Genomic DNA, 111,339 nt, shown 5'->3' with positions numbered 1-111,339 from the left:
AAAGACCGAAAGCAGGATTTCCGGCAGGATGATATTGAGATCAGCCGAGATCATAACCCCGCCCCCTTAATGATGTTCGACATCAGCGGTTTCCGCAGGCGCACCTAAGTCCGCCGCGGCAACTGCCGTGTCATAATGTTGTACGAGTGCCGTCACCGATGGGCCGATACGATCTAGGATCGGAGCCGGATAGACCCCCAACCAGATTGTCATCACCACCAGCGGTGCAAAGATCAGCTTTTCACGCAGGTTCATGTCGGTGATGGTTTTCAGGCTTTCCTTGATCAGGTCGCCCATGACGACGCGACGATAGAGCCACAGTGCATAACCGGCCGACAGGATCACACCGGTAGTCGCACCCGCAGCAACCCAGGTGTTTTTCTGGAAGACACCCATCAGCGTCAGGAATTCCCCGATAAAGCCAGAGGTGCCCGGCAGGCCGACATTGGCCATGGTGAAGAACATGAAGATCAGCGCATAGGCCGGCATCCGGTTCACAAGGCCGCCATAGGCGTCGATCTCGCGGGTGTGCATCCGGTCGTAGATCACGCCAACACAGAGGAAGAGCGCGCCAGAGATAAACCCGTGGCTCAGCATCTGGAAGATCGCGCCATCAACACCTTGTTGGTTGGCCGCAAAGATCCCCATTGTCACATACCCCATGTGCGCAACCGAGGAATAGGCGATCAGCTTTTTCATGTCCTCTTGGACAAGCGCCACCAGCGATGTGTAAATGATCGCAATGACCGACAGGGTGAACACAAAGTTCGCCATGACATCCGACCCGACCGGGAACATCGGCAGGCTAAAGCGCAAGAAGCCATAGCCACCCATCTTCAACAAGATCGCCGCAAGAACAACAGACCCGGCCGTCGGGGCCTGAACGTGGGCTTCGGGCAACCAGGTGTGGACCGGCCACATGGGCATTTTGACCGCGAAGCTGGCAAAGAAGGCCAAGAACAACATAGTCTGGAGGCCGCCGACAACCTGAATACCCAGAATGCTAAAGCTTTCGGTGGCAAAGTTGTGGCTGAGCAGTTTGACGATATCGGTGGTGCCCGCATCTGCGTACATCGCGATCATCGCAACCAGCATCAGAACCGAACCAAGCAGCGTGTAGAGGAAGAACTTGAACGAGGCGTAGATGCGTTCTTTGCCGCCCCAAATCCCGATGATCAGGAACATCGGGATCAGGCCCGCTTCGAAGAACAGGTAGAACAGGACCAGATCAAGGGCCATGAACACGCCAAGCATCAACGTTTCCAAGAGCAGGAACGCGATCATGTATTCCTTGACGCGGTGGCTGACATCCCAAGACGCCGCGATTACCAGCGGCATCATGAAGGTGGTCAACATCACAAACAGAACCGAAATCCCGTCGACGCCCATTTTGTATTTCAGACCAAGAAGCCATTCACGCTCTTCGACCATCTGGAACCCGGTGTCTGCGGGATCAAATTGGAACAGAATAAACAGCGAGATCAGAAAGGTGGCCGTGGTGGCGAACATCGCCAACCACTTGGCATTGCGGTCAACCGCCTCGCCTTTGCCGCGCAGCAACCCAGCCAAAATCAGGGCCGCCAAGAGAGGCAGGAAGGTGACTATGGAAAGCAAGTTACCCATTAGTGCGCTCCTCCGCTGAGCGTCATCCAGGTGATGAGAACGGCCATGCCGATCACCATCCAAAAGGCATAAGTAAAGATGAAACCAGACTGCGCCTTGCCGGCCAATCGAGTGAAGAAGGGAACGATGCCCATGGCAATGCCGTTTAAGGCACCCTTGATGATCGCCTCGTCAACGTTTTTCCACAGCAAGCGACCAAGGGCTTTGGACGGTTGAACAATGAGGAAATCGTAGATTTCGTCGAAGTACCATTTGTTTAGCAAGAACAGGTACAACGGGCGCTGCGCCTCGGCCAGACGTTTGGGCAAGCTTGGGTTCACGATGTAGAACCAGTAGGCCGTGGCCAAACCAATGATCATTGCGATGAACGGGCTGACTTTGACCCAGATCGGGGCATGATGCGCCTCGTCCATGACGTGATTGTCAGGATGGGTAAAGATCGCCCCCTCGGGTGCCGCGCCATGGTGGGCAGCAGCCATTGCTGCGTGGCCTTCATCGGTATGCGCCGCAACGTGATCCTTAGCGTCACCGTGATCATCACTGTGATTGTCTGCGGCATGATCGTCCGCAGCTGATGCTGCATGATCGTCACTGTGCTCGGACGCTTCGGCGTGATGGTCGGGAACACCAAAGAAGGTGTTGACCTTGTGGTGGTCGCCAAAGAACGATCCGTACCAAAGCATACCGGCAAAGACCGAGCCAAGCGCCAAGACACCCAGCGGCACCAACATGACCATCGGGCTTTCATGCGCGTGCTCATGTGTGTGCTTGTCGCCGCGCGGCTTGCCAAAAAAGGTCATGAACATCAGACGCCAGCTATAGAAGCTTGTGAACAGCGCCGCGATAACCAGCATCCAGAAGGCATAACCGCCTTGTGTTCCGGCCCATGCGCTTTCGATCACCGCATCCTTGGACAGGAAGCCGGCGAAACCAATATGGGTGAGCGGGATACCAACACCGGTGATGGCCAGCGTGCCAATCATCATTGCCCAGAAGGTTTTGGGAAGCTTGTCCTTAAGACCACCGTAGTTCCGCATGTCTTGTTCGTGATGCATACCATGGATCACGGAACCCGCGCCAAGGAACAACATCGCCTTAAAGAACGCGTGTGTGAACAGGTGGAACATCGCGACCGAGTAAACGCCGACACCCGCCGCCACAAACATGTAACCCAGCTGGGACATGGTGGAATAGGCGATAACGCGTTTGATGTCGTTTTGAACAAGGCCGATGGTGGCCGCGACAAAGGCTGTGGTCGCCCCAAGGAAGGTGATGAACGCAGTGGCGTTTGGCGCGAATTCCATCAGCGGCGACATGCGACAGACAAGGAAGACACCGGCGGTAACCATGGTCGCAGCGTGGATCAACGCCGAAACAGGTGTCGGACCCTCCATCGCGTCGGGCAGCCATGTGTGAAGGAACAGCTGGGCCGATTTACCCATCGCACCAACAAAGAGCAACAGCGCCAGAACTTCGGCGGCGTTCCATGTGCCCCACAGGAAATGCAGCTGTGTTTCCGCCAGTGCAGGAGCCGCGGCAAAGATATCATCAAACTTGACGCTATCGACCAAGAAATACAGGCCAAAGATACCGAGCGCAAAGCCAAAATCACCTACGCGGTTAACGATGAACGCTTTCATCGCGGCGGCGTTGGCGGTCGGCTTGCGATAGTAGAAGCCGATCAAGAGGTATGAGGCAACGCCCACACCTTCCCAGCCAAAGAACATCTGAACAAGGTTGTCCGAGGTCACCAGCATTAGCATCGCGAATGTGAAGAAGCTCAGATAAGCAAAGAAACGGGCCCGGTAGCTTTCTTCGCCGTCTTTGAACTGATCGTCATGGGCCATGTAGCCAAAGCTATAAAGGTGGACCAGCGCCGACACCGTCGTGACAACAATCAGCATGATCGAGGTCAGGCGATCAAGGCGAATGCCCCAATCGGTGCTAAGCGTGCCGCTTTCGATCCAGCGTAAAACTTGGATATGTTGGGTCTCAGGGCCATGGGTCAAGAAGACGATCCAGCTTAGGGCGCAGGCAAGGAACAACAAACCGGTTGTAACCCACTGTGCGCCACGGATCGAAATGAACTTCCAGCCAAACCCGGCAATCAAGCTGCCCACGAGCGGGGCGAAAAGGATGATGCTTTCCATCGGGTTAGCCTTTCATCACGTTGACGTCTTCCACGGCGATTGTGCCGCGGTTCCGGAAGAAGCAGACGAGAATGGCAAGGCCAATAGCGGCCTCTGCCGCGGCAACCGTCAACACAAACAACGTGAAGACCTGCCCGACCAGATCGCCCAAATGGGTCGAAAAGGCCACAAGGTTGATATTCACCGCAAGCAACATAAGTTCAATCGACATCAACAGGATGATGACGTTCTTGCGGTTCAGGAAGAGCCCGAAGATCCCAACGACAAACAGCACCGCTGCCACCGTCAGGTAATGTTCCAATCCGATCATATCCCTCGTCCTTTTTGCAGCATGCGCGCCGCCTCGTCTAATTCCGTAGCGGGCCCAAGGCCCGATGCTTCGTACTTGTTTCTGCCGTCAATCGGCAGGCGCAATGGGAAACCCAAAGCGGTTTGTTACAATCCGCGCCGCTTGCGCTCGGCCTTGACCGGAATGCGTTTGGCTTGGGGTTTTGGGGCCAACACAAGTGCGGCGACCCCAATCAATGTTGCAATCAACAATTCCATCATCACAGTCCCTGCCCCGGTTTCACGTCTTTAAGTTCCATCGCCTTGGCCGGATCGCGGTAGATCTGGGCCAGAATATCCTGACGCTTGACGTCCTTGCGATGCCGTAGTGTCAGAACAATCGCACCGATCATCGCAACCAGCAGGATCAAACCGGCCAGTTGGAAGAGCAAGAAGTACTGATCATAAAGGATCAGGCCCAAGGCTTGGGTGTTGTGTATTTCAGAGGCATCCGGTGTCGGAGCTGACAGCTGCGATTTTGCCACCTCGGCAAAGTCCCATGCGCCAAACGCCATGGTTAGCTGCATCAAGATCATCAGGCCGATGAGCAAGGCCAGCGGCATGTACTTTGCCATTTCGGCCTTTAGTTCGGCAAAATCGACGTCCAACATCATGACAACAAACAGGAAAAGAACAGCTACCGCGCCGACATAAACAATGATCAGCAGCATGGCGACAAATTCTGCCCCCATCATCACAAAGAACCCAGCCGACGAGATAAAGGCCAGAATGAGCCAAAGAACGGAATGCACCGGGTTGCGGCTGATCACGGTGAAAAGCCCACCGGCAATCGCGCCAAGTGCAAACAGATAGAAGGCAAAGACCATCATGTCTCATCATCCTTTTTTTCAGCCATAACGTCTTTGGCCATTTCCATGGCCCGCGTCATGGCGGGAATTCCAGCGAACATCGACATTTGTGCGATTGTTTCGGCGATTTCTTCTTCGGTGGCCCCAGCTTCCATAGCGTGGCGCACCGTCGAGCGCATCGGCACTTCGGCCTGTGCGCCCTGCATTGTCAGACCGGCCAACGTCAGCAACAGTCGGGTTTTAGCATCAAGCCCATTTTGCGACAGGCCTTTACCAAAGAACATTTCCATGGCGTCTTTGCCCATGGTTGGCCACAGTTTTTCAAAGCCTGACGGGTCGAATGACGACATCGCCGGGTTAAAGGCCTTGGTCATTTCCTGAGCTTGTTCCATCATCAATTCAAACGGAGTTTTACCAGTCATTCTGTGCCCTCCTTGGTCTGACACGGGCCAAAAACCGACACCCGTGCCGCGACCCATTGTTCACCGCCAAAGTCGCGGGGTTCTAGAATCGAAACGACCTCTTGGTCGTCGATCTGAAACGGTGCAACGGATGACAAGCCTGAGTCAGGCCCGCTAAACTGCGTGCCAAAATCTTGCATAAGCTGGCCATGGATGGCCCCAATCATCGCGTCTTGATCCGGTGCATGGGTGGTCATGAAGCAGCTGCAAAAACTATCGTGCTCAACAACATCCAGCAAAACCTCGGGCGGCATGTGCCAGCCACTATCGGTGTCCTGCAACCCGGCCGCCTTGGCTTTGTCATCAACATTGGCAAAGTTTGGCGCGCTGGCCATACAGACCTGCGCAAAAATCTGCGCGCGCATGGCGACCCAAGCATCGCTCCCTTTTTCACCAGCTTGCTCCGCCCCGGCCACAGCAGAGTTCACCGTTGACGCCTGAAGCGCAACAGCAAGAGCAGCAAATGTGGTTGAACGAAGCAGCATGGCGTCAGGCCTTAGCGATACGGGGCATCAAGTTCGAGGTTACGGGCGATTTCAGCCTCCCAACGTTCACCGTTCGCAAGGAGTTTTTCCTTGTCATAGAACAGCTCTTCGCGGGTTTCGGTGGCGAATTCGAAATTCGGTCCTTCGACAACCGCATCCACCGGGCAGGCCTCTTGGCAGAAGCCGCAGTAGATGCATTTGGTCATGTCGATGTCATAACGGGTGGTGCGTCGTGAGCCATCTTCACGCGGCTCGGCGTCAATGGTGATCGCCTGCGCCGGGCAGATCGCTTCGCAGAGTTTACAGGCAATGCAACGCTCTTCGCCGTTCGGATAACGACGCAGCGCGTGTTCCCCACGAAACCGTGGACTAAGCGGGCCTTTTTCATGGGGATAGTTCAACGTCGCCTTAGGCGCGAAGAAGTATTTAAACCCCAGCTGGAACCCCTTTACGAAGTCCGCAAGCAAAAAGTACTTGGCTGCGCGGCCATAATCGATGTTTGCCATCAACTGGTCTCCTCGGCTTGGGCCTTCATGTTAGCCTCTAGCTTTTCTGCGGTTTCCGCATCCATGAGCGGATCGCCGTTTTCGTCATATTCTACAAACGCCGCTTCCTCAGCCGTGTCGGCCTCGGCAACGTCAGTTTCATCATCCCCCAAGCCTTCGGCAGGCATGGCCTCGGCCCCGGCGGCCCAACGAAACAACGCCGCAGCGATCTCATTGGCTTGTGGCATCAGATTGCCATCTTCATCCGTGTCCGGCAGCCCGCAATCACGCACAACAAAATCACCTAACGTGATCATGTCGATGTATTTCGCGTTTAACAGCGCCTCTTTCAGATCAGACATCGCCTTCCTCCTTGCTCCAAAGCCTCTGGTCGCCAGTTTGGAACCGGGCGCGTGTTGCGCCCTGCCCCGGGACTTGACCAATATGCTTTGTCACGATCATGGATCAGCCCCCGGTCGCATAGCGGGCATAAACGCCCCAGAACCATTCGAACTTGGCCGCAAAGGCCACAAAGACCACCCAGATCAGCGACATCGGCAGGAAGACTTTCCAGCCAAGACGCATCAATTGGTCGTAACGGTAGCGCGGTGTAATCGCCTTCACCATCGAGAAGAAGAAGAAGACAAAGACCATCTTCGACACCATCCAGAACACGCCATCAGGCAGGCCCGGAACCGGTGACAACCAGCCGCCGAAGAACATCACCGAAATCAGTGCGCACATCAGAACAACGGCGGTCAATTCGCCAATCATAAAGAGCAAGAACGGCGTCGAGCTATATTCAACCTGATAGCCCGCGACCAGTTCCGATTCAGCTTCGGGCAAGTCGAACGGCGGGCGGTTGGTTTCAGCAAGCGCAGAGACAAAGAACAGAATGAGCATTGGGAAATGCGGGATCCAGTACCAGCTCAGCAAACCAGCGCCCTCTTGGGCCTTGACGATTTCGCCAAAGTTCATAGATCCGGAAGAGATAACCACACCGATGATGATCAGGCCGATTGACACCTCATAGGAAACCATCTGTGCCGCAGAGCGCAATGAGCCAAGAAACGGGTATTTGGAGTTTGACGCCCAACCACCCATGATCACACCGTAAACCTCTAGCGAGGAGACCGCGAAGACATAGAGGATGGCGATGTTCAAATCTGAAATCACCCAACCGTCGTTGAACGGGATAACCGCCCAGGCGATAAAGCTCATTACAAGCGAAATCATCGGAGCGAGGAAGTAAACAAAGCGGTCGGCACCGGCAGGGACAACGACCTCTTTGACAATGTATTTGATAAAGTCGGCGAAACTTTGGGCAAGACCAAAGAAACCAACGACGTTCGGGCCTTTGCGCATCTGGACAGCGGCCCAAATTTTGCGGTCGCCCCACATCAAAAACGCCAAGGCCACCAGCAGTGGTACAAGAACCGCGAGAATTTGTGCCACGATCACAATCGCGATGCCTAGGTAGGTTGTGGTAAAGAATTCAGCCATCAGGTCCTCATACCATCGGTATTCCGTTCTCAGCGCAGGCCGATGCGACGGTTTCAGCGTCGATCGTCTTGAGCCCACGGGGCAGCGCCGGCGAGATGGTGTAAACCGCATCTCCCTGCCAGAGGCCACCCTCTTCGTTTACTGTCGTGCGCAAATGCCGCGCAAAACCATAGCCACGAATAAGCGCATATTGCGCCGCAACACATCGGGCATAGTCATCGACATCCGCAGCGTCGCGCGCCCCGCGCATCGCCACATGAAAATTCACCAGATCGCCGTCCAAAAGACGGGTCTCAATACCTTCGTACTTTGGTTCAAAAGGCAGCTCGGCCTGAGCGGATTGCTCCGAGCAGGCGGTCAACAAGCTGGCCAATCCGACCACAGTTATGAAGGCAAAAGCCCGCACCCTTATTCAGCCGCCATCGGGGCTTTGGTACGGTCTTTGGCACCGCGCGACAAATCCGCCATCAGGCTGGACGCCCGGGCAACCGGGTTGGTCAGGTAGAAATCCTTGATCGCATAGCGGAACGAGGCACTCCCCAGCTTGTCGGTGCCCAAGGCCTGCCACTCGTTTTCTGGAACGGTGTCGATCTTGGCCAAATGCGGAACGTCGGCGACCAAAGCCTGACGCAACGCAGCGAGGCTATCCCAAGGCTGTGTGGCGTCAAGCTCGGCGCTCAATGCCCGCAAGATCGCCCAGTTTTCCTTGGCCTCACCCGGCGCAAACCCGGCACGCATCGCCAATTGCGGACGTCCTTCGGTGTTCACAAACAAGCCATTTTCTTCGGTATAGGCCGCTGCAGGGAGGATCACGTCGGCACGATGCGCCCCACGATCCCCGTGCGACCCTTGGTAGATGACCAATGGTCCCGCCGCGATGTCGACTTCGTCAGCACCAAGGTTGTAGATCACATCACAGTCAGACACCGCATTGCGACCACCGTCATTGACCGCCCCAACGTCCAAGGCACCAACGCGACCCGCGGCCGTGTGCAGTACTAGAAACTTGCTTTCGGTAAGTTCGGCATATTTCTGAGCCGCGGCCAATACAGCAGCCCCATCCGCCTCGGCAATGGCACCTTGGCCAACAATGACCAGAGTTTCCTTGCCCTTGGCCCCGTCAACGTCACCATCCAAAAGCGCCTGAAGCGCCGCGCGGTCGGTACCGGCGTGGTAGTATTCGTAGGTCAGGTCGACCTCTTCGCCAACCACACCGATGTTGCAGCCATTGGTCCAAGCACGACGAATACGGGCATTCAAAACCGGTGCTTCTTCGCGTGGGTTGGTGCCGATGAGCATGATCGCCTTGGCCGAATCGATATCTTCGATGCTGGCGGTGCCAACATAGCCCGAGCGATTGCCCGCAGGCAGACGGGCCCCATCAACGCGACATTCGACGATACCGCCCTGCCCTTCGACGAGCTGTTTGACACTATAGGCCGCTTCGGTCGAGGCAAGATCGCCAACCAGAGCCCCGAGTTTCGTTGCGCCCTTGATGGCACTTGCTGCCTTGCCCAATGCTTCGGGCCAGGTGGCGGGGCGCAGTTTGCCGTTTTCGCGGATATACGGCGTGTCGAGACGCTGACGACGCAGACCATCCCACACAAAACGTGATTTATCGGAAATCCACTCTTCGTTCACACCGTCGTGGTTGCGCGGCATGATGCGTTTGACTTCGCGCCCCTTGGTATCAACCCGAATGTTGGAGCCAAGCGCATCCATCACGTCGATGGTTTCTGTCTTGCTCAATTCCCAAGGACGGGCGGTAAAGGCGTAGGGTTTCGACACCAGCGCCCCAACAGGGCACAGATCAATGATATTGCCCTGAAGGTTCGAATCCAGCGTCTGGTTCAGATAACTGGTGATCTCGGCATCTTCGCCGCGACCGGTTTGGCCCATCTGGGTCAAGCCCGCGACCTCAGAGGTAAAGCGAACACAACGCGTACAGCTGATGCAGCGTGTCATGTGTGTTTCGACCAGCGGCCCAAGATCGAGATCGTCAACAGCGCGCTTTGGTTCGTTGAACCGCGTACCAGACATGCCATAAGCCATGGCTTGGTCTTGCAGGTCGCATTCACCACCTTGGTCGCAAATCGGGCAATCCAGCGGGTGGTTGATGAGCATAAACTCCATCACCCCTTCGCGGGCCTTTTTCACCATCGGTGAATTGGTTTTCACAACCGGTGGCTGCCCTTCTGGGCCAGGGCGCAAATCGCGCACCTGCATCGCACAGGATGCGGCGGGTTTGGGCGGACCGCCCACAACCTCAACCAAACACATCCGGCAATTGCCCGCGATGGAGAGTCGTTCGTGATAGCAGAATCGCGGCACCTCAATCCCAGCCTCTTCACAGGCTTGGATGAGCGTCATCGCCCCATCTACTTCTACTTCATGGTCATCAATGATGATCTTGCGCAAATCGGACATGCCCGGCCTTTCCACGTTCATGGCTGGCACGGCGCCCCTTATGACACGCCGCGGTCGCTCGCCTTCTAGCGTGTGTAGCCGCGCGACGCCAGTCGTTAGAACACGGAATTGCGGGAAAAATCGCCGCGCCCCCATGGATTGGGACGCGGTTAAATGCGGGATTTAGAATGTATATTCAGAAATTCGCCCCGGTTTGGTAACAATGGTTAACAAAGACAGGGCGACATGAAATGCGACCTTGGTTTAAGGCGGCCGCAATTCGAATTAACGCAAAAGGGTTCCGATACCGGTCTGGCGCTTGATTTCGGCCTTGCCAAAGGAACAAAGCGCCTTGCGATCTTTGTAATTGACCCCCTTAGCAGTCAAGAAAGCTTCGGCTTTGCCGCGCATCCGGCGTTTTTCTTTTTTCGACGTCACATAATCGTCGATCTCTTGCTTGGAGTACCCCATGGATCGGGCCTTGTCTTGCAGATCGTTTAACCGCGACAGCGCCCGGAACATCCGAGCGTTAATACCATCACATTTTTTGCGAATCTCATCAGCTATCGCGACTTCCATCAATTTGTCGTCAATTGCAGGTACTTGGCTTAGCGGAGCCTTGGCGGCCAGAGGTTGGGCAGCGCCCAGAAAAATCAAAACAACGGGAATCAGGCGCATTATTGGCCCTCCTTGACTACTCATTTGACCAAAGATGGGCTGGGCGGCGGCAGTTATTCAATAACAGCCGCCTAAATGAATGAAAATCGGCAGGTTCCCACCAATTCAAGCGATCCTGTCTTAGCCCGCGTCGCGACAAGTTCCCATAAATGTCAGGGTATCGTTTTCGACAATCAAAGCGTCAGGATCTGTGTCGGGGCCAACCTCCCAATCAATGTCAGAAGAGCCGAAGTATTCAATACAATGACGAATCCCTTGATGTTCAGCGGCTTCAATCGCCCCATCCAAAGAATTGGACACTGGTTTGACGCTGGCAACAAAATGTTGACGATCTGAACGTTCTGCCTTGGCTTTTGTTTTAAACAACTGGCCGTCAAAGGTTGGGTTCTTACCGCTGCCAATGTTCAATTTCGAACACCCGGCAACCGCCAGCCCCATCATCAAAAAGATTGCGAAACGTCCCATCCCAGGCCTCCTCTGCACAGCCGCGCGAAATTGCGCCACCTTGCCATGCGTTTACCTTAACCAATTCAATCCAATAAGCCAATTGCGTCTCATGGCAAAGACCAGTGTTGCCGTTCGTTGGTGACGGGTCAAGTCAGGTCTTACAAACCAGTGAGTTTATGTAAGAGGTACAACACAAAAGCGATCGCCAATCCCCCCAGAATTGTAACAGGGACAGATTTCGAAAACTTCATTTGGAAGCGAGGGCCGTCTCCTCCATGAAAACCGCAGGAGCAGGTACTATTCTTTGGATAAGGCGGTTGGTTGCAGGCTGGACAACTATTTGGATGCAAGTCTTCGCTAGACAAAAAATTCCAAGACATATTCCAACCCCCTATAAAAAAGAGGGCTTAGAAGCCCCCTTTGAAACTTAGTGCTGAAACCGATGATTACTCGGCAGCGATGGCGCTGAGCTTACCGGATTTCTGCGCCTTGATCCGATCTTCGATTTCCTCGCGGAAGTTGCGGATCAAACCTTGGATCGGCCAAGCAGCCGCATCGCCAAGAGCGCAAATGGTGTGGCCTTCGACCTGCTTGGTCACATCCCAAAGCATGTCGATCTCTTCAAGATCAGCCTCGCCACGAACAAGACGCTCCATGACGCGCATCATCCAACCGGTACCTTCGCGGCACGGCGTACATTGGCCACAGCTTTCGTGCTTGTAGAATTTCGCCAAACGCCAGATCGCTTTGATGATGTCGGTCTGCTTGTCCATAACAATCACCGCCGCCGTGCCAAGGCCAGAGCCAAGCTCACCTCGCAGGTAATCGAAGTCCATGATCGCGTCCTTCATATGCTCACCGCGCACACAAGGAACAGACGATCCGCCCGGAATAACCGCCAGTAGGTTGTCCCAGCCACCACGAATGCCTCCGCAATGCTTTTCAATCAGTTCTTCAAAGCTGATTGACATGGCTTCTTCAACGACACAGGGGGTGTTGACGTGGCCAGAAATCGCAAACAGCTTGGTGCCCGCGTTGTTTTGGCGGCCGAAACCAGCAAACCATTCAGGACCACGGCGCAAAATTGTCGGCACAACCGCAATCGATTCGACGTTGTTCACGGTAGTGGGGCAGCCATAAAGACCAGAGCCAGCCGGGAACGGCGGCTTCATGCGCGGCATGCCCTTTTTGCCCTCAAGGCTTTCGAGCAAGGCAGTTTCTTCACCGCAAATATAAGCCCCTGCCCCATGATGCAGGAATAGGTCGAAATCCCAGCCCGAGCCAGCGGCGTTTTTGCCCAAAAGACCGGCGTCATATGCTTCATCAATCGCCGCCTGAAGCGCCTCTTTTTCACGGATATATTCACCGCGAATATAGATGTAACACGTGTTGGCCTGCATCGCGAATGATGCGATCAAACAGCCTTCGATCAACGTATGCGGGTCATGGCGCATGATTTCGCGGTCTTTACAGGTGCCCGGCTCGGATTCATCTGCGTTCACAACAAGGTAGGACGGGCGACCGTCGCTTTCCTTGGGCATGAAAGACCACTTCAATCCGGTCGGGAAACCGGCACCACCACGACCACGCAGGCCCGAGGCTTTCATCTGGTCAATAATCCAATCGCGCCCGTTCTGAATGATCTTTGCCGTGCCATCCCAATGGCCGCGCTTCTGCGCGCCGGCCAGAGTCCGGTCATGCATTCCGTAGAGGTTGGTAAAGATCCGATCCTGATCCTGCAGCATAGCCTACCTAATCCTTGTCTTTCTGGCGGTCCCGCCAGAGTCCGTAAATCATCCATATCGCCATTGCGAACCCGGCCAAAGCCAAAAGGTCAAACAAGACGCGTGTGCGCTGGGTCCAATCCAACGCTTGCCCAAGGGCGGTCATGACGATCCATCCAATCGCGACACCGGCGATGACAAGTGAAATCACCCGCCCTTGCCGCGCCTGATTGATCTTATCGCTCATGCCCGCCCTCCAAGCTTATGCAGTTGCCAGTTCAAGGGCTTGGTTCACCCAATCATTGCGCGAGGCCCGCCCCCGCACACCAGCGATGTTGTCGTCAACCCATGCGGTCTGGGCTTCGGTCCAATCCGCAATCTGGTCGTAATGAAAAATGCCTGCCTCTTGCAAGGCCAAAGCCAATTTCGGGCCAACACCTTTCAATTGTGTTAGGTCATCCGCTTTGCCGTTGCGCGCCGCCTTAAGCATCTCTGGCTTGGGGCTGATTGGCTTTGCTTTGGCGGCCGATTTTTCCTCGGCTTTTACTGGCTTGGCGGCTGCTTTAACTGGTGCGGGAGCCTCTACTTTTGGCTTTGCAGCGGTCGTAGCAGGTTTTGGGGCCGCAACTTTGGCCGCTACCACTTTAGGGGTTTCAACCACTTTGGGCGCAGGTGCAGCTGCTTTTGGTGCAGTGTCTTTTGGAGCTGCGGCTTTTGGAGCAGGCGCGGCGACTTTCTTGGCCGGAGCCGGAGTATTTGTCTCTGCCTTGGCGATCGTCTTCTCAACTGGCTTTGCAATAGGCTCGACCTTGGAGCTTGCAACTTTTGCAGGAGCAGGCTTCGCAACAGGCTCAACTTTTACAGGAGCCTCGGCCACGGCGGCTTGTTTAGCGGGCTTCTTTTCCGAAACCTTTGGGGCCGCTTTGGCGGTCACTTTAGCAGATACCGAAGCTTTCGGCGCAACTACGGAATTCAGGGCACCAAAACCGGCGCTCCAGCTCTTCCAAGGAAGATAGGCAAACCGCATCGCGGCTTCGCTCGACTGGGCAGCGAATTTTGTTTGCATGGCCATCATGCGCACAACAGGAGTAAAATCAGGGGTCATGGTATATAGTGGGGTCGTCTTGGTCACGTTATCGCTCCAAACTATGAAAAGCGCAGAACATCTGCGCAATTAAAGCCCCGTTCCTCCCCAACGTTGCTAGGTCACGCCTTGCATACTGCAGCGCAGCATGCAAGGCATCGCGGTGTCGCAGGGTCTTAGTAGACCCCGCCTTTGTCGACGCGTTTGGAGAATTCGGTTTCCCCACCCGCAGCCAAAATTTTGGCCTGCTCAACCCAATTGTCACGGGTCACGCGGCCTTTGAAACCAACCAAATTGGCATTGGCCCAAGCGACTTCGTCCTCGGTCCAAGCGGCAATTTGGCTAAAGTGATAAACGCCAAGGCTGTGACAAACCTTTTCAAGCTTTGGCCCAATACCTTTGATTTCTTTCAAGTTATCGGGACCACCTTCCAAGGGCGCTTCGAGGAGTTCCGGCTTGCTTCCCTCTTCGGTGCCTTCTTTGACACCATCACCATCATAGTCTTCGCCTAAATCTTTAGGCGTTGCTTCGGCTTTTGGTGCCGTCTCTGTCGCTGGTGCTGCTGACGCCCCTTGAGACACAGCCACAGCCGGGTCCTCAGTTGTCGCCGGTGTTGCTTCAACGTCCGGTTCCGCTACCGGCGAAGACGAGTCGGCCTCTGCTTTGTCTCCACCGTTATAGCGCCATTCGCCCTTGCGAGAAGCAAGATCCGCCTGACCTGGCAACTCGGTCGACGGTTTGATCACAGTCTCGGTTGTATCGGCACCCGCATCAGATGCATCGGCAGCCTCATCGGCAGCCGGTGTCGCATTATCATCGCCAGTGCTTTCGGATGCCGCCGGTTTGTCTGCACTCGCGGTCTCACCCTTGGCACCTGCGTCGACGTCACTTGCGTCGCCATCGGCATCGCCGTCATAGCTCCATTCGCCCTTACGCTCAGCCAGATCGGCTTCGCCCGCTAAGGCTTTGGAGGGTTTGACTGCCCCGGTCGCCTCACCTGCAATGTCGGATGCACCCGTTACCTCAACCGCGTCTGCCTCGCTTTCGTCAGATTTTGCCGCAGTTGTATCCTCAGAGGCTGGGGCTGCCGTGGCCGTTGCTGATGCCGCGGGTTGCCCCGAGGTTACAGAGGCTGCTTTTGCGGCGCTCGCACCAGCGGCGGTGACACCTGCTGCTGAAGCTACGCCCGTGCCTTGACCGTCACCATCAGACGCCTGTGAGCTGGAGCTGCTTGCGCCAATCGCAGGCACATCGGAACAAAAGAGCCAGTTGAACAAGAACCCAAGCAGCACCGCCGCCAGTATTCCCAAAATCAGCCCTGCAAAAATGCTCTTTCCCGCCACCGCTATGGCCATCAAGGCGATAATCACCCCAATGACTCCGGCAACCGTCCAGCATTTGACCGAGCAACTCTGTCCGCCGTTTGCGTTGTTCATTCCCTAACTCCCTATCCGCGTTATACTGACACCTAGTCTTTATAGATGTCGTCCTTTTTTGCACGGGTAGCAAATTCGGTTTCTTCCCCGGAAGCAAGGGTTTTGGCTTGGGAGACCCAATTATCGCGACTTGCACGACCTTTGAACCCTTCGAGGTTCTGATCCACCCAACCCAATTCTTTGTCAGTCCAAGCGGCAACTTGGTCGAAATGGTAGAAACCCATGGAATTAAGTAGTTTTTCAAGCTTAGGACCGACGCCTTTGATCAATTTCAGATCATCCGCAACGCCGTCTCTGGCCGCCTCAAGGGCGGCGGGTTTGTCTTCGGCACTGGCTTCTACAGGGGCCGAGACATTGGTCGTAGCTTTGAGCTTAGCGGCTGTTTTTTCCCCAGCATCAGCCTTGTCACCGCCCTCGTAACGCCATTCGCCCTTGCGTTCAGCAAGGTCCGCCTGGCCCGGAAGCTCTTTGGAAGGTTTCAAAACAGGGGCATCCGCCGTCACAGTTTCGACCTTGGCCTCTGGTGCCTCGGCCTTGGCAGCGGGTTTGCTCACCGGCGCAACAACAGCATCAGACGCCAAGGAAACCGCAGCGGCCGCGCCACCATTTGACTGATCTTCCCAGCCCTGAACAACCGGAACTTCGGTGCCATCTATGCGCTTGATTGTGTCGCCAATGTCATCGGCCAATTGCGCCGAGGCATTTAGCTTGATCGAGCCGTTCACAAACTCAGTTAGCGACGAGATGCCCGATTCCGGCTCGGATGCGAAGCGACCATTTTGGGGGCCAACCGTCGGAACTTTGCCAGCGGCCATATCATCTAACAGTTGCCCCAGCTTTTCGGCCGTTAGGTCTTCGTAATAGTCTTTGCCGATCTGGGCCATGGGTGCGTTGGTACAGGCACCAAGGCACTCGACCTCTTCCCAGCTAAACTTGCCATCCGCCGACACCGTATGCGGCTTGTCAGCAATTTTGTCTTTGCAGACCGCCATCAGGTCTTCGGCCCCACAGATCATACAGGACAAGGTGCCGCAAATCTGGATATGAGCAACGGAACCAACCGGTTGCAGCTGAAACATGAAATAGAACGACGCCACTTCGAGTGCGCGAATGTAGGCCATCCCCAGCATGTCCGCGACATATTCAATCGCCGGACGCGTGAGCCAGCTTTCTTGCTCCTGCGCGCGCCACAAAAGTGGGATGATCGCGCTGGCCTGACGGCCTTGGGGGTATTTGCTGACCTGATTTTGCGCCCAAGCCAGGTTAGCCGGGGTGAATTCGAAGCTTTCAGGTTGCTCAGAGTGCAAACGACGCAGCATATCTTTGGTCTTTCGGTTGGCTAACCGGGAACCATGTCACCCCGGTCACTGTTTTCTATTCCTGTGGCCCCTTACGGGAAAGGTTTAGGCCTCTGTGGGCGCGCAGGCCCCTGTTATCAAACGAATTCCGCCGCCTTCAAGCGCAACCGCTTCTTCGGTTTGCAACCGATATTGGCCGACTTCGATCACTTTTTCCCGTGGCAGCCCGGTTTGCAGTTCAACCGGCAGGTAGTGCCGTTCCGCGACGAGATCACAGCCAATCGAGGCCACAGCCGCATCATAGGCGGCCAAATCTTCGTCGGTGATGTCCTTTGGGGGCATGACACAGGCGGAGGCCAACGTCATAGCGGCCAAAGCGGGAACAAGTTTCTTCATTATCAGGCCTTTCTGCACGATCTTGGCAATGTCTGGCGGGTGTCTTCGCCAATCTGTTGCGCTGTCTTGGTCTGGCAGGGTTGGTTACTAAGGGACGGACAAAGCGGCCGGTGTCCCAGCCGCCTTGAAGATTACCTGTCGATTTCGCCGAAAACGACATCCATGGTGCCGATGATCGCCGCGACATCGGCCAGTTGGTGGCCTTTGGCAACGTGGTCCATCGATTGCAGATGCAAGAACCCCGGCGCGCGCAGCTTGGCACGGTAAGGTTTGTTGGACCCATCAGCGACCATATACACCCCAAACTCACCTTTAGGGGCTTCTACGGCGGCGTATACTTCGCCGGCCGGAACTTTGAACCCTTCGGTATAAAGTTTGAAGTGATGGATCAGAGATTCCATCGAGGTTTTCATTTCGCCACGTTTGGGTGGGGTCAGCTTGCCACGGGCCAGAACATCGCCCTGCCCTTCGGGAGCACGCAGTTTTTCGATCGCCTGCAAAATGATGCTGGTCGATTGGCGCATCTCTTCCATACGGACAAGATAGCGATCATAGCAGTCGCCGTTTTTGCCAACCGGCACTTGGAAATCGAATTCATCGTAGCATTCATAGGGCTGCGCGCGACGCAAATCCCACGCAAGGCCCGAACCGCGCACCATGACACCGGAATAGCCCCAATCAAGGATCTCTTCTTCGGTCACAACACCGATATCGCAGTTCCGCTGTTTGAAAATCCGGTTTTCGGTCAGCAACCCGTCGATGTCATCGAGAACATTGGGGAAATGACCGGCCCATTCGATGATGTCATCCAAGAGCGCCTCTGGCAGGTCCTGATGCACACCGCCGGGGCGGAAATAGTTGGCGTGAAGACGGGCACCACAGGCGCGCTCATAAAAAATCATGAGCTTTTCGCGTTCTTCAAAGCCCCAGAGAGGCGGTGTCAGCGCGCCGACGTCCATCGCTTGGGTTGTCACGTTCAGCAGGTGGTTCAACACCCGGCCGATTTCGCTAAACAGCACGCGGATGAGCGAGCCACGGCGCGGAACCTCAACACCGGTCAGCTTTTCAATCGCCAGACACCAAGCGTGTTCCTGATTCATCGGAGCCACGTAATCGAGGCGATCCAGATAAGGCAGGTTTTGTAGGTAGGTCCGGCTCTCCATGAGCTTTTCCGTCCCACGGTGCAGCAGGCCAATATGGGGGTCTGCGCGTTCTACGATCTCGCCATCCAGCTCAAGCACCATACGCAACACGCCGTGTGCCGCCGGGTGCTGAGGCCCGAAGTTGATGTTGAAATTGCGGATTTTCTGTTCGCCTGTCAGGGCGTCATCGAAACCTTTGGAGCCGTCCATCATCTATAGTTCCTCGATTCGATTGGCATTATATAGCCACCTCCAAACCCGTTCTCTCTAGCCGTATCAAGGCTGGCAACTTCTGGATCAAATTTTTCGGGTATGCTTTCCGGTTCGTCAGATGCCGGTTGAGCAAGAGCGAAATTTCCAAGCAATCCCAATCCAGTTGGAGCGAACAAGTCATACATAAGTTTCACTCGCCTGTTCTTCCCCTGCATTTTGTAAGACCGAACGAACATTTGTCCAAGAACGACCACGATACAAAAAAGGAGGCCACCGGCGACCAACAAGCTTATGAAAAAGTAAAACTTCTGCAAGCTGCTCATATCTTTGGCGTAGGTGAAGAAAAAGACACCTATTCCAAATACATAAGACAAGACCAGCAGCTTTTTCATTACCCTGTTTTCTCTTCCTGCTTTTCATCGCCGGGAAGCACATATTGCGCGCCTTCCCAAGGCGACATGAAATCAAACTGGCGGTATTCCTGAACCAGTGACACGGGTTCGTAGACGACGCGTTTCAGCTCTTCGTCATAACGGACTTCGGTGTAACCGGTGGTTGGGAAATCTTTGCGCAGCGGGTGGCCACGGAAACCGTAATCCGTCAACAAACGGCGCAGATCCGGGTGGCCCGAGAAAAGAATGCCATACATGTCAAATGTTTCACGCTCGAACCAATTGGCTGAAGGGTGGACATCAACAATCGACGGAACCATTTCGTCTTCGCGCACAGACAAGCGCAGGCGAATGCGGTGGTTTTGATACATCGACAAGAAGTGATAGACGACATCAAAACGCTTGGCCCGATCAGGGTAGTCAACACCAGACAGGTCAACCAAAGTCGAGAATTTGCAATTCGGATCGGTCTTTAGAAACTCAACAAAGCCTTTGATATTGGCCGGGGCCACATCAATGTTGAGTTCACCATAGGCGATTTCCCAACCCAAAACGCAATCGGGGCGTTTGGCTTCGATCAATGTGCCCAGTTCGTTCAGTGCTTCACTCATCGTACAAGTGTCCCCGTCCGGCGAATTTTCTTTTGTAGCGCCATCAGGCCATAAAGAAGCGCCTCGGCCGTGGGCGGGCAGCCCGGCACATAGACGTCAACCGGCACGATGCGATCACAACCACGTACAACCGAATAGCTGTAGTGATAGTAACCACCACCATTGGCACAAGAGCCCATGGAAATCACATAGCGCGGCTCTGGCATCTGGTCATAAACCTTGCGCAGCGCCGGGGCCATTTTGTTGGTCAATGTCCCGGCCACGATCATCAAGTCAGACTGGCGCGGGCTGGCGCGCGGGGCGATCCCGTAACGCTCGGCGTCGTAACGTGGCATCGAGGTGTGCATCATCTCAACCGCACAGCAGGCCAACCCAAAGGTCATCCAGTGCAGCGAGCCGGTGCGCGCCCAGTTAATGATGTCTTCCGTCGAGGTCAGCAGGAAACCTTTGTCCTGCAGCTCGCGGTTGATGGCCTGAGTGGCGACTTCTTTGTCCGCGCCGACCTGGGTCCCTGTCATCACTCCCATTCGAGCGCCCCTTTCTTCCATTCGTAAGCAAATCCGGCTGTCAGCACCGCCAAGAAGACCATCATAGACCAGAAGCCAACCATCGAGATATCCGCAAAGGCCACGGCCCATGGGAACAAGAAGGCGATTTCGAGGTCAAAAATGATGAACAGGATCGCGACGAGGTAGAAACGGACATCGAATTTCATTCGGGCGTCATCAAATGCGTTGAACCCGCATTCATAGGCCGAAACCTTTTCCGGATCCGGATTGCGCACGGCAATCAGAATGGCGGCGAAAAGGAAAACAAGACCAATGACAACGGCAATGGCCACAAAGACGAGGATGGGAAGGTATTCCCGCAGCATCTCTTCCACGAGGCGGCTCCTTCTTTGGCACGCATAACGCGCGCAGATCGGTTCAGGGATGCCTTAGCCCTATGGGCAGGCAGGGTCAACAAGGCGGGTTGATATTCAATAGAATGAAATCGAAGGTAAACAGATCGCGGTTTGGGAGAAATTTTATTGAATTTCAGAACCTTGAACGGAAATATTACCTTGGTCGCATTGCGCCATGAATAATCAGGGCGCGCGCTTGCGTCGCGGAAATATCTTGCGGTTGATTTGGGTTGGTCACTTTGTCCCTTAGTTTGCCCCCAAGGTGGCAATCATCACATGGGCCGCAAAACCCGCCATCACCAACATGATCGGCCCCCAGACCGCGCGTTCCTTTTTGGACGGTGTGATCCAGTTCAAAATGGCGCTAATCACCATAACAACAAGGGCAATCCACCCTGCCCACCGTGGCAAGCCTAAACCGGGAAACCCCGCCGCCGACAGGATCGCCAAGCCGCAAAACAGCAAAATGGGAATCGATAGGGCCGCGATAATCCGCCCCCGACGCGGAAGCGCACCAACATTTTGGCCGCCTTGGGTATATTCGCCAAGCGGAGCCCCGGCGATCAATGCAATTTGAAAGAAAATGATGGCAAGACAGCCGGTTGCGAACAAATGGGCGATTTGCGTGGTCATGAATTTGGCTCATTGCTTCGGAAAGGGATCGTTTTGTGATACGCTGAGCGGACCAGTCCGGCAATCACCTCATCCAAAGGAGACTGCTATGCAGCGCAAATCGGTCATTTTCAGTGCCATTCTTGTGGCGGCGGTGCCCGCATGGGCGGAAAACCAAGTACAAACCCGATCACAGGGTCAAGACTGTGCTGGCGAGAGCCAGCAGCTTGGGCTTGATCCTATCCCCGGTGGTTTCCTTGAACTACCCGCCAATGTCCGCCACATCCGGTTTGATCAGGACATCTCTCTTTGTGCGCAAGCCGGATCAGTCGAAGCGCGCGCCGCCTTGGTGCAAACCTTTTCCTGCACCGATATTCGCGACAGCCCCGACGACGGTGTTGGCGTCGACTTTCTGACGCCGGATGGCACACCGCATCACATCTGGCTTCATGTCAACGGCGACAATGACCCACAGGTGCTGGAATTCGGTCTCTATAGACAAGAGACCGAACTCTATTGGGTGGTTAGCAAAATCGCAATTTGCTCAGATTAGGGGACGGGAATTATGTGATCCAAGCCGGTTTGCGTTTGTCGAAAAACGCGCCGATCCCTTCTTGGGCTTCCTCGCCTTCCCACCGATCAACGAGCCCTTGAATTGTTTGGTCAATCACCTCTTCGGTGATCGGCATGCCAAGCCACCGGGTAAAGCGTTTGGCCTCGGCCACAGCCCCCGGCGCGACCGATAGATAGGGCGCAACCTCGTCCTCAACTGCCGCATCAAGTTCATCCGCGGGTACTGCTTTGGCCAAAAGGCCCAAAGTCACCGCTTCATCAGCCTTAAAAATACGGGCTGACATGAAAACACGCCGCGCCATCGCCTCGCCCAACCGGGCTAGAACATAGGGGCCAATGGTGGCGGGGATCAGGCCCAGTTTTGTTTCGGTCAAGCCGAACTTCGCGCCCTCAACCCCAATCGCCACATCACAAACCGATGCCATGCCAACACCGCCGCCAAAGGCCTGCCCCTGGACCCGGCCGACAAGCGGTTTGGGCATTTCATTCAGCGCCTTAAGCATCATCGCCAGCTTTTTGGCCTCGACAAAGCGGGTCTTGGCGTCGGCGGCCATCTGATCCTGCATCCAGCGCAGATCACCTCCGGCGCAAAAGCTTCGCCCTGCCCCGGTTAGGATCACCACACGCACCGCATCGTCACCGCCCAATTGCCCGGCGGCTTCGGTCAACTCGGCTATCATTTGCGCTGACATGGCGTTGTGTTTGTCCGCCCGGTTGAGGGTCAGCGTCGCGACACCCCGCGCGTCGGTTTGGATATCGATTGTTTCGAACATTCAGGCGTCCCCCCGCATGGCGCGCGCCATTTGGGCGGCCTCATCCAAAATGGCCCGATCAAGGCCCGTTTCATATCCCAGCTGTGTGACGCGGTCATGGACCGCCTCGGTGGCGACATTGCCCGCCGCACCCGGCGCATAAGGGCACCCGCCCAAGCCGCCAACCGCGCCGTCAAAAACCCGAAGCCCTTTGTCCAAAGCGACCTCAATATTGGCCAAAGCTTTGCCGCTGGTATCATGGAAATGCCCGGCAAGCTTATCAGCAGGCAGTTCGGTCAAAACCGCATCGAGCATCTTGGCAATGGCCTCGGGCTGACCCCGTCCAATTGTGTCACCAAGCGAGATTTCGTAGCACCCCATGTCGCGCAGCGCCGCCACAACCCGCGCCACTTGCGCCGGATCAACGGCCCCGTCGTAGGGGCATTCAACCACACAAGACACATAGCCCCGCACCGGCAGCCCCGCATCTTGGGCGGCTTGTGCAACCGGTTTAAACCGCTCAAGGCTTTCGGCGATGGTTGCGTTGATATTGGCCTTGCTGAAGCCCTCAGAGGCGGAACCGAAAATCGCCACCTCGTCCGCCTTGGCGGCAATGGCGTTTTCCAACCCCTTCATATTGGGCGTAAGCGCCGCATAAGAAATGCCCGCGGCACGGCGGATGCCGGCTAGAACATCGGCACTATCCGCCATCTGCGGCACCCATTTCGGGCTGACAAAACTGGCGCATTCGATGCGTTTGAACCCGGCCCGGCTTAGGCAGTCGACCAGCGCCACCTTCTCCGCCGTCGGGATTTGGCGTTTCTCATTCTGCAACCCGTCACGCGGGCCAACTTCGAAAATCTCAACGTGATTGGTCACAAATCAGGCCTCCGGAACCGGGTAAAAATCTTTGTCATAAAACCGTTGCGCGCCCTCTCGGGCACAGGCCCGCTGGTGTGACGGCAAGGCTTCGATGCGGGTTTTGTAGGCCATGAGCTTGGGAAACTCAGCCAGATCAACATAGTAAGGTGCAGCAAATAGGTTGAAGCCCATCATGATGTCCGCCCCGGAAAACCCATCGGGCAAAAGCCAGTCGCCCTCCCCCATCCGGGCCTCCATCCCTTGAAGCGCCGCGCGCAGGCGGGCCACAGTCAGCTTGACGACAATCGGGCTTGGTTTCGCAGGCGGGCGCAAGAACACCATCTGAAGGTTGAGGTTTTCGATCAGGCTGGCCATGGTTTCCGAGTAGTGGATCCATTGCAAATAGGCGGCGCGTTCGGTGTGACCCGCAACACGACCGAGCTCCGGCGCATGGGTTTCGACCAAATACTCAAGGATCGCCCCGGATTCGGCCATTTCCAACCCATCAATCTCGATCGCCGGAATGCGCGTTGCTGGAGACACTCGCGGCAAACCACTCTCGCGCATCTCCCTTGATCCGATTTGGTGTTCGATGATCTCAAGCGGGCCAAATTTGGCCTCTAACCCCGCTTCTTCGATCAACCAAAGAATACGAAACGAGCGACCATATTGGACGTGATGCAGTTTGATCATGGGATGGCCCTCCTCCGACCTTGTTCAACCATGGCGTTTTTCACCGATCCCGGCGCGGCGCTCCTCCAAAATCCGTGCACGGATTTTTCAAAAGTTTTGCAAAACTTTTGGGTGCGCCTGCCGAGCGGTTATTGCTTAGGCCTCGGCCTCTTCTTCCAGACGGATCAGCGGGGCACCGGCCTCAACCTGATCACCATCGGCGACCAAAACCTCGGCAATAGTCCCGTCACGGCCCGCAACCATTGTGTGTTCCATCTTCATCGCTTCCAACACCGCCAAACGATCACCTTCGGACACGGTTTGACCGGGCGACACATGAACCGACACAACCCGACCGGGCATCGGCGCAAGAGTAAGCGTCGCATCCGCGCCACCATCAGAATCGCGGGCCAACAGGTCAATCACACGATAAGACCGTCCGTAATCGGTGAAAATCGTGATTTCATCGCCGCTTTGTGCGAAATTGGCGGCGCGGTCACCATCCAGTTCCCAGCCAGACGCGGTGTGCAAAGCCTCAACCACCAGCCCATCAGTATCAACCAAACAATCGCCAGCGCCGCGCATCCGCAGCTTGATTTCGCGCGGCTCACCACCGTCTTCAATCCACACCGTTCGGACAAGCGGTTGCCACAGGGTGAAACCGCTGTCTGCCCCGTCCTGATCCCAAATCCCGGCGGCAATAAGCGCCGCTTGCGCGCGTGCCTGCGGATTGTCATCGGGCTGCGCAACCAAGGCGTCAATGTCACGGGCGATCAGACCGGTATCGACTTCACCGCGACCAAAACCGTCGTGCTCAGCCAATGCGCCCAAAAAGGACAGGTTCGTCACCGTGCCGGCCACTTCGGTTTCACGCAAACCGCGCGCCAACTGCCGCAAGGCTACGGCGCGGGTCGGCCCATGCACGATCACCTTGGCAATCATCGGGTCGTAATGCGGGCTGATCTCATCCCCCGACCGCACGCCGCTATCGGCGCGCACCCCGTCCGGGAAAGCCAAATGCGCCAAACGCCCCGTGGCAGGTAAGAACCCGGCCGGAACGTCTTCGGCATAAAGACGGGCCTCAAAGGCATGGCCCTTGATTGACAACTCATCCTGTTGCGCAGGGAGACTTTCGCCTGAAGCGACGCGGATTTGCCATTCGACCAAATCCACACCGGTGATCAACTCGGACACCGGATGTTCAACTTGTAAACGGGTGTTCATTTCCATGAACCAGAACCCGTCCTCGCGGAGCCCGTCCGAGCCATCCACGATGAATTCGACCGTCCCCGCCCCTTTGTAGCCAATCGCCTCGGCGGCGCGTACCGCCGCCTGCCCCATGGCTTGGCGGACGTTCTCCGGCATATCCGGTGCTGGCGCTTCTTCGATAACTTTCTGGTGGCGACGCTGAAGCGAACAATCGCGTTCAAACAAATGCACGGCTTTTTCACCATCGCCAAACACCTGCACCTCGATGTGACGAGGTTGCAAGATGAACTTTTCAATCAGCACATGATCATTTCCAAAGGCGGTGCGCGCTTCGGATTTGGCGCTTTCCAATGCGTCGACAAATTCTTCGGGACGTTCAACAAGGCGCATGCCTTTGCCGCCCCCCCCGGCCACCGCTTTGATCAGTACGGGATAACCGATGCTTTGCGCTTCGACCTCTAAATGTCCGGGATCTTGGTCTTCTCCCATGTAGCCCGGAACAATTGGCACGCCTGCCTCTTGCATCAGCTTTTTGGCCGCATCCTTGAGGCCCATAGAACGGATTGCATGGGCAGATGGGCCAACAAAGGTCAGACCTGCGGCCTCAACTTGATCAACAAAATCCGGGTTTTCGGACAAAAAACCGTATCCCGGATGGATTAGCTGCGCCCCTGTGGCCTGCGCCGCGGCGATGATTGCGTCGCCGCGCAGATAGCTTGCCGCCGGGGCCGCTTCGCCGATGCAAATCGCGTCGTCGGCCAAAGCCACATGTTTCGCGCCCGCATCAACATCAGAATGCACCGCGACACTGCGCAGGCCCATTTTGCGCGCAGTTTCGATAACGCGACAGGCGATTTCACCACGGTTGGCGATCAAAATGGTATCAAACATGGGGTATCTCCATGAGGTGTGGTCGGCAACGAGGGGCCTGCCCCTCGCGCTCCCCGGAGTTTAATTTGCAAGATGAAGACATCGATGAATAACACATGGGTAAATCACATGCGGAACACGCCAAAGCGTGTGTCTTCGATCGGTGCGTTCAGAGATGCGCGCAAGGACAGCGCAAGTGTTTGGCGGGATTTTCGTGGGTCGATGATCCCATCGTCCCACAAACGGGCCGAGGCATAAAGCGGGTGCGCCTGGCGTTCGAACATCTCGATGGTCGGGCGTTTGAACTCGGCCTCGTCCTCGGCGGACCATGTCCCACCTTTACGCTCGATCCCGTCGCGTTTCACCGTAGCCAACACGCCAGCGGCCTGTTCGCCACCCATGACGCTGATCCGGCTATTGGGCCATGTCCAAAGGAAACGCGGCTGGTAGGCGCGACCGGACATGCCGTAATTGCCCGCACCAAAGCTTCCGCCGACCAACATCGTGATCTTAGGCACATTTGTGGTCGCAACGGCGGTGACCATCTTGGCCCCATGTCGCGCAATACCTTCGTTTTCGTATTTGCGACCAACCATAAACCCGGTGATATTTTGCAGGAACACCAGCGGGATAGAGCGTTGGGAACACAATTCTACGAAATGCGCACCCTTTTGTGCGGCCTCAGAGAAGAGTACGCCGTTGTTGGCGATGATCCCGACGGGCATCCCCATGACATGGGCAAATCCAGTAACCAAAGTTTCGCCGAAACGCGCTTTGAATTCGTCAAACCGCGATCCGTCTACCATGCGGGCGATGACTTCGCGGATGTCATAGGGCGTGCGAAGATCGCCGGGCACGACACCAAGGATTTCATCGGGGTCATAGGCCGGGTCTTCGGGGTTTTGCAGGTTGACCAAAGCGCTCTTGGCGGGACCAAGGTTGCCAACTGCACGGCGAGCAAGCGCCAGCGCGTGGCTATCGTCCTCGGCCAAATAATCCGCAACGCCGGAAAGGCGCGTATGAACATCGCCGCCGCCGAGATCTTCGGAGGTGACAACCTCACCAGTCGCGGCTTTGACCAAGGGCGGGCCAGCAAGGAAGATCGTCCCTTGTTCCTTAACGATAATGGTGACGTCCGACATAGCCGGCACATAGGCCCCACCTGCCGTACAAGACCCCATGACAACCGCGATCTGTGCGATGCCTTTGGCGGACATGCGGGCTTGGTTGTAGAAAATGCGACCAAAGTGATCGCGATCCGGGAACACCTCGTCTTGATTTGGCAGGTTCGCACCGCCGCTATCCACCAAATAGATGCAAGGAAGATGGTTTTCCTCAGCGATCTCTTGGGCACGTAGGTGCTTTTTGACCGTCATCGGATAATACGTGCCACCTTTGACGGTGGCATCATTGCAAACAACCATAACCTGACGGCCTTGCACCTGACCGATGCCTGCAATCACCCCAGCACAGGGGGCGGCATTGTCGTAAAGACCGTGAGCCGCCGTGGCACCAACCTCAAGAAACGGGGTTCCGGGGTCAAGCAAGTTGGCAACCCGTTCACGCGGCAGCATTTTCCCACGGCTGATGTGACGATCACGCGATCGTTCGCCGCCACCCGCCGCCGCCATGTCAGCGGCCTCACGGATTTCCGCAAGCGCGTCGAGGTGGGCGGATTGGTTGGATTTAAATTGCTCAGAAGAAGCAATCGCTTGGGATTGGAGCTTCATGGTGTCTCCTGCCTTTTTGGGGTGTCTGCCTGCGCCTCAGCGGCTGCGCGGGCTTTGAGGTCTTTGCGGATAACCTTGCCAGTGACAGTCATTGGCAGCTCATCCAGAAAACTGATTTCTCTTGGATAGGAATAGTTTGCCAAGCGATCTTTGACCCAAGTCTGAAGATCCCTTTCGCAAAGGTTAACGCCTTGTTTTGCAACGACATAGGCTTTCACGATTTCGGTTCTTAGCAGATCCGGTTTGCCCACAACGCCAACGGTGGCAACACCGGGATGGGTGAGTAAACAATCCTCGATTTCAGCAGGGCCAATCCGATAGCCCGCCGAGGTGATTACATCATCTTCGCGGCCAACAAAGCGCAGATAGCCGTCTTGAAACACACCACGATCACCCATCACCATCCAGTCGCCGCGGAATTTCGCAGCGGTTTCCGCCGGGTTATTCCAATATTCCAACAACATAGAGGGCGCGCCGCGACGGATCGCGATATCCCCTTCGCCGTCGACCTCGTGGCCATCTTCGTCAACCACAGCGATGTCAAACCCCGGAACGGGTTTGCCTATGGCACCCGGATGCGGAGGAAACAAAACGCTACAGGAGCTGGCGACCATATTGCATTCAGTCTGACCGTAGAATTCGTTGATTGTAACGCCAAGCGCCTGTTGCCCCCAAGCGAGCATCTCGGCCCCTAAGGGTTCCCCACCTGAGGCCACGGTACGAAGGCCAGCAATTTGGGCGTTTTCCGCCTTGAGAAAACGCAGAGCTGTTGGAGGGAAAAACACATTTTTTACATGCGCTTGCGAGATGATACTCAAGCAAAATTCGACGCTGAACTTTGCCATGCGTGCGGCCACAACCGGAACGCCAAGCGCCAGTCCGGGCATGAGAACATCAAACAGGCCTCCGATCCAAGCCCAATCTGCAGGTGTCCAAAGAACATCACCCTCTAAACCTAAGAAATCGTGACTTATTTCGACACCGGGCAAATGCCCGTTTAGCATTTTGTGCGCATGAAGCGCACCTTTGGGCTTTCCAGTGGTGCCAGACGTGTAGATCAGCACCGCCGGGTCTTGAGGTCCTGTCTGGAGCATGGGTTGTGGAACAGGCTCAGAGAGGTCTGTTTGTTGGATCACACCGACGTCAAAAGGAGCAAGAAGAACTGCCCCTTCTTCATCTGTTACAACAACTTGCGTGCCGGAGTTATCAAGACGCGAGGCCAAGGCCTCTTGGCGAAACAACTTGAACAAGGGAACAGAGATTGCGCCCAAACGCCAAGTTGCAATGTGGGCGGCTGCGCAGAGCGGCGATTGCCCCAGAAGGACGCCAACCCGATCGCCGGACTGAACGCCACGCGCAACCAAAGCCGCTTGCACCTGCCAGCTAAGGCGTTGTAAATCCGCATAAGTGACATCAACGCGCTCGCCATCCGACAAATCAATAATCGCCAGTTTGTCGGGGAACTTCGCAGCCCAGTCATCGCAGACCTGAGCCGCCATATTTAACCGCTCTGGAAGCTCGTTCCGAACTGCCGCCCGAAGTGCGTCGTATGATAGTCCGCGTGGCAGCATCAGTCGCCCCAAGATTCCCCAAGCAAAACAGCTTGTTCCGCGGTGGTATGCATCAAACAGTTTAACGTAGCCGGGCCGCCACCTGTGCCGCCGCCCCATTGGCTGCGCTCGTAGTCACATTTGGCGTCACGAAAGGGAATCCACGCGCGCTGCATCTGTTTCAAGGCATCGGCCTGCGATGGGCCAAACCCTTCGTTCGCGATGTCGTTGGCCTTGGATGTCGCCATTTTCGCCTTGTAGTTGACGTTCAACAACCTGTCCCAGTACTGCAACTCAGCATCCAAGCAGCCGCTTTCGCCGTAGGTCGAAAACCCGCCCGGCGTGTCCTGCATACATTGCAGTGCAGAAAGGCCAACACAGTCCTGATAAGGCCGCGCGCTTTGAAGACACGCGTCGGTGGCATAATCAGAATAGGTCAAATCCTGTGCGGCGACACCGCTTGAGAGGACAGCAAAGATGAAGGTGAGAAGACGCATACGAGGCTCCCGTTGTGGATTGCTGGGCCGGGCACCCTGCCCGACCCGCGCGGATCAGAGCATTTTGCCCATCAATTCACGCCCAACCAGCATACGGCGAATTTCGCTTGTGCCAGCCCCAATTTCCATCAACTTGGCATCACGGAACAAACGTCCGACGGCTGCATCGGCCAAGAAGCCCGCCCCGCCAAGCGCCTGAACCGCCTGATGCGCCTGAACCATCGCCTGTTCAGACGCATAAAGACAGCACGCCGCCGCGTCCTGACGGGTGACTGTGCCGCGATCACAGGCGCGCGCGACTTCGTACACATAAGCCCGCGCCGAGTTCATCGCCGTGTACATATCGGCAATTTTTCCCTGCATCAGCTGGAAGTTCCCGATTGGCTGACCAAACTGTTTGCGTTCGGCCATATAGGGCATGACCTCGTCCATACAGGCGGCCATGATCCCGGTGCCAATCCCGGCCAGAACAACGCGTTCGTAGTCCAGACCGGACATCAAAACGCGAACGCCTTTGCCCTCTTCACCAAGGATGTTTTCAAACGGCACTTCGACGTTTTCAAAGATCAACTCGGCGGTGTTCGACCCGCGCATGCCCATTTTGTCGAAATGCGGGCTTGTCGAGAAGCCTGCCATGTCTTTTTCAACGATAAAGGCCGTGATACCCTTGGCCCCCGCATCGGGATCGGTTTTGGCATAGACAACCAGCGTCTCGGCGTCAGGGCCGTTGGTGATCCAGTATTTGTTGCCATTCAACACAAAGCGATCATTGCGTTTTTCGGCGCGCAGCTTCATCGACACTACATCGGAACCGGCCCCCGGTTCGGACATTGCCAAGGCCCCAACGTGTTCGCCAGACAACAAGCCCGGCAGGTATTTCTGACGCTGTTCGTCGGTGCCGTTCAGCTTGATTTGATTGACGCAAAGATTGGAATGCGCGCCGTAGGACAAAGAGACCGAGGCGCTGGCACGGGCGATTTCCTCAACCGCAATCACATGCGCGAGGTAAGACATCTCTGCCCCACCAAATTTTTCGGGAACAGTGATCCCCAAAAGGCCCAACTCGCCCATTTCGGTCCAGAGCTCATTTGGAAACTCGTTTGTGCTGTCGATCTCGGCCGCCATCGGCTTGACCCGCTCTTGCGCCCATTTGTGCACCATATCGCGCAGGGCGTTTACATCTTCACCTAGATCGAAAGTCATGCTGGCCAGGAACATTGCTCTGCGCCTCCTCACGCTTATTGAACACCTGTTCAGTTAATACACAGATTTTCCGAGTCGGGTCAAGCTATGCTTAAAAAATGGGAAATCCTGCCTAGGGAATTGGTTTAATTTATATATTGAGAGGATGCTAAAACGTGCATTGCAGTCACACCTTTATGTCGGACCGACTGCCACCCGCACAGCGACACCGGCAGCCATGCTTGCAAACATGCCTTTGCCGCCAATGAAATCTCTGACACATCTGACCGGGCCATCCCCTCCGGACAATAGCCTGGCCGGACAATAGCCTGGTCATCGCCCGTTCAGCCGCCCATTGAGACGCGCCGCTGCCACACAATCCCGACTTCGGCCCGGATGATACGCGCAATAAGCTCACAATCCGTCAAAGAGAACGTCAGCGGGAGACGCATGTCCACAATGCCGGTCAAGACTCTGTCGCTCGCGGGCATCCGTTCAACCTCGGCATAGCGCCAACTGTCGTAGCGTGAAGTAAAACCGGCAGGCTCCGCACCGCCGAACCACTTGAGTTCAACACCGCGTGAGGCACACCGCATGATTACGTCATTCACCGCCTCTGGCGACCAATCCATCAGCAAAAACTGGATCGACGAACCAACATGCCGAGCATTGGGGTGCCGGTTCACCAGCTTCAAACCCGGCGTATCCAAAAGCCCACGTTCAACAACATCATAGCGCTCGTTCCAGCGTGTTACCTGCGTTTCAAGATCACGCAGCTGAGGCCGTAGAATTGCGGCGCGCAGGTTATCCATTCGTCCCGAAACATTGGGCGTGGTGTATTTAACCCGTTCAAAAACCTCTGGCCCCGGCGCCGCGAGATGGCGCTCGTAAAGCATATAGGAACCAGAGAGCATGATGGCGCGCGCCGCCACGTCTTCGTCATCGGTGATCAAAAACCCACCTTCACCGGAATTGACATGTTTATAGGTCTGCATGGAATAACAGCCAATGCGCCCCTGCCGCCCCGAAGCCACGCCCCGCCATTGTGCCCCCATCGTATGGGCACAGTCTTCGATCACCGTGATATCGGCGGCATCGCACATCTGCATGAGCCGATCCATATCGCACAAATGTCCGCGCATATGGGACAACATCAAAACCTTTGCCCGGCCAAGCTTGGCCTCAAGGTCATCAAGGTCGATGACCAAATCCTCGGTCACCCCGACAAATTCCGGTTTCGCGCCAATGCTTGCAATCGCACCGGGAACTGGGGCAAGCGTAAAGGCATTGGTCAACACCGTTTCACCGGGTTGCACCCCGACGGCCCGCAAGGAACACGCCAAAGCATATCCACCAGAAGCCACAGCAACACAGTATTTTGCCCCGGTTTGCGCGGCGAATTCCTGCTCCAACAAAGCGGCTTCTGATAACTCGCCCTCGGCGACATTGTAGCGATGTAGACGACCATGGTTCAAAACCGCCATCGCGGCCTCAATCCCATCTTGGGGGATAGGCTCCTGTTGCGTGAAACTTCCGGTGAAAATCTCGGTCATGCGGAATCCTTGGTGGTGACGGTCAATTGATGCGCCAGTATCGGCGGCAAATCGCGTATGATTTAGGTCGTTTTCGGCACAAAACGCGTTTTTTCAACCGATCAGACGCATTATTTCGGGATGCAGCTCATCAAAATGGTCAATTACGCTTTCCGGTTTCAGCGGGCGCACATCTTCGCCTCCAACGGCAAAGGTCACCAAAACCGACGGCACACCGGCATTGGCCGAAGTCTTGCGATCGGTTTCGGAATCCCCAACAAGAAGCGAAGCGTCCCGACGTCCGCCACAGCGATCAACAGCGGCCCAATACGGGGCAACGTCAGGCTTGCGGGTGGCCACAGTATCGGCCCCAATCATTGATCCAAACAGGTCACGCACCCCGAGGCAGCGCAGTAATTTCTCGGCCAGCGCTTCGGGTTTGTTGGTGCAAATGCCCACAGCATAATCGTTGCGTAGCAGGGTTTCGACCGCCTCAACCGCGCCGGGGTACATATGAGTATAGACATCAATGGCGCTGTCATAGGCGGTCAATAACTCAGGATACCACTTATCAACCGTTTGCCCCGACATCAGCCCGGCCCGCGTCAAGCCCAAGGTCAACATCGCCTTTCCCCCACGCACCGCGGTTCCGGCATCACCAACCGGGTCAAGGCGTTCGTCGATCCCCATGGCGTCAAAACAATGGTTTGCGGCGGCGATCAAATCACCGCTCGTGTCGGCCAATGTCCCATCGAGATCAAAAATCACACAATTCTTCATGGCCTACCCTTTTGTCATATCCAGAAACCAAGCGTGACCAGTCTCTGCTTGCCCTATTTGACCAAACCGATAAAACGGCGGCAACCAAAAGACAAATGGGATTGAGTTTTTGAGCATTGCCCTAATCGTACTTGCCGCTGGCAAGGGTACCCGTATGCAATCGGACCTTCCGAAAGTTTTGCACAAAATCGCCCATGCTCCGATGTTGTGGCACGCCATGCGCGCCGGGTCGGTCCTAGAACCAGAGCACAGCATCGTCGTTGCCGGTCATGGAGCGGATTTGGTCGAAGCCTCGGCCAAGGATTTTGATCCCGAGGCGCAGGTCGTTTTGCAGTCCGAACAATTGGGCACGGCCCATGCGGTTGCCCAAGCGAAATCAGCGTTGGATGGGTTTGAAGGTGATGCGATTGTTTTATACGGCGACACGCCGTTTATCCGCCAAGAAACACTCGAAGCAATGGCCGAGGCGCGCGCCCAGAATGACGTGGTCGTATTGGGGTTTGAAGCCGCTGATCCGGGGCGCTATGGTCGTTTGGTGACCGATGGCGAAGAATTAATGCGCATTGTCGAGTTCAAGGATGCGTCACCTCAAGAACGCAACATAACGCTTTGTAATTCTGGTGTTATTGCCGCAAAATCCGATGTGCTTTTTGATCTGATTGATGCCGTTGAAAACAACAACGCATCCGGGGAATACTATCTGACCGATATCGTTGCCATTGCCCGCTCTCGGGGGTTGTCGGCATCGGTGGTGCGCTGTGATGAATCCGAAACGCTTGGTGTGAATTCACGCGCCGAACTCGCGACCGCAGAAAGCCTTTTCCAGACCCGCGCCCGCGTCGACTTGGTCGAAAACGGTGTTTCGCTTTTGGCACCTGACAGTGTTTATTTGTCTTGGGATACGGTCATCGGCCGCGATGCCGAAATTGAACAAAACGTTGTCTTTGGGCCGGACGTCACCGTTGAATCCGGTGCGCGAATCCGCGCCTTTTCACATTTGGAGGGGGCCCATGTTAGCCGCGGTGCCGTTGTCGGCCCCTATGCACGGCTGCGCCCCGGTGCCGAACTGGCCGAGGACACCCATGTTGGCAACTTTGTTGAAATTAAAAACGCCCAGCTCCACCAAGGGGCCAAAGCCAACCATCTAACCTATATCGGTGACGCGGAAATTGGCGAAAAAACCAATATCGGCGCGGGAACGATCACCTGCAATTACGATGGTGTTTTCAAACACAAAACCACAATTGGCAAACGGGCCTTTATCGGCTCTAACACCATGCTGGTCGCACCGGTGACCATTGGTGATGACGCAATGACAGCCAGTGGGTCGGTCGTGACAAGTGAGGTGCCCGATGGGGCCATGGCGCTTGCCCGCGCCAAACAAGTTAATAAAGAGGGCTTTGCCACCAAGCTTTTCGCCATGCTTCGTGCAAAAAAGGCCAAAAAGCAGGCAGAAAACGACTAGTTTTAGCAAGACCCTGCTGATGTGCAGACAACGAGTTGAGAGGAAGACACCATGTGCGGGATTGTAGGGGTTCTTGGAACCCATGAAGTCGCCCCAATTCTGGTCGATGCACTGCGCCGTCTGGAATACCGTGGTTACGACAGTGCGGGCATTGCTACCGTGAACAACGGTGTTTTGGATCGTCGCCGCGCGGTTGGAAAATTGGTGAACCTATCTGACCTTTTGGTTCACAATCCATTGGCCGGAAAATCGGGGATTGGTCACACACGTTGGGCCACACATGGTGCCCCGACCACCGATAACGCCCATCCCCATCAGGCCGGCAATGTTGCCGTCGTCCACAATGGCATCATCGAAAACTACAAAGACCTGCGCGCAGAACTGGCCGAACATGGCATCGAACCCCAGACCGAAACCGACACCGAAACCATCGCCCTTTTGACGCAACATTTGATGTCACAAGGTAAAGCGCCGGTTGAAGCCGCTACGGAGACCTTGGCGCGCCTTGATGGGGCTTTTGCCTTGGCGTTTTTGTTTGATGGTGAAGAGGACCTGATGGTCGCTGGGCGCAAAGGCTCGCCGCTTGCCATTGGACATGGTGACGGTGAAATGTATGTCGGGTCCGACGCCTTTGCCCTTGCCCCGATGACCGATCAAATCACCTATCTCGAAGAAGGTGACAGCGCGGTTTTAACTCGCTCCAGCCTCGAAATTCGCGATGAGGCCGGGCGGTTGGTCAACCGTGAAAAGAAAACCATTCAGGTTGACGCCGCCCGTGTCGACAAGGGCGGCTACAAGCATTTCATGGCCAAAGAGATCGCCGAACAACCGTCTGTTTTGTCCAATGCTCTCTCTGCCTATGTGACCGAACATGGCATCGCCCTGCCCGATCCCGGCATTGATTTTTCCAAGATTGATCGACTGACTATGGTCGCTTGCGGCACGGCTTTTTATGCGTGTTTCACTGCGAAATACTGGTTTGAACAGCTGGCCGGCCTTCCGGTCGAGGTCGATATTGCTTCTGAGTTCCGCTACCGCGAACCTCCGATCTCCGCCAACACCGCGGCTTTGTTTGTCAGCCAATCTGGTGAAACCGCCGATACGCTTGCTGCGCTGCGTTATTGCGAAGGCAAAGCCGACAAGATTTTCTCGGTTGTGAATGTTCAAGAAAGCTCGATCGCGCGTGAAAGCGATCTAGCCTTGCCTATTCACGCTGGTGCTGAAATCGGCGTTGCCTCAACCAAAGCTTTCACCTGTCAGCTTAACGTCCTGCTTTTGTTAGCTTTGAAGGCTGCTGTTGAGCGTGGGAAAATGTCTCAGGATCGGCTTGAAGAGATATTGAACGACCTGCGCGCGCTTCCCGGCACCATTAATGCCGCCCTTGATCGCGACGCGGATTTTGCAAAGGTGTCCAATCGCTTGGCTGAAGCGCGTGATGTTCTATTTTTGGGACGCGGCCTCATGTACCCGCTGGCACTCGAAGGCGCACTTAAACTAAAAGAAATCAGCTACATACACGCCGAAGCTTATGCATCAGGCGAACTCAAACACGGCCCGATTGCCCTGATCGACAAACATGTTCCGGTTGTTGTTTTCGCACCCAAGGACTCCCTGTTTGAAAAGACAGTGTCCAACATGCAAGAGGTCATGGCACGCGGTGGCAAAGTGTTGTTGATCACAGACAGCGCCGGGGCCGAAGCCGCCGGGGCGGACGTCTGGCGCACCATCGTCATGCCCCAGGTCTCCGAAGTCTTGTCACCGATGCTCTATGCCCTTCCGGCCCAGCTTTTGGCCTATCATACCGCCGTGGCCAAAGGCACCGATGTGGATCAGCCGCGCAATTTGGCCAAATCAGTCACCGTCGAGTAATGTCGTCGTCAGGAGTCCGTTATGGGAAAGCAGTTTGAGACACTCAACGAAGATCACATCCGCTTTATCGCGGATCAAAAGATCTTCTTTGTCGGCTCTGCCGCCCCAACCGGCAAGGTCAACATTTCCCCAAAAGGCGGTGACAGCCTGCGGGTGAAAGGGCCCAATCGGATCATATGGCGAAATCTGACTGGATCGGGCAATGAAACCGCCGGGCATCTGCCGCTTGAAAACCGCATGACGTTGATGTGGTGCGGGTTTGAGACACGGCCCATTATCTTACGCTGTTACGGCTCGGCAACGGTGTTTCATGCGCGAGACGTCGAGTTTGATGCACTAAATGCCGAGTTCAAAGAAGATGTCGGGGCCCGCCAAATCTTTGATATGACCATAGACATGGTACAATCCTCTTGCGGATATGCTGTTCCCTTCTTTGACTACCAAGGTGATCGAACGGTTCTTGAAGGCTGGTCCGAAGGTAAGGGCCGGGATGGGATTGACGCCTATTGGACAGATCGCAACACCAAAACGCTTGACGGCTTTCCAACCTATGTGACCAAAAATGACACCTGAGGACGCCCTGACCGCGCTGCGCGATGCATCTGAACCGGGTCGAGCCGAAGGAAGCGCCGCCTATCACAAGGCCAAGCGTGACTATCTCGGCACGCCAAACCCGGCGATCAACGAGCTTACCAAAGGGTGGCGCCAAACCCTTGATCTCGAGACCCGCGTGGCCCTAGCCCGCGACCTTTGGGACACAAACATTCACGAGGCCCGCATTGCGGCGGCTAAGCTTTTGACCCAAGCGCGCATTCGCCCCGATGACGCGGTTTGGTCCTTGATCCAATCCTGGGTTCCGCAATTTGACGCCTGGGCCATCGCCGATCATGCCTGTTCTGCTGGCGCAAAACGACTTGTTACTGACCCGTCGCGTTTGGATGCGGTTGAGGCTTGGACAGTCTCCGAACATATGTGGACCCGCCGCGCAGCGCTTGTGATCACCCTCCCTTGGACCAAGCAAAACTTCCCGACGCCCGACGACCTCGACATCCGGGATCGGGTTCTCGGCTGGGCCGGTGACTATGTGCAGGATCGTGATTGGTTCATTCAAAAGGCTGTGGCTTGGTGGGTCCGCGACCTATCAAAACATGACGCGGATCGCAGCCGGGCGTTTTTGGATTTGCACGGTGACAAAATGAAGGCCTTTGCCCGCAAAGAGGCCGGTAAGTATCTAAAATAGCCTATTGCGCACCCAAAAGGGCCGCCAAATCAAAGAGATGCTCTTCAAATTCGAGGCATATGATTATTTCAAGTGTCTCTGGATCATAAAAGGCATTGGCCTCGTTACAGGCCTCGACCTTGACGGTAATCGGCTTTGAAAACCGCAACTCTTCGTTCAACGCCGCCACTTCCGGCGCTATGATTTGCGCCGTCAGTGTGGTGTCATTGCCCGAAAAAATCATTGCATGGCCCGATGTTCGCTCCGCCATGTCATCCAAGACCGCGCCCCAACTGTCATAGGCCTGCGAGAATTCTTCGTAGCAGTAATCGGCCCGCTCTTGCGGCAAGTCCATATCGGCGGCAAAGGCTTCGCGCGCTTCGGGATCAGCACCATAAAACAGACACACCGTGTTGTAGAAACGTTGCTCATCTGGCCCGTGGACATCCCACCACGCCACATCGCTTTGATGCTCGTCACGCAGGGCCGCTTCGCCCAAGAAGCCATCGGCAACGTCATAAGCAATGCTTTGCGCCGCCTCATCTTCGTAAAGCGCATCGACCAATAGGATTGAAAACACATCTGCGGCATCTTCTTCCTGACCAAAAACTGGCAAGGCCTCTGTGTCGATCAAGGCGTGGCCAAGTTCATGGTAGAAAATGCCGAGGATATTGGCTTCGACAAAGGCCTCTTCGGCTTCGCCAGCGGCCAAAGGCGATGCGAGGCCAGCAATCACCGCAGCCAAAAGTAATCTATTCACCGGTAAACACCTCGATCATTGGGAGGTCTGTCAACGGCGCTTCGATCAGGCGCATGGCGGCCAGTGAAATTCGGCTTCCGGCCGTGTCAGGCCCGTCGATCGGGATCAAATCAACCTGGGCCGATTTGCCGGATCCGGGAAAGTACACACGACCGGTTTTGGGCGATGAGACAAGCGGCGTTTCAAGCCAAAACCCCGGCTTGGTCGGATCGCCAAGGCTGGCCACGGTATCGCCAAGTCGCTGTTCCCCGCCGGTCTGCACAGGCGCAGCGGCGGCGGCTTGCCGTTCTGCCGGGGTTGTGGTGTCAAACTGTTCAACTGTTCGCGCCGATGTCGCGGGTTTGCGGGCCGGCGATGTTGTCGCCGAAAGATCAAGGTCGCCTGGACGCGCCCGAGGCCGCACAGGTTGGCCGACAATCTCTCCCGCGGGCGCTTCTGGCCGAGTGCCTTCGGACGGTTTTTGAGCAAAAGGCATTTTGGCGCACGCGGCGGTGACCAATACAAGACAGATTAGAACACAGACTCTCATGACAACACTCTACGACCTTGGTCCGACGGATACAATTCGCCGCGCACACTTGCTCAAATCCTTGCCGAGCGCTATCTGTTTTTCATGAGCCAGCCGCTAATAGACCCGTTTCACCGTCCCATTTCATACCTGCGCGTATCGGTCACCGACCGATGTGACTTTAGATGCGTCTATTGCATGTCTGAAAACATGAGCTTTTTACCGAAAAAAGAGCTTTTGACGTTGGAAGAGTTGGATCGGATGTGTTCGACTTTTGTAAAGCTCGGCGTTGAAAAGCTTCGGATAACAGGCGGAGAACCGCTTGTGCGTCGTGACATCATGACGTTTTTTCAGCGCATGTCGCGGCATTTGGACAGTGGTGCGCTTAAGGAATTAACCCTGACAACCAACGGATCGCAGCTTGGCAAATACGCTCAAGCGCTTTTTGATGCCGGGGTGCGGCGCGTAAACGTGTCTTTGGATACGCTCGATGAAACCAAATTCGCCGACATCACTCGATGGGGTCGTCTCAAACAGGTGATGGAGGGCATCGACGCAGCGCAAAAGGCCGGTCTACGCGTCAAAATCAACGCGGTGGCGTTGAAAGGGTTCAACGAAGACGAGCTTTTGACCATCACCGAATGGTGCGCCGAACGCGACATGGATCTAACTTGGATCGAAGTCATGCCGATGGGCGATATCGGCAATGAAGACCGCTTGGATCAATATTGGAAGTTGGACGATTTGCGCGACCGCCTCCGCGAAACGTATACAGTGACCGATCTGCCCGATAGCACCGGTGGCCCGGCACGCTATGTTCGTCTTGAGGAAACAGGCCAGCGGATTGGGTTTATCACCCCGCTGACGCATAATTTCTGTGAAAGCTGTAACCGCGTGCGTTTGACCTGCACTGGCGAGTTGTTCATGTGTCTCGGCCAAGAAGACAACGCCGACCTGCGGGGGGCGTTGCGCAATCATCCAGATACCGAAGAACCACTGGAAGAAGCCATCCGCTCGGCGATCCTACTCAAACCCAAAGGCCATGATTTCGACTATTCCCGCCAGATCGTAGATGGGAAAATGTCGCGCCATATGAGCCATACCGGCGGCTAGTTCTCAAGGTTAAGTGAAATAGGGGCAGCCCCTTCTAGAGCCAATCGGCTCTATTCGCCCCTGGGATACCTGGGGAAAGAAGAAACCTTTGGTTAACTTAGGGGCAGGACTCATAGCCAGTAAATGACAAAAGCGGCCTGAGCCAAGGCAGGATGGAAGACCTTTGGGCATCTGACGTATCGAGTGGCGACCCGTCTCAAGTCTTTCAATCTACCAAACATGATCGCAATCCGATTTCGGTGAATGTTGTACCTTGCTGGTTTCTTGCGTTGCTTTTGACCAAGGATGCAGGCGCGTGTCCCTTTGTCTTTTACTGCTTCTCTGTAAAATTCGGCATCGTATCCTCGGTCTCCGATCAGCCAACAGACATCCGACAAACTGCTCAGCACTGCCCGCGCACCGATGTAGTCGCTGACCTGACCGGCGGTCACGAACTGGTAGAGGCGCGGCCCTTGCTCAGACCAATCAGGCGTCCGCGCCGCCCTTCTCCCCCCCAAACTGGTCGCTGTTTTATGGGCCTTCAGATAGGTGGCGTCGATCATCAACGCGTGGTTGTCCATAAGGCTTCGGAAAGAAAGGGTACAGGCGCGCCCTCTGGACGTCGCTCCGCCCCAATTGATTAGACATGTTCACCATTCGCTCTTGAACCGTGCATCGCGGCGCAAGCGGAAAATCAATGGGTCCTGTGACCCTAAGGTCAGACGATCGAACTGAGAGACAAGCGGGGACGCCGATGGCTTTGCAAGGAAAAACCCTTGGAAGGCCCAGATCGCATCACGCCCGCTGCGTTTGAAGCGTGCTAGGCGTTTTCAGTTGACCGCCAATGGTTCTTCTTTCCAAGACTATCCCCGCCTCTAGTTATCACTGGGACGGGCGATTTGCCCCCCGCCAACAGCCGCCGCAACCCGCGTCGTGGATGGGCAGGATGTGGACATGCCACGCGCGACGCGCACCGCAAGAAATCCAAAAGCCTGCGCCTCGAGCATGTCACCGTCTAATCCTACGGCTTCGACCGGTTCGACCGGGCAATCCAAACCGACCTCTAGCATTTTCATCATCACCGGGTTTTTGCGCCCTCCCCCGGTGACCAACACACGCGTCGGGGGGCTGGGGCAATGCTCCATTCCGACCATCACCGCCGTTGCGGCCATGGCGGTCATAGTGGCCGCAGCATCAGCATCATTCAACTCTCGCACCAAATCTAGCATCAGTGAAAAATCATCTCGATCCAAGGATTTGGGTGGCATTTTTCGAAAGAACGCTTCTTCTAAAAACAACTCCAAAGCGCCATCTTCGACGATACCTTTTGCGGCCAGTTTCCCATCACGGTCACACTCAAGACCTAAGCGTTCAGCAACCAGATCGTTGATCGGCGCATTGGCGGGGCCTGTATCAAAGGCCAACAACGCGCCCTCCTCTTCCGGTTTGGATTTGCTTGGATCAACCCAAGTCAAATTGCCGACACCGCCGAGGTTCAAGAAAACCACCGGGTCGCGCGCATTAATCCATTTGGCGCAGGCAAAGTGAAAAAACGGGGCCAGCGGTGCCCCCTCGCCGCCCATCGCCACATCGGCAGAGCGGAAATCCCATACGACCGGCACGCCCAAAGCGTCGGCCAAGGCATTGCCATCGCCCAATTGATGGGTTCCGCGGCCATGCGGATCATGGGCCAAGGTTTGACCGTGAAAGCCCACCAGCTCAGCCCCATCGAAAGCTCGCAGAATCTGCGTATGAACGCGTTGCACGACCGCAAGCGCGGCCTTGGTATCGTCCCCCTGCCACCGACCCAGGGACGCCCGCAAAACCGATCGGTCATCGTCGCTATAGGCCAGGTAATCGGACGGACCAAACGACAAAATCCGTTCGCCATCGGTTTCGATCAGCGCCGCATCGACCCCATCAAGCGAGGTTCCAGACATCGCCCCCAGTGCTTTCACCGGTTTTGCCCCCAACATACTCTTTCCCTCTGCTCAAACCTTACTTATAGCTTTGCGCGATATACTAAGAGGCGGACACATGACCTACCATCCCAAATCGGACTTCATGCGCGTGATGATCGAGCGCGGCTTTCTGGCCGACTGCACCGACTATCAGGCGCTCGACGACGCTTTGCTCGAAGGGGTTGTGCCCGCCTATATCGGCTTTGATGCGACGGCCAAGTCGTTGCATGTTGGTTCGCTGATCCAAATCATGATGCTGCGCTGGTTGCAAAAAACCGGGCACAAGCCGATCACCTTGATGGGTGGCGGCACCACCAAAGTGGGCGATCCGTCCTTTCGGGCCGACGAGCGGCCTTTGCTGACACCCGCACAGATTGATGCCAACATTGACGGTATCAAACAGGTGTTTGCGAAGTACATCAGCTATGATGACTCCGAAAACGGAGCATTGATGCGCAACAACGCCGAATGGCTAGATGGTTTGAACTATCTGGACTTTCTGCGTGACATCGGCCGCCACTTTAGCGTCAACCGCATGTTGTCCTTTGAGTCGGTGAAATCTCGGTTAGATCGCGAACAATCTCTGTCGTTCCTTGAATTCAACTACATGATTTTGCAGGCTTATGACTTCCTTGAGCTCAATCGTCGTTATGGCTGTTTGCTTCAGATGGGCGGTTCTGACCAATGGGGTAATATCGTCAACGGGATCGACCTGACCCGCCGCGTGTTGGACAGCGAAATCTACGGGCTGACGTCACCTTTGCTGACCACGTCGGATGGCAAAAAGATGGGCAAATCGTTGAATGGCGCGGTTTGGCTCAATGGCGACATGTGCCCGCCTTATGAGTTTTGGCAGTTCTGGCGCAACACCACCGATGCCGATGTTGGCCGCTTCCTTAAGCTTTATACCGAGCTGCCGATCGAGGAATGCGAGCGTTTGGGCGCTTTGGAGGGGTCGGACATCAACGACGCCAAAATCGTTTTGGCCAATGAGGTCACAACCTTGTGCCACGGTGCCGAAGCCGCCGCCGCCGCAGAAGCGACCGCACGCGAAGTCTTTGAAAAGGGCGGCGTGGGCGACGATCTTCCGACGCTGGAACTTAGCGCGCAGGAGATTGGCGACGGAATTTCCATTGTTCAATTGATTGTCAAATCCGGTCTGGCGAAATCCGGCAAAGAGGCCAAGCGTCTGATTGCCGAAAACGGGGCCAAGATGGACGACGCCCCGCTTGAGCAAGCCGGACTTGTCTTGGACGCAGCCGCCTTGGCCACGCCGATCAAACTGAGCGCTGGTAAAAAGCGTCACGCATTGGTCAAGCTCGCCGAATAACGGCTAAAAGGCGAATTGCACCACCGCAATCGCCAGGAACGGCAAAGAAAGCAGCGTTGCCAATAACAGCGCTGCGGCCGCCGTGGGGCGCGGTCTGGATTGATCAAGGGCCATGCTTGTCACCGGTTTCGACGGGTTTGGGCGTAGAGAATCAGGTTTCATGCCCGCTATTAACCATCCCTAAACTTTCTATGGCGTTAATTTGCGTCATGTCTGCGTTACGATTACCTCTGCCCCAATCCCCCGAATACGCCCGCGCCTTTGAGGCGATGGGGCGACCAATCCGGCTTTGCAAGCGCGAGGCGCGCGGTGATCTTCGGTTGTTGTGGCAAATTCAATCCCGCAAATTCGGCCCCTTGGGTCGGGTTGATATGGTGTCACGCGGCCCGGTTGCCGCCTCAGATGACGATCGCGCCAGTTGGCTAGAACGCTGGCAACACTGGCATGATGGTCGCCCGCTCATCCTGAATGCCGATGGAATGGCCGCTACGGATTTACGGCGCGCCGGGTTTTGGCCTTTGATGACCCCGGCAACCTTGGCGATGTTGCCGATTGACGCCCCCGACCACATGCGGGCGCGCATGGCGCAGAAATGGCGCAACCGTTTGAACCGCGCCGAAGCCAACAAAATCAAAGTGACGCAGCACAATTTGAACCGTGACCATTGGCTCTTGAAGGCCGAGTTAGAGCAAGCCCGCGCCAAAGGGTATCGCGGCCTGCCCCCGGCGTTTTCCGCCGCCTATAGCAATGCCAACCCCGGCAAGGCCGTTGTCTTTGAGGCCCGGCACCGTGGTGAACCAATCGCAGCGGCCCTCGTTTTGCGCCACGGATCCATGGCCACCTGGCAGATTGGACATTCCACACCGCAAGGGCGCAAACTCAACGCCATGAACTTGGTGTTGTGGACGATGATGACGCGCCTGTCAGAGCTCAATCATGACATGTTGGATTTAGGCATTCTAAACCGCGACGACGCGCCCGGATTGGTGCATTTCAAACTCGGCACTGGCGCTATGCCGCATAAGCTTGGTGGCACATGGCTCCATCAGGGGACCTTGGCCCCCATTGCACGGCGTTTACCGCTAAGGCTCGTCGCCTGATCCCTGTCACTTGCCACGCATCCATTCGCCATTGGGCCAAAAGGCGTGGAAGGCAAAAGCAAACATCACATCATGAGGCAGGTCACGCCCCTGCCTGTCTTTGACCCGAACCGAGCCAACATCACGCCCTTTGGCGATTACACCATGATCAAGGGCCGAGGCCTGTCCGGTTTGCCACGACAAGGTGACACCGGCCTCTGACACCTTGCCTTCGCTCGCCAAGCGGTCCATCGGCCAAGCCCGATCACCAACGCGCACCACCCGCATCAACGGCGGGATGCCATGAGGTGGCATTTCACCCGAATACAGGAACGGGCGATGCGACCGGTCATAGCCCTGATACGGATTGCGGCCATAGGCCCGATTCCATGCAGGTTCGCCCATGACCAAGCCCTCTGGATGGCGCGCCTTGTATTGATCCCAGCTCTCCATCCAGCTTGGCAGTTGTTTCAACTCGACCCCGGTCATCTCGCCGACAATCCCGGTGCCAATCGCCTGTTGCCACCAGCTCTCGGTTTCGCGGTCATACATCACCATGTCGGAGTTGCGCAGCTTGCCCGACACGCCAAAGGTTAACACCCGCCCCTGAACCCGACGATCAAATGTCAGGCCGGAATTGCACAAGGGGCAAAAGGTCACCGCCACCGGCACCCCACCAATCTGATCATTCACAATCTCATGCCACGTCAAATAACGGATCGGATAGGCGCGCGGGCGCTGGCCATCGATCTCAACGGTGATCACCGGCTCTGTGCCCCAAATCGAGGTCTCTTTATCGGCTGTAAAAAACTGAGGATCACTGAGCGCCGGAATGCCATCTTTGGGCGGACCGCCGGACATGATTTCAACCCAGTTTGGCACTGTGGTATTGTCAAAATCGGTATTGGGCCACTCATTCTTCCAAAACTTTGGGTCAGCATTGGCCGTGGTAGTCAAAAAACAAATCATAAGGGCAGCAATAAAACGCATGACGGGTCCTCCTTTGGGGATCATGCCACCGCAAACCCAACCTGCCCAGAGCCCATACGAAGTTGTGACCCGCTGTCAAATCACCGCAACGGGGTCTGGGGGTTTGCCCCCAGGGCCTTTACGGCCTGAGTAAAAACCAAAAAGAGCGCGCCATTTGGCGCGCCCCTCAAGCGAAACCCTGCGAACAGGATCAATCGGTAACAGTGACCTTTTCCATACGGTCCGGCTCACCAATCACGGACCCATTACGGCCCTCGCCACGTTTGATCGCGTCCAACACATCCAAGCCAGAAGTCACTTTGCCCACAACGGTATATTGACCGTCAAGGAAAGTGCCCGGCGCAAACATGATGAAGAACTGCGAATTGGCGCTGTTTGGGTCTTGTGAGCGGGCCATGCCGACCACACCGCGTTCAAAGCTGATATCCGAAAATTCTGCTTTGAGATCAGGGAGGTCAGACCCGCCCATCCCGGCCATACGCATGTCGCCACCCGGTACGCCGAATTTGACATCGCCGGTCTGCGCCATAAAGCCTTCGATCACGCGGTGAAACACCACGCCATCGTATTTGCCGTCCGCAGCAAGAGACGTGATCTGGATGACGTGACCGGGGGCCACATCTTCGAGAAGGTCGATTTCGATCACGCCATTGGCTTCGCCAGCAACTTCGATCTTCAGACCGCTGGCATAGGCTGGTGCGCCCAGCAATGCCAAAACAAAGGCAAGCTTACGCATCTGCGGCCACCTTGACGCTGATCATCTTGTCGGGGTTCGCAGGTGGCTCACCTTTTACGATGGCGTCCACATGCTCCATGCCCGATGTGACCTGACCGTAAACGGTGTATTGACCGTTCAGGAAATCGTTGTCTTTGAAGTTGATGAAGAACTGCGAGTTGGCCGAGTTCGGGTTGGCCGAACGCGCCGCGCCCAAGGATCCACGCGCATGGGGGATCTTGGAAAATTCGGCTGGCACATCCGGAAGCTCGGACCCACCGGTGCCACAGCGGCGCGGTTGGTAGTCGTCGCTATCCATGTTGCCATGGGCCACGTCGCCGGTCTGGGCCATGAACCCATCAATCACGCGGTGGAACGCAACACCGTCATAAGCACCAGAGCGCGCAAGCTCTTTCATACGCTCAACGTGTTTTGGGGCCACATCGGGCAGCAATTCGATGGTGACGGTTCCGCCTTTAAGCTCCATCAGGATGGTGTTTTCCGGATCCTTGATCTCAGCCATGTCTCTCTCCGTAAAAAAGTCTGCCTCTGACCTAGCCCGCTTGCGCGACAATGCCAAGCAGACGTTGACCTCTGCGCCGGAAAGGGGCAGACAAACGCCAATTGGTTTGGGAGCAATATCATGGCCTGGAAAACCCTCGACGACATGGATCTGGCGGGTAAGCGCGTATTGACGCGCGTGGATATCAACGTGCCTGTCGAAGACGGCAAAGTCACCGACACAACCCGTATCGAACGGATTGCAGCCACGGTTCAGGATATTCTTGATCGCGGTGGCAAGCCGGTTTTGCTGGCGCATTTTGGTCGCCCCAAGGGCGAGCGCAACATGGATATGAGCCTTCAACCGCTTATTCCGGCGCTAGAAGCCGTCATTGGTGCCCCGGTGGTCTTTGCGGCGGATTGCGTTGGTCCGGCGGCGGCAACGGTTGTTGATGCGTTGCAAGACGGTCAGGTTGCCTTGCTTGAAAACACCCGCTTTCATGCAGGAGAGACCAAAAATGATGCAGATTTGGCCGATGAGATGGCCAAACTTGGCGATGTCTATTGCAATGACGCCTTTTCGGCCGCCCACCGCGCCCATGCCTCAACCGAAGGTCTGGCCCGCTTGTTGCCCGCCTGTGCCGGTCGCTTGATGCAGGCAGAGTTGTCAGCACTCGAAAGCGCGCTTGGCACGCCGGAACGTCCCGTCTTGGCGGTTGTGGGTGGTGCAAAAGTGTCAACCAAACTGGAATTGCTCGGCAATCTGGTGGCCAAGGTTGATATGCTGGTGATTGGTGGTGGCATGGCCAACACGTTCCTCGCCGCCCAAGGCATTGATGTTGGCAAGTCACTTTGCGAACATGAAATGGCCGACACCGCGCGCGACATTCTAACCAAAGCCAAGGATGCAGGATGCGAAATCATCCTACCCGTTGACGTTGTTGTTGCCCGCGAGTTCAAAGAAGGTGCGGCCAATGAGGTAGTCGCCAACACCGCCTGCCCCGCCGATGCAATGATATTGGACGCTGGCCCCGAAGCGGTCAAAGCGGTTCACGCCGCCATTGAAAAGGCCAAGACCTTGATCTGGAACGGTCCTTTGGGTGCCTTTGAAATTGCCCCCTTTGACACCGCAACCAATGCCGCCGCGAAATTTGCGGCTGAACGCAGCGAAGCAGGCAAGCTGATCTCGGTCGCTGGTGGTGGTGACACTGTTGCCGCGCTCAACAAGGCGGATGCGGCGGTTGATTTCTCTTATATTTCAACGGCGGGTGGCGCTTTCCTTGAATGGATGGAAGGAAAGGAATTGCCCGGAGTTGCGGCGCTCAGCTAAGCAACCACCGACACAGTTCAAACCGCCGCTCTCACCCGAGGGCGGCGTTTTTCTTTACCCAACCCTACCAGTTTCTAAGCTGTTCGATCGCCTCGGGCGAGGTAAAGGCCGTAGCATGCCCTGCCCCATCGCCGCCTTCAACATCACTGAGATCAATCACGCTGATGGGGAGACCATCAAGGCTTTCTGCTGATGGAATTGAGCCCAGACGATTGGGTTTTCCCGTCAGGAAAGCGGCTAAACCCAAGGCCTTATCCCGTTGGGAAACCATCAGTGTAAACGGTTTTGGCAAGGGATTTATGCGCCGTGCTTGTTGCTTGAACACGTCTTCATCAATATCGGGGCTTATCAAAACAACGGCCTCAAGCTGCTCTATCCCCTGTTTGTTTCCCGAAATTGACATCTGCCTTAAGGTTTCCATAACCAACTGGCTACCCATGGAATGTGCAATCAAATAGACGCGGCGTTTGCGGTTGGCCAAAAGGGTCAAAAGCTCCTCAAGCCCATCGCGAGAAAACATCACGCTATCGCGGTCATAGGCATAGCCTTGCGCACTCCCGGCGGAGGGCCACGAGAATGCAATCACCGGCAAGCGCGCCTGATAATCATGTGCCACCTGCGCCAACCGGTAAACGGCCTCGGCATTGTTCACATTAAATCCATGCACAAAAAGAAACACATCTTGGTGGTTTTCTTGGCGGTTCAGATCCGCCAAAAATTGATTTTCACCATTATAAAGCGCTTGATTTTGAACAACAAAATGCTTTTCCGGATCTGGCGTGGCATAACCCGGCCATTCGATACGCCCAAGTTGATGCGTGGCAGGAATCGAGATGTCCATTCGCGCAAACCGAACTTCGGAGTTACGAATGTCGCCGAACTCCTGACTAAACAGTCCCTGAGTCGAAACTTCGGTCTTGCGCCGGTTGGTGGCGACGAAAATCGGTTGCACCACGGCCTTCTCTTGCGTCACCTGGCCGTCATCAAAATCAAAGGTTCCGCGCGGCGTACAACCGACAAGCGAGACCGAAACAAGTATAAAAGCAAGAACCCGGATCAAAACGCTTTTCCGCCCATTCGCAAGATTTAACACAGTCGCAGCAAGGTTTGGCAGGAATGCAACGGTTTTCAAACTGATTCGCACCGCTCGAAATCACTCTCTTTTCCCCTTGCGTGGCTTATGCCACAACCAAAGCACGCATCCAGTCAAGAGATGTGATTTAGGGCAGTTCTGAATGACCATCCGCACCGCGCGCCCCTCGTTTGGCGTTCTGATCTTTTTTGCAGTGACGCTGAGCTTGTCAGCTTACTTCACCTTTGCCGCTGTACAGGGTGATTTTGGGCTGTTTCGTCGAGCGGAAATCACGGTCGAGGGTGAAAAGCTTGAGCGTGAAGTCGAAGAGCTGCGCGCCGAAGTTGCCCGGATGGAAAACCTCACCTTGCGGCTTTCGGATGAGTTCCTTGACCTTGATCTCCTCGATCAACAAGCGCGTGATGTCTTGGGTCTTGTTAGGAGCGACGAGATCGTCGTTAATTAACCCTCGGTCAATATCTGTCATGGGCCTTGGTTCATGTCACAGTCATCGCGACATTTTCCAACTTCCTCATGTTATTATGTGCAATCTGAGCCATTCCGCCGCGCATTATTATTGCGCGGCCACTTTACGTGCAGGCCTTGCCACGCTACGGTCACGGCAACCTGAACCTAAACTGGTTTAACGTTAAACATTCTATTGGGGAGGAGACGGCCATGGCCGCGCGCAAAACAACTGCCAAGCCCAATGTGTCCGCTGATGAGCTCTTGGCTTATTACAAGGACATGCTGCTGATCCGTCGGTTCGAAGAAAAGGCCGGTCAGCTATATGGCATGGGGCTGATTGGTGGGTTCTGTCACCTCTACATCGGGCAAGAGGCCGTTGTTGTCGGGCTTGAGGCCGCTGCCGAAGAGGGTGATAAACGCATCACATCCTACCGCGACCATGGTCATATGCTGGCCTGTGGCATGGAACCCGGCGGCGTTATGGCCGAATTGACCGGGCGTATTGGCGGGTTGTCCAAGGGTAAGGGCGGCTCGATGCACATGTTCTCCAAGGAAAAGCATTTCTACGGTGGCCACGGTATTGTTGGTGCACAGGTTCCGCTTGGCGCAGGTCTCGCCTTTGCCGATAAATACAAAGACAACGGCCGCGTGACCTTCACCTATTTCGGCGATGGGGCCGCCAATCAGGGGCAGGTTTATGAAGCCTTCAACATGGCCGCGCTTTGGGACCTTCCGGTGATTTTTGTCATTGAAAACAACCAATACGCCATGGGAACGGCGCAAAAACGTTCCACGTCGACCCCGGAATTATATACCCGAGGCGAAGCCTTTGGCATCAAAGGCGAGGTTGTCGACGGCATGGATGTGCTGGCGGTTAAGGCGGCTGGTGAAAAGGCCGTCAAACACTGTCGCGCCGGCAAAGGCCCCTATATTCTTGAGATCAAAACCTATCGCTATCGCGGTCATTCCATGTCGGATCCGGCCAAATACCGCACCCGCGAAGAGGTCCAGAAAATGCGTGAAGAGCGCGACCCGATTGATCATGTGCGCGACCTGTTGTTGACCGGCAAACATGCCACCGAGGACGATCTGAAAGCGATCGACAAGGATATCAAAGCGGTGGTCAGCGCCTCTGCCGATTTTGCCCGCGAAAGCCCGGAACCGCCGCTCGAAGAGCTGTGGACCGACATCTACGCCGAGGTTTGATATGCCGCATTTTGAGATACATGCAGCCGATGTCGATGCGGCCAAAGAATTTTATGCGGGCCTGTTTGGTTGGACCTTCAGTGCAATGCCCGGCGGTGAAGAGGTTGGTTATCACCTGATTGAAGGCTCTGACATTGGTATGGACAAGGGCGTGACTGGTGGCGTGATGGCTCGTATGGGCGCAACCCCAGACCCCGGCAGCCCGGTGCGCGGTGGAACGATGACGTTCGAGGTCGCCGATTGCGATGATCGCTACCATTGGGCGCTTGCCAATGGCGGGGCCGAAGCCCTACCGCCGACCGACTTCCCCGGCATTGGCCGCTGCGCCTATGTCGAAGATGGCCAAGGAAATATTGTTGGCATGATCACCCAAGCTGCAGGAGACACAGTCTAATGGCTACCGAAATTCTGATGCCCGCCCTGTCTCCGACCATGGAAGAAGGCACTCTGGCCAAATGGTTGGTCAAAGAAGGTGATGCAGTCCAATCCGGCGACATCATGGCCGAGATCGAAACCGACAAGGCGACGATGGAATTCGAAGCGGTCGATGAAGGGGTGATTGGCAAGATTCTGATCGCCGAGGGCACTGCCGACGTTAAGGTTAACACCGCCATCGCCATTCTGGTCGAAGAGGGTGAGGATGTTCCGGCGGCCTCTGCGTCAACCGCGCCTGCTCGCCAACCGGCCGCCGCAGTTGCGGAGGCGGCCCCTGCCGGGGGTTCTTTGGCGAATTCTGGCAACACCGCCCCCGTTGCCCCCGTCAAGGCGACACCACCTTGGCCCGAGGGCACAAAAACCAAGAAGCAAACCGTCCGCGAAGCGCTGCGCGATGCCATGGCCGAAGAAATGCGCGGCGATGGCGATGTGTTTTTGATGGGCGAAGAGGTCGGCGAATACCAAGGGGCCTATAAGATCAGCCAAGGCTTATTGGATGAATTTGGCTCCAAACGGGTGATCGACACGCCAATCACCGAACATGGATTTGCCGGTATTGGTGTCGGCGCGGCCTTTGGTGGGTTGCGCCCCATTGTTGAATTCATGACCTTCAACTTCGCCATGCAAGCCATTGACCAGATTATCAATTCCGCCGCAAAGACGCTCTATATGTCCGGTGGTCAAATGGGGTGTCCCATCGTGTTTCGCGGTCCAAACGGTGCCGCCGCCCGCGTTGGTGCCCAACATTCGCAAGACTACGCCGCCTGGTATGCGCATATCCCCGGTCTCAAGGTTGTGATGCCCTACTCGGCGTCCGACGCCAAAGGCCTGCTGAAATCCGCCATCCGTGATCCAAACCCGGTGATCTTCCTCGAAAACGAAATCCTCTATGGACGCAGTTTCGATGTTCCCGAAATCGACGATTATACTGTGCCCTTTGGCAAGGCGCGCGTGTGGCGCGAAGGGACGGACGTGACCTTGGTAAGCTTTGGGATCGGCATGGCCCACACACTCGAAGCCGCCGACAAACTGGCCGAGCAAGGTATTAGCGCCGAAGTCATTGACCTGCGCACCCTGCGCCCTCTCGATACCGATACCGTGATCGCCAGCGTCCAGAAAACCAATCGCTGCGTTACCGTCGAAGAGGGTTTTCCGGTTGGATCAATCGGCAATCATATCTCTGCTGTGCTGATGGAGCAGGCCTTTGACTACCTCGACGCTCCGGTGATCAATTGCACCGGCAAAGACGTTCCGATGCCCTATGCGGCCAATCTAGAGAAGCATGCGTTGATTACCGCTGACGAAGTCGTCGACGCCGTCAAACAAGTCACCTACCGTTAACCTTCATCTCGCCCGCTAAACTCCGGGGAGCGCGAGGGGATGGCCCCTCGCTTCCGCCCCAAATCAGGAGCCGCCCATGCCCATTGAAATCCTCATGCCCGCCCTGTCCCCCACCATGGAAGAGGGCACCTTGGCCAAATGGCTGGTCAAAGAAGGTGACAGCGTGCAATCCGGTGATGTGATCGCCGAAATCGAAACCGACAAAGCGACAATGGAATTCGAAGCGGTCGACGAAGGGGTGATTGGCAGAATCCTTGTGGCCGACGGCAGCGCCGAAATCGCGGTTAACACGCCGATTGCGGTTCTGCTCGAAGAGGGTGAAACCGCCGCCGACATGAGCGCAGCCGCGCCACAAGCGCCGGCAGAGGCATCGCCTCCTGCCGCGGCTGTGGAGGCGGCTCCCTTAGGGAGCTCCGACCAAGCCGCCGCCCCTGCCCCGCAACACGCAAGCGACCGCGTCTTTGCCTCGCCTTTGGCCCGTAGGATCGCCGCGCAAAAGGGCTTGGATCTCACTCAAATCGCCGGGACCGGCCCACGGGGTCGTATCGTCAAAGCCGATGTAGAAGCGGCCACCGCCTCCCCGGTTGCGACTGCCCCAGCCCCTCAAGCTGCAACAGCTTACGCGTCTCCGGCACCAGCGGCAAAACCTGCATTGTCCTCAGGTCCATCCAGCGATGCAGTCAGCCGCATGTATGAAACCCGTGAGGTTACCGAAATCCCCTTGGATGGGATGCGCAAGACCATCGCGGCGCGTCTCACCGAAGCCAAACAAAGCATTCCGCATTTCTATCTGCGTCGGGACATCAAGCTGGATGCGTTGCTGGCATTCCGCAGCCAACTCAACAAGCAACTGGCGGCGCGCGACGTCAAACTCAGCGTCAATGATTTCATCATCAAAGCCTGCGCCAACGCCTTACAACAGGTGCCCGCTGCCAATGCAGTTTGGGCGGGTGACAAAATCCTGCAACTCACCCCATCGGACGTCGCGGTTGCCGTCGCTATCGAGGGTGGCTTGTTCACCCCGGTCCTGCAAGATGCCGATCAAAAATCGCTCTCGGCCCTCTCCGCCGAGATGAAAGACCTTGCCGCGCGTGCTCGCGATCGCAAACTGGCTCCGCATGAATACCAAGGCGGCAGTTTCGCGATTTCCAACCTTGGCATGATGGGCATTGAAAACTTTGACGCAGTTATCAATCCGCCCCATGGGGCCATTCTTGCGGTTGGTGCCGGTGTCAAAAAGCCGGTGGTCAACGAAGATGGGGCTTTGGCCGTCGCGACTGTGATGTCGGTCACTCTAAGCGTCGATCACCGGGTGATTGACGGGGCGCTCGGGGCCGAGCTGCTGCAAGCCATTGTCGACAATCTCGAAAATCCGATGATGATGTTGGCTTAACATCTTAGAATATGAAAAAGGCCGATCACATCTGACCGGCCTTTTTCAATTCAATTTCTAGCTGTCTAGCCTTTGTCGTGAAGCAATTGATCCATTTCGACCGATGGCTGATCACAGCCTGCCTTGCCGACAATCCGCGCCGGGACACCAGCAACGGTTGTGCAAGGCGGCACTTCCTCTAACACAACCGATCCCGCCGCCACGCGCGAACAATGACCGACATGGATATTGCCCAAAACCTTGGCCCCGGCACCAATCAAGACGCCGTTGCCGATCTTTGGATGGCGATCTTCTTCTTCCTTACCGGTCCCGCCCAATGTCACCGAATGCAACATCGACACGTTGTCACCCACAACAGCGGTTTCACCAATCACAATCGAATGCGCATGGTCGATCATAATACCCCGGCCAATTGTGGCCGCCGGGTGAATGTCGATCCCAAAGACTTCGGAACAGCGCATTTGGAAAAAGTAAGACAGGTCCTTGCGCCCTTCTTTCCAAAGCCAATTGGCGATGCGATGGGCTTGAATGGCTTGGAACCCTTTGAAAAATAACAAGGGTTGTAAGAACCGATGACAGGCCGGATCGCGTTCGAACGTTGCCGTTATATCGGCGCGCGCCGCCATGGCAAGGTCGGGTTCCGAACTATAGGCCTCGTCACAAATCTCGCGTACGATCTGCTCAGACATCTCGCCATTGGCAAGCTTGAGCGACACACGGTAGCTGAGCGCCCGCTCCAATGTTGGATGGTGCAAAACCGAATAGTGGATTAATCCACCTAGCAGTGGCTCTTCGGCCACCGCTTCTTCGGCTTCTCGCATGATCCGGGCCCAGACCGGATCAATTTCCGCCAGTTTTGCGCGTCTCTCTGCCATCAGTGATCTCCTTTGACCTAGGCAGAATAACAGATAGTGCCTCTGATGCGAAACGCAAATCCGTGATCACACTGTTCACAAGGTACAATTTGAAACGTCCTGTGTAAGCTGTGGTTACAAAACGGGGCTATGGTGCCGTTTAAATAGCGCCTCAAACACCAAAAACTGACATTCCAAATAGTCCCGATCATCAAGCCGGGGTTCACGGGCCAATGGCCGCATCATCGCCGCAGACATCAATGTCCCATTGCCCCATTGCGCATGGGCTTTGCGAAACCGTTTGCGATAGCGATCAGCGGCCGCAGCCTCTTTGACCAACAGATTTGCCAAACGGGCCCGCGCGCCCGACGGCACGGGCAACAAGGCCCGCGCCGCCGCGCTTATATCACCGGGAAGGACCGGTCTCATGCTTGACACGTAACCGAGGCAAATGGCCCGGGTCCATATCGCGCCGATACTTGCGCCACGGTGATCTGATATTCACCAGCCAAACCATCCGAAGCCTGTTGCGAGGCTGCATAAGACCAGATTGGCGACGACACCTGTGCCTCGCGGATTACGGTTTCGCCCTGTTGAACACGAACCAAATAGGATTCAGTGTCTTCACCCATGGGCACCTCAAAGCTGTCCCAGCCGTCGCCATCAATACGAGTTCGTCTGATCCACGACACATCTAGGTTACCGGAAACCTCACTGGCGACAAGATGCGCCGGGCTATAGGGGCGCAACCCAATCCCATCAAAAGCAATCTCTTGATGTGTATAGGTATCATCGTCAAAGGAGCGGCGCGCCGGCCCAACCCGGTAATGACGCGACACTCGACGTTGCGCCGCCGCCAAGGCGATTTGCGCCGGAGCTCCATCGAGCATGACGACAAGCGCACCTTGAGGCCAAAACTCTGGCATCACCCCGTCAGTGCCTGCCTGTCCACGCAGTCGGTGGGACAAAAGCCACCTGTCCTCGGACAGAAGCTCGGCATCGCGGAACTGGAACAGCTCCCAATTGCCCGGGCTACCGTCGCCGATCGCCATAAGGTTGCCCCCGGCCAAAAGGGCCTCATCGCTCACCGATTGCAACGCCCCCGACAACAGCTGAACCTCAAGGGCTGAGCCATGGTCGATCAACCCGGATTGCGCCGCGAACAGCGGGGTTTGGGTCACGCCAACAACGGATTGCGCCGCGATGATGCTGTTGAGTTCGTAATCCGCATCCGTTGCCGAGTCATAGACCGCGGCCGACCCCGGCCAAGGTTCCGCTGTCAACGCCAGATGCGGGGCGTGTTCAACTTCGTCACCACTCATCAGTGGCAAATCCATAAAGATCGGCGTGACTGGAACAGCGGCCTCGTATGGCCGAATAGCTGCGGCGTCATCGGTGTAATCGGACGGCTGATAGACATCCGGCTCGATCCGAACCGCATCGACGATCTGATGATCCATCACATCCACCCGGTCGATCCGCGCCAAAGTTGGCCCCGATTTCGACGGGATACGCACGATGTCACCGGCCCCAAGCTGTAGTTTGGAGGGCGGCAATGCAAAGCGCAGCGTGTCACGCCCGACCCGCCCTTCGGCAAGCCAACGCTCCGCAGTTTGCAACCCTTCACCACGTGTCATGGTCAGGGCCAGCTCGGTTTCCGCGACCGCATGGGTTTCATCATCGGGCAAGATCGCCTCTTCGGCGGCCACCTGATGATCGCCGTCGGCCTCGATAAAGCGCACACGCACACGCCCCGCCATTTCGGCCTCACCGGCGCGCACTTCGGTCAAGTCGCCATCGACCTCGTCACTCAACGCAAGGTCTTCGTGATTGATATCAATGGCTTTGAGCCCATCCCGCATCCGGAAAACCAACATGCCGTCACGTTCGATTGCATCAAACCCGTGAGCTAACATCAGGGCCTGAAGCGAGCGCCGCGCATCCGTGACATTGGGTTCAACAAAGCCACGAACAACGCCATAGAGTTGGCTTGTATCGATATGCGTTACACCCGCCCGGTTACAGAGTTCTTGAACAACCGAGGCCAAAGACCGAGCCGAGGCCCGTCCATTCAACCAATGGCCGCGACGGTAATTTGCCCCATCAGACCAAAGCTCACTATTGCCGGGGAACCACGGGAATGGCCGCGCATCCCATGCCCAGACATAGGCGTTGTCCATGTCCAACATCGGGCCGTCATAGACCTCGGATTGTGGATTGTTGGCTTCATCCGACCAATAGCCCATCATGGCGCGCAGGTATTGCCGCTGCATGGCCTCATCCCGCAAACCATTGGAAAAATGCGGCAAGGACGATTCAGACGACTTTGGGTCAAGGAACTTGTTGGGCTGGTTGGCCCCTTTGTTCACCGCCGCACAGCCCAATTCGGTAAACCATATCGGCTTTGACTGTGGCTCCCAATCGGTGGGCGTGTCATCGCGCACGCCTGCACGACGTTCGTGATGTCGGTTGCCCCACCAATTGCGGATATCCTTGTAGCGCCACACCCAGGGTTCGTTATGTTCCCCATCGGTGATCGCTTTGCGGTTTTGCGCCTCGCGCCCTTCGGCTGAGGAGTAGTACCAATCATACCCTTCACCGCCTTCGATGTTGGCGCGCAGGTAATCGACGTTGTAGATCGTCCCCCACTCCGCATCAGCATGATCATCCCCATCACGCCAATCCGCAATTGGCATGTAGTTGTCGATCCCAATGAAATCTATGGTTTCGTCGCTCCAAAGCGGATCAAGATGGAAGTACAAATCGCCCGAGCCATCCTGTGGGTGGTAGCCGAAATATTCAGACCAATCCGCCGCATAGCCGATTTTGACATCTGGCCCAAGGATTAGCCGGCACTCAGCAGCCAGCAGTTTCAACTGATCAACCGCCGGAAAGCCATCTGCCCCGCGAATTTGCGTCAACGCGCGCATTTCCGACCCGATGCAAAACGACGCCACATCGCCCGCAGCAGCACAAAGCGCCGCTTGGTGCAGGACAAAACGGCGATACGACCACTCTTGCGGGCCTGAGTACGTCACATCATCGCCCGATACGGTGAAATCAGACGCCGACGCGGTCCCAAAGAAGGTCGCGACCTCTGTATCTGCCGCTGCCGTCAAATCAGGAGAGCCATCCTGACCGGGGGCAAGACTTGTGGTGATCCGCCCGCGCCAAGGCAGCTTGGGCTGCCCGGTTCCTCCGGTCCACGGGTCAATCAAAGTGTTGTCCGCCATCTGATCCATCAAGATGAAAGGGTAATACATGACCTTGAGGCCTTGGGAGGACATGCGACGGATCGCTTGGATCACGCTGGCATCCGCAGGCGTACCGCCATAGACAACACGGCCGCCTTCTTCCGGAACAACTTGCGCCGACGCACGGTCTAACCCACTCACCACCCATGGCATCTTTTCGGAATCGAATTCGATCTGTTCGACTTTGGGCTGAATTTCACAAGAGCCACAGCGCAAATCATTGCCAAACCAACTGACCACCAACGACGCTGCGCCACAATTGGGCAACTCGTCGCGCAACTGGTTGAGTGAGGTGTTAAAATCGGGTTCTTCGGAGGGGGAGTTGACATTGGTTACCTTGCGGCTTGATGCCAATGTCATGCCGCCCCAAATCTCTTCGGGTAGGTCATATTTGAAGTAGGTGAGATAGACCGGATCGGTCGCCAAAGAATACTCGCCGGTTCCCGGTATCATCGCGACACCTTTGATCGCCTGTGGAACCTCTTGGGCGTCGCGCAACTCGGGTCGCGTGACCTCAAAGCTAAACTGTGGAACGCGGTTGCCGAAACTGGCCAGACTGAGGTTTTCCATCACCACATAGGCCGTCCCACGGTAAGCCGGCACAAGCCCGCCTCCCTCGATCGCTTCCATGGTTGGATCGGGCATTTGTTCGTCGGTGCCATAATAGACACGCATGTTTAAGTCCTTGAGTGCAACCTCGGCCCCATCAGCCCAAACACGATTGATTCCGGTGATTTCGCCTTCGCAAAGAGCAATCGCCAGACTAATCGAATAGCTATAGGATTTGACCTTGGGACTGGGGGGCCCCCCCTTGCCACCACCGCCAGATTTCTTGACATGCTCTTTGAACTCGGTCGCCCAAATCACATGGCCACCTACCCGCATACGTCCATAGATCTGCGCGATTGGGGCCCCATCACCGGCACCGCTTAGGCGAAACCGCTCGATTTTGCCCATTTCTATGGCGTCAGACCCCTGTCCCAGCAAGCGCTGATCCAAGGACCGGCCAATAGATGCTCCGATGAAACGGCCAACAGCGGTCATGGACAATCCCAAAAGAGATCCACCCATAGAACTGCCAAGTGCTGCCCCTGCAGCTGAAAGAAGGATAGTCGCCATCACTCGATCTCCAATGGTAGGGCAAACCGCGCGACGATGCGCCGTTCCCAGGACGCGCCAAGCGCGCTTTCGATCACCCCATGCCCGCTATAGGCATGTATGAATGAGGCCCCCGCCCCTGTTTCGGCCTGAATGCCGATATGTTTCGCGACGGCGCCTTCGCGCATGCGAAACAACAGGATATCACCGGGGGCCGCGTCGTCTCGTGGTTTGGGCTGCAAATGCCGCATGGCTGCACGCCACAAACGCTCATCACCCTGAGGTTCAGACCAATCCATGCTATAGGCCGGAACCTTTTCGGGTTCCGATCCGATCACCTCGCGCCACACACCGCGCAAAAGACCAAGACAATCAGTGCCCGCCCCTTTACGCGATGTTTGATGCACATAAGGCGTACCGATCCAGCCGCGTGCAGCCTCAACCACACAAGTCATCTTCGGCTGCCCCCGTTTTGCTTTTTGGCATGTGTGGGATAAACGGTGACCCAGTCCTCTTCGGGAATGTCCGGAAACCCCTGAAAATTCAACAAATTGTTGAACTTCAAACGACAGGTTTCCATCCGTTTGTCACAGCCTGCGCTTATCCGAATGATGTCACCGGGCGCGATATCGGCCCGCAAAGGTTCCCAGATTTCAAGGTCCCGATACCCATCACCCGACATTCGATCCCGCTTGATGGATCCGGTTAACCCCTTGGCCGCACCGGAAATGACATCTAGGCGGCCACGTTGAAACCAGTCCGTTTCGAACTCAGTTGCCCCTTCAAAGGAAAACACCCGATTGTCCTCAACCCGCGCGATCGGAGCCTCGTAAAAGTAACCTGGCGTGGCAAGATCAAAGCGACAACCACGCCCACCTAAAACCGCGGAACACGGTTTTTGGTAGACGCGCCCAATCGGGCGACCAAGGGCTTCGGTTAACCCGCGCAACTCGGCGTGAAACGCCCCGCCGCCCCGCCGCAGTTCCCCAATGGTGCCGCGAAACATAATCCGCCGCGCCGCGACATCCGACCAATTCACAAGCCAGGCAATCACCTCGGCCCCGTCGAAACGGCCAGCGGCGATATCCTCTTCCCGGATAGCGGCGTCGCTGAGCGCGCCCATGGCTTCGGTATTGTCGACCGACAACCCGGTCGCCTGTTGTAGCGCCTTGGCGGACAACCCCGTATCGGCCTTGAACTCATAGCCATCAAAGGCAAGCGCGCGGTCATGATCGGTGAACCCGAACTTGGTACCATCTTTGCGGATCACCGCCCAAGCGCGGCAAACCGACCCAACGCCGTCTTGCAAATGCGCATGAAGTGCTTCTGCTCCTGACATCAGACCCGTACCTCCACAACCGGCACATCGGGGACCTGACCGGCCCGAAAGCTGGCAACCGACACATTGATACGGTCGGTGTCAAAACGCACAGGCACGTCAAATTCGAAACCGGCACTGATCTCGACACCGGCCAAGGGAATTTCATCAAAGGTGATCACCCCTGTGTCGGTATCAATCTCAAAATGCACCCCCTCGCGGCGTTCCACATCTTGAACCGCCGCAACTACGGACCCGGCAACGAGCTTGGTGATTGGACGCGCATAGGTCGCCCCACCGGACGAATAGTTTTTGATCAATTGGAAACTACGCGTGGTGCCATCCCCATAGGCAATGATCTGGTCACCGGTCGCCACCCGCTTTGACGGCGGACAGGATTTGAAGTCAGCCCAGTCTTTCCAGCGAAAACCGAACAACTGCCCTTGGCGCGCCTCGAAAAACGCAATCAGGGCCTCGACATCATCCAAAGATCGCAAACCCAGACCCGCATCATAGCGACGACGCGAATGAGCCCAAGGCGTATTGCGTTCTTCGTGGCCGCTGGTCAGTTGAACGATATCGGTTCGGCGCTCAGGCCCACCAACAGACCCAAAGCTCAGGTCCGCCGGGAAACGAATTTCATGAAACGACATAGTACCCTCCGATCACCGATTGCGTGCGCCACGTCCCAGTGCCCGGCTCATCTGAGCGGCGATCTGCGACTGGCTGCGTTGAAACCCCTGCACATCAGGAGTCTGGATGTTCATCACGACATTGACCGCACCGCCACCGCCACCGCCGCGCACGCCAAGTTTGCCATCGGGGCCACGCGCCAATGGCATAATCGCCTCGGGACCCGCTTCGCCCATCAGCCCCATTCCGCCTCGCATCGGAAAGGTCACCGGCCCATTAACGACACCGCCATTTGCAAATGGCATGACACGCCCCTGCGAAAAGCTGCCGCCATCGGCAAAAGGCGAATAGGCACCAAACATCGCCGAGGCACCGCTCGCGATCATACCGCTGATATGGTTCGCAACGGGCTTGACCGCGGACTTCCAAGCCAGGTCAATCATCGAGTTGGCAACCGTCCGCAGCGCATCCGACAATTTGACACCGTCCAGAACGACACCATCAATGGCCTTCGTCACCCCTGAACTCAAAGACCGTTCAAGCCGATTGGCCCCCTGCCCGGCGGAGTCAAAACTTTGATGGACTTTGCGCATTTCCTGATCGAATTGCGCCGCCACATCAATTGCCCCGCCAAGCGAGCTTTCCAAGGCATCGACCTGCTCTTGCAGGTCATCTATCATCTCACTTTCAGCCATCTCGAAGCATCTCCTTGTTCACCGGCGACCCATCATCAGGAAACGCATCCATAAGCTCATCGAGCCGGGAACGTCCCATCGGTTTTCCGCCGTCACCTTCACCCAACATCAATTGCAACTCTGCCGGGGTCAGGTCCCAAAATTCCTGGGGGCGCAGGCCAAGCCCGCGCATCCCCGCTCGCATGAGCTCAGGCCAATCAAATCCCTTCATCCGCCTGCTCCGGCAACATGAAAGCACGGGCCAAAAGCTCGGCCGCTGCGCGTGTGGCCGCCATCGGACCACCAGCAATTTCGGCATTCAGCAAGTCTTTGGCCTGCCCCTGCCATCCGCCGCCGCGCAATCCGGCCACGATAAGCGCCAGCACGTCGCGCGTGCTGAAACCGCCTTTTTCGAACCGTTGCACCAGTTCCACCAGCGATCCGCTGTCCAGCCCGGCTTCCAGCTCGGCCAAAGCGCCAAGTGTCAGCCGCATGTTGTGACGCTCACCATCAATGGTCAGCGCCACATCCCCCCGCCACGGATTGCCCATTACAGTACCGGCACCGCGATAAAGTTGAGTTCGCCCGCCGAGGCCATAGACACCTCATAGGTTGCCTCGCCGTTGTGCGATCCCGAATATTCGATGCTGGTTACTTGGAACGCCCCTTCGACGGTGCCAAAGTCGGGAATGATCACCTGAAAATCCGGTGTTTCACCATCAAAAAAGATCTGACGCGCACGTTCGTCGGTCTGGGCGTCCTTAAAGACACCAGAGCCGGAAATATTGGCGGATTTCACGCCCGCCCCGGCCAGCAGCTCGCGCCAGCCCCCCTGGCTTTCCAACGTGGTCACGTCGACCTGTTCGGCATTAAAGCTGACGCGGGTTGCGCGCAGGCCTGCCATTGTTTCGAATTGACCGTCACCAGACAGGTCCACTTTGACCAAAAGGTCTTTGCCGTTCTGAGCACCCATAGCTACTACTCCGTTTTGAAAAGGGTCAATTGTCTTCCACGCGTGCGCGGAACGTGAGATCGATCCGACGAATACCGCCGGTTTCGCGGGTTGCTTTGGCCTTGCGGAACCACAGGCCAACTAAACGGCCACGGCTCAGGGCCAAGTCTGCTTCATGCAACGTGTCGCTGATCGCGCCCGCCGCCTGTTTCGCGGTCAAAAAGCCAGAGGTTTCGGTGACAACAGACACCACAAACTCGTGCCAGGCCCCGTCATCGGTTCCGTCTCCTGCTTCGGTTGCGGTTTCCGGCCCGATCGCCACATAGGTTTGGGGCAAGGGGCCGCTTGGCAACGCATCAAAGATGTTGTCGCCAACCAAAGAGTCCAACGTCACACTGGACTGAAGTTCAGCAAACACTGCGGTTTGCAGGGGGCCAGATAATGCATAACTCATACCGCCAACTCCTCTTCGCAATGACAATTCAAGTAGAAGCTCTTTGGCTCGCGTTCGGTCACGGCTTCGATCCGGAAAATTCGGCTCCCCATACGGAACCGTTGACCTGCGACCGGGCGTGAAGAATGCCCAACCGGGGCGCCACGCACGACAATCCGAAATCCAGCGACAGACACCGCGCCGGCTTCACCTTCGCCCAACCGTCCGCTCCGCGGCTGCACTTCGCCCCATAGCGTTCCGAGCGATTGCCATTCCTCCGTAAAGCCACCGGCACCATCGGCCGCACGGTCTAGGGCCTCGAGGGACAGTTTTCTGTTTAGGTTGGGCCGTTTCATGCGCCCGTCCCCAACCGCACATGGCGGTAACGCGCAATTAAGCTGGTAACACCAAAAGGCATACAGCCTTGGCTCAGTGCGGTTTCATCACGGTATTCGTAATAATGGGCCGCAAGCAACAAAACGGCTTGAGCAAGATCGCTCGGCACATCTTCAAAAGCCGGTCCAAACCCCGCATCAAACCTAATCTCGACGGCCCCTTCACTTGGTATCGAAGGAAGCGTTGCCGATGTTGATTTCAATTTGGGTTCAAATGAATCCTGTTGCAGACGATAAGCAGACGACTCCAAAGTGGATGTGGCCCCAAACCGATCCACATAGGTCACATCAGAAATCGACTGGATCGGAGCAACCGGCAACCCTTGCCCCTCGGCGTTGCGCCACTCTGCAAAGGTTACGACAAACCCGCGTGTGATCAAGGCTTTGCCTGTTCGGGCCTCAATTGCTGCCATTGCGGCACGTAGGAACGAACCCAACACCGCCTCTTGCAGATCTTCTTCGCCAAACCCGCTTCCCAGCCTCAAATGGCGCGCTAGCGCCGCGATTGGAAGGGCCGCTTCGGGCACCTGAGTTTCTTCCACCAACATCATTTTTCTACTCCGAATTCCCTTGGCCTTCCCCGGTCCCCGTACGGTGACGGGCGCGCGCCGCCCACGCTGCACGGGCGGAGGGGGACTGCTGGACACCATCGGCTGCGCGCGCCCTCAGAGAGGCGGGACCTGCCCCCGCCTCTCATCTCATTGCGGTTCGCTTAAGAAGCAGCGCAACGCAGCAGTTTGATCGCGGCAAAGTCGCTTACATCGCCGCCAACGCGCTTGGACGCATAGAACAGGACATGAGGCTTGGCGCTAAAGGGGTCGCGCAACACGCGCAGATCCGGACGTTCGGCGATGGTGTACCCGGCACCAAAGTCACCAAAGGCAATCGGAGTTTCCGATGGGCCAATGTCTGGCATATCTTCGGAAATCAGAACCGGGTAGCCTAGCAAACGGGCTGGCTCTGCCGCCGCCAAACCATCGGCCCAAAGGTGACGACCATCCTGATCCTTCAGCTTGCGCAAGGCTCCAGCGGTCTTGGAGTTCATGACAAAGGTCGCATTGGCACGATATTCGGCACCCAGCGCGTAAACCAAGTCAATCACCGTGTCGCCATCGCCCAGATCGGGGGTCAGATCGGTTTCAACATAGCCAAGGTTGCCCCAGCTCCAGCTGTCATTTTCAACAGCCGTGTGATCAAGGAAACCACGCGGTTTGTCGGCACCATCACCGCTGACAAAGGCAGAGGCCTCTGCACGGGCAAACTTGTCTGAGATACGACCAGCCAGCCAATCTTCGACGTCAAAAGCGCTGTCATCCAAAAGACGCTGCGAAATTTTCGGCATGGCGTTCAGCTCATAGAGCGGGATCGAAATACGCTCGATGCTCGGTGTACCCGTTTCGGCTGCGGCCGATACTTCGTCTGCCCAGCCGGCCCCCGTGTCATTCTGGTCGATCAGAACATCAAACGACGTTGCTTCAACGTTCACAACATTCGAAATCGCACGAATTGACGCAGTTGATGCAAGGGTCGATTTGATCGTCTCTGCGGTCACTGGATCAACAAGGTACCCACCATCGGAGTTGACCGCCGAGGACATCGCCTTGCCTTCAAGCTCCAGGCCGCGCAGGCCGTCGTCTTCACCCGAACGCAGATATGCGTCAAAGGCTTTCTGGTGTGGGGCGTCAACCTCTGCGTGGGTCGACAGTGCGGGGCGTGCCGCTACGGCAGATTTATGATCAAGCATGGTCAGTCGCTCTTCCTGTTTATGAAGCTTCTCTTGAAGGTCGGCCTGTAAGGCCTTGAAATCCCCAATCAGTCCCGCCATTGCGGCACTCACCCGGGCGACCGGAGGCATATCTTCCCCGGTCCGAGACTTGGTCTCGGCTGTACTCATGTGCGTGTTCCTCATGAGTGGCGTGGCTCAGTCGCCCGCCAGGTTACGGCGGGCGTCTTCAATGACATCCGCCAAGTCACCCCAATGATCGACATCCAGCTCTTCAGCCTTGGCCGCCACTCGGGCACTGGGTAGCATCGGGAAGGTCACAAGCGACACTTCCCAAAGCTCCAGTTCGTTCAAGAGCCGCTGGCCCTTGTCATTCTTTGCCGCTTTCACCGTACGGTAACCGATCGACAACCCGTCAATCGCACCCGCTTCGATCAACGCTGCGGCCTCGCGGCCCTTTTCAACGCTGTCCAGCAACCGGCCTTTGACATAAAGGCCGCGTTCGTCTTCGCGCACCTCGTCCCAAATCCCGATGGGCTGGGCCGGGTCATGCTGCCACAGCATTTTGACCGCACGATTGTCCGCTTCGAGCTTTTTGAGTGAGCGGGCGTAGGCCCCTTTGCTCACCACATCACCGCCTTGATCACAGGCCCCAAAGAGCGAGGCATAGCCCTCGATCTTTGTACCTTCGACCACAGTGATCTCCGCGTCAAAGCGGCAGAACTTGTGTTCCAGATCCATGTTCCGTCCTTTCAATGGCGCGCTTATTGCGCGGTATGCATCAAGCCTTGGAAAGCCTCGGCAAGGATCACCCCAGCCACCCCGTAAACCGTGAGCCACAGGCGTTTTTCCAATCGTTCCATCAGCACTTCGATGCGCGAAAACTTGTCATTCAGCGCGTCGATATGCAGTTTGCTAACCCTTTCATGGGCTTCCAGCCGCAAGGCCGGTGCGCAGGCAAAGGGTTCCTTTGCACGCATGTCACTCACCGTTTTCCCCTTCCGGCAGTGCTGGCAGTCCCAGCATCTGGCGTTTTTCAGCGGCGGTTAGGAAGTCAGCGACCGCAACACGGTTCCATTGCGCGTCACGCTCGGTGGCCAAGGCCGGGACCTGATCTAGGTCCGGTTTGAGTTCAACCTCTTCGCCAATATGGCTCGACAACCAACGCCCAACCGAGGCCGAGACTTTGCTCGCCAATGGCAAAACGGTCTGGCGATAGAACGCCCGGTGTGCTTCGGCATAGTTGGCAAAAGTCGCCTCGCCGGGAATGCCAAGCAACATGGGCGGCACCCCAAAGGCGGTGGCAATCTCACGCGCGGCGGCTTCTTTGGTCTTTTGGAATTCCATATCCGATGGCGAGAACCCCATCGGCTTCCAATCCAAACCACCTTCCAACAACATCGGACGACCGGCATTGCGCGCGCCTTGGTGCATGCTCTCCATCTCATGGGTCAGGCGTTCAAACTGCTCTGGTGTCAGATGCCCCTGGCCCTCGGCCCCTTTCCAAACAATCGCCCCGCTTGGCCGGGCGGCATTATCAAGCAACCCTTTGGTCCAGCGGCTAGCGCTGTTGTGGACATCCACGGCCTGCGCGGCGGCTTGCAGCGCCGAAAGCCCATAATGATCATCCTGAGGGTGGAAGTTCTTGACATGACAGATCGGCGAAATCGGCCCGGTCACATTGAAACGATGCTTGCGGCCACCTACACTATATTCATAGGCAACGGGCCAGCCATCGGCACCGGGCACAACGCGCATCCGATCCGAACGCAGCACATGCAGCTCAAACGGAACGCCCTGTTCACCGGACACGGCTTCAATATAGCCGTCACCCGACAAAAGCATTTGACCATAAAGCGCCTCAAAGAAATCCGCGCGCCCCTGTGCCGGGTTTGGACCGGCAATAAGCTTGAGAACCGGATGTTCAGCATAGCGCATATCGGCATCCTGAAGCACAAGCGGCAACGCTGCGGCTGCCTCGGCGATTAGCTTCACAGCGCGAAACCCAACCGGATTGCCAGCAAAGGCCTGCTTGGTTAGCGAAACCGTATCACGCGGTGACCAGGCCACACGCCCGCCCGCCATCTGCGCCACGATCCGCCCTGTGGCCGATGCCTTTGCCTCTGGTGCCGGTGTGCTGGCCATTTCGGGCTGCTGTGCGCGCCGCAGAAAATCGAATACCATTCGTCTCGCTCCTCTTCCTTGGCAGATATGTCACCGGGCAAGCCGAGCCTGTTCGCAAAAACCATTGGCCTTCGCGGTGCTCGTTCTGTGTCCGGGGTCACATCCTTTGGATCAGTGTTTCGAAGGCCGCCCTTCGTCTTGAAACCTAACTTAGGGTTTGCGGGTTAAGAGGCCTTGAGACCACCGCACGCAGGTGGCGCAACACTATAAGTCACTGAAAATAAAGATTATGTCGAAATGAAATTCTAGCGACCTTGGCGCGCCCGATGGCATCCGCTAATCATCTCGTATGAAACACAACCGTCTTCATAGTGTGGCCCATAATTTCGCCGACTCGCTGGCCGGTGGTCTAAGCTTCGTTGTGCCCGGTCATGTTCTGCACACGCATGTCTTTGCCGAAGCCGCCGCCAATAAAAATCGAAGTCTCACCATTGATTTTCTGACCGGGCAAACAACCGGCACCTATCCCGAGGGTGACGTCGAAGAGACGGCCTTGCTTCTCAAAACCGCATTTCCGGGGTTTTGTGACAAACATGGCGTCGACGTCCAAGATTTTGAAACCTGCACCGGTCAATTTTCGTCCGGATCGCCCGGAAACCGCTATGTCATCACGGTCAAAGACAAAAACGGGCGCTCTAGTGCGCGCGAATATTTGGCCCCCAACGGAAAGCGCGCCAAACCGAAATAGCGCGCCATAGCAAAAGGCACCGCAAAACTGCGATGCCTTCTTAAAACTCAATCTAGCGCAAAACCCGAACTTTCGGGGTTTGCCATCCGGCGGGCTGCATCATCAACTCTGCCAAAGCCCAAACACAGGCATCCACCCGGTCCGGGCTCCCGGCCCCTTCAAACCCCGCATGGGTCATCAGGCACATCTGGCTCTCCAACTCCTCAAGGCCGCGACAATGTTTGATCCGGCCCTGTTCATAAAGCGCCGCTATCGGTTCCGCCCTCGCGGATTTGCCCCGCGTCGCGTGCACCGCCTTGACCGCAACCATCGGATCAACCTGCCGCAATAATTCCGACACCATCGCCCCGCCTTGGTTGACCTCGGCCACAACCCGGTCCGCTTCCCACCGTTTGGCCGCCTCAACCGCCGCCTCGGCCCAGCCCAAAGGCGAAAGGCCCTGAACCGTCGCGTCCTCTAGAACATAGGCGCGCCAATCCTTTGGCGGTCCATCTTTGACCACCCCGGCCACAACAATCCCGCATTCATCGCTGGTTTTGCCTTCGCCTGCGGGCGGATCGACCGCCACAACAATCCGATCAAACTCCGGCAATTTCCCGGCCCGCGCGCCGTCAAACATCTCACGCGTCCAAAGCGCCCCTTCGATCTCATCAAGCAAGACCCCATCCAATTCCTGCAGCCCAAGCTTTGAGCCCGCATAACGCGCCCGCACTTCCTCAAGGAACGACTTCGCCAGATTGGCGGCATTCGCTTCGGTCGCGGCGCGGGTTACCACCGTCGACGGCAACTCCAACAGCTCCTTCAACACCTCAACATTGCGCGGCGTTGTCGTCACGCAAACCTGCGGGTGATCGCCCAAACGCAACCCAAATTGCAGCATATCCCAGGTTTCGCGCGCCTTTTTCCACTTGGCCAACTCATCGACCCAAGCGCCATCAAATTGCGGCCCGCGTAGCCCTTCGGCGTCATGGGCTGAAAAGGCCATCGCTTCGGCACCATTGGGCCAAACCAAACAGCGCCGCGATGCCACCCATTTGGGTTTTCGATCCGGAGGGCTACACGCCATGATGCCGCTGTCGCCGTAAATCATCACTTCACGCACCTGATCAAAGGTTTCCCCGATCAAGGCCAATCGTCGGCACTTGCCTTTGCTCAATGGTCTCGCCCCCTCCACCATCGATCGCACCCATTCTGATCCGGCGCGCGTCTTGCCTGCACCGCGGCCCCCCAGAATGACCCAAGCCCGCCAATCCCCTTTTGGCGCGAGCTGATGCTCATGCGCCCAAAATTCAAACATATAGGGGAGCGCAATGCGCCCCCCTTCTGACAATCCGTTCAGAAACTCATCCTGCACCGTCGCAGGGGCGGAGGCGAGCCAGACGGCACCCGATCTCATGTCGGGCCGCTTCAAGGTCGAGCCCGTAATCTCCGGTGATCTCGCTTTCTTTTCGTCGGATGGCATCAATCTCACACTCCGTTTCTCTGGCTGCCTTGAGCCAATACTTCACGTCACCCAGCAACTTACCGGATTCGCCTTTCCTCTCGGGGTCTCCATTCCTGATACGCGTCCTCAGCTCACGAATTTCCGTGGTGAGGTCGTCCAGCTCCTGCGCGATTTCTTCGCGTTGGTCTTCCAGTCGCTGAACATCGTCTTTCGCCCGGATCAAAACCGGGTCTTTTTCTGCTCTTTCCATGCTCGACACCTTTTTTGCCTGTAAGGTTGCCCCCTCCAGGGTGCATGGGCATGAGACATTTCCGGCGAGGTGTTGATCACCTTTTGCTCCGCTCTCATACCGCGTCCAGCATGTTTGGGAATTTACGTTGCGGGGGCCGTCGGGTCAATCGGGGGTGCGAACGCAAGCCTTTGATACGGTTTATAAAAATTAAGAAAGCGTTACCGGATGTGCGGTTGTGCTTGCCAGCCCGTCAATTGCTCTGGCATCAGGGGCGTACTACAAAAGGAACCCTACATGGCAAAACTGTCTTCACGCATCACGTCCATCACCTCCGGCGGCTCCGACGGCTGGGAAGTCTTCTATCGCGCCCGCAAAATGATTGCCGACGGCGAACAGGTGACGGAACTCACGATTGGTGAACATGATGTGCGAACCGACGCCAGTATTCTTGACGCCATGCACCATTCGGCGTTGGGCGGGCACACCGGCTATGCTCTGGTTCCCGGCGTTCACGCGCTTCGTGACGCGGTTGCAAAACGCATTCAAACCCGCACCGGTGCCCCGACAACCGCCGAAAATGTCCTGATCACGCCCGGTGGCCAATCCGCGTTGTTTGCCGCTCATATGGCCGTGTGTAGCCCGGGCGATACCGCGCTTTACGTTGATCCCTATTATGCCACCTATCCGGGTACCATCCGCTCCGCTTCGGCCAATCCGGTGGCGATTCCAACCCGGGCGCGCGACGCGTTCCTGCCGTCACCGGACGAAATAACCAAAGCCGCGCAAACCCATAACGCCCGGTCCTTGTTGATCAATTCCCCCAACAACCCCACCGGCTCCGTTTATCCCCGTGAAAACCTCGAGGCCATCGCGCAGACCTGCATCGACACTGACATGTGGCTGATCTCGGACGAGGTGTACGACACACAAATCTGGGAAGGCGAACACATCAGCCCCCGTGCCCTCCCCGGCATGATCGACCGTACCTTGGTTGTCGGATCCCTGTCCAAAAGCCACGCGATGACCGGCTCGCGCATTGGGTGGATCGTCGGGCCCGTTGCTGCCATCAACTGCCTGATTGATCTCGCAACCTCAACCACTTACGGCGTGCCCGGCTATATCCAAGACGCCTCGCTCTTTGCGCTTGAACAAGGCGATGCGCTCGAAGAACAGATCGCCGCCCCCTTCCGTCGCCGTCGCGCCCTCATCCTTGATGTCTTGGCCGAGCAAAACACCGTGACCGCAATCCCCTCAAACGGGGCGATGTACACAATGCTCGACATTCGCGCTACGGGCCTTTCTGGTTTCGACTTTGCCCAAGCCCTTCTGAGTGAACATAAAATCGCCGTTATGCCCGGTGAGAGTTTTGGCACCTCTGCCGCGGGTCACATCCGCGTCGCCCTCACGGTTAATGATGCCAAACTGTCAGATTCTGTCAGGACAATATGCAAGTTTGCGCAAGACCTCTCAAAGGAGACCTAAGTGACGCATGATCCCGGCCCCGCCTTTCGCGCCCTGCATGTTCCGGGTGATCCGTTCATTCTGGCCAATGCCTGGGACATCGGATCGGCCAAAATGCTGGCCGCTCTGGGCGCCCCGGCGATCGCAACCTCCTCGGCGGCCCATGCCTTTACTTTGGGTCGCCCTGACATGGGCCACGTCACCCGAGACCAAGCGCTAAGCCATGCCTCAGACCTCGTTTCAGCGCTGTCTGTTCCGGTGTCCGGTGATTTCGAAAACGGCTTTGGCGAGGCTCCTGAAACCTGTGCAGAAACCGTTCGCCTCGCCTGTGAGGTCGGTCTCGCCGGTATCTCAATAGAAGATACTGCACTTCCCGCTGACGCCCCCTACCCCGCTGATATTGCTGTTGAACGCATTCGCGCCGCCGCATCGGCTTGTCGTTCCCTTCCGCGTGATTTCGTTCTCGTGGCGCGGGCGGATGGCGTTATGAACGGTCAATATGACCTCGCCGAAGCCATCCGTCGTATTCAAGCCTATGAAGCCGCCGGGGCCGATTGTGTCTACATCCCCATGCCGCCGAACTTCAACGATCTCGCCAGAATCTGCGCGGCGACGGCCCTTCCGGTCAACGCCTTAGCCGCAGGACCATTTGCAAACCACGACCGCACGGCTTTCGCCAAGGCCGGAGTGGCGCGTATCTCCATCGGCTCCGCTTTGGCTCGGGTCACGCACCGCGTAATCTTTGATGCTGCCTCGCAAATGTTTGGCGACGGTTCCTTTGACGCGCTGACACATACGATCTCTGGGGCCCAAATAGATCAACTTCTAAACAAATGACCGGCACACCCATCACCTCAATCCGCAATCTCGGCCCCTCGGTCGAACAAGCCTTGCACCGCGCCGGGGTTGCTGACGCAGAAACCCTGCGTGACCTCGGTGCTCATGAGGCCTACAAACGGATGCTAAGCTCCGGAACACACCCACATTTTATTGGGTACTACGTTTTGCATATGGCGCTTCAGGGGCGTCCGTGGAACGACTGCAAAGGCAAGGAAAAAGACACCCTCCGCCAGCAATTTGACAGTTTGAAATCCACCACATCCGTCGACCCGCTTTCGCGCATTGAGAAAGAACTCGTTGCAATTGGAGTTATTCCAAAAGGGTTCAAGGGGCCTTTTTAACCCGACGTTAGGAGGACGTCTGAAAAGTCATACTGGTATTTTCCGAGGGCCCGCGATGACTTTACGAATGAATATGTTTGCGATTTTGCTACCTTTGATCGCGCTGATAGCGTTTTTTTCCTATGATGAATTATCCATTCTTGCCGACCAAAAGGCGGAGTTGGAAACAAGTTTGATAGGCATCGAACACTCGGATATTCTCAACGATGCGATACATGAATTGCAACGCGAACGCGGGTTTTCTGCGGGGTATGCGGCGTCAAAGGGGCGGATTTTCGACACAGCCCTCAAAGAACAGCACAAGCAAACTGACATAGCTCTGGCCAACCTGATGGAGGCGTATTTCGCCAAAATACAAACACTTCCGGCCACAGCGCAACAATTCGAACAAGACATCAAAAATCTGGCCAACATTCGCAAGACGATCGCCAGCTTGGATCTCCCCTCAGCCGACTTAAAGCGATGGTACACGGGCCGAATCAAGGATTTGTTGGACGCTACCGCCGCGTCTAATGTGGCTGGCAACAATGCAAGACTGTCCATTATGAGGGAAGCACGCCTTCATGTGAACTTGGCCAAGGAAATGGCCGGACTTGAACGCGCCACAGGTGCCATTATTATTGGCAAGAACGCCACCGATAAGGCATTGCATCAACAGCTTCTGAACCTGATCAATAGTCAGCAAGCCATGTTAGTGTCTTCCGGGCAAATCCTGCGACGTGATGATCTTCTACAAACCTTGTTGGCCACGCCAGAGGCAACTGACATCCAAGCCATGCGTGAAGCGTTGATCTCAACAGGATATGGAGAATCCGAGCCGGATTTTTCGGGTCCTGAATGGTTTGAAACCTCTTCGAATTGGATCCGGGTTCTGCGTGAAAGTGAACTCGCTTTGGCCAATGACATCCACATTCTATCAGAACAGCAATTGTCAGAAACCCAATTTGCGTTCAATCGGTTGGCCATGGTCGTGGCCAGTGTTGTGCTGGCAACTGTGATTTTCTCAATCGTTGTGTTTGAGCGGATGATCTCAAAAATTCGCAAGCTGATCGGCATTATGGCCCGTTTCAAAACTGGTGATTTCGATGTGCGTGTCCCCTTCATCGAAGGGCGATCCGAAATCAACATCATGGCGGAATCAATTTACCGGTTCAAACAAGAAACCCTTGCGATGCAGGCAGAAAACAAGCGCATCAAAGAGGCAGATGAGGCCGAATGGCAATCCAAAGCCAAAGGGGCCGTGGATATGGTAAGCGAAGGCCTACAAGCATTGGCTGAGGCCGATCTCTCCCTTCAATTCGATGATCCGCTATCGCAAGAATACGAACCGTTACGTCAGAATTTCAACACCGCAACAGGCCGCCTTCGTTCTGTTTTGCTCGAATTGAAAACAGCTGTTCAGGATATGTCAAACCGGGCTGAACACATGGCGTCCTCTTCAGACGATCTTGCAACGCGCACCAACACGCAAAGCCAGACGATTGGTCAGACCGCCAACAGCGTTGACCAAGTTGCAAAAACGGTTCAGGCTGATTTGGGCCAACTTGCCTCCGCCAATGACTCCGCTCGCGAAGCTCGCGAAAAGGCGCATCATTCAGGTGACATTGTTCGTCAGGCCGTCGACGCCATGGACCGAATTGCCAAAAGCTCCGAACAAATCGCTCAAATCATTTCGATGATCGAAGAAATTTCGTTTCAGACGAACCTACTGGCGCTCAACGCGCGTGTCGAAGCGGCCCGCGCTGGCGAAAGTGGGCGTGGATTTGCGGTCGTTGCAGAAGAAGTACGCGACCTAGCGCGTCGGTCTACCCAAGCGGCAAACAACATCAAATCGCTGATCTCAGAAAGTGGACGAGAAGTCGATGAAGGTGTTCAACTCGTCCATACCGCGGGTCAAACGCTGCAAGACATTATCGAAAGCGTTGTACATGTGAATGGCACGTTGCACAAAGTCACCGACTCTGCAGAACGACAAGCCAGCGATCTTCAGGCGGTCAACCAAGCCATGCATGTCTTGCGCGATTTAACCAACGCGAACACCTCGATGGCCGGCGAAACAAAATCCGTCTCAGGCGACATGGCAAACACGGCGCAACGACTTGCCGAAATACTGTCAGACTTCAACTTTGGAGAAACGAGCCAGACCAATCGGTCAGCAGCAGCATAGAAAAAGGGGCCCGATGGGCCCCTTTAAAAATTGGTTTGAACGGTTCGGCTTAGCCAACCAGTTCAAGACCCGAGAAGAAATACGCGATTTCGACAGCCGCGGTTTCAGGTGCATCAGAACCGTGAACCGAGTTTTCGCCAACTGATTCAGCAAATTCGGCGCGGATGGTGCCGGGGGCTGCGTCTGCTGGGTTGGTTGCGCCCATAACTTCGCGGTTTTTCGCGATGGCACCTTCACCTTCCAGAACTTGGGCTACGATTGGCGCGGACGCCATGAATTCGCACAGTTCGTCATAGAAAGGACGCTCGGCGTGTACCGCGTAGAAAACGCCAGCTTGGGCTTTGGTCAGGTGGATACGCTTTTGTGCAACAATGCGCAGGCCAGCTTCTTCAAACTTGGCGTTGATTGCACCGGTTAGGTTGCGGCGGGTTGCATCGGGCTTGATGATCGAGAAAGTGCGCTCAAGTGTCATGGGCTTGCTCCGTCAAAAATGTGCGGGCATGCGGCCCGGCGTTTCTATTGCGCGCGCCCTAGCACGGGACTGTTCGTTTGGGAAGCCGTTTCCGACATCAAGCTTTGCACGTTCTGCTCGCTGCTGGTTGGTGCGCCCAAACCAAGGCCCAGGTTTTGAATTCAGAAGGTTTGACAAGGTGACCTTCCTTTGACCAACTAAACAGATGACACCGCATAATTAGAGAGGTTTCGATGACTCATTTTTTTGCAATAACAAGCCTCGTGACACTGTTCCTCGTGTCAACGATTGCGCCGGCAACGGCTCAGGACACCAAAGAAGTATCCGGTTATCCAGTGTTCTCTGACTACCAAGAGTTTCGGGACACGCTGGACCCTTTGATCAAAAGCCGCCAAGTATCACAGTTTATAGAACTCTTTGGAGGCCGCCATAACTACAACCAAGCTCAGTCGGACGCTATGCAAGCCAAAATCAGAAGCGTTCGCCCTGTTGATTTCATCAATGTTGAGGTGATCAAGTCAGACATTGTATCAGACAATTGGCATCAAGAGCTCTTGGCCTATTGGACCGGTGCAGACTATCTATTCGTGTACATTTTGTACCAACAAAGAGATGAGGGCCTGTTTCCAATCAGTCTGAATTTTAACACTGATGTCAAAGAGCTTCTGCACTTGGTGATGTAACTTTAAGCGGCAATCGCAATAAACCTGCCTGATCCCCCTTTGGGTGGTGGTCAGGCCTTAAATTGCCTGTTAAAGCCCGCCCATGTTACGCATCCAAGATATCGGTTATTCCGTCGAAGGTCGCCCCTTGTTTGAAGGGGCCAGTGCCGCCATACCTGCGGGTCACAAAGTTGGCCTTGTGGGGCCCAATGGCGCGGGCAAAACCACGTTGTTCCGCCTGATCAAAGAAGAGCTGACCCTCGACACCGGCTCGATCTCGCTCCCGCCGCGGGCGCGCATTGGCGGCATCGCCCAAGAGGTCCCCTCCTCTGACACGTCCTTAATCGACACGGTGCTTGAGGCCGATACCGAACGCGCCGAGCTTATGGCCGAAGCGGAAACCGCCACCGATAGCAACCGCATTGCCGAGGTTCAAACACGTCTGGCCGACATTGATGCTTGGAGCGCCGAAAGCCGTGCGTCTTCTATCCTCAAAGGTCTCGGTTTTGACGCAGAGGCGCAAAAACGCCCCTGTTCCGATTTCTCGGGTGGCTGGCGGATGCGTGTTGCCTTGGCCGGGGTCCTTTTTGCTCAACCTGATCTGTTGCTGCTCGACGAACCGACCAACTATCTTGACCTCGAAGGTGCGCTTTGGCTTGAATCCTATCTCGCCAAATACCCCCATACTGTCATCGTGATTAGCCACGACCGTGGCCTTTTGAACCGCGCGGTTGGCTCGATCCTGCATCTCGAAGACAAGCAGCTGACTTATTACGGTACGCCTTATGACGGATTTGTCAAAATGCGCGCCGAAAAACGTGCGCAGGCGAGCGCACAGGCCAGAAAACAAGAGGCCCGCCGCGCCCATCTACAAGGCTTTGTCGACCGGTTCCGAGCCAAGGCCAGCAAAGCCAAACAGGCGCAATCGCGTCTGAAAATGATCGAGAAGATGGACATGATCACCGCGCCCGAAGATGCGGCCAAGCGCGTGTTCAACTTTCCACAACCCGATGAGTTGTCACCGCCGATTATCAATATCGAAAACGGCGCGACCGGCTACGGCGATGTCACCATCTTGAAAAAGCTCGACCTGCGCATTGATCAGGACGATCGCATCGCGCTTTTGGGGCGCAACGGTCAGGGCAAATCGACTCTTTCCAAGCTCCTTTCGGACAGATTGCCCCTGCAAGCTGGACGCATGAACAAGAGTTCCAAGCTGCGCATCGGCTATTTTGCCCAGCATCAGGTCGACGAATTACATCTCGACGAAACCCCGATCCAACACCTTCAGCGCGAGCGCCCAACCACCTTACCGCCAAAACTGCGCGCCCTGCTTGCCGGGTTTGGCCTGATGGCGGATCAGGCGGATACCGAGGTTGCCCGCCTGTCCGGTGGACAAAAGGCGCGCCTGTCACTTTTGCTCGCGACATTGGACGCGCCGCATCTGCTTATCCTCGACGAACCCACCAACCACCTCGACATCGAAAGCCGCGAGGCTTTGGTTGAGGCGCTCACCGCCTATTCCGGCGCGGTGATTTTGGTAAGCCACGACATGCATTTGCTTAGCATGGTTGCGGATCGCCTTTGGTTGGTCGGTGATGGCACCGTCAAACCCTATGACGACGATCTCGACGCTTATCGCGCGATGTTGCTCACTCCGGACAAGCCCAACAAACCGGCCAAACCCGCAGCCCCCAAACCCAAACGGGCGACGCGGGATGAACTCCTCGCGCTTCGCTCTGAGGTTAGGAAATGCGAAGAACGCATTGGAAAACTTGAGGAAATGGCGGACAAGCTATCGACCAAGCTGGCAGATCCTGAACTGTACGAAAGCAATCGCGCCGGCGACCTTGCGGTTTGGAACAAGAAATACGCCGAAGTCAGAGGTGGCATTGCCAAAGCCGAAAGCCTTTGGGAAGCAGCCGTCGACAAGTTGGAAAAAGCCGAAGCAGGATAACCCTTGTCCCAGCCGTGTTTAGCGCATAGGCAAACCACATGGACACGGCTTTTCTCATCACGGCTTTTGCCACACTTTTTGTTGTTATGGACCCAGTCGGGCTCACAACGGTGTTCATTGCCCTGACCCAAGGGACAAGCCCGGCACATCGCCGCGCGGTCGCATTTCGCGCGTGTATCATCGCCGGCGCAATCCTGACCTTGTTCACGTTTTTCGGTGAATCCGTCCTTGGCTTTATTGGAATTTCCATGCCGGCCTTTCGCATTTCCGGCGGTATTTTGCTGTTTCTGACCGCTTTGGACATGCTTTTTGAGCGCCGCACCAAACGGCGCGAAGACCGGGCCGAGGAAGAAGACTTTCCCGACCCGTCTGTTTTCCCGATGGCTATTCCGATGCTGGCCGGCCCCGGTTCGATTGCCACGGTGATTTTGCTGTCGGATCAAGCGGATGGCTTGGCCGAATTCTTCGGCGTTTTGGGCATCATGCTTTTGGTTCTAACCATGGGCCTGGCCTTTTTCCTCCAGGCCGGTCGTGTCGAAAAAGTGCTGGGACGCACCGGCATTATCGTCACCACGCGGCTTTTGGGCATGCTTTTGGCGGCCTTGTCCGTACAATTGGTTCTGGACGGGTTGCGCGATTTTGGCATTACCGCCGGATAGTCTTGCATCCCCCTGCAATCACTCCCAAATTACACATGGGTATCGTTTGCGCGCGGCGAGGAGTGTTTCATGGAAGATTTTGAAATCGCCAACTTGATTTATCTCGGGGCATTGGCCGCGGTTTTGGGAAGTTGGTACATTGTTCAAAACAAGGGCGGGCTTAGCAAGATGGCCCGCGATGCCGCCGCTTGGGTGTTCATTTTTGTTGGCGCGCTGGCTGTGATTGGCCTGTGGGATGACATCCGCCAAAACATAATGCCACGCCAAACCGTTATTGATGACGCTGGCCGGGTCGAACTCCCCAAGGGGCGCGATGGTCACTACCGTGTGACCCTAACCGTGAACGGGAAATCGGTTCCCTTTGTGGTCGATACCGGCGCAACTTCGGTTGTTTTGACCCATGCCGCCGCAGAACGCATTGGCCTTGACCCCGACAATCTGGTGTTTTTCACCCAAGCCATGACCGCCAACGGCCCCGTCGATACTGCCCCGGTTACTTTGGATAACGTCACGCTTGGCCCGTTTGAAGATAGCCGTGTGTCGGCCTATGTGAATGGCGGAGACATGGATACGTCGCTTTTGGGAATGACCTATCTGAACCGCTTTGACAGCATTCAGATCAAAGGCAACTTGATGATTTCAGAACGTTAATTTAGGCCGTTAGCTTTCGGCTTTCTTTTCCCAACGCCCGGATTCCTCGGACCAATACTGTGCCGAACATCCCGCGCCCGTTAGCTCTTTCCACTGAACGCGGGCGTTTTGAACCGCCTCTTGGTCATAGCCGTCGAACAGGATGCACACCCGATCCAGTGCCTTGACCTCGTCGGCGGTAATCCCGGCCCCGTCCACCGTCATCACACAATTGGCGGCATTAGGCGCTTCGGGGCCGCAAGTAAGAAGCACTGGTTGGAGCGCATCATGCGGCCCACCGATCTGGCCATGGGGCAGAAAATCATCCTCCCGCCCCAGCCAAAGCCGTTGATCCAACCACTCCATCCGGCCGGGATCGGTACCGCGCACTGCCACCTTCCAACCCGCGCCCAAAGCCTTGCCCAACAACATGGGCAAAGTGTCTTCGAGCGATCGCTGGGTCAGATGGTAAAAGAACGCGGCCCCCATGGGTTACTCGGCCTCAAACGTGTCGCGCACCAAACGATCTAGCGCCATAACGCCCCAACCTGTTGCCCCTTTGGGCGCAAGTGCGGTTTCTTTTGTGTCTTGGGCAACACCCGCGATATCGAGGTGAATCCACGGCAAACCGTCTTTGACAAAACGCTGTAGGAATTGTGCTGCGGTGATGGACCCGGCCGCGCGGCCTCCGATATTCTTAATGTCGGCTTTGCCACCATCCAAAAGCTTGTCGTAAACCGGAGCCAGCGGCATGTGCCACGCGCCCTCGCCTTCGGCCTTTGCCGCCTTGAGGAAGTCATTGGCAAAGCTGTCATCGTTTGAGAAAACCCCGGCTTTGTCATGACCAAGCGCAATGATAATCGCCCCGGTCAATGTCGCCAGATCAATCATTGCGCGCGGCTCTTCGCTGATCTGCGCATGCCACATCACATCGGCCAAGACCAAACGCCCTTCGGCATCGGTGTTAAGCACCTCAATCGTATCGCCTTTCATGGACGTTACGATATCGCCGGGGCGCTGCGCCGTGCTCGACGGCATGTTTTCAACCAAGCCAACAAGGCCGACCACATTGGCTTTGGCCTTGCGCATCGCAAGGGTTTTCATCACCCCCGACACAACACCAGCGCCCCCCATATCCATGGTCATATCTTCCATGCCGGGGGCCGGTTTCAGGCTGATACCACCGGTGTCAAACACCACGCCCTTGCCGATCAAGGCCAGTGGCGCGCCTTTGCCACCGCTCCAGCGCATGACAACAACCTTGGACGGCATGGCCGAGCCTTGCCCAACACCCAACAACGCGCCCATGCCCAATTCGGCAAGCTTGTCCTCTTCGAGAACCTCAACCTCAACACCCAAATCCTTGAGCGCGACAAGGCGGTCGGCGAATTCGGTCGTTGTCAAAACATTGGCGGGCTCGGAGACCAGATCACGGGTAAAGGTCACCCCTTCGGCAACGGCGCGGGTTGCAATTGCGGCCTCCTCGGCAACCTCTGGGTCTTTGCACATCACCACGGCCGCGCCGAGATCTTTGGCCTCGGCGGTTTTGCGCGCATCAAAAGCATATCCTCGCAACGCCAAACCCATGGCAAATTCCGCGGGATGTTTAACGTTTTCACCCAAAACGGTCAGCGCGGCCTTGCCCGCAACCTTGGCCAATTTGGCCCCCGCTTTGCGGGCCTCAACAGCCGAGGGACGACGTTCGAGACAGATGATATCAACTGCTTCGGCCTTCATCCCCGCCGGATAGGCCAAGGAAACAACGTCTCCGGCCTTTTTATCGGCCCATTTTTCATCCTCAACCACGCGGGCAATCGACCCTTTGGTCAGGCGATTGAGCCGACGCGCTCCGGGGCTCATGGTGCCTTCGGACGGGATCAAAACCGCCACACGGCCCGTGGCCTCGGCCAATGCATCCAGATCAACAGGGGCAAATGAGAATGCGCGCAACTCGGTCATCTTGTTTTCCTTTGGCTAAACCTTGCCCAAGACCTAGCCTTGCGCGCACCGATTGACCAGAGCCACCTTTTCCCCGAGGCAAAGGTGACGTATTGTGCAAATTGAAGGCACATCCGGGGGGACACTTCGTTTGCAGAGATTCGACAGATATGTGCTGTCGCAACTTATGGTGTTGTTTGGTTTTTTTGCCCTAGTGCTGGTATCAGTTTACTGGGTCAACAAGGCCGTTGTGCTGTTTGATCAACTCATCGCCGATGGCCACACCGCCGGCATTTTTCTCGAATTTACCGCGCTTAGTCTCCCGGCGGTCATTTCGCTGGTTTTGCCAATGTCCGCCTTTGCAGCCACCGTTTATGTCACCAACCGCATGTCCGGCGACAGTGAATTGACCGTGGTGCAATCCACCGGCTATTCGCCGTGGCGCTTGGTACGGCCAGTGTTGTTTTTCGGGATAATCGTTGCGGTGATGATGGCGATTTTGACCAACTATCTCGTGCCGAAATCGGTCGAACAGTTGCGGCTGCGCCAGCAGGAAATCTCAAGCTCCGTCGCCGCACGTCTTTTGCGCGAAGGTAGCTTCCTACATCCCTCCAAGGGCGTAACCTTTTATATTCGTGACATTTCTCCGAACGGTGAATTGCGCGATGTTTTCCTGTCGGACCGCCGACAAGAGGGGCGAGAAGTGACCTATACCGCCGAGCGCGCCTACCTATTGCGCGACGACAGCGGGCCAAAATTGGTGATGCTGTCGGGCATGGCCCAGACCCTCGATCACGAAGGGAAACGCCTTTCGACCACCAATTTCAATGACCTGACATATGACATTTCAGGTCTCATCACATCGCCCAAACCCAAACGCCGCCGGTTGAACTTTGTCACAACCCGCGAATTGCTTTTCGACACGGAGGCCATCGCAACCGAGACCAAGAAACCCGTTGCCGAGGTTTTGGAAGAGGCCCATTCAAGATTTCAACAACCTCTGCTGGCTTTGGTGGCGTCCTTGATTGGGTTTTCAACCCTGATCGTCGGCGGATTCTCGCGGTTTGGGGTGACCAAACAGATCATCGGGGCCATTTTCTTGCTTGTGGTGGTCAAGCTTGTCGAAAGCACTATTACCGAACCGGCCCGCAATGACCCCCATCTTTGGCCGATTGTCTATTTACCAAGCGTCATCGGCTTGCTCATTGTTCTATTCATGCTGTGGCGCGCTGCCCGCCCCTATCGCCCACGCAAATCACAAACCGCGGAGGTGCCCGCATGACCTTGCACCTCTACTATGCGCGACGGTTTTTGGTGATCTTCCTGTCGGTTTTATCCGTATTGGCGCTGTTTCAGGCGCTCTTGGATTTGATCGAAGAATTGCGATTTCTGGACGAGGGCGCGACCTTTGCCCAAGTGGTGCAATTGGTCGGTTTGAAACTTCCTGATGGCCTTTATCAAATCATGCCGCTTGTGGTGATCCTATCAACCATCGCGATGTTTATCAGCATGTCTCGGTCATCGGAATTGGTTGTGACGCGCGCCGTTGGGCGCTCTGGACTGTCGGTCCTGGCATCGCCTTTGGTTGTCGCTTTTATTGTAGGTGGATTGGTCGTTGCTATGATGAACCCAATCGTGGCGGCGACGTCAAAACGCTATATCGAGCTAAGCGAAAGCTTTGAAAATGGCGGCCGGTCTGCGGTTTCTATTGGCCCCGAAGGTCTTTGGTTGCGTCAGGGTGGCCCTCAGGGCCAAGCCGTGATCCGTGCCTCGCGTGCCAATCCAGAGGCCACCGTGCTTTATGATGTGTCAATCGTAAGCTATGCGCCCGATGGCGGCCCGGCTCAGCGCATTACCGCGCGCCGCGCCACATTAACCCAAGGCGCTTGGGTGCTGACATCGGTCAAAGCCTGGCCCTTGACCGCCGGGTTAAACCCCGAAGCCGGGGCCAAAGAGCATGACACGCTCAGCCTGACATCCACCCTAACCCCAGACAGCATTCGCGACCGGTTTGGCAAACCCTCTTCGGTTGCGATTTGGGATTTGCCCGGCTTTATCTCTGATCTCGAATTGGCCGGGTTTTCCGCCCGCCGCCATATTGTTTGGCTCAATATGGAACTGGCCCGCCCACTCTTCCTAGTTGCGATGGTGTTGATCGGGGCGGCCTTTACCATGCGCCCTGCCCGCCTAGGCAAAACCGGTCTTTCGGTTTTGTCGGCTGTTATGCTGGGCTTTGGGCTTTACTATGTGCGAAATTTCGCCCAGATTTTGGGGGAAAGCGGTCAGCTTTCGCCGCTTATTGCCGCTTGGGTTCCGCCGGTGGCGTCGATCCTGCTTGCACTTGGCCTCGTGCTGCATATGGAGGACGGATGATGCGACTAACCGCCCTCGCCTTTTGCCTTATGATGACCAGCCCAACAGCTTTGTTGGCGCAGGAACCTACTGGCACCTCCGCCCCCGCGCTATTGGTGGCCGACACCGTGTTCGTCGAAAGTCAGGATCGGCTGGTGGCCACCGGCAATGTCGAGGCCTTGCATGATGGGGCGCATTTGACTGCGGATCGGATCATTTATGATCGCAGCATCGACAAGATCGAAATCGAAGGCCCCATCCGCATTGTCGACGCGCAAGGTACTGTCTTAACAGCAGACTATGCGACTTTGGATCAGGAATTCCAAAACGGGCTTCTCAAAGGTGCCCGCATGGTTTTGGACCAGCAATTGCAATTGGCCGCAGTTGAGGCCCGCCGTGCCGCCGGTCGTTATACCCAGCTAAGCCGGGTCGCGGTCACCTCGTGTCAGGTCTGCGAAGACGGTGGGACTCCGCTTTGGCAAATCCGCGCCACGCGTGTGGTACATGATCAAGACGAGCGTCAACTTTACTTTGATAACGCACAATTGCGAGTGCTGGATATTCCGGTGCTATATCTGCCCTTTTTGCGATTGCCCGATCCAACATTGAAACGCGCCCGTGGCTTTCTTGTACCAAGCGTGCGCAGCTCAACCTTGTTGGGCACCGGCGTGCGCGTGCCGTATTTTATCCCGATTGGCGATCACAAGGATCTCACCCTAACCCCCTATCTGTCGCCAAAAACCCGGACGCTGGAATTCCGCTACCGTCAGGCCTTTGCCAACGGCGATCTGGAATTAACCGGTGCGGCCTCGAGCGATTCTCTATTGCCGGATGTGTTGCGTGGCTATCTGTTTGCCGAAGGGAAATTTAATCTTCCAAAAGATTTCAAACTGAAATTTAACATCAACACCGTTCTCGATGCCTCTTATTTGAACGATTACAACATTTCGGATGATGACCGTCTGAAAAGCTCGCTGACGTTGGAACGGGTTCGGCCATTGCAATATACATGGGCGGAACTTACGCATTTTGAATCCTTGCGGGAACAAGAAGACAACGACACCCAAGCGGCCATTGCCGTGAGTTTGGGGCATGAGCAACGCTTTTTCCCGAGCCAACTTGCCGGTGGCGAATTCCGCGCCTCAATTGAGGGCCATGCCCACTATCGTTATTCCTCGATCCCGATTGACAGCGATGATGCGGATTTCGATGTCGATGGCCGTGATGTCGCACGGGTGAATGCCGAACTAAGCTGGCGCGATCGTTGGACGCTTGTTGGCGGTCTTCGTGCCGGGGCCTCGGCCCATCTTTGGCTTGATCACTATCACACTGAACAGGACGATACCTCCGATAGTGCGGTGTCCGCTGTTACTCCGGGTGTGGCTGTCGACTTGCGTTGGCCTTTTCAACGCCTAGGTGCCGATGGCAGCCGCAGTTTGCTGGAACCCATTGTTCAATACGGCTGGGTCGGTGGGACGCGGGCCGACAACCCCAATGACGAAAGCACCCGGGTTGAATTTGACGAAGGAAACTTGCTGTCTTTGTCCCGCTTCCCTGCGGCAGACCGACGTGAACGCGGGCATCAATTTGTTGCTGGGTTACGTTGGTTGCATGTCTCAAATACCGGCTGGTCCGCTGCGGCAAGTGTCGGACGCGTTTGGCGCGACACATTGGATGAGGATTTCACCCGCTCCTCCGGGCTCAAAGGCAAAACCTCTGACTGGCTGGTTTCTGGTCGTTTCACCCACCCCTCCGGATTGTCGATCAGCGCCCGCGGATTGCTTGATGACACTGGCCGCGCCACCAAAGCCGAAGGATCTGCAACCTGGAGCAATACCCGGCTAGATTTGACAGCGTCTTACCTTTTGCTGGTTACGGATTCCGACGAATACCGCGATCAGGCACAGTCAGAATGGACGCTTGACAGCACGGTGCGCATGTCCACCCATTGGAACAGTTCCTATGAGGCGCGGTATGATCTTGCCGATCAACGCCTTGACCGCCTTGGGCTTGGCCTGCAATACCGAAATGAATGTGTTGAAGTAGACCTCAAGGCCACTCGTAAATATGCTTCGGCAACCAACTTAGAACCCTCAACCGATTTCGACCTGACTGTCTCGCTGAAAGGTTTCAGCACCGGCGGCAGCGCCAAGGAGTATCGACGCACATGCGCCCATTGACCCGCTTTTTATCGCCGCTGGCCCTTGTAGCCGCGTTGACCCTTGCACCAACAACTCTGCCTGCTCAGGGTCTGTTTTCTCCTGTTATTACCGTCAATGAACAGGTGATTACCGGATACGAGCTTCAACAACGCGCCATCATGTTGAAACTTCTGCGCGCACCGGGCAACTCCGAAACCCTTGCGCGCCAACAGTTGATTGATGATCGGTTGCGGATGCAGGCCGCCAATGACGCGGGCATACGACCAACTCGCGAGGAGGTCCTTGATGGGATGGCTGAATTTGCCGGTCGGGCCAACATGTCCCGAGAAGATTTCGTCAAGGCGCTGGCCTCCTCTGGTGTCTCCGAGGAAACCTTCCGTGATTTTGTGCGCGCCGGGTTGGGCTGGCGTATGCTTGTACAGCAGCGCTTTGCCGGGCGGTCCAATGTTTCAGAAGCAGAAGTTGATCGCGCGCTTTCCAAGGGCGGCGGGAGCAACGTGCGAGTCTTAGTGTCAGAAATCATCATGCCGATGCCACCTCGACAGGCCGCGCAAGTTCAAGAACGGGCCGAGCGTATTGCGCAACTGACCAGCCCATCAGCGTTTTCCGCCCAGGCGCGGCGTTTTTCCGCAACTGCAACCAAGCGCAATGGCGGACGCCTCCCTTGGCGTGACCTGTCTGAAATGCCGGCCCCTTTGCAACCTCTGCTCTTGGCGCTTCGCCCCGGTGAAGTCACTGATCCAATCCCGCTAGACGGTGCCATCGCGTTGTTCCAGCTACGGGACATCGAAGAAGGGGCCTTTACCGCACCCGAAGTTGCGGCCGTTGAATATGCAGCCTATTACATGCCCGGTGGGCGGTCCGAAGAAACACTGGCCAAGGCGCGTGTCCTAAAAGGCAAGCTTGATCGATGTGATGACCTTTATGGCGTGGCCAAGGGGCAGCCTGCAGATGTTCTTCAGCGTGACTCGCTCCCGCCGTCCGAGATTCCAACGGATGTTGCTTATGAGCTCTCGAAACTGGATCCGGGCGAGGTGTCAACGGCTTTGACTCGGGCCAACGGTCAGACGCTGGTGTTTTTGATGCTGTGCGGGCGCACAAACAAGATCAGTGAAGATGTGGATCGAGATCAGATCACGTTGGGCCTGCGCAATCAACGCGTGACCTCACAGGCCGACGGCTTCTTGGCCCAGCTACGCGCCGACGCCCGTATCATCGAAAACTGAGCTTGCCAATCGTGCCCCAAAAACCAATCGCTGTAAGCTGTGGCGAACCTGCTGGAATCGGCCCGGAATTGGCAGAGGCAGCCTGGGCTGACTTGCGCGCCGATGTGCCGTTTTTCTGGATCGGGGATCCGGCGCATTTACCGGGCTCGGTGCCCCATGTTGTCATGGATGATCCGCGCGACGCCATTGCGGCCTGCGCCACAGGCCTGCCGGTTTTGCCCATGCCCTTCAACGGGGCTCGCGTGCCCGGACAGCCGCAAAAAGCCCATGCCGCCGGGGTCATTGCAAGCATCGAAAGCGGGGTCGATTTCGTCCTACATGGGTTGGCTTCGGCCCTTTGTACACTGCCGATACACAAACAGGCTTTGGCTGATGGAGCTGGCTTTGGCTTTCCGGGTCATACAGAGTTTTTAGCCCATCTTGCCAGAGCCGATGAAGTCGTGATGATGCTGGCCTCGGATGAGCTAAGGGTTGTGCCCGTAACCATCCATATCGCGCTTGAAGACGTGGCAAAAACACTCACGGCGGATCTGTTGGAACAACGGTTGCGGATCACCCATCAGGCCTTGGTTGAACAGTTTGGGATCGCGTCACCACGCATTGCCGTGGCTGGATTGAACCCGCATGCCGGTGAAGGTGGACGTATGGGCCGCGAAGAAATCACTCTGATCTGCCCTTTGCTCGACAAGCTGCGTACAGAGGGCATGGAGATTGCCGGCCCATTGCCCGCCGACACCATGTTTCATGCGGCCGCTCGGGCCCGCTACGATGTGGCGGTTTGCATGTATCATGACCAGGCCTTGATCCCGATAAAGACCCTGGATTTTGACCGCGGAGTGAACATCACCTTGGGCTTGCCCTTTGTTCGGACCTCCCCGGACCACGGAACAGCGTTCGATATTGCCGGTCAAGGGCTTGCAAACCCAAGCTCAACCATTCACGCCCTGAAACGTGCCCACGAGTTGGCCCGCTCCAGTGCCCCATGAGCGACCCCAAATTTCGTGCACGAAATTTGCAAATTCCATTAATGGAATTTCGCCTGCCTAACAGACGGTACCAGACATGAGCCAAATCGATAGCCTCCCTCCTTTGCGCGATGTCATAGCCACGCATGACCTCAAAGCGCGCAAGGCACTTGGGCAAAACTTCCTGTTGGATCTCAACCTTACCTCGCGCATCGCGCGCATTCCTGGAGATTTGTCTAACACCGATGTGATCGAAGTGGGCCCCGGTCCCGGTGGCTTGACTCGTGGCCTCTTGGTCGAAGGTGCCCGCAAGGTTTTGGCGATAGAAAAGGACAGCCGTTGCCTTCCTGCGCTGCAACAAATCGCTGAGCTTTATCCGGACCGCTTTACCTATGTCGAAGGCGACGCGCTTGAGGTTGATCCGCTTGAACATCTGACCCCACCGATCGCGATCTGTGCCAACTTGCCCTACAATGTTGGTACGGAACTGTTGATCCGCTGGTTGACCCCCAAGGAATGGCCGCCCTTTTGGTCGTCTTTGACGTTGATGTTTCAAAAAGAAGTCGCCGAGCGCATCACCGCGGCCCCTGGCTCCAAAGCCTACGGTCGTCTTGCCATTCTCTCGCAATGGCGCGCTGATCCCCGCATCGCCATGACACTACCGCCCGAGGCGTTTTCGCCCGCGCCAAAAGTGCATTCAGCCGTGGTTCACCTCACCGCCCTGCCCGAACCGCGCTTTCCAGCCCGTGCCGACATTTTGGAGCGTGTGGTCGCCAAGGCTTTTAACCAGCGGCGCAAGATGCTGCGGTCCGCCTTGAAATCACTGGCCCCCGATATTGAAGACCGTTTGGTCGCAGCCAGCATCAAACCGACAGAACGCGCGGAACAGGTTCCTCTTGAGGCATTCTGCGCCTTGGCCCGGCAGTTTGAAGACTAGCTGAAAATCATGGTTCGTCCTGATGCAAAGGTCGTAATGTGAAGCGTTTCTCAGGACACATCCCGGCGCGTTGCCCGCGTCCTTCGCCCTCCCCTCCATCACTGGCCGACAACCCGATTGCGTCTGATATCGGGCACTTTCAAAAAGGCACCGAGCTTGTTTGGTCAATCTCGGTAACCGGCACGCTTAGGCAAGTTGTGCGCGGTTGAGATTTCATGACAGCGCGTCAATTACGACAACGACGGAGCACCGCCGACTGGAGAGCCATTGGGACCCAATTAGTTTGATCGAGACGGCTATATTCTCAAATACAAACCGGTGAATGGCCTAGATGTGCGTTCCAAGCCGCATGTGTGCAACCGCCCCCTTGGCACATGAGCTTACTCTGAAAATCGCAATGGCAAAAACGTACAGTTGCTCTCAAAGGAACCTCCGTTTCCGCCACCGTGCCAGATCGTGACACTGGTGAATTGGCGCGCATAGGCGGTTTTGAACTTGGCCCGAACGGTCGCAACGCCACCGGCTGGACTTTGGTGAACACCAATGTGCGCAAGCAAATTTGGCGTGTTTCAGTCGCTTCGCCAGACCGATAAAACCAACGGTGTCAAAACGTAAAAAAGGCACCCGAGAGGGTGCCTTTTAGGTTCAAACGCTCGCCAAATATCTTACTCTGCCGCGGGGGCATCGCCTGCATCGGGCGCAGGAGCGGGATCGGCCTTTGGCTCATCCTTGGCAACGGTCGTTTCGGCCTTGGGCTTACGCGGTGCACGCGGTTTGCGGGGCGCGCGTGGCTTCTTTGGCTTTTCGGCTTTAGGTTTGTCCTCCGCCTCGGTTTCCCCGTCTTTTCCAGATTCCGCCACCGGCTCTTTTGGGGCTGGTTTTTTGGAAGGCTTCGGGGCCTCTTCGGGCTGCGGAGCCGGCTTCGCCTCTGGCGTCTCTACCAGCTCAGGACCAGTGTCTTCTGGCGTGACCACCGCCAAAACATCCGGTTGATCGGCTTCGGATGGATCCGGTTGCTTTTGCTTCTCAGCGTGCTGTGCCTCACGTTGGGCACGATCACGGTCGCGTTGTGCCTGACGTTCACGGTTTTCTTTTTCCTGCTGCTCACGGCGCGCATCTTGTTCGCGCTGCGCCGCGCTCAGCATGCGCATGTAATGCTCGGCGTGCTGTTGGAAGTTTTCCGCAGCGACCCGGTCATTGCTTAGGGTCGCGTCGCGCGCCAGCTGGTTGTATTTGTCAATAATTTGCTGCGGCGTCCCGCGCACCTTACCCTCTGGCCCCGAGCTATCGAACACCCGATTGACCACATTGCCAAGGTTATTATTGTTGTTGCGATTGCGGTTATTCTTGTTCCGCGAACGGGATTTGGAAGAGCGCATAATGTTTTGATACTCAGCCTAATTTTCGACTGTTGAGGGACCGTATGGCACATGTCGCGCCAGCTTAGAAACCGATCACCTATATGTTTGGCTTACTGTCGGGCCGGACAAGCAACTGTGTTCCGCCATCCCGACGGTATTTGAATAACCATAGCTGCGACTTCAAAACAAGAGGTAAAGACCAAACAAGCCGGAAATTGCCGCTAAAACCGTTATTTTGTGGCTTTGACACCTAAAACCACACGATCGCGGCCATCTAGATCGGGAATCGTTGACACCTGCTGCAAATTTGCAGCGTGCATCATCTCAGCGACGGCTGCGCCTTGGGTTGGGCCGATTTCAACCATCAACCGCCCATCGTCCGACAAAAACGGGCCCGCGTGATCAATAATATGGCGATAGGCTGTCAGGCCATCGGCCTCATCCGTAAGCGCCATGCGCGGTTCGTGATCGCGCACTTCTGGTGATAGACCCGCCATTTCGTCGACGCCGATATAGGGCGGGTTGGAGACGATAAGATCAAACTTGGGTGTTGTGCCCTTCAACGGCTCAAACCAACTCCCCTGACCAAGGTCGGCCCGATCACCAAGGCCCAAAGCGTTGCGGTTCCAATAGGCGACATTTAGGGCGTCTGGGCTAAGGTCAGTGCCAACACCCTGGGCGTGTTGGTTTTCGGCCAAAAGGGTCAACAAGATGCACCCCGATCCGGTTCCAAGGTCGAGCAGATTTTCAAAGGGCCGTGCCAGAGCCGCCTCGATAAGGGTCTCGGTTTCCGGGCGCGGGTCGAGCACTTCAGGCGTGACCAAGAACTCTCGCCCATAAAACAAGCGCCGACCAGTGAGATGGCTTACTGGCACCCGTTCGGCCCGGCGTTCGATCAAGGTGTGAAAGATCACTTCTAACTCGGGTGTGACGTCTTCGGGCAAGAACAAAGTCAATCTCCCCAGAGGAACCTTGAGTACATGGGCCAACAATCGGCGGGCATCCCGACCTGCGTCTGGCACCTCGGCGAAGTTCAACCGTCGCGTTGCCATCGCCAAAAGCTCAGCCCCGCGCATAACGCCTCCTGACGGGCGCAACACTCGCAGCGCGCGCATCCAAATTCCGTGCACGGAATTTGCAAATCTCGTGCACGAGATTTCGCCCAAGTCGCACCCTAGCTCTCCATATCGGCCAAAAGCGCCGCTTGGTGTTCCGCTGTCAGGGCATCAACGATTTCATCCAAATCGCCCTGCATGATCTGATCAAGCTTGTACAAAGTCAGCCCAATGCGGTGATCCGTCATCCGCCCTTGCGGAAAATTATAGGTTCTGATCCGCTCAGATCGATCCCCGGACCCCACTTGTGATTTGCGGTCCGCAGACCGTTCATCCGCCACCTTTTGACGCTCGGCATCATAAAGACGGGCGCGCAGAACCTGCATGGCAATCTCACGGTTGCGGTGCTGTGATTTCTCGGAACTGGTCACCACGATACCGGACGGAATATGGGTAATTCGTACCGCGGAATCGGTGGTGTTAACGTGCTGCCCCCCCGCCCCGGACGAGCGCATCGTATCAATGCGAATGTCATTGGCGTTGATGGCAATATCGACCTCTTCGGCCTCGGGCAAGACGGCGACAGTCGCGGCAGAGGTGTGGATACGCCCCCCCGATTCTGTTTCCGGCACGCGCTGAACCCGGTGAACCCCGGATTCGAATTTCATCCGGGCGAACACCCCGTCGCCTTTGATGCGCACCACAAGCTCACGAACCCCGCCCAATTCGGAAAGGGCTTCTTCGATCACATCCCAGCCCCAACCGCGCGCTTCGCAATACCGCTGGTACATGCGCGCCAAATCACTGGCGAACAAAGCCGCCTCATCCCCGCCTGTACCAGGGCGTATTTCTAACATCGCCGGGCGGGCATCTGCGGCATCCTTGGGCAAAAGCGCCAATTGCACCGCATGTTCAACCTCCGGCAAACGCGCTTTGAGACCGGGCAGCTCGTCTTCTGCCAGCTCGCGCATTTCCGGATCGTCCATCATCGCTTCTGCCTCGGCGATATCACCGACAAGGCTTTCCCAGTCGCGGATCTGATCCACAACCGGTTTTAGCTCGGAATATTCACGGCCCAATTGCGCAATATCGCCCTCGCCGGTCGACATGCGCACTTCGACATATTCCAGCCGCTCTTTGATTTGTTGTAAACGTTCAGTAGGGATCATTCAGGTTGCATTGCCCATCACGCCAGCCGGGTCAAGCACCCTCTTGCGAGAAGGCCGCCAACCACCCGTCAACACGGGCCTTGTTCACGCCCATATCTGATCGCCCAAACCGCAAGCGGCCCCAAATTTCCAACACGTCGCCGTTGGCCTGAATAGTGGTATAATCGGGGAACCCAAAGCCAAGGCTCCGGGTGATATAAGTGGCGTGCCCATCTTCTGGGCCACCTGCCAAAAGCACCGTGCGTGGCGTCGCCATGATCAATTTATGCAAGCCTTCGAACCCGCCCTCACCGGCCGTTACCCTGCGGCGGACACCATCGGTTAGGTCCTGATCCGCCGAAACTTGCGGATCAACATGCCAATCCCCCACTTCGGACGGGGCGAACCTAATCCACCCCAACACACCCAAAACGGCGATGAGAATCGCGAAAAATGCCATGCGCACGATGGTCCTCTGATTTTATTATTATGCTCGCCTTATCGATGCACCCAAAAGCACGATTCTAAAAGAGCGCTTTCATCACATTTGCGGTTTCCCAGCGATTTTTGGGCATCAGTCAGAGTTTCGCCTAGCGACGGGTCCAACCCCACAAACAAAGCAGTTCGGTCGCCACATGCGCCGCGGCAATGGCGGTGGCACCGGTGGTGTCAAAGGGCGGCGAAACTTCGACAACATCGCCGCCAACCATATTTATCCCGGCCAAATCACGCAGCATCACCGCCGCTTGCGCGCTTGTCAAACCTCCCCAAACCGGGGTTCCCGTTCCTGGCGCATAGGCCGGATCAAGCGCGTCAATATCAAAGGTGATATAACACGGGTTGTCGCCAACAATGTCTTTGATCTGCTGGGCAATGGCCTCGGGGCCTTGGCGATGAACCGCACGCGCATCGAGGATGTTGAACCCAATCGTATCCGGGTTATCGGTTCGAATGCCAATCTGGGCCGAGTGTTCCGGCACAACCACGCCCTCCTTGGCAGCTTTGTACATGAAAGTGCCATGATCCACGCGCCCCGCGTCATCATCCGCCCATGTGTCCGTATGCGCGTCAAACTGGATCACGCTCAGCGGCCCGTGTTTCTCGGCATGGGCGCGCAGGCACCCGTACGTGACGGAATGATCGCCACCAAGAACGACACAGGCGCTTCCCTGCGCTAAAATTCCTGCCACATGATCCTTGATCAAACCGGGGACCAGATCGGGGCGGGCATAGTCAAAGGCCATGTCGCCAAAATCGGCAATCGCAAACTCCGACAACACATCATAGCCCCAGCCATACGGCGCATCGCAAGGTTGCAGCAAAGACGCCTCTCGGATCGCACGCGGGCCAAGGCGCGTGCCGGGCCGATTGGTGACGGCCTGGTCAAAAGGCAGGCCGGTGACAGCAATATCCACCCCACTCAGGTCTTTGGAGTACTTGCGACGTAGGAACGAGGCTGCCCCGGCAAACACATTTTCAAAGGAAGGCCCTTTGAAATCCTCGCGCGTAAAAGCGTGGTCAATTTGGGTTTTGGCATCTTCGAGGCTCATGGATCAGGCCCTTTGCAGTGTCGGGGTGGGTGGGTGGGCGACATTGCAAAGGGCCGGCCACCACATTTGATCAAATTCTGCCTCAGGTCAGATCACAAGGGCAAGGCTTTCTCGGCCAATCTGGCGAAAAAGCTGGCCCCAACCGGCGCAATGGCGTCGTTAAAATCAAACTCGGGGTGGTGGCAAACCGGCCCTCCGCCCTGCCCTAGAAACAAATACGCGCCCGGACGTGCCTCAAGCATGTAGGAAAAATCTTCGGCGGCCATGATGGGTTTGACATTGTCATCCACCTTGTCATCGCCAACAACCTCGCGCGCAACTTGCGCCGCAAAAGCCGCCTGATCGGCATGATTCACCGTCGCCGGATAGCCCTGTTCATAGGTGAGCTCCGCTGTCATCCCAAAGACCTTGGCCTGATGGTCGACGATCTCAGCCATGCGTTCCATGACCAAAGCCTGAACGTCTTTGTCAAAACTGCGCACCGTCCCCTCGATAAAGGCCGTGTCTGGAATGATATTGTGACTGGTACCGGAATGGATTTGTGTGACGCTGACAACCAAACGATCCAAAGCATCAACATTGCGCGACACAATCGATTGAATGGATTGTACGGTCGCCACGGCCGCCATGATCGGATCCCGCGTGGAATAAGGCATCGCCCCGTGGCCACCTTTGCCCTTGATATTGATCTGAAAGCTGTCCACCGCAGCCATCAACGGGCCCGGTGCGGTCAACAAATGCCCTTCAGCGTCCTCGGGTGAATTATGGATACCAAAGACTTCGTCGATCTCAAAACGCTCCATCATGCCCTCTTCGACCATGATCCGGCCGCCACCGCCACCTTCCTCATCCGGTTGAAAAATCAACGCAACCCGTCCGGCGAAATTGCGGGTTTCGGCAAGGTATTTCGCCGCCCCAAGCAACATGGTCGTATGGCCATCGTGGCCACAGGTATGGGCAACTCCGGGCACCTTAGAAGCGTGGTCCGTGCCCGACATATCATCCATAGGAAGCGCGTCCATATCGGCCCGCAACCCGATGGTGCGCCCGGACTCCCGCCCTTCAATAATGGCAACAACACCGGTGCGTGCAATGCCCTCGTGAATTTCGGTGATCCCGAATTCCTGCAGCTTTTCAACAACAAACGCAGCCGTCTTAAAGCAATCCAGCCCAAGTTCTGGGTGCTGATGAAGATGACGACGCCATTCCGTCAGATCATCTTGCATAGCGGCGATAGAATTCACGATAGGCATCGATAAGTCTCCTTTGCGCCAGAGCCTTTCGCAATTCCTCTCAAAGCTCAAGCGCTCTCTCACGCGGCGCGCAACAAAATCCATACATGGATTTTACAAATTCCGTGCACGGAATTTGGGCCCGCTTAGACGCGATGCCGCGTTTCAATCAACCGGGCAAAGAAAGACGCCCCGATCGGGGCCGCCTCGTCATTAAAGTCAAACTCCGGGTGATGCACTGACGGCCCAACCCCCTGGCCCAAAAACAAAAACGCACCGGGTCGCGCCTCAAGCATATAGGAAAAGTCTTCGGCACCCATTTCCGGCGGCAGATCATCAATCACCTGCCCCGACACCTCGCGCGCCACATCCGCCGCAAACATCGCCTGTTTTTCGTGGTTGATCGACGGCGGGTAGCTTTTATCGTAGTCCAGCTCGACCTCCATTTCAAAAGCCGCCCCCTGCCCCTCAACAATGGCGCGGATGCGCTGCTCGGCCAACGCCCTTACCTCGGGTGTCAAACTGCGCGCCGTTCCCGCAATCATCAATTCACCAGGAATCACATTCATGGCTGATCCGCCGTGAAATTGGGTCATCGAGACAACCAAGGCCTCAAGCGGATCGACATTTCGGCTGACAATGGTTTGCAGGGCCTGTGCAATCGCCACCCCACATGGAAAGGGATCACGGCAATTGGCGGGATAGGCCGCATGCCCCCCCTTACCGCGAACCGTGATGGTGAAATCATCCACCGCCGCCATGATAGGCCCACCATTTGTGCGAAACTCGCCCAGCTCTCCAAATGGGTCCGTGTGAAGCGCATAAACCTCTTCGATCCCAAACCGTTCCATCACGTTCTCATCTTGGACCATAATCCGCCCGCCACCGATGATTTCTTCGGCCGGTTGGAACAGCAAGACAACCTTGCCAGAGAAATTGCGCGTCTCGGCCAAGTATTTTGCCGTGCCCAGCAACATCGCCGTATGCCCATCATGGCCACAGGCATGCATACGCCCCGGCACTTGGCTGGCATAGGGTTTTCCGGTGGCTTCATCCATCGGCAGCGCATCCATATCGGCCCGCAATCCAGTCACCGGCCCATCGCCCGTGCCATTGATCACCGCGACCACACCACTGGTTGCGATACCTTCATGAACCTCATCAACACCAAATTCGCGCAAACGTTCGGCAACAAAAGCCGCCGTTTCATGACAATCCAACCCCAGTTCCGGGTTTTGGTGGATATGCTGACGCCATCCCGCCATTTCCTTTGCAAAACCCGCAATTCGGTTCACAACTGCCATGGCTGGACTCCTCTGTCTTGATGCCGCATCCCTTTGGTGAACAAAAGCCTTGGGACATGCAATGACCGACGTGACGAAAGACGCCTCTGACAAACTGGTACACACCCCAAACGGCGGCATGCCCCGCCTGATCGAAATCATGCGCCGCCTGCGCGACCCAAACGGCGGATGCCCCTGGGATTTGGAACAGGATTTCGCCAGCATCGCCCCCTATACCATTGAAGAGGCCTATGAAGTCGCCGACGCCATTGAGCGCGAGGCTTGGGATGAGCTTAAGGGAGAGCTGGGCGACCTGCTCTTTCAATCAGTATTTCATGCCCAAATGGCCGATGAGGCCGGGTATTTCAACTTTGATGACATCGCCGATACCATGTCGGACAAGATGGTCGCCCGGCACCCCCATGTTTTTGGTGACGAAAACCGTGACAAATCCTCAGACCAACAAACTTTGGATTGGGAAAAAATCAAAGCCGCCGAACGCGCCGCCAAAAAACAAACCGGTGTCTTGGACGGTGTCGCCATGGGCCTACCCGCTTTGATGCGGGCGGTGAAATTGCAAAACCGCGCCGCGCGGGTCGGATTTGATTGGCCCAGCACCGAGGAGGTCTTTGACAAACTGGTCGAAGAAATGCGCGAAGTTGAACAATGCGAGACGCCCGAGGAAAAATTCGAAGAGTTTGGGGACTTGATGTTTGTCATGGCAAACTTGGCCAGACACTGGAAAATTGACCCCGAAGCGGCCTTGCGCGCCGCCAATGCCAAATTCACCCGTCGCTTTGAGTTTATCGAAGCGGCGTTGGAGGCGCGCGGAAAATCCCCAAAAGACAGCAACCTAGAAGAAATGGACGGGCTTTGGGATGATGCAAAAGCTTATGAGAAAAGTACCTGATAATCACTATCAGGTATTGACCCAAGTAATTTAGTCAGGTTAAGAGGCGCGCAACGAAAACGTTGCTTTAGGAGAGCACCATGTTCTTGCGCCTCACCACCGCCCTCACCACCCTTGCCGTTGCCGCGCCCGCTATTGCAGAAGAAATCAACATCTATTCCTACCGTCAGCCCGAGCTGATCGCGCCGCTTACGGATGCGTTTACCGAAGAAACCGGCATTAAGGTCAACGTCGCCTACCTAAAAAAGGGGATGATTGAGCGCCTTCAAGCCGAGGGCAGCCGCTCCCCCGCTGACATGATCCTGACCACAGATATTTCACGCCTGGCCGCCGCCGTGAATGCAGGTCTGACCCAGCCGGTTAAATCCGAAGCGCTCGAAGCCAACGTACCCGCCGCCTATCATGACCCCGAAGGTCATTGGTGGGGCCTGACCACGCGCGCGCGGATTGTCTACGCCTCCAAGGATCGCGTCGCAGAAGGTGAAGTCACCACCTACGAAGACCTCGCAGACCCGAAATGGAAGGGTCGTATTTGCACGCGCTCAGGCACCCACGCCTATACCATTGCGCTAGTGTCGGCGATGATCGAACATCACGGGGCCGAAGAAACCAAAACCTGGCTCGAAGGCGTCAAAGCCAACCTTGCACGTAAACCTCAGGGCAACGACCGCGCTCAGGTCAAGGCGATCTGGTCCGGTGAATGCGACATCTCGCTAGGCAACACATACTACATGGGCAAAATGCTGTCAGACGAAGAGCAAAAAGCTTGGGCCGATAGCGTCAACGTGACCTTCCCCGTGTTCGAAGGGGCCGGCACCCATGTGAACGTCTCGGGAGTGGCGATGACGAAATCCGCCCCCAACCAAGAGAACGCTCTGAAAATGATGGAATTCTTGGCCTCGCCAAAGGCTCAGGAAATCTACGCCAAGGCCAATTTCGAATACCCAATCGCACCGGGCACCGAAGCTGACGATCTGGTCAAAGGCTGGGGCAGCTTTACCGCAGACGACGTCAACTTGATGACCCTCGCAGGCCACCGTGCCGAAGCTCTGAAGCTTGTCGAAACTGTCGACTTCGACGGCTAAGGCCCTCTGCTAAAACCACGCCTGCCAGCCCTTGGATTTTGAGCGTGACATGACAAAACAAAACCGCCGTGCCCAAGAGAGCATGGCGGTTTTTTGCTGCCGTTATCACTAGAAATAACAAACGTTCAGGAATCCGAGGCTCAGAACTCATAGCCAATAGATGACAGTTGCGGCGAGAGCGATGGCGGACAGGAGGACCTTGCGACATCTTTCATAACGGGTCGCCACGCGCCTCCAGTCTTTCAACCGCCCGAACATAATCTCGATCCGGTTGCGGCGTTTGTCGTACTTAATGGACTTCTTGCGTTGTTTTCGGCCAAGGATACATGCGCGTATCCCTTTGTCTTGCAACGCTTCTCTGAACCAATTGGCATCGTAACCGCGATCCCCAAGTAGCCATTCGACGTGCGGCAGGCTGCTGAGCAAGGCTCGTGCTCCGATGTAGTCGCTCACCTGTCCTGCCGTCACGAACAGATCAAGCGGGCGTCCTTGACTGTCACAGATGGCGTGCAACTTGGAGATCATACCACCTTTTGTTCGGCCAATCAGGCGTCCACGCCCCCTTTTTAACGCCCGAACTGGACGCTGTGCGATGGGCCATCAGATAGGTTGCATCAATCATCACGGTCTTCTCTTCGCTGTGATCTGCCGCCAGGCCGACCATCATTTGGACGAAGATGCCTTTGTCGCTCCTCCGCTTCCAACGGTTGTAGAGTGTCTTGTGTGGCCCGTACTCCTTTGGGGCATCTCGCCAGAGCAAGCCATTGCGGTTGATAAAATAATACCGCTCAAGACGCGCCTGTCATCAACGCGAGGCCTACCGTGGGACTTAGGAAAGTAGGGGTCAAACGCGCCATCTGCACGTCGGTCAGCCAGAAATGATCAGACATATTCACCGCTCGTTTTGAACCGATGAGACACGGCCCGCGATGGAAAACAATGGGTCCTGAGCCTAAACGGTGGCGTTTGATTGGAAGCCTTGCCACACCTGCGTTGTATCCTTTCAGAGCATTTATCTAAGCCCGTGACACGGTCTGAAATGACGTGAGGCTGCATGCGCTAAAAATCATTTCTCCCGAAAAACGGTCAGGAAATTGCGCCAAGTACCTGTATTTGATCACCAATATTCAGGCTAATCCAGAACGGACCGCAGTTTGGCCTGTAAATATTCGGCCTTTGGGAAAGAATGCGGCCATGTACCGGTGTACTTAGGTCTGGACCCATGAATTATTCAACACCACCCGAAGGAAAACGGGCACTACGCGACCTTAGCAATACACGTCCCGCGCCGTGAAAGGCGTCACCACAAGTGTCGTAACTTCGAAAAGCAAATCACTGATCTCATTTTTTGCTGAAGCCTAACAATGAATGGGTCAAGCCTCCCCCCCCAATGCCAATGGTATGACCCTATGCTCCCGCAGTCCTGTTGCAGTCTTTCGGGATGGTGGGCGGGGCGGCGTGCCCCTTGGGGCACCAGCGACGCTCCCATCCAAAAGAAAACGGCGCCCCAAAGGACGCCGTCTCAAAACAGATTTCAGAGAAGCTTAAGACGCTTCTGTGATGAACTTAACCGCATCGCCAAAGGTCTGGATGGTTTCGGCGGCGTCATCAGGAATCTCGATGCCGAATTCTTCTTCGAAAGCCATAACCAGCTCAACAGTGTCGAGGCTGTCTGCGCCCAGGTCGTCGATGAAAGACGCGGCTTCAACAACCTTATCTTCTTCCACGCTCAGGTGCTCAACAACAATCTTCTTCACGCGATCTGCGATGTCGCTCATGTTCTTTCCTCACTTCTATCAGGCCCGGTCGGCCCGTTTTGCCCTCACCCCAACGGGGTGGCTTGGTTAGTACCCCAACCGGGGGCTTGGTTGTTGCCCCAACCGGGGGCTTGGATTGCCCATACGGGCGGCTCGTTCCCCCGGGTGTGCCGGGCATGTCTGAACAGAAAGACTCTGCCCAAACCTATTCCTGCGCGCCTATATCACAGGCAGCGGTGATGGCAAATGTTTTCCACCGCCGCACAGTTAAAACCGTGCTGCGCGGTTACAACATGGCCATGCCACCGTTGACATGCAAGGTCGCGCCCGTGGTGTAAGATGCCTCTTTGCTGGAAAGATACAGCACCGCGGCCGCGATCTCTTCTGGTGTGCCCATGCGCCCGGCGGGAACCTGCGTCAAAATCCCCGATTTCTGATCATCGGTCAGCTTGTCAGTCATCGCCGTTTCAATAAAGCCCGGCGCAACAGCGTTCACTGTGATCCCACGCGACGCGACTTCATAGGCCAAAGACTTTGACATGCCGATCACACCGGCCTTGGCGGCAGCATAGTTGCCCTGCCCCGGATTGCCAGTGGCCCCAACCACCGAGGAAATATTCACAATCCGGCCCCAGCGCGATTTCATCATGCCGCGCATCACCCCTTTGCAAAGGCGGAAAGTCGCGGTCATGTTGACCTCAACGACGCTGGCCCATTCATCTTCGGACATGCGCATAAACAGGTTATCGCGGGTGATCCCGGCATTATTGACCAGAATATCAACCGCCCCCATAGCCTCGATGGCTTGCTTGGCTAGGCCATTCACCGCATCCGCATCCGAAAGGTTGCAAGGCAACACAAACGCGCGTTCGCCCAACTCCGCCGCCAAAGCCTCAAGCGGTTCCACCCGTGTGCCAGACAGCCCGACATTGGCCCCCGCCGCATGCAAGGTTTTGGCGATCTCACCGCCGATACCACCCGATGCACCGGTGATCAGTGCTGATTTTCCTGTCAGATCAAACATCTCTTATCCTTTCTCCACCCGTCGCTCCGGGCCCAAAAAGTTTTCTTAAAACTTTTGCAAAACTTTTCGAAAAGTTTTGGTCACCCAGATCAGCCGTTCAGGCTTTCCGCCGCCGCTTTTGCATCCACAGCTGTCCCAACATTGCGCAGGGTCGCACCGCGATGGATGCGTTTCACCATACCCGACAGGGCCTTGCCCGCACCAATTTCCCAGAACTCCGTGACCTCGTGCGCCACCATCCATTCAACCGACTCGCGCCACCGCACAGAGCCACAAATCTGATCAACCAAAAGCGACCGGATCACCGCAGGGTCATCAATGGCCTCGGCGACAACATTGGCGACCACCGGAACTTTGGGTGTTTCAATATGTGTGGCTTCTAGGGCCTGCGCCATGGTGTGGGCCGCGGGTTCCATCAAAGCACAATGGAAAGGCGCGCTTACCGGCAGCAGCAGCGCCCGTTTGGCCCCGGCTTCCTTGGCGATATCAACCGCGCGTTCCACCGCGGCTTTGGAGCCCGAAATCACCACCTGTGCAGGGTCGTTGTCATTGGCTGCAGCGCAGACCTCGCCTTGGGCCGCTTGTTTGGCAACCGCACGCACGGCCTCAAGATCAAGGCCAAGAATAGCCGCCATCGCGCCTTCGCCTACGGGAACTGCGGCCTGCATCGCATTTCCGCGTGCACGCAGCAATTTGGCCGCATCACCAACAGTCAACGCACCAGCCGCCGTCAGCGCCGAATATTCCCCCAGAGAATGCCCTGCAACGAATGACGCCGCCTCGATCGACACGCCTTCGGCCTCCAGTGCGCGCATCGCCGCAATCGACGTCGCCATCAGCGCCGGTTGCGCATTGGCGGTCAGGGTTAGATCAGCAATGTCACCGTTCCAAATCAAGTCAGACAGCTTTTCCCCAAGCGCCTCATCGACCTCATCAAAAACCGCTTTGGCTTGGGGATAGGCCTCGGCCAAATCGCGGCCCATGCCGATGGATTGGGCCCCTTGACCGGGAAAGATGAAAGCGCGGGTCATGCCTGTCTCCTTAGGTAAAGCTCTGTGTCTCCCCCTGCCCTTACATCTCTGCGCCCCTCCGTGCAACGACAACGCACCAATGCTGTGCATTGTTGGCAATTGCACACAGTTTAGCAAAGGCTATGAAAAAGAGATCATTTTCAGGAGTTATCCCATGGCCTTTGCCAATACATCGTCCCGCTACGGGAGCCTATCCAAAGCACTGCATTGGCTGACTGCTCTTGGTATTTTCATCATGATCCCCTTGGGCATAGTTGCCAACGGGGCTGCCTCGGATAGCCCCGAGGCGCTGGCCTGGAAGGTTCAGCTGTTTTCGGCGCATAAAACCTTGGGAATCGCGGTTCTTGCTGTGGCTGTTTTACGCATCTTGTGGATGCTATCCCAACCCAAACCCGCGCCCTTGCATCCGGACCGCAAGCTCGAAACCTTTGCGGCCGAAACCGTGCATGTCTTGCTTTATGGTTCACTTTTGTTGGTCCCGCTGTCGGGATGGGTTGAACATGCTGCCACAACCGGATTTGCCCCGATCCTCTGGCCGCTGGGTCAAAGCCTTCCCTTCGTGCCTCAAAGTCCGGAACTGGCTGAAATGGCGGCTGGGGCACATATTGTTTTGGAACGTGTTTTGGTTGTGTCCCTATTTTTGCATATCGCCGGGGCGCTCAAACATCGCTTTGTCGACCGGGATCAGACCTTGGCCAGAATGTTGCCAAGCCAGGCCTCAGAGACCGCGCCCATCACTGAGCCAACCAACGCCCCGCACGGCAAGGGCCAAAATCTTGCCCCTCTTGGGGCGGCGCTTGTCGTCTGGATTGCCGGTTTTGGGGTCGGCACCGGCCTAGGCCTCTTTGACCACAGCAAGGTTGAAGCTCCCGTGCTCGAAGCCGTAGACACCGAATGGCAAACTCGCGACGGCACCATTGCCTTGACCATTTCCCAGTTCGGCAATGCCGTTTCCGGCGGGTTTTCCGACTGGACCGCTGCGATTTCCTTTGACGAAACCGTGCAAGACGGCGTGGCAGGATCGGTCGATGTGACCATCGCCATTGCTTCGGTCACCCTCGGGTCGGTCACCTCACAAGCGCTTGGTCCCGACTATTTCGATGCCGAGGGTTTTCCCACCGCGCAATTTGTAGCCGATATCATCAGCCAAAACGGCACCTATGGGGCCAAAGGCACGTTAACACTACGCAACAAGCCTGTTGCTCTGGAATTTCCCTTTGATCTGACACTTATTGAGTCTCAGGCACAGATGAAGGCAAGTTTTGAACTGGATCGTCGCGCCTTTGGGATTGGCGAGGGCAATCAAGACCCCAGCCAGCTTGGATTTGAGGTTGTGATTGACGTCGCACTTAGCGCAGAGCGTTGACCCCCCAAGGCCAAACCCGGACAGATCACCGGACAGCAAAAAGCCCCCGCGACGCCAATCGCGGGGGCTTTCGGTTTTGACCCTAAAAGCGCTTACTCGGCTTTCATTGCCTCGACCGAAATCATCAGCTGCACTTCGTCGCTAACGTATGGGGCAAAGGCACCCAGATTGAACTCAGAGCGCACAACCGTTGTGGTCGCATCAAAGCCAGCCCAAGGTTTGTTGGCCATTGGGTGGTCGCCTTCCTGGTTCAGCTTGGCATCCAGAACAACCGGCTTGGTCACGCCGTTCAACGTGAGTTCACCGGTGATTTTGGCGGTTGCGTCGCCGGTCACTTCGATGCTGGTCGAGGAGAAATTCACCATTTCATCGTCAGCGGCATCAAAGAAGTCGGGTGTCATAAAGTGGGCGAAACGTTCTTCCCAGCCGGTCAACATGGTGCGCACAGGGAAAGAAACGGTAACAGACGATTTGGCGGCGTCGTCGCGATCCCAAGAGATTTGCCCCTCAAAGCCAGAGAACATACCGTATGTTGTTGAATAGCCAAGGTGGTTGTAGCTGAAAATGATCTGGCTGTGGCTTGGGTCCAAGACATAGCTATCAGCGGCTGCAGCGGCGATTGGGGCTGTGGCCAAAGCGGCGGCGACGAGGGCAAACTTCATAACGCGTTCCTTGTGTGTTCACGAAAAGATGCGTCATAGGTGATGCGCGCCCGCGTTGTGCGCAATTGCTTGAATGTCAACAGAATTGGTGCGCATTTCAACAATCACGAAGCTGTGATCGCCTTGCAATTTAGGATCGAGCAACCAACATGCAGCACAATCCAACAATTAGCATAAACAAGGAAAGCCCCAGCTTGATCAACATCATAACTGGATCTCCGGATACGCTGGACACCAACCAAATCCCAAATCCGGCCATGCCCATTGTGCAACCAATAAACGACAGGATCAGTTTTTGCAAAAACCGCGATGGCGGCGATAGGCGTGGGCCTTGTTTGGCCAACTGTGACATTGCAATATCCATGTCGGGTCTCCTTGCTTTCTGACCCTCTCAGAATTTCGTTAAAAAAAGACGCAAATTGGGCGGATCAACGGGAATTTCAGGGCATCTCATTTACGACGACAAAATTGAGGGCCCAAACCCCGTCATCGCCCTTGCATGCATGATCAAAGCGTGTAGAAGAAGCCATCCTTCGCAAGATAGTTTGAACCGCGCAGTCTCTCGTGGGTTGGGGCGATAGGATTTAACCCAGCCCTTTGAAATGCGCCTAGATATAAACGGAGAGCACATGCCCCTGTATGAGCATGTCTTTATTTCGCGTCAGGACTTGTCCAACGCGCAGGCCGAGAGCCTTGTAGAACACTTCAGCACAGTCTTGGCTGACAACGGCGGCAAAGTCGTCGAGTCCGAGTACTGGGGCGTGAAGACCATGGCCTACAAAATCAACAAGAACCGCAAAGGTCACTATGCCTTCCTGCGTACCGATTCCCCTGCCCCAGCGGTCAAGGAAATGGAACGTCTGATGGGTCTGCATGATGACGTGATGCGCATCCTGACCATCAAGGTCGATGAGCACGCCGAAGGTCCTTCTGTTCAGATGCAAAAGCGTGACGAACGTGGCGACCGCCGCGAACGCCGCCCACGCGACTAACCCAAAGAAGAGGAGCTAAACCATGGCTGCAAAACCGTTTTTCCGCCGTCGCAAAGTCTGCCCCTTCTCGGGCGACAACGCACCTAAGATCGATTACAAAGACACCCGTCTTCTGCAGCGCTACATCTCTGAGCGCGGCAAAATCGTTCCTTCCCGTATCACCGCAGTCTCTGCGAAAAAGCAGCGTGAATTGGCAAAAGCCATCAAACGCGCCCGCTTCCTCGCCCTGCTGCCCTACGCTGTGAAATAAGGAGAACTGACAATGAAAGTTATCCTTATGGAACGTGTGGCCAAGCTAGGCCAAATGGGCGACGTCGTAGACGTCAAAGCGGGTTACGCACGTAACTTCCTGCTGCTGCAAGGCAAAGCACTGACCGCCTCGAAAGAGAACATCGCTCAGTTCGACGCCCAGAAAGCTCAGCTTGAAGCGCGCAACCTGGAAACCAAAAAAGAAGCCGAAGCGCTTGGCGAAAAACTCGATGGCGAACAGTTCATCGTGATTCGTTCCGCGTCTGACGGCGGCAACTTGTATGGTTCGGTCACCACCCGTGACGCCGCCGAAGTTGCAACCGCTGCTGGTTTCTCGATTGACCGCAAACAGGTTGTGATCATCGATCCGATCAAAGAGCTGGGTCTGCACTCTGTAGATGTTGTTCTGCACCCCGAAGTCACCGTTCAGATCAAAATGAACGTTGCTCGCTCGGAAGAAGAAGCAGAACTGCAAGCCTCTGGCAAGTCGATCCAAGAACTGGCCGCTGAAGAAGAAGCGCAAGCTGAATTCGAAGTGTCCCAGTTGTTTGACGACCTTGGTGCCGCAGCTGACGAAGACGGTGATGATGCACCGGCTCCGGCCGCTGAAGAAGAGACATCTTCCGAAGACTAATAAGTCTTTAGATCAAAAATACAGAACCCGCGCGAGGCGTCGTCCTCGGGCGGGTTTTTCTATTTGGTAGAGAGATACATCAGCCCGAAGGTAAAACGCCCGGTTTTAGTTGGACAACTCTAACGTCTTGGCGCGATCGTAAACGGATTGGGTCGGCACATTGAGTGTTTCCGCAGTCAACTGTCCCCCGCCCTCATACCACAGACTTTTGAACGCCGATTCCGGCATCAACAGCGCGAAAGCAAACCGCCTTGCTTCGTTGAACGCCTCTGGATCCGACGGATCATAGAGCGCCTGAATGCCGACATCAGGATGGGCCTTGCGCGTCGGTGGAACATGCAAAAGCCAATGCCCCAAGCCCGTTGCAGTCGCCAACCGATCATGTCGCGTCTTAGAGTTTTTTGCCAAGAAAATCACGGCATTACGGTCGACCGGAACATCCAGCAAAATTTCATTCGGGAGGTCGGAATACTCAACATCTACCTCCAACGCGCGGCACAATGAATCTAACGGACCACCGTCTTGAAGCGACAATTGCGGATTTTGGATCAGAAGTTTGTCAACAATGGTGCGAATCTGATCATCCGTTTTGCCGCAGATCAAAGGCTCAATATACGGATAACTTGGGTATTTTCGGGGCATTCACGACGTCCTAGATGGCCAACATAGAAAAGCGTAGCTGATTTATCTACGTCAGTTAGCACGACAATTCTTTCCGACTGGTAAATTCGACTATTTGTCAAATAGTCCCATGCAAATCCGTTTAGAAACCATGCAATCACTGGGAATTTCCGGCGCATACCTCCCCCGCTAAAAACCAATTCAAGGTCAACCAGACCGACAGAATTAGGGAAAAACCAATGGAAAACACTAAAATTGTTCTTTTAATGATCGCAATGACTTTGGGTGCGTGTACGCCACCCATGGACCGATCTTATGTCACCGATGGCCCACGAAATGCAATGTTTTCGCAAGACCTTAAGGGCTGTAAGGAGTTGGCAACCAAGTATCGCCCCGAAGCCCGCGCCAACGGAGCCATGATTGGGGCCGCAAGCGGCGCTGTCTTTGGGGCGTTGGACAACGAAGACAATGTCGCCGAAGGGGCATTGGTCGGTGCCGGTATCGGGGCCGTTGCAGGTGTCGCCGCAGCTCAGGATGAGCTGGATGTCGAAAAGCGTCACGTTGTCATCCGCTGTCTGCAAAACCGTGGTCACAAAGTGATCGGGTAAATTGATCAACCCCAGAGCGCCGGCTTTGGGGTTTTATCTAATTTGGATAGTTTCAATTGTTACATTAGTAAATTCCTCACTACTTTGGCGCATTTTCCCAAAAAATTGCTTGGAGCGATGGGAATTTCAATGACCTTATTTGGCAAACAGCCGAAGAATCAGGACCTGCACAGCCGCGAAGAACGCGCCTTGCTCAAAATGATAGAAGAGACGCAGGCGGTCATCTATTTTGAACCGGATGGCACAATTATCAATGCCAACCAGAATTTCCAATCCGCATTGGGGTACGATCTCTCCGAAATCAAAGGACAGAAACACGCCATGTTCGTCGACCCGGACTATCGTGAAAGCTCCGATTATAAAAAATTCTGGGAAGATCTGCGAGCAGGTCTTTCCTTCTCTGATCAGTTCCCACGACGTCGCAAAGATGGTTCTGTCATTTGGATTCAGGCGACCTACTCGCCTGTGCGAAATACTGAGGGTGACATCACACGTGTGATCAAAATTGCAAGTGATGTTACCGCACGGCGAAATGGAGTTGGAAACATTGCAAAAGGGCTCCACCGCCTCAAGGACGGGGATTTAACTTATAGAATCCCCCGCTGCGACGTCCCAGATCTGGATTCAGTCAATGATGCCTTTAATGAGGCCTGCGAACAGCTTGAATTTATGGTGTCCCAGGTAAAGTCTGGGAACGAGACGATCTCACAGAGCAGCGGCCGTATGTACCAGTCCTCTGAACAACTCTCGCAACGTACGGAAACCCAGGCCGCGACATTGGAAGAAACGGCAGCGGCAATTGAGGAATTGACCACCAATGCCAATACCGCGGCCAACAATGCACGAAATGTCGATGCAATCGCGTCCGATACACGCACAGCAGCTCAGGATAGTGGCCAGGTTGTCAAGGATGTGACAGAGGCGATGGGACGCATCGAAAAATCATCCGGAGAAATTTCCCAGATCATCACCGTTATCGACGATCTCGCCTTTCAAACAAATCTCTTGTCGTTGAACGCAGGCGTTGAGGCGGCCCGTGCCGGAGAAGCAGGCCGAGGCTTCGCCGTCGTCGCAACCGAAGTGCGCGCCCTCGCCCAACAATCGGCCAATTCCGCCCGAGACATCAAGCAGCTTATCAACCAAAGCACCGAGCACGTTGGGGAAGGTGCCGACCTGGTTCAACGTGCAAGCCAAGAACTTAACAATATTTTCGAAGGTGTGGGCACAATTTCCGGGCACATCAAAGACATTTCCGGCAGTTTGAACCAGCAATCTGCGACATTGGCTCAGATCAACAATGCGATCTCCGAGCTCGATCATGTGACCCAGAGCAATGCTTCCATGGTGTTGGAGACAACTGAAATAAGCAAATCTCTGCAAAACGATAGTGCCAAACTTTCTGATCAAGTCGCAAGCTTCAGAACATCGAAATCAGATGATGGTCAGTGGGACACATCTACCAATACGCTACAACGCGTATCTTGAACGCAAAAAGCCGCCCGATACCTCAGGCGGCTTTTCTATTTTTTTTAAAGCGTTAGATTACTCTTCGTCGAGCGATTCAACTGCTTTTTGAAGGTCATCTTTGGAGATTTCTTTTTCGCTCACATTGGCCTGCTCGGCGATGTGGTCGATTACCTTGTCTTCAAAGATTGGCGCGCGCAGCTGTTGCTGCATCTGCGGGTTTTCACGCACATAGTCAAAGAACGCCCGTTCCTGACCCGGATATTGGCGCGCCTGGTTCATGATCGCCTGTGTCATTTCAGCTTCTGAAACTTCCACTTCGGCTTTCTGGCCCAGTTCGGCCAACAACAATCCCAGACGAACGCGACGTTCGGCCAATTTGTTGTGCTCGTCCGTCGGCTCGACCTTCTCATGATCGTGGCCTTCAACTTCCGGGTTTTCTTCATGCCAGAGCTGGTGGGCAATCTGCCCGGCTTCGGCTTCGACCAGCGAAGGCGGCAAGTCAAACGTCACCAGTTTGTCAAGCTCGTCCAACATTGCGCGCTTCATCACCTGACGCGCTGCGCCAGTGTATTCCGCTTCGAGACGCTCCCGGATTTGACCTTTGAGGCCGTCCAGATCTTCGGCACCGAATTTGGTGGCCAACTCGTCATTGATCTCAGCGGCTTTTGGCGCTTTGACTTCTTTGACTTTCACCTCAAACACGGCGTCTTTGCCGGCAAGGTTTTCCGCGCCATATTCCTCAGGGAATTTGACGTTTACGTCTTTTTCGTCACCGGCTTTGACACCGATCAGCTGCTCTTCGAAACCGGGGATGAAAGACCCCGAACCCAAGGCCAATGGGTAATCTTCGGCAGCGCCGCCGTCGAAGGCTTCGCCGTCAACTTTGCCCAAGAAGTCGATGACAACTTGGTCTTTATCTTCGGCAGCACCATCTTTGGCTTCAAAGTCTTGCGCGGTTTCGGCCAAAGACGCCAGCGCTTCGTCAACGCTTTCGTCATCTGCTTTAACAACCAGCTTTTCGACCGAGATCGCGCTCATGTCGACTTCTGGAACGTCGGGTAGCGCCTCATAGGACATGTCGACATTGATGTCGTCGCCCTCTTTCCAATCGTCGTTGGTCATCTTGATTTCAGGCTGCATCGCCGGACGATCACCACTGTCTTCAAAGTGCTTGTTCATCGCGCCGTCGATGGTTTCCTGCATGGCTTCGCCCATCAGGCGCTGGCCAAACTGTTTTTTCAACAGCGGCATAGGAACCTTGCCCTTGCGGAAGCCTTTCATTTCGACTTCGGGCTGCGCTTCTACCAGCTTGGCATCAACCTTAGCATCCAGCTCAGCAGCTGTGATCACGATGGAATAGGCGCGCTTCAAGCCTTCGTTCAGGGTCTCGGTGACCTGCATGTTCGTCCTCTTTTCGGCTTGGCCGAGGCGCGCAGCGCCACAGCACATGTATAAATCTGCGCTCTTCTAAGCATGGGCGTCGGCCCGCGCAAGGTCATTTCTGTGTTGAATCGACCCACAGCGCTCCAACCAGGCAGAATTTGTCACTTTCGGCGCAATCGCAGTTGCAGACCTGCTTCTCCAAGGGGGTGTCGGATCGGTTTAAGGGCTGCCTTTGCCTTGTCTGTCTTTAGGAGCAGGAGCCAAGGTTCGACAATAAGAAGACCGTTGGCGTTTCGGTTGTTGCTGCGAAATTTAAGAAAAACTTAAGAAACAAGACCTGGCTGTCTTAACAAGATTTAAGGTGGCGTTAATCGCTTATTCCTATCCGTCTCTCTGAACCAAACCAGTAAGACGGATCTATAAAATGCTACACGAGATGCTTGACCCGAAGGCGACAGATCAACTGACGCCTCGCAAGAACGAGCGGTATGTTGCTTCCGCGCTCGCACATGTCACACAGGGTCACCATGCAGTACCATGCAAGGTAAAAGATGTGTCCGCTTCTGGTGCTATGGTCGAATTCAAAGCGGACCCCCGTCCCTTTCTAGAACACCAAATCGTTCGTTTTGCGGTTCCTGGAATTGGCTCTTGTGAAGCAAACCTACGTTGGATCGAGCCGTTCAAGGCTGGATTGGAATTTCGGATTTCTGAAGCCGAAAAACTGGTGTTGTCAAACTACTTACAAACAAGGTTGGCGGATCAGTTTTGATCCCGATTTTCGCGCGTGTCGACACAGGGAGCCGCCCAGAACCTGACACCTTTGCCGGTGGTACGGTGATCAAACTTGCCGTCCGGCGACCCTCGCATGGATATCTGGCGTGTAAATTCAAAGGGGGATCGTTTGTTTTGATGCGATTGAGGCGAACAATCGGCTAGTTTTCAGCGCAACAATTGCCGAGTTGCCACCTTTTTTCCTGCTCATTGTGATCCAACGTTGGCGCGTAGACGTAGTGATTGTATGACAATCGCAAGCCTAAATGAATTTTCTGCTGCGCCTGCCACAATCGGGCCGCCAAAATCGGGAAGATCGGTGCCGCAACAATCGCAAAAAACGCCAGAGCTAACAGTCTGGCTTGTTGCGG

The 111,339-nt window shown here is 55.9% G+C and carries 120 protein-coding genes and 2 pseudogenes (2 of these 122 only partly in view); 40 read left to right on the top strand and 82 right to left on the bottom strand.

The genetic code is table 11. The annotated features are described in order from the left end of the window. From nuoN to AC5EFR_RS07595, 14 genes are all read right to left on the bottom strand, one after another. Window positions 1–54 carry the 5' portion of an NADH-quinone oxidoreductase subunit NuoN gene (nuoN, locus tag AC5EFR_RS07660; RefSeq protein ID WP_493575265.1) on the bottom strand. 1,389 nt of this gene lie to the left of the window's left edge, so the window shows 54 of its 1,443 coding nt (coding positions 1–54); the start codon lies at window positions 52–54; its stop codon lies off the left edge, out of view. 12 nt (window positions 55–66) lie between these two features. After that, complete coding sequence (locus AC5EFR_RS07655) at window positions 67–1,623, bottom strand: NADH-quinone oxidoreductase subunit M (RefSeq protein ID WP_493575264.1); 1,557 nt, start codon at window positions 1,621–1,623, stop codon at window positions 67–69. Next, window positions 1,623–3,773 (bottom strand): NADH-quinone oxidoreductase subunit L, encoded by a 2,151-nt coding sequence (nuoL, locus tag AC5EFR_RS07650; RefSeq protein ID WP_493575263.1) that lies wholly within the window; start codon window positions 3,771–3,773, stop codon window positions 1,623–1,625. The genes AC5EFR_RS07655 and nuoL overlap by 1 nt, the downstream gene beginning before the upstream one ends. Window positions 3,774–3,777: 4 nt before the next feature. Beyond that, entirely contained in the window at window positions 3,778–4,083 is a 306-nt protein-coding gene (nuoK, locus tag AC5EFR_RS07645) for an NADH-quinone oxidoreductase subunit NuoK (RefSeq protein WP_097802727.1), read from the bottom strand. Between the two features lie 238 nt (window positions 4,084–4,321). Beyond that, window positions 4,322–4,930, bottom strand: a complete 609-nt coding sequence (locus tag AC5EFR_RS07640) for an NADH-quinone oxidoreductase subunit J (protein ID WP_493575262.1) — start codon at window positions 4,928–4,930, stop codon at window positions 4,322–4,324. Then, window positions 4,927–5,331: a carboxymuconolactone decarboxylase family protein gene (locus AC5EFR_RS07635; protein WP_493575261.1), complete on the bottom strand. Its 405-nt coding sequence runs from the start codon at window positions 5,329–5,331 to the stop codon at window positions 4,927–4,929. Before AC5EFR_RS07635 ends, AC5EFR_RS07640 begins: the two co-directional genes overlap by 4 nt. Next, window positions 5,328–5,855, bottom strand: a complete 528-nt coding sequence (locus AC5EFR_RS07630) for a hypothetical protein (RefSeq protein ID WP_493575260.1) — start codon at window positions 5,853–5,855, stop codon at window positions 5,328–5,330. Before AC5EFR_RS07630 ends, AC5EFR_RS07635 begins: the two co-directional genes overlap by 4 nt. An 11-nt stretch (window positions 5,856–5,866) precedes the next feature. Continuing rightward, window positions 5,867–6,361 carry an NADH-quinone oxidoreductase subunit NuoI gene (gene nuoI / locus AC5EFR_RS07625; protein WP_493575259.1) on the bottom strand — a complete coding sequence of 165 codons (495 nt, stop codon included), beginning with the start codon at window positions 6,359–6,361 and terminating at the stop codon, window positions 5,867–5,869. Continuing rightward, the gene (locus AC5EFR_RS07620; protein ID WP_493575258.1) at window positions 6,361–6,702 is read right to left on the bottom strand and encodes a hypothetical protein; all 342 of its coding nucleotides are present in this window, start codon (window positions 6,700–6,702) and stop codon (window positions 6,361–6,363) included. Before AC5EFR_RS07620 ends, nuoI begins: the two co-directional genes overlap by 1 nt. Window positions 6,703–6,805: 103 nt before the next feature. Then, window positions 6,806–7,843, bottom strand: a complete 1,038-nt coding sequence (gene nuoH, locus AC5EFR_RS07615; RefSeq protein WP_299927389.1) for an NADH-quinone oxidoreductase subunit NuoH — start codon at window positions 7,841–7,843, stop codon at window positions 6,806–6,808. Window positions 7,844–7,850: 7 nt separating this feature from the next. Next, window positions 7,851–8,207, bottom strand: a complete 357-nt coding sequence (locus AC5EFR_RS07610) for a YNQ4 family lipoprotein (protein WP_493575295.1) — start codon at window positions 8,205–8,207, stop codon at window positions 7,851–7,853. A gap of 44 nt (window positions 8,208–8,251) precedes the next feature. Further along, the gene (gene nuoG, locus AC5EFR_RS07605; RefSeq protein ID WP_493575294.1) at window positions 8,252–10,270 is read right to left on the bottom strand and encodes an NADH-quinone oxidoreductase subunit NuoG; all 2,019 of its coding nucleotides are present in this window, start codon (window positions 10,268–10,270) and stop codon (window positions 8,252–8,254) included. Between the two features lie 264 nt (window positions 10,271–10,534). Continuing rightward, window positions 10,535–10,927, bottom strand: coding sequence for a DUF5333 domain-containing protein (locus AC5EFR_RS07600; RefSeq protein ID WP_493575257.1), 393 nt, complete (start codon window positions 10,925–10,927; stop codon window positions 10,535–10,537). A 120-nt stretch (window positions 10,928–11,047) separates the two neighbouring features. Next, complete coding sequence (locus AC5EFR_RS07595) at window positions 11,048–11,392, bottom strand: hypothetical protein (protein WP_493575256.1); 345 nt, start codon at window positions 11,390–11,392, stop codon at window positions 11,048–11,050. A 257-nt stretch (window positions 11,393–11,649) separates the two neighbouring features. On the opposite strand from AC5EFR_RS07595, the gene AC5EFR_RS07590 reads away from it, so the two are divergent. Continuing rightward, window positions 11,650–11,805, top strand: coding sequence for a hypothetical protein (locus AC5EFR_RS07590; protein WP_493575255.1), 156 nt, complete (start codon window positions 11,650–11,652; stop codon window positions 11,803–11,805). Window positions 11,806–11,820: 15 nt separating this feature from the next. On the opposite strand, the gene nuoF is transcribed toward AC5EFR_RS07590, so the two are convergent. The 12 genes from nuoF to AC5EFR_RS07530 all read right to left on the bottom strand — a co-directional run bounded on the left by nuoF (window position 11,821) and on the right by AC5EFR_RS07530 (window position 21,207). Further along, entirely contained in the window at window positions 11,821–13,119 is a 1,299-nt protein-coding gene (gene nuoF, locus AC5EFR_RS07585; RefSeq protein WP_493575254.1) for an NADH-quinone oxidoreductase subunit NuoF, read from the bottom strand. Window positions 13,120–13,126: 7 nt separating this feature from the next. Further along, window positions 13,127–13,345, bottom strand: coding sequence for a DUF5337 domain-containing protein (locus AC5EFR_RS07580; protein ID WP_493575253.1), 219 nt, complete (start codon window positions 13,343–13,345; stop codon window positions 13,127–13,129). A 15-nt stretch (window positions 13,346–13,360) separates the two neighbouring features. After that, window positions 13,361–14,230 carry a helix-hairpin-helix domain-containing protein gene (locus AC5EFR_RS07575; RefSeq protein ID WP_493575252.1) on the bottom strand — a complete coding sequence of 290 codons (870 nt, stop codon included), beginning with the start codon at window positions 14,228–14,230 and terminating at the stop codon, window positions 13,361–13,363. Window positions 14,231–14,358: 128 nt separating this feature from the next. Then, window positions 14,359–15,618 (bottom strand): helix-hairpin-helix domain-containing protein, encoded by a 1,260-nt coding sequence (locus tag AC5EFR_RS07570; protein ID WP_493575251.1) that lies wholly within the window; start codon window positions 15,616–15,618, stop codon window positions 14,359–14,361. 32 nt (window positions 15,619–15,650) lie between these two features. Then, entirely contained in the window at window positions 15,651–16,937 is a 1,287-nt protein-coding gene (locus tag AC5EFR_RS07565; protein WP_493575250.1) for an NADH-quinone oxidoreductase subunit E, read from the bottom strand. Window positions 16,938–17,021: 84 nt separating this feature from the next. Beyond that, window positions 17,022–17,312, bottom strand: coding sequence for a hypothetical protein (locus AC5EFR_RS07560; protein WP_299927417.1), 291 nt, complete (start codon window positions 17,310–17,312; stop codon window positions 17,022–17,024). Between the two features lie 131 nt (window positions 17,313–17,443). Then, window positions 17,444–18,664, bottom strand: coding sequence for an NADH-quinone oxidoreductase subunit D (locus AC5EFR_RS07555; protein ID WP_493575293.1), 1,221 nt, complete (start codon window positions 18,662–18,664; stop codon window positions 17,444–17,446). Continuing rightward, window positions 18,664–19,059 (bottom strand): hypothetical protein, encoded by a 396-nt coding sequence (locus AC5EFR_RS07550; RefSeq protein ID WP_493575249.1) that lies wholly within the window; start codon window positions 19,057–19,059, stop codon window positions 18,664–18,666. Before AC5EFR_RS07550 ends, AC5EFR_RS07555 begins: the two co-directional genes overlap by 1 nt. Next, window positions 19,059–19,670, bottom strand: coding sequence for an NADH-quinone oxidoreductase subunit C (locus tag AC5EFR_RS07545; RefSeq protein ID WP_493575248.1), 612 nt, complete (start codon window positions 19,668–19,670; stop codon window positions 19,059–19,061). The genes AC5EFR_RS07550 and AC5EFR_RS07545 overlap by 1 nt, the downstream gene beginning before the upstream one ends. Beyond that, complete coding sequence (locus AC5EFR_RS07540) at window positions 19,667–20,197, bottom strand: NuoB/complex I 20 kDa subunit family protein (protein WP_299927428.1); 531 nt, start codon at window positions 20,195–20,197, stop codon at window positions 19,667–19,669. Before AC5EFR_RS07540 ends, AC5EFR_RS07545 begins: the two co-directional genes overlap by 4 nt. After that, window positions 20,188–20,553 (bottom strand): NADH-quinone oxidoreductase subunit A, encoded by a 366-nt coding sequence (locus tag AC5EFR_RS07535; RefSeq protein ID WP_299927431.1) that lies wholly within the window; start codon window positions 20,551–20,553, stop codon window positions 20,188–20,190. The genes AC5EFR_RS07540 and AC5EFR_RS07535 overlap by 10 nt, the downstream gene beginning before the upstream one ends. A 267-nt stretch (window positions 20,554–20,820) precedes the next feature. Continuing rightward, the gene (locus AC5EFR_RS07530; RefSeq protein ID WP_493575247.1) at window positions 20,821–21,207 is read right to left on the bottom strand and encodes a hypothetical protein; all 387 of its coding nucleotides are present in this window, start codon (window positions 21,205–21,207) and stop codon (window positions 20,821–20,823) included. A gap of 88 nt (window positions 21,208–21,295) precedes the next feature. Here AC5EFR_RS07530 and AC5EFR_RS07525 point away from each other — a divergent pair, with 88 nt between their 5' ends. Further along, entirely contained in the window at window positions 21,296–21,739 is a 444-nt protein-coding gene (locus tag AC5EFR_RS07525) for a hypothetical protein (protein WP_493575246.1), read from the top strand. Between the two features lie 10 nt (window positions 21,740–21,749). Here AC5EFR_RS07525 and AC5EFR_RS07520 read toward each other — a convergent pair whose 3' ends face one another. The 10 genes from AC5EFR_RS07520 to AC5EFR_RS07475 all read right to left on the bottom strand — a co-directional run bounded on the left by AC5EFR_RS07520 (window position 21,750) and on the right by AC5EFR_RS07475 (window position 33,394). After that, window positions 21,750–22,532, bottom strand: a complete 783-nt coding sequence (locus AC5EFR_RS07520) for a crotonase/enoyl-CoA hydratase family protein (protein WP_493575245.1) — start codon at window positions 22,530–22,532, stop codon at window positions 21,750–21,752. Beyond that, entirely contained in the window at window positions 22,533–23,390 is an 858-nt protein-coding gene (locus AC5EFR_RS07515) for a hydroxymethylglutaryl-CoA lyase (protein ID WP_493575244.1), read from the bottom strand. 3 nt (window positions 23,391–23,393) lie between these two features. Beyond that, complete coding sequence (locus tag AC5EFR_RS07510; RefSeq protein ID WP_493575243.1) at window positions 23,394–24,065, bottom strand: glutathione S-transferase family protein; 672 nt, start codon at window positions 24,063–24,065, stop codon at window positions 23,394–23,396. A gap of 135 nt (window positions 24,066–24,200) precedes the next feature. Further along, entirely contained in the window at window positions 24,201–26,144 is a 1,944-nt protein-coding gene (locus AC5EFR_RS07505) for an acetyl/propionyl/methylcrotonyl-CoA carboxylase subunit alpha (RefSeq protein ID WP_493575242.1), read from the bottom strand. Between the two features lie 104 nt (window positions 26,145–26,248). After that, the gene (locus AC5EFR_RS07500; protein ID WP_493575241.1) at window positions 26,249–27,853 is read right to left on the bottom strand and encodes a carboxyl transferase domain-containing protein; all 1,605 of its coding nucleotides are present in this window, start codon (window positions 27,851–27,853) and stop codon (window positions 26,249–26,251) included. Beyond that, window positions 27,850–29,424: an AMP-binding protein gene (locus AC5EFR_RS07495; protein WP_493575240.1), complete on the bottom strand. Its 1,575-nt coding sequence runs from the start codon at window positions 29,422–29,424 to the stop codon at window positions 27,850–27,852. The genes AC5EFR_RS07500 and AC5EFR_RS07495 overlap by 4 nt, the downstream gene beginning before the upstream one ends. Continuing rightward, on the bottom strand, window positions 29,424–29,900 hold the full coding sequence (locus tag AC5EFR_RS07490; protein WP_493575239.1) for a lysozyme inhibitor LprI family protein: 477 nt from the start codon (window positions 29,898–29,900) through the stop codon (window positions 29,424–29,426). The genes AC5EFR_RS07495 and AC5EFR_RS07490 overlap by 1 nt, the downstream gene beginning before the upstream one ends. 54 nt (window positions 29,901–29,954) lie before the next feature. Further along, window positions 29,955–31,118, bottom strand: coding sequence for an isovaleryl-CoA dehydrogenase (locus AC5EFR_RS07485; protein ID WP_493575238.1), 1,164 nt, complete (start codon window positions 31,116–31,118; stop codon window positions 29,955–29,957). 308 nt (window positions 31,119–31,426) lie between these two features. After that, window positions 31,427–32,635: a DegT/DnrJ/EryC1/StrS family aminotransferase gene (locus tag AC5EFR_RS07480; protein ID WP_493575237.1), complete on the bottom strand. Its 1,209-nt coding sequence runs from the start codon at window positions 32,633–32,635 to the stop codon at window positions 31,427–31,429. Window positions 32,636–32,728: 93 nt separating this feature from the next. After that, window positions 32,729–33,394: an HAD-IA family hydrolase gene (locus tag AC5EFR_RS07475; RefSeq protein ID WP_493575236.1), complete on the bottom strand. Its 666-nt coding sequence runs from the start codon at window positions 33,392–33,394 to the stop codon at window positions 32,729–32,731. Window positions 33,395–33,503: 109 nt separating this feature from the next. On the opposite strand from AC5EFR_RS07475, the gene glmU reads away from it, so the two are divergent. From glmU to AC5EFR_RS07455, 4 genes are read left to right on the top strand one after another with little or no spacing between them, the layout of a single operon-like run. Continuing rightward, window positions 33,504–34,859 (top strand): bifunctional UDP-N-acetylglucosamine diphosphorylase/glucosamine-1-phosphate N-acetyltransferase GlmU, encoded by a 1,356-nt coding sequence (gene glmU / locus AC5EFR_RS07470; protein ID WP_493575235.1) that lies wholly within the window; start codon window positions 33,504–33,506, stop codon window positions 34,857–34,859. A 51-nt stretch (window positions 34,860–34,910) separates the two neighbouring features. After that, window positions 34,911–36,728 (top strand): glutamine--fructose-6-phosphate transaminase (isomerizing), encoded by a 1,818-nt coding sequence (gene glmS, locus AC5EFR_RS07465; RefSeq protein ID WP_493575234.1) that lies wholly within the window; start codon window positions 34,911–34,913, stop codon window positions 36,726–36,728. A 21-nt stretch (window positions 36,729–36,749) separates the two neighbouring features. After that, window positions 36,750–37,301 carry a pyridoxamine 5'-phosphate oxidase family protein gene (locus tag AC5EFR_RS07460; RefSeq protein ID WP_299932709.1) on the top strand — a complete coding sequence of 184 codons (552 nt, stop codon included), beginning with the start codon at window positions 36,750–36,752 and terminating at the stop codon, window positions 37,299–37,301. Further along, window positions 37,291–37,968: a DNA alkylation repair protein gene (locus AC5EFR_RS07455; RefSeq protein ID WP_493575233.1), complete on the top strand. Its 678-nt coding sequence runs from the start codon at window positions 37,291–37,293 to the stop codon at window positions 37,966–37,968. The genes AC5EFR_RS07460 and AC5EFR_RS07455 overlap by 11 nt, the downstream gene beginning before the upstream one ends. Window position 37,969: 1 nt before the next feature. On the opposite strand, the gene AC5EFR_RS07450 is transcribed toward AC5EFR_RS07455, so the two are convergent. Together AC5EFR_RS07450 and AC5EFR_RS07445 are read right to left on the bottom strand one after the other, a co-directional pair. Continuing rightward, window positions 37,970–38,707: a DUF4344 domain-containing metallopeptidase gene (locus tag AC5EFR_RS07450; RefSeq protein WP_493575232.1), complete on the bottom strand. Its 738-nt coding sequence runs from the start codon at window positions 38,705–38,707 to the stop codon at window positions 37,970–37,972. Continuing rightward, window positions 38,700–39,182, bottom strand: coding sequence for a hypothetical protein (locus AC5EFR_RS07445; RefSeq protein WP_493575231.1), 483 nt, complete (start codon window positions 39,180–39,182; stop codon window positions 38,700–38,702). Before AC5EFR_RS07445 ends, AC5EFR_RS07450 begins: the two co-directional genes overlap by 8 nt. 138 nt (window positions 39,183–39,320) lie before the next feature. On the opposite strand from AC5EFR_RS07445, the gene moaA reads away from it, so the two are divergent. Next, a complete protein-coding gene (gene moaA, locus AC5EFR_RS07440; RefSeq protein WP_493575230.1) occupies window positions 39,321–40,328 on the top strand; it encodes a GTP 3',8-cyclase MoaA in 1,008 nt (335 codons plus the stop codon). Window positions 40,329–40,438: 110 nt separating this feature from the next. On the opposite strand, the pseudogene AC5EFR_RS07435 reads toward moaA, so the two are convergent. Further along, window positions 40,439–40,885 (bottom strand): annotated as a pseudogene (locus tag AC5EFR_RS07435) (transposase); the annotation flags it as partial. Between the two features lie 297 nt (window positions 40,886–41,182). After that, window positions 41,183–42,283 (bottom strand): anhydro-N-acetylmuramic acid kinase, encoded by a 1,101-nt coding sequence (locus AC5EFR_RS07430; RefSeq protein WP_493575229.1) that lies wholly within the window; start codon window positions 42,281–42,283, stop codon window positions 41,183–41,185. Window positions 42,284–42,344: 61 nt separating this feature from the next. On the opposite strand from AC5EFR_RS07430, the gene tyrS reads away from it, so the two are divergent. After that, window positions 42,345–43,598, top strand: a complete 1,254-nt coding sequence (gene tyrS / locus AC5EFR_RS07425; protein ID WP_493575228.1) for a tyrosine--tRNA ligase — start codon at window positions 42,345–42,347, stop codon at window positions 43,596–43,598. A gap of 3 nt (window positions 43,599–43,601) precedes the next feature. Here the strand turns inward: tyrS and AC5EFR_RS07420 are convergent, their stop codons facing one another. Further along, window positions 43,602–43,760, bottom strand: coding sequence for a hypothetical protein (locus tag AC5EFR_RS07420; RefSeq protein WP_493575227.1), 159 nt, complete (start codon window positions 43,758–43,760; stop codon window positions 43,602–43,604). Between the two features lie 47 nt (window positions 43,761–43,807). Here AC5EFR_RS07420 and AC5EFR_RS07415 point away from each other — a divergent pair, with 47 nt between their 5' ends. Next, window positions 43,808–44,698 (top strand): GNAT family N-acetyltransferase, encoded by an 891-nt coding sequence (locus AC5EFR_RS07415; RefSeq protein WP_493575226.1) that lies wholly within the window; start codon window positions 43,808–43,810, stop codon window positions 44,696–44,698. A 6-nt stretch (window positions 44,699–44,704) separates the two neighbouring features. Here the strand turns inward: AC5EFR_RS07415 and AC5EFR_RS07410 are convergent, their stop codons facing one another. The 3 genes from AC5EFR_RS07410 to AC5EFR_RS07400 form a co-directional block, all read right to left on the bottom strand. After that, the gene (locus tag AC5EFR_RS07410) at window positions 44,705–45,667 is read right to left on the bottom strand and encodes a DUF3179 domain-containing protein (protein ID WP_493575225.1); all 963 of its coding nucleotides are present in this window, start codon (window positions 45,665–45,667) and stop codon (window positions 44,705–44,707) included. 190 nt (window positions 45,668–45,857) lie between these two features. After that, window positions 45,858–46,403: a peptidylprolyl isomerase gene (locus AC5EFR_RS07405; RefSeq protein WP_493575224.1), complete on the bottom strand. Its 546-nt coding sequence runs from the start codon at window positions 46,401–46,403 to the stop codon at window positions 45,858–45,860. Then, window positions 46,396–46,905, bottom strand: a complete 510-nt coding sequence (locus tag AC5EFR_RS07400; protein ID WP_299927506.1) for a peptidylprolyl isomerase — start codon at window positions 46,903–46,905, stop codon at window positions 46,396–46,398. Before AC5EFR_RS07400 ends, AC5EFR_RS07405 begins: the two co-directional genes overlap by 8 nt. Window positions 46,906–47,025: 120 nt before the next feature. Between AC5EFR_RS07400 and AC5EFR_RS07395 the strand changes: the two genes are divergently transcribed. Next, complete coding sequence (locus AC5EFR_RS07395) at window positions 47,026–48,213, top strand: phosphoglycerate kinase (protein ID WP_493575223.1); 1,188 nt, start codon at window positions 47,026–47,028, stop codon at window positions 48,211–48,213. A gap of 64 nt (window positions 48,214–48,277) precedes the next feature. Here AC5EFR_RS07395 and AC5EFR_RS07390 read toward each other — a convergent pair whose 3' ends face one another. After that, window positions 48,278–49,165, bottom strand: a complete 888-nt coding sequence (locus AC5EFR_RS07390) for an alpha/beta hydrolase (protein WP_493575222.1) — start codon at window positions 49,163–49,165, stop codon at window positions 48,278–48,280. Between the two features lie 283 nt (window positions 49,166–49,448). Here AC5EFR_RS07390 and AC5EFR_RS07385 point away from each other — a divergent pair, with 283 nt between their 5' ends. The 5 genes from AC5EFR_RS07385 (at window position 49,449) to AC5EFR_RS07365 (ending at window position 54,128) form a co-directional block, all read left to right on the top strand. Then, window positions 49,449–49,751 (top strand): FtsB family cell division protein, encoded by a 303-nt coding sequence (locus AC5EFR_RS07385; protein ID WP_299927514.1) that lies wholly within the window; start codon window positions 49,449–49,451, stop codon window positions 49,749–49,751. A 212-nt stretch (window positions 49,752–49,963) separates the two neighbouring features. Continuing rightward, window positions 49,964–50,959 carry a pyruvate dehydrogenase (acetyl-transferring) E1 component subunit alpha gene (gene pdhA, locus AC5EFR_RS07380; protein ID WP_299927517.1) on the top strand — a complete coding sequence of 332 codons (996 nt, stop codon included), beginning with the start codon at window positions 49,964–49,966 and terminating at the stop codon, window positions 50,957–50,959. Window position 50,960: 1 nt separating this feature from the next. Beyond that, window positions 50,961–51,353, top strand: coding sequence for a VOC family protein (locus AC5EFR_RS07375; protein ID WP_493575221.1), 393 nt, complete (start codon window positions 50,961–50,963; stop codon window positions 51,351–51,353). Then, window positions 51,353–52,735 carry a pyruvate dehydrogenase complex E1 component subunit beta gene (locus AC5EFR_RS07370; protein ID WP_493575220.1) on the top strand — a complete coding sequence of 461 codons (1,383 nt, stop codon included), beginning with the start codon at window positions 51,353–51,355 and terminating at the stop codon, window positions 52,733–52,735. Before AC5EFR_RS07375 ends, AC5EFR_RS07370 begins: the two co-directional genes overlap by 1 nt. Before the next feature lie 76 nt (window positions 52,736–52,811). Further along, window positions 52,812–54,128, top strand: coding sequence for a pyruvate dehydrogenase complex dihydrolipoamide acetyltransferase (locus tag AC5EFR_RS07365; RefSeq protein WP_493575219.1), 1,317 nt, complete (start codon window positions 52,812–52,814; stop codon window positions 54,126–54,128). 65 nt (window positions 54,129–54,193) lie between these two features. Here AC5EFR_RS07365 and cysE read toward each other — a convergent pair whose 3' ends face one another. The 17 genes from cysE to AC5EFR_RS07280 form a co-directional block, all read right to left on the bottom strand. Then, on the bottom strand, window positions 54,194–55,003 hold the full coding sequence (gene cysE / locus AC5EFR_RS07360) for a serine O-acetyltransferase (protein WP_493575218.1): 810 nt from the start codon (window positions 55,001–55,003) through the stop codon (window positions 54,194–54,196). Between the two features lie 114 nt (window positions 55,004–55,117). Continuing rightward, window positions 55,118–55,411 carry a DUF7742 family protein gene (locus AC5EFR_RS07355; RefSeq protein ID WP_493575217.1) on the bottom strand — a complete coding sequence of 98 codons (294 nt, stop codon included), beginning with the start codon at window positions 55,409–55,411 and terminating at the stop codon, window positions 55,118–55,120. Then, window positions 55,408–59,355 carry a baseplate multidomain protein megatron gene (locus AC5EFR_RS07350; RefSeq protein ID WP_493575216.1) on the bottom strand — a complete coding sequence of 1,316 codons (3,948 nt, stop codon included), beginning with the start codon at window positions 59,353–59,355 and terminating at the stop codon, window positions 55,408–55,410. The genes AC5EFR_RS07355 and AC5EFR_RS07350 overlap by 4 nt, the downstream gene beginning before the upstream one ends. Further along, a complete protein-coding gene (locus AC5EFR_RS07345) occupies window positions 59,355–59,789 on the bottom strand; it encodes an NlpC/P60 family protein (RefSeq protein ID WP_299932755.1) in 435 nt (144 codons plus the stop codon). Before AC5EFR_RS07345 ends, AC5EFR_RS07350 begins: the two co-directional genes overlap by 1 nt. Further along, window positions 59,786–60,673 carry a phage/gene transfer agent baseplate hub protein gene (locus AC5EFR_RS07340; protein ID WP_493575215.1) on the bottom strand — a complete coding sequence of 296 codons (888 nt, stop codon included), beginning with the start codon at window positions 60,671–60,673 and terminating at the stop codon, window positions 59,786–59,788. Before AC5EFR_RS07340 ends, AC5EFR_RS07345 begins: the two co-directional genes overlap by 4 nt. After that, on the bottom strand, window positions 60,673–61,305 hold the full coding sequence (locus AC5EFR_RS07335; RefSeq protein WP_493575214.1) for a phage distal tail protein, Rcc01695 family: 633 nt from the start codon (window positions 61,303–61,305) through the stop codon (window positions 60,673–60,675). Before AC5EFR_RS07335 ends, AC5EFR_RS07340 begins: the two co-directional genes overlap by 1 nt. Window positions 61,306–61,317: 12 nt before the next feature. Further along, on the bottom strand, window positions 61,318–61,980 hold the full coding sequence (locus AC5EFR_RS07330) for an RcGTA-type gene transfer agent tail tape measure protein (protein WP_493575213.1): 663 nt from the start codon (window positions 61,978–61,980) through the stop codon (window positions 61,318–61,320). After that, on the bottom strand, window positions 61,973–62,191 hold the full coding sequence (locus tag AC5EFR_RS07325; protein WP_493575212.1) for a rcc01693 family protein: 219 nt from the start codon (window positions 62,189–62,191) through the stop codon (window positions 61,973–61,975). Before AC5EFR_RS07325 ends, AC5EFR_RS07330 begins: the two co-directional genes overlap by 8 nt. Then, window positions 62,178–62,510, bottom strand: a complete 333-nt coding sequence (locus AC5EFR_RS07320) for a gene transfer agent family protein (protein ID WP_493575211.1) — start codon at window positions 62,508–62,510, stop codon at window positions 62,178–62,180. The genes AC5EFR_RS07325 and AC5EFR_RS07320 overlap by 14 nt, the downstream gene beginning before the upstream one ends. After that, window positions 62,510–62,932, bottom strand: coding sequence for a phage major tail protein, TP901-1 family (locus AC5EFR_RS07315; protein ID WP_493575210.1), 423 nt, complete (start codon window positions 62,930–62,932; stop codon window positions 62,510–62,512). The genes AC5EFR_RS07320 and AC5EFR_RS07315 overlap by 1 nt, the downstream gene beginning before the upstream one ends. 25 nt (window positions 62,933–62,957) lie before the next feature. Further along, window positions 62,958–63,365 (bottom strand): DUF3168 domain-containing protein, encoded by a 408-nt coding sequence (locus AC5EFR_RS07310; protein ID WP_493575209.1) that lies wholly within the window; start codon window positions 63,363–63,365, stop codon window positions 62,958–62,960. Further along, window positions 63,362–63,700, bottom strand: coding sequence for a phage head closure protein (locus AC5EFR_RS07305; protein ID WP_493575208.1), 339 nt, complete (start codon window positions 63,698–63,700; stop codon window positions 63,362–63,364). Before AC5EFR_RS07305 ends, AC5EFR_RS07310 begins: the two co-directional genes overlap by 4 nt. Then, window positions 63,697–64,290, bottom strand: a complete 594-nt coding sequence (locus tag AC5EFR_RS07300; protein ID WP_493575207.1) for a head-tail connector protein — start codon at window positions 64,288–64,290, stop codon at window positions 63,697–63,699. Before AC5EFR_RS07300 ends, AC5EFR_RS07305 begins: the two co-directional genes overlap by 4 nt. Window positions 64,291–64,451: 161 nt before the next feature. Next, window positions 64,452–65,633, bottom strand: coding sequence for a phage major capsid protein (locus tag AC5EFR_RS07295; RefSeq protein WP_493575206.1), 1,182 nt, complete (start codon window positions 65,631–65,633; stop codon window positions 64,452–64,454). Window positions 65,634–65,660: 27 nt separating this feature from the next. After that, the gene (locus tag AC5EFR_RS07290) at window positions 65,661–66,203 is read right to left on the bottom strand and encodes an HK97 family phage prohead protease (protein WP_493575205.1); all 543 of its coding nucleotides are present in this window, start codon (window positions 66,201–66,203) and stop codon (window positions 65,661–65,663) included. Between the two features lie 23 nt (window positions 66,204–66,226). Then, window positions 66,227–66,442 carry a GTA head formation protein, RCAP_rcc01685 family gene (locus AC5EFR_RS07285; RefSeq protein ID WP_493575292.1) on the bottom strand — a complete coding sequence of 72 codons (216 nt, stop codon included), beginning with the start codon at window positions 66,440–66,442 and terminating at the stop codon, window positions 66,227–66,229. Window position 66,443: 1 nt separating this feature from the next. Next, window positions 66,444–67,646, bottom strand: coding sequence for a phage portal protein (locus AC5EFR_RS07280; protein WP_493575204.1), 1,203 nt, complete (start codon window positions 67,644–67,646; stop codon window positions 66,444–66,446). Window positions 67,647–67,935: 289 nt separating this feature from the next. Here AC5EFR_RS07280 and AC5EFR_RS07275 point away from each other — a divergent pair, with 289 nt between their 5' ends. Further along, window positions 67,936–68,334, top strand: coding sequence for a hypothetical protein (locus AC5EFR_RS07275; RefSeq protein ID WP_493575203.1), 399 nt, complete (start codon window positions 67,936–67,938; stop codon window positions 68,332–68,334). A gap of 52 nt (window positions 68,335–68,386) precedes the next feature. Here AC5EFR_RS07275 and AC5EFR_RS07270 read toward each other — a convergent pair whose 3' ends face one another. Then, window positions 68,387–69,730, bottom strand: a complete 1,344-nt coding sequence (locus AC5EFR_RS07270) for a DNA-packaging protein (protein WP_493575202.1) — start codon at window positions 69,728–69,730, stop codon at window positions 68,387–68,389. Further along, window positions 69,678–70,028, bottom strand: coding sequence for a hypothetical protein (locus AC5EFR_RS07265; protein ID WP_493575201.1), 351 nt, complete (start codon window positions 70,026–70,028; stop codon window positions 69,678–69,680). Before AC5EFR_RS07265 ends, AC5EFR_RS07270 begins: the two co-directional genes overlap by 53 nt. A 276-nt stretch (window positions 70,029–70,304) precedes the next feature. Here AC5EFR_RS07265 and AC5EFR_RS07260 point away from each other — a divergent pair, with 276 nt between their 5' ends. The 4 genes from AC5EFR_RS07260 to AC5EFR_RS07245 all read left to right on the top strand — a co-directional run bounded on the left by AC5EFR_RS07260 (window position 70,305) and on the right by AC5EFR_RS07245 (window position 74,819). After that, window positions 70,305–71,492, top strand: coding sequence for a pyridoxal phosphate-dependent aminotransferase (locus AC5EFR_RS07260; protein WP_493575200.1), 1,188 nt, complete (start codon window positions 70,305–70,307; stop codon window positions 71,490–71,492). Continuing rightward, the gene (locus AC5EFR_RS07255) at window positions 71,493–72,308 is read left to right on the top strand and encodes an isocitrate lyase/PEP mutase family protein (protein WP_493575199.1); all 816 of its coding nucleotides are present in this window, start codon (window positions 71,493–71,495) and stop codon (window positions 72,306–72,308) included. Beyond that, a complete protein-coding gene (locus tag AC5EFR_RS07250; protein WP_493575198.1) occupies window positions 72,305–72,652 on the top strand; it encodes a TfoX/Sxy family protein in 348 nt (115 codons plus the stop codon). The genes AC5EFR_RS07255 and AC5EFR_RS07250 overlap by 4 nt, the downstream gene beginning before the upstream one ends. Window positions 72,653–72,725: 73 nt before the next feature. Then, window positions 72,726–74,819: a methyl-accepting chemotaxis protein gene (locus AC5EFR_RS07245; RefSeq protein ID WP_493575197.1), complete on the top strand. Its 2,094-nt coding sequence runs from the start codon at window positions 72,726–72,728 to the stop codon at window positions 74,817–74,819. 49 nt (window positions 74,820–74,868) lie between these two features. Here AC5EFR_RS07245 and ndk read toward each other — a convergent pair whose 3' ends face one another. After that, window positions 74,869–75,291 (bottom strand): nucleoside-diphosphate kinase, encoded by a 423-nt coding sequence (gene ndk / locus AC5EFR_RS07240; protein WP_299928284.1) that lies wholly within the window; start codon window positions 75,289–75,291, stop codon window positions 74,869–74,871. A gap of 233 nt (window positions 75,292–75,524) precedes the next feature. Here ndk and AC5EFR_RS07235 point away from each other — a divergent pair, with 233 nt between their 5' ends. The 4 genes from AC5EFR_RS07235 (at window position 75,525) to AC5EFR_RS07220 (ending at window position 79,220) form a co-directional block, all read left to right on the top strand. Beyond that, on the top strand, window positions 75,525–75,974 hold the full coding sequence (locus AC5EFR_RS07235) for a hypothetical protein (protein WP_493575196.1): 450 nt from the start codon (window positions 75,525–75,527) through the stop codon (window positions 75,972–75,974). A gap of 82 nt (window positions 75,975–76,056) precedes the next feature. After that, complete coding sequence (locus tag AC5EFR_RS07230; RefSeq protein WP_493575195.1) at window positions 76,057–77,910, top strand: ABC-F family ATP-binding cassette domain-containing protein; 1,854 nt, start codon at window positions 76,057–76,059, stop codon at window positions 77,908–77,910. Window positions 77,911–77,948: 38 nt separating this feature from the next. Continuing rightward, window positions 77,949–78,569 (top strand): MarC family protein, encoded by a 621-nt coding sequence (locus AC5EFR_RS07225; protein ID WP_493575194.1) that lies wholly within the window; start codon window positions 77,949–77,951, stop codon window positions 78,567–78,569. 69 nt (window positions 78,570–78,638) lie between these two features. Beyond that, window positions 78,639–79,220 (top strand): retropepsin-like aspartic protease family protein, encoded by a 582-nt coding sequence (locus AC5EFR_RS07220; protein WP_493575193.1) that lies wholly within the window; start codon window positions 78,639–78,641, stop codon window positions 79,218–79,220. Window positions 79,221–79,229: 9 nt separating this feature from the next. On the opposite strand, the gene AC5EFR_RS07215 is transcribed toward AC5EFR_RS07220, so the two are convergent. Then, window positions 79,230–79,688: a DNA polymerase III subunit chi gene (locus AC5EFR_RS07215; protein ID WP_493575192.1), complete on the bottom strand. Its 459-nt coding sequence runs from the start codon at window positions 79,686–79,688 to the stop codon at window positions 79,230–79,232. A 3-nt stretch (window positions 79,689–79,691) separates the two neighbouring features. Next, complete coding sequence (locus AC5EFR_RS07210; RefSeq protein WP_493575191.1) at window positions 79,692–81,158, bottom strand: leucyl aminopeptidase; 1,467 nt, start codon at window positions 81,156–81,158, stop codon at window positions 79,692–79,694. Between the two features lie 151 nt (window positions 81,159–81,309). Between AC5EFR_RS07210 and lptF the strand changes: the two genes are divergently transcribed. From lptF to rsmA, 6 genes are all read left to right on the top strand, one after another. Then, the gene (gene lptF / locus AC5EFR_RS07205; RefSeq protein WP_493575190.1) at window positions 81,310–82,419 is read left to right on the top strand and encodes an LPS export ABC transporter permease LptF; all 1,110 of its coding nucleotides are present in this window, start codon (window positions 81,310–81,312) and stop codon (window positions 82,417–82,419) included. Continuing rightward, a complete protein-coding gene (lptG, locus tag AC5EFR_RS07200) occupies window positions 82,416–83,510 on the top strand; it encodes an LPS export ABC transporter permease LptG (RefSeq protein WP_493575189.1) in 1,095 nt (364 codons plus the stop codon). The genes lptF and lptG overlap by 4 nt, the downstream gene beginning before the upstream one ends. Then, window positions 83,507–85,669 carry an LPS-assembly protein LptD gene (locus AC5EFR_RS07195; RefSeq protein ID WP_493575188.1) on the top strand — a complete coding sequence of 721 codons (2,163 nt, stop codon included), beginning with the start codon at window positions 83,507–83,509 and terminating at the stop codon, window positions 85,667–85,669. Before lptG ends, AC5EFR_RS07195 begins: the two co-directional genes overlap by 4 nt. Continuing rightward, window positions 85,657–86,877 (top strand): peptidylprolyl isomerase, encoded by a 1,221-nt coding sequence (locus AC5EFR_RS07190; RefSeq protein WP_493575187.1) that lies wholly within the window; start codon window positions 85,657–85,659, stop codon window positions 86,875–86,877. The genes AC5EFR_RS07195 and AC5EFR_RS07190 overlap by 13 nt, the downstream gene beginning before the upstream one ends. An 11-nt stretch (window positions 86,878–86,888) precedes the next feature. Then, window positions 86,889–87,863 carry a 4-hydroxythreonine-4-phosphate dehydrogenase PdxA gene (gene pdxA, locus AC5EFR_RS07185; RefSeq protein ID WP_493575186.1) on the top strand — a complete coding sequence of 325 codons (975 nt, stop codon included), beginning with the start codon at window positions 86,889–86,891 and terminating at the stop codon, window positions 87,861–87,863. A gap of 76 nt (window positions 87,864–87,939) precedes the next feature. Further along, on the top strand, window positions 87,940–88,779 hold the full coding sequence (gene rsmA / locus AC5EFR_RS07180; RefSeq protein ID WP_493575185.1) for a 16S rRNA (adenine(1518)-N(6)/adenine(1519)-N(6))-dimethyltransferase RsmA: 840 nt from the start codon (window positions 87,940–87,942) through the stop codon (window positions 88,777–88,779). A 665-nt stretch (window positions 88,780–89,444) separates the two neighbouring features. On the opposite strand, the gene AC5EFR_RS07175 is transcribed toward rsmA, so the two are convergent. The 7 genes from AC5EFR_RS07175 to AC5EFR_RS07145 form a co-directional block, all read right to left on the bottom strand. After that, entirely contained in the window at window positions 89,445–90,158 is a 714-nt protein-coding gene (locus tag AC5EFR_RS07175) for a DUF4167 domain-containing protein (RefSeq protein ID WP_493575184.1), read from the bottom strand. 212 nt (window positions 90,159–90,370) lie between these two features. Further along, on the bottom strand, window positions 90,371–91,255 hold the full coding sequence (gene prmC, locus AC5EFR_RS07170) for a peptide chain release factor N(5)-glutamine methyltransferase (RefSeq protein WP_493575183.1): 885 nt from the start codon (window positions 91,253–91,255) through the stop codon (window positions 90,371–90,373). Window positions 91,256–91,314: 59 nt separating this feature from the next. Continuing rightward, complete coding sequence (gene prfA / locus AC5EFR_RS07165) at window positions 91,315–92,364, bottom strand: peptide chain release factor 1 (protein ID WP_493575182.1); 1,050 nt, start codon at window positions 92,362–92,364, stop codon at window positions 91,315–91,317. A 31-nt stretch (window positions 92,365–92,395) separates the two neighbouring features. After that, window positions 92,396–92,803 (bottom strand): DUF1499 domain-containing protein, encoded by a 408-nt coding sequence (locus AC5EFR_RS07160; RefSeq protein WP_493575181.1) that lies wholly within the window; start codon window positions 92,801–92,803, stop codon window positions 92,396–92,398. A 130-nt stretch (window positions 92,804–92,933) separates the two neighbouring features. After that, on the bottom strand, window positions 92,934–93,893 hold the full coding sequence (speB, locus tag AC5EFR_RS07155) for an agmatinase (protein WP_493575180.1): 960 nt from the start codon (window positions 93,891–93,893) through the stop codon (window positions 92,934–92,936). Between the two features lie 92 nt (window positions 93,894–93,985). Next, window positions 93,986–95,146, bottom strand: coding sequence for a M20 aminoacylase family protein (locus tag AC5EFR_RS07150; protein ID WP_493575179.1), 1,161 nt, complete (start codon window positions 95,144–95,146; stop codon window positions 93,986–93,988). Between the two features lie 125 nt (window positions 95,147–95,271). Then, window positions 95,272–96,429: a M20 aminoacylase family protein gene (locus AC5EFR_RS07145; protein ID WP_493575178.1), complete on the bottom strand. Its 1,158-nt coding sequence runs from the start codon at window positions 96,427–96,429 to the stop codon at window positions 95,272–95,274. 61 nt (window positions 96,430–96,490) lie between these two features. On the opposite strand from AC5EFR_RS07145, the gene mazG reads away from it, so the two are divergent. Both mazG and AC5EFR_RS07135 read left to right on the top strand, forming a co-directional pair. Further along, a complete protein-coding gene (mazG, locus tag AC5EFR_RS07140; protein WP_493575177.1) occupies window positions 96,491–97,318 on the top strand; it encodes a nucleoside triphosphate pyrophosphohydrolase in 828 nt (275 codons plus the stop codon). A gap of 80 nt (window positions 97,319–97,398) precedes the next feature. Next, window positions 97,399–98,403, top strand: coding sequence for a Fe(3+) ABC transporter substrate-binding protein (locus AC5EFR_RS07135; RefSeq protein ID WP_493575176.1), 1,005 nt, complete (start codon window positions 97,399–97,401; stop codon window positions 98,401–98,403). 147 nt (window positions 98,404–98,550) lie between these two features. On the opposite strand, the pseudogene AC5EFR_RS07130 reads toward AC5EFR_RS07135, so the two are convergent. The 4 genes and pseudogenes from AC5EFR_RS07130 to fabD all read right to left on the bottom strand — a co-directional run bounded on the left by AC5EFR_RS07130 (window position 98,551) and on the right by fabD (window position 102,215). Continuing rightward, window positions 98,551–99,293: pseudogene (locus AC5EFR_RS07130) on the bottom strand (IS5 family transposase). 654 nt (window positions 99,294–99,947) lie between these two features. Further along, entirely contained in the window at window positions 99,948–100,181 is a 234-nt protein-coding gene (locus tag AC5EFR_RS07125; RefSeq protein WP_493575175.1) for an acyl carrier protein, read from the bottom strand. Window positions 100,182–100,446: 265 nt separating this feature from the next. Then, window positions 100,447–101,184: a 3-oxoacyl-[acyl-carrier-protein] reductase gene (fabG, locus tag AC5EFR_RS07120; protein WP_493575174.1), complete on the bottom strand. Its 738-nt coding sequence runs from the start codon at window positions 101,182–101,184 to the stop codon at window positions 100,447–100,449. An 89-nt stretch (window positions 101,185–101,273) separates the two neighbouring features. Beyond that, a complete protein-coding gene (gene fabD / locus AC5EFR_RS07115; RefSeq protein ID WP_493575173.1) occupies window positions 101,274–102,215 on the bottom strand; it encodes an ACP S-malonyltransferase in 942 nt (313 codons plus the stop codon). 154 nt (window positions 102,216–102,369) lie between these two features. Here fabD and AC5EFR_RS07110 point away from each other — a divergent pair, with 154 nt between their 5' ends. Beyond that, entirely contained in the window at window positions 102,370–103,581 is a 1,212-nt protein-coding gene (locus AC5EFR_RS07110; RefSeq protein ID WP_493575172.1) for a cytochrome b/b6 domain-containing protein, read from the top strand. Window positions 103,582–103,673: 92 nt separating this feature from the next. Here AC5EFR_RS07110 and AC5EFR_RS07105 read toward each other — a convergent pair whose 3' ends face one another. Together AC5EFR_RS07105 and AC5EFR_RS07100 are read right to left on the bottom strand one after the other, a co-directional pair. Next, entirely contained in the window at window positions 103,674–104,243 is a 570-nt protein-coding gene (locus AC5EFR_RS07105; protein WP_493575171.1) for a YceI family protein, read from the bottom strand. Between the two features lie 130 nt (window positions 104,244–104,373). After that, window positions 104,374–104,607 carry a hypothetical protein gene (locus tag AC5EFR_RS07100; RefSeq protein ID WP_493575170.1) on the bottom strand — a complete coding sequence of 78 codons (234 nt, stop codon included), beginning with the start codon at window positions 104,605–104,607 and terminating at the stop codon, window positions 104,374–104,376. Between the two features lie 265 nt (window positions 104,608–104,872). On the opposite strand from AC5EFR_RS07100, the gene rpsF reads away from it, so the two are divergent. From rpsF to rplI, 3 genes are read left to right on the top strand one after another with little or no spacing between them, the layout of a single operon-like run. After that, entirely contained in the window at window positions 104,873–105,235 is a 363-nt protein-coding gene (rpsF, locus tag AC5EFR_RS07095; protein WP_431373692.1) for a 30S ribosomal protein S6, read from the top strand. A 22-nt stretch (window positions 105,236–105,257) separates the two neighbouring features. Further along, a complete protein-coding gene (gene rpsR, locus AC5EFR_RS07090) occupies window positions 105,258–105,485 on the top strand; it encodes a 30S ribosomal protein S18 (protein ID WP_097802815.1) in 228 nt (75 codons plus the stop codon). A gap of 12 nt (window positions 105,486–105,497) precedes the next feature. After that, the gene (gene rplI, locus AC5EFR_RS07085) at window positions 105,498–106,118 is read left to right on the top strand and encodes a 50S ribosomal protein L9 (protein WP_493575169.1); all 621 of its coding nucleotides are present in this window, start codon (window positions 105,498–105,500) and stop codon (window positions 106,116–106,118) included. 105 nt (window positions 106,119–106,223) lie between these two features. Here rplI and AC5EFR_RS07080 read toward each other — a convergent pair whose 3' ends face one another. Continuing rightward, window positions 106,224–106,760: an ImmA/IrrE family metallo-endopeptidase gene (locus tag AC5EFR_RS07080; RefSeq protein ID WP_493575168.1), complete on the bottom strand. Its 537-nt coding sequence runs from the start codon at window positions 106,758–106,760 to the stop codon at window positions 106,224–106,226. Between the two features lie 218 nt (window positions 106,761–106,978). On the opposite strand from AC5EFR_RS07080, the gene AC5EFR_RS07075 reads away from it, so the two are divergent. Continuing rightward, a complete protein-coding gene (locus AC5EFR_RS07075; RefSeq protein ID WP_493575167.1) occupies window positions 106,979–107,347 on the top strand; it encodes a YMGG-like glycine zipper-containing protein in 369 nt (122 codons plus the stop codon). An 84-nt stretch (window positions 107,348–107,431) separates the two neighbouring features. Then, window positions 107,432–108,832, top strand: a complete 1,401-nt coding sequence (locus AC5EFR_RS07070; protein ID WP_493575166.1) for a methyl-accepting chemotaxis protein — start codon at window positions 107,432–107,434, stop codon at window positions 108,830–108,832. A 57-nt stretch (window positions 108,833–108,889) separates the two neighbouring features. On the opposite strand, the gene tig is transcribed toward AC5EFR_RS07070, so the two are convergent. Next, the gene (gene tig / locus AC5EFR_RS07065; RefSeq protein WP_493575165.1) at window positions 108,890–110,215 is read right to left on the bottom strand and encodes a trigger factor; all 1,326 of its coding nucleotides are present in this window, start codon (window positions 110,213–110,215) and stop codon (window positions 108,890–108,892) included. A gap of 406 nt (window positions 110,216–110,621) precedes the next feature. Between tig and AC5EFR_RS07060 the strand changes: the two genes are divergently transcribed. Continuing rightward, window positions 110,622–110,966, top strand: coding sequence for a PilZ domain-containing protein (locus AC5EFR_RS07060; protein ID WP_493575164.1), 345 nt, complete (start codon window positions 110,622–110,624; stop codon window positions 110,964–110,966). Between the two features lie 249 nt (window positions 110,967–111,215). Next, window positions 111,216–111,339, top strand: the beginning of a protein-coding gene (locus AC5EFR_RS07055; protein ID WP_493575163.1) for a sigma-70 family RNA polymerase sigma factor. It continues 506 nt past the right edge of the window; 124 of the gene's 630 nt are visible here — the first part of the coding sequence; the start codon lies at window positions 111,216–111,218; its stop codon lies off the right edge, out of view.

Source organism: Pelagimonas sp. (assembly GCF_058892305.1).
Note: the sequence above shows the minus strand (reverse complement) of the source record. Positions and strands in the feature narration are given on the sequence as shown.

Coding starts and splice junctions, on each gene's coding strand:
- AC5EFR_RS07655 (WP_493575264.1), bottom strand. CDS start 1,623: ATGGGTAACTTGCTTTCCATAGTCACCTTCCTGCCTCTCTTGGCGGCC.
- nuoL (WP_493575263.1), bottom strand. CDS start 3,773: ATGGAAAGCATCATCCTTTTCGCCCCGCTCGTGGGCAGCTTGATTGCC.
- nuoK (WP_097802727.1), bottom strand. CDS start 4,083: ATGATCGGATTGGAACATTACCTGACGGTGGCAGCGGTGCTGTTTGTC.
- AC5EFR_RS07640 (WP_493575262.1), bottom strand. CDS start 4,930: ATGATGGTCTTTGCCTTCTATCTGTTTGCACTTGGCGCGATTGCCGGT.
- AC5EFR_RS07635 (WP_493575261.1), bottom strand. CDS start 5,331: ATGACTGGTAAAACTCCGTTTGAATTGATGATGGAACAAGCTCAGGAA.
- AC5EFR_RS07630 (WP_493575260.1), bottom strand. CDS start 5,855: ATGCTGCTTCGTTCAACCACATTTGCTGCTCTTGCTGTTGCGCTTCAG.
- nuoI (WP_493575259.1), bottom strand. CDS start 6,361: ATGGCAAACATCGATTATGGCCGCGCAGCCAAGTACTTTTTGCTTGCG.
- AC5EFR_RS07620 (WP_493575258.1), bottom strand. CDS start 6,702: ATGTCTGATCTGAAAGAGGCGCTGTTAAACGCGAAATACATCGACATG.
- nuoH (WP_299927389.1), bottom strand. CDS start 7,843: ATGGCTGAATTCTTTACCACAACCTACCTAGGCATCGCGATTGTGATC.
- nuoG (WP_493575294.1), bottom strand. CDS start 10,270: ATGTCCGATTTGCGCAAGATCATCATTGATGACCATGAAGTAGAAGTA.
- AC5EFR_RS07600 (WP_493575257.1), bottom strand. CDS start 10,927: ATGCGCCTGATTCCCGTTGTTTTGATTTTTCTGGGCGCTGCCCAACCT.
- AC5EFR_RS07595 (WP_493575256.1), bottom strand. CDS start 11,392: ATGGGACGTTTCGCAATCTTTTTGATGATGGGGCTGGCGGTTGCCGGG.
- AC5EFR_RS07590 (WP_493575255.1), top strand. CDS start 11,650: ATGAAAACCGCAGGAGCAGGTACTATTCTTTGGATAAGGCGGTTGGTT.
- nuoF (WP_493575254.1), bottom strand. CDS start 13,119: ATGCTGCAGGATCAGGATCGGATCTTTACCAACCTCTACGGAATGCAT.
- AC5EFR_RS07580 (WP_493575253.1), bottom strand. CDS start 13,345: ATGAGCGATAAGATCAATCAGGCGCGGCAAGGGCGGGTGATTTCACTT.
- AC5EFR_RS07570 (WP_493575251.1), bottom strand. CDS start 15,618: ATGAACAACGCAAACGGCGGACAGAGTTGCTCGGTCAAATGCTGGACG.
- AC5EFR_RS07565 (WP_493575250.1), bottom strand. CDS start 16,937: ATGCTGCGTCGTTTGCACTCTGAGCAACCTGAAAGCTTCGAATTCACC.
- AC5EFR_RS07560 (WP_299927417.1), bottom strand. CDS start 17,312: ATGAAGAAACTTGTTCCCGCTTTGGCCGCTATGACGTTGGCCTCCGCC.
- AC5EFR_RS07555 (WP_493575293.1), bottom strand. CDS start 18,664: ATGGACGGCTCCAAAGGTTTCGATGACGCCCTGACAGGCGAACAGAAA.
- AC5EFR_RS07550 (WP_493575249.1), bottom strand. CDS start 19,059: ATGAAAAAGCTGCTGGTCTTGTCTTATGTATTTGGAATAGGTGTCTTT.
- AC5EFR_RS07545 (WP_493575248.1), bottom strand. CDS start 19,670: ATGAGTGAAGCACTGAACGAACTGGGCACATTGATCGAAGCCAAACGC.
- AC5EFR_RS07540 (WP_299927428.1), bottom strand. CDS start 20,197: ATGGGAGTGATGACAGGGACCCAGGTCGGCGCGGACAAAGAAGTCGCC.
- AC5EFR_RS07530 (WP_493575247.1), bottom strand. CDS start 21,207: ATGACCACGCAAATCGCCCATTTGTTCGCAACCGGCTGTCTTGCCATC.
- AC5EFR_RS07525 (WP_493575246.1), top strand. CDS start 21,296: ATGCAGCGCAAATCGGTCATTTTCAGTGCCATTCTTGTGGCGGCGGTG.
- AC5EFR_RS07520 (WP_493575245.1), bottom strand. CDS start 22,532: ATGTTCGAAACAATCGATATCCAAACCGACGCGCGGGGTGTCGCGACG.
- AC5EFR_RS07510 (WP_493575243.1), bottom strand. CDS start 24,065: ATGATCAAACTGCATCACGTCCAATATGGTCGCTCGTTTCGTATTCTT.
- AC5EFR_RS07505 (WP_493575242.1), bottom strand. CDS start 26,144: ATGTTTGATACCATTTTGATCGCCAACCGTGGTGAAATCGCCTGTCGC.
- AC5EFR_RS07500 (WP_493575241.1), bottom strand. CDS start 27,853: ATGAAGCTCCAATCCCAAGCGATTGCTTCTTCTGAGCAATTTAAATCC.
- AC5EFR_RS07495 (WP_493575240.1), bottom strand. CDS start 29,424: ATGCTGCCACGCGGACTATCATACGACGCACTTCGGGCGGCAGTTCGG.
- AC5EFR_RS07490 (WP_493575239.1), bottom strand. CDS start 29,900: ATGCGTCTTCTCACCTTCATCTTTGCTGTCCTCTCAAGCGGTGTCGCC.
- AC5EFR_RS07485 (WP_493575238.1), bottom strand. CDS start 31,118: ATGTTCCTGGCCAGCATGACTTTCGATCTAGGTGAAGATGTAAACGCC.
- AC5EFR_RS07480 (WP_493575237.1), bottom strand. CDS start 32,635: ATGACCGAGATTTTCACCGGAAGTTTCACGCAACAGGAGCCTATCCCC.
- AC5EFR_RS07475 (WP_493575236.1), bottom strand. CDS start 33,394: ATGAAGAATTGTGTGATTTTTGATCTCGATGGGACATTGGCCGACACG.
- glmS (WP_493575234.1), top strand. CDS start 34,911: ATGTGCGGGATTGTAGGGGTTCTTGGAACCCATGAAGTCGCCCCAATT.
- AC5EFR_RS07460 (WP_299932709.1), top strand. CDS start 36,750: ATGGGAAAGCAGTTTGAGACACTCAACGAAGATCACATCCGCTTTATC.
- AC5EFR_RS07455 (WP_493575233.1), top strand. CDS start 37,291: ATGACACCTGAGGACGCCCTGACCGCGCTGCGCGATGCATCTGAACCG.
- AC5EFR_RS07445 (WP_493575231.1), bottom strand. CDS start 39,182: ATGCCTTTTGCTCAAAAACCGTCCGAAGGCACTCGGCCAGAAGCGCCC.
- moaA (WP_493575230.1), top strand. CDS start 39,321: ATGAGCCAGCCGCTAATAGACCCGTTTCACCGTCCCATTTCATACCTG.
- AC5EFR_RS07430 (WP_493575229.1), bottom strand. CDS start 42,283: ATGTTGGGGGCAAAACCGGTGAAAGCACTGGGGGCGATGTCTGGAACC.
- tyrS (WP_493575228.1), top strand. CDS start 42,345: ATGACCTACCATCCCAAATCGGACTTCATGCGCGTGATGATCGAGCGC.
- AC5EFR_RS07420 (WP_493575227.1), bottom strand. CDS start 43,760: ATGAAACCTGATTCTCTACGCCCAAACCCGTCGAAACCGGTGACAAGC.
- AC5EFR_RS07415 (WP_493575226.1), top strand. CDS start 43,808: ATGTCTGCGTTACGATTACCTCTGCCCCAATCCCCCGAATACGCCCGC.
- AC5EFR_RS07410 (WP_493575225.1), bottom strand. CDS start 45,667: ATGCGTTTTATTGCTGCCCTTATGATTTGTTTTTTGACTACCACGGCC.
- AC5EFR_RS07405 (WP_493575224.1), bottom strand. CDS start 46,403: ATGCGTAAGCTTGCCTTTGTTTTGGCATTGCTGGGCGCACCAGCCTAT.
- AC5EFR_RS07400 (WP_299927506.1), bottom strand. CDS start 46,905: ATGGCTGAGATCAAGGATCCGGAAAACACCATCCTGATGGAGCTTAAA.
- AC5EFR_RS07395 (WP_493575223.1), top strand. CDS start 47,026: ATGGCCTGGAAAACCCTCGACGACATGGATCTGGCGGGTAAGCGCGTA.
- AC5EFR_RS07385 (WP_299927514.1), top strand. CDS start 49,449: ATGACCATCCGCACCGCGCGCCCCTCGTTTGGCGTTCTGATCTTTTTT.
- pdhA (WP_299927517.1), top strand. CDS start 49,964: ATGGCCGCGCGCAAAACAACTGCCAAGCCCAATGTGTCCGCTGATGAG.
- AC5EFR_RS07375 (WP_493575221.1), top strand. CDS start 50,961: ATGCCGCATTTTGAGATACATGCAGCCGATGTCGATGCGGCCAAAGAA.
- AC5EFR_RS07370 (WP_493575220.1), top strand. CDS start 51,353: ATGGCTACCGAAATTCTGATGCCCGCCCTGTCTCCGACCATGGAAGAA.
- AC5EFR_RS07365 (WP_493575219.1), top strand. CDS start 52,812: ATGCCCATTGAAATCCTCATGCCCGCCCTGTCCCCCACCATGGAAGAG.
- cysE (WP_493575218.1), bottom strand. CDS start 55,003: ATGGCAGAGAGACGCGCAAAACTGGCGGAAATTGATCCGGTCTGGGCC.
- AC5EFR_RS07355 (WP_493575217.1), bottom strand. CDS start 55,411: ATGAGACCGGTCCTTCCCGGTGATATAAGCGCGGCGGCGCGGGCCTTG.
- AC5EFR_RS07350 (WP_493575216.1), bottom strand. CDS start 59,355: ATGGCGACTATCCTTCTTTCAGCTGCAGGGGCAGCACTTGGCAGTTCT.
- AC5EFR_RS07345 (WP_299932755.1), bottom strand. CDS start 59,789: ATGACTTGTGTGGTTGAGGCTGCACGCGGCTGGATCGGTACGCCTTAT.
- AC5EFR_RS07340 (WP_493575215.1), bottom strand. CDS start 60,673: ATGTCAGGAGCAGAAGCACTTCATGCGCATTTGCAAGACGGCGTTGGG.
- AC5EFR_RS07335 (WP_493575214.1), bottom strand. CDS start 61,305: ATGTCGTTTCATGAAATTCGTTTCCCGGCGGACCTGAGCTTTGGGTCT.
- AC5EFR_RS07330 (WP_493575213.1), bottom strand. CDS start 61,980: ATGGCTGAAAGTGAGATGATAGATGACCTGCAAGAGCAGGTCGATGCC.
- AC5EFR_RS07325 (WP_493575212.1), bottom strand. CDS start 62,191: ATGAAGGGATTTGATTGGCCTGAGCTCATGCGAGCGGGGATGCGCGGG.
- AC5EFR_RS07320 (WP_493575211.1), bottom strand. CDS start 62,510: ATGGGCAATCCGTGGCGGGGGGATGTGGCGCTGACCATTGATGGTGAG.
- AC5EFR_RS07315 (WP_493575210.1), bottom strand. CDS start 62,932: ATGGGTGCTCAGAACGGCAAAGACCTTTTGGTCAAAGTGGACCTGTCT.
- AC5EFR_RS07310 (WP_493575209.1), bottom strand. CDS start 63,365: ATGAGTTATGCATTATCTGGCCCCCTGCAAACCGCAGTGTTTGCTGAA.
- AC5EFR_RS07305 (WP_493575208.1), bottom strand. CDS start 63,700: ATGAAACGGCCCAACCTAAACAGAAAACTGTCCCTCGAGGCCCTAGAC.
- AC5EFR_RS07300 (WP_493575207.1), bottom strand. CDS start 64,290: ATGATGTTGGTGGAAGAAACTCAGGTGCCCGAAGCGGCCCTTCCAATC.
- AC5EFR_RS07295 (WP_493575206.1), bottom strand. CDS start 65,633: ATGAGTACAGCCGAGACCAAGTCTCGGACCGGGGAAGATATGCCTCCG.
- AC5EFR_RS07290 (WP_493575205.1), bottom strand. CDS start 66,203: ATGGATCTGGAACACAAGTTCTGCCGCTTTGACGCGGAGATCACTGTG.
- AC5EFR_RS07285 (WP_493575292.1), bottom strand. CDS start 66,442: ATGCGTGCAAAGGAACCCTTTGCCTGCGCACCGGCCTTGCGGCTGGAA.
- AC5EFR_RS07280 (WP_493575204.1), bottom strand. CDS start 67,646: ATGGTATTCGATTTTCTGCGGCGCGCACAGCAGCCCGAAATGGCCAGC.
- AC5EFR_RS07275 (WP_493575203.1), top strand. CDS start 67,936: ATGAAACACAACCGTCTTCATAGTGTGGCCCATAATTTCGCCGACTCG.
- AC5EFR_RS07270 (WP_493575202.1), bottom strand. CDS start 69,730: ATGAGATCGGGTGCCGTCTGGCTCGCCTCCGCCCCTGCGACGGTGCAG.
- AC5EFR_RS07265 (WP_493575201.1), bottom strand. CDS start 70,028: ATGGAAAGAGCAGAAAAAGACCCGGTTTTGATCCGGGCGAAAGACGAT.
- AC5EFR_RS07260 (WP_493575200.1), top strand. CDS start 70,305: ATGGCAAAACTGTCTTCACGCATCACGTCCATCACCTCCGGCGGCTCC.
- AC5EFR_RS07250 (WP_493575198.1), top strand. CDS start 72,305: ATGACCGGCACACCCATCACCTCAATCCGCAATCTCGGCCCCTCGGTC.
- AC5EFR_RS07245 (WP_493575197.1), top strand. CDS start 72,726: ATGTTTGCGATTTTGCTACCTTTGATCGCGCTGATAGCGTTTTTTTCC.
- ndk (WP_299928284.1), bottom strand. CDS start 75,291: ATGACACTTGAGCGCACTTTCTCGATCATCAAGCCCGATGCAACCCGC.
- AC5EFR_RS07235 (WP_493575196.1), top strand. CDS start 75,525: ATGACTCATTTTTTTGCAATAACAAGCCTCGTGACACTGTTCCTCGTG.
- AC5EFR_RS07230 (WP_493575195.1), top strand. CDS start 76,057: ATGTTACGCATCCAAGATATCGGTTATTCCGTCGAAGGTCGCCCCTTG.
- AC5EFR_RS07225 (WP_493575194.1), top strand. CDS start 77,949: ATGGACACGGCTTTTCTCATCACGGCTTTTGCCACACTTTTTGTTGTT.
- AC5EFR_RS07220 (WP_493575193.1), top strand. CDS start 78,639: ATGGAAGATTTTGAAATCGCCAACTTGATTTATCTCGGGGCATTGGCC.
- AC5EFR_RS07215 (WP_493575192.1), bottom strand. CDS start 79,688: ATGGGGGCCGCGTTCTTTTACCATCTGACCCAGCGATCGCTCGAAGAC.
- AC5EFR_RS07210 (WP_493575191.1), bottom strand. CDS start 81,158: ATGACCGAGTTGCGCGCATTCTCATTTGCCCCTGTTGATCTGGATGCA.
- lptG (WP_493575189.1), top strand. CDS start 82,416: ATGACCTTGCACCTCTACTATGCGCGACGGTTTTTGGTGATCTTCCTG.
- AC5EFR_RS07195 (WP_493575188.1), top strand. CDS start 83,507: ATGATGCGACTAACCGCCCTCGCCTTTTGCCTTATGATGACCAGCCCA.
- AC5EFR_RS07190 (WP_493575187.1), top strand. CDS start 85,657: ATGCGCCCATTGACCCGCTTTTTATCGCCGCTGGCCCTTGTAGCCGCG.
- rsmA (WP_493575185.1), top strand. CDS start 87,940: ATGAGCCAAATCGATAGCCTCCCTCCTTTGCGCGATGTCATAGCCACG.
- AC5EFR_RS07175 (WP_493575184.1), bottom strand. CDS start 90,158: ATGCGCTCTTCCAAATCCCGTTCGCGGAACAAGAATAACCGCAATCGC.
- prmC (WP_493575183.1), bottom strand. CDS start 91,255: ATGCGCGCGCTGCGAGTGTTGCGCCCGTCAGGAGGCGTTATGCGCGGG.
- prfA (WP_493575182.1), bottom strand. CDS start 92,364: ATGATCCCTACTGAACGTTTACAACAAATCAAAGAGCGGCTGGAATAT.
- AC5EFR_RS07160 (WP_493575181.1), bottom strand. CDS start 92,803: ATGGCATTTTTCGCGATTCTCATCGCCGTTTTGGGTGTGTTGGGGTGG.
- speB (WP_493575180.1), bottom strand. CDS start 93,893: ATGAGCCTCGAAGATGCCAAAACCCAAATTGACCACGCTTTTACGCGC.
- AC5EFR_RS07150 (WP_493575179.1), bottom strand. CDS start 95,146: ATGCCTATCGTGAATTCTATCGCCGCTATGCAAGATGATCTGACGGAA.
- AC5EFR_RS07145 (WP_493575178.1), bottom strand. CDS start 96,429: ATGGCAGTTGTGAACCGAATTGCGGGTTTTGCAAAGGAAATGGCGGGA.
- mazG (WP_493575177.1), top strand. CDS start 96,491: ATGACCGACGTGACGAAAGACGCCTCTGACAAACTGGTACACACCCCA.
- AC5EFR_RS07135 (WP_493575176.1), top strand. CDS start 97,399: ATGTTCTTGCGCCTCACCACCGCCCTCACCACCCTTGCCGTTGCCGCG.
- AC5EFR_RS07125 (WP_493575175.1), bottom strand. CDS start 100,181: ATGAGCGACATCGCAGATCGCGTGAAGAAGATTGTTGTTGAGCACCTG.
- fabG (WP_493575174.1), bottom strand. CDS start 101,184: ATGTTTGATCTGACAGGAAAATCAGCACTGATCACCGGTGCATCGGGT.
- fabD (WP_493575173.1), bottom strand. CDS start 102,215: ATGACCCGCGCTTTCATCTTTCCCGGTCAAGGGGCCCAATCCATCGGC.
- AC5EFR_RS07110 (WP_493575172.1), top strand. CDS start 102,370: ATGGCCTTTGCCAATACATCGTCCCGCTACGGGAGCCTATCCAAAGCA.
- AC5EFR_RS07105 (WP_493575171.1), bottom strand. CDS start 104,243: ATGAAGTTTGCCCTCGTCGCCGCCGCTTTGGCCACAGCCCCAATCGCC.
- AC5EFR_RS07100 (WP_493575170.1), bottom strand. CDS start 104,607: ATGGATATTGCAATGTCACAGTTGGCCAAACAAGGCCCACGCCTATCG.
- rpsF (WP_431373692.1), top strand. CDS start 104,873: ATGCCCCTGTATGAGCATGTCTTTATTTCGCGTCAGGACTTGTCCAAC.
- rpsR (WP_097802815.1), top strand. CDS start 105,258: ATGGCTGCAAAACCGTTTTTCCGCCGTCGCAAAGTCTGCCCCTTCTCG.
- rplI (WP_493575169.1), top strand. CDS start 105,498: ATGAAAGTTATCCTTATGGAACGTGTGGCCAAGCTAGGCCAAATGGGC.
- AC5EFR_RS07080 (WP_493575168.1), bottom strand. CDS start 106,760: ATGCCCCGAAAATACCCAAGTTATCCGTATATTGAGCCTTTGATCTGC.
- AC5EFR_RS07075 (WP_493575167.1), top strand. CDS start 106,979: ATGGAAAACACTAAAATTGTTCTTTTAATGATCGCAATGACTTTGGGT.
- tig (WP_493575165.1), bottom strand. CDS start 110,215: ATGCAGGTCACCGAGACCCTGAACGAAGGCTTGAAGCGCGCCTATTCC.
- AC5EFR_RS07060 (WP_493575164.1), top strand. CDS start 110,622: ATGCTACACGAGATGCTTGACCCGAAGGCGACAGATCAACTGACGCCT.